This is a genomic window from Nitrospirillum bahiense (assembly GCF_007828025.1).
GTDB classification, from domain to species: Bacteria; Pseudomonadota; Alphaproteobacteria; order Azospirillales; family Azospirillaceae; genus Nitrospirillum; species Nitrospirillum amazonense.
Window position 1 is genome coordinate 57,672 of sequence record NZ_VITO01000002.1, and the last position, 108,091, is coordinate 165,762.

Annotated in this window: 117 protein-coding genes and 2 pseudogenes (2 of these 119 only partly in view); 94 read left to right on the plus strand and 25 right to left on the minus strand. The window is 66.4% G+C overall.

The window, feature by feature from the left end:
* The 5 genes from FBZ88_RS02825 to FBZ88_RS02845 form a co-directional block, all read left to right on the plus strand.
* Positions 1-643, plus strand: the 3' portion of a protein-coding gene (locus tag FBZ88_RS02825) for a Ppx/GppA phosphatase family protein (RefSeq protein WP_145615347.1). Its footprint begins 392 nt before the window's first position; 643 of the gene's 1,035 nt are visible here — the last part of the coding sequence; its start codon lies off the left edge, out of view; it ends in the stop codon at positions 641-643.
* A gap of 105 nt (positions 644-748) precedes the next feature.
* Complete coding sequence (locus FBZ88_RS02830; RefSeq protein ID WP_145615348.1) at positions 749-1,477, plus strand: RlmE family RNA methyltransferase; 729 nt, start codon at positions 749-751, stop codon at positions 1,475-1,477.
* Positions 1,478-1,710: 233 nt separating this feature from the next.
* A complete protein-coding gene (gene guaB / locus FBZ88_RS02835) occupies positions 1,711-3,186 on the plus strand; it encodes an IMP dehydrogenase (protein ID WP_145615349.1) in 1,476 nt (491 codons plus the stop codon).
* A 167-nt stretch (positions 3,187-3,353) separates the two neighbouring features.
* On the plus strand, positions 3,354-4,745 hold the full coding sequence (locus FBZ88_RS02840) for an RsmB/NOP family class I SAM-dependent RNA methyltransferase (RefSeq protein WP_145615350.1): 1,392 nt from the start codon (positions 3,354-3,356) through the stop codon (positions 4,743-4,745).
* Positions 4,746-4,877: 132 nt separating this feature from the next.
* Positions 4,878-5,462 (plus strand): GNAT family N-acetyltransferase, encoded by a 585-nt coding sequence (locus FBZ88_RS02845; protein ID WP_088871076.1) that lies wholly within the window; start codon positions 4,878-4,880, stop codon positions 5,460-5,462.
* Between the two features lie 10 nt (positions 5,463-5,472).
* On the opposite strand, the gene FBZ88_RS02850 is transcribed toward FBZ88_RS02845, so the two are convergent.
* Entirely contained in the window at positions 5,473-6,159 is a 687-nt protein-coding gene (locus FBZ88_RS02850; RefSeq protein ID WP_211102492.1) for a GNAT family N-acetyltransferase, read from the minus strand.
* Positions 6,160-6,224: 65 nt separating this feature from the next.
* Positions 6,225-7,223: an alpha/beta hydrolase gene (locus FBZ88_RS02855; protein WP_145615351.1), complete on the minus strand. Its 999-nt coding sequence runs from the start codon at positions 7,221-7,223 to the stop codon at positions 6,225-6,227.
* A 194-nt stretch (positions 7,224-7,417) separates the two neighbouring features.
* On the opposite strand from FBZ88_RS02855, the gene guaA reads away from it, so the two are divergent.
* Together guaA and FBZ88_RS02865 are read left to right on the plus strand one after the other, a co-directional pair.
* Positions 7,418-8,980 (plus strand): glutamine-hydrolyzing GMP synthase, encoded by a 1,563-nt coding sequence (gene guaA / locus FBZ88_RS02860; RefSeq protein ID WP_145615352.1) that lies wholly within the window; start codon positions 7,418-7,420, stop codon positions 8,978-8,980.
* 319 nt (positions 8,981-9,299) lie between these two features.
* Positions 9,300-10,556, plus strand: a complete 1,257-nt coding sequence (locus FBZ88_RS02865; RefSeq protein WP_145615353.1) for a tyrosine-type recombinase/integrase — start codon at positions 9,300-9,302, stop codon at positions 10,554-10,556.
* On the opposite strand, the gene FBZ88_RS02870 is transcribed toward FBZ88_RS02865, so the two are convergent.
* Positions 10,546-10,818: a helix-turn-helix transcriptional regulator gene (locus FBZ88_RS02870; RefSeq protein ID WP_145615354.1), complete on the minus strand. Its 273-nt coding sequence runs from the start codon at positions 10,816-10,818 to the stop codon at positions 10,546-10,548. The genes FBZ88_RS02865 and FBZ88_RS02870 overlap by 11 nt on opposite strands.
* A gap of 405 nt (positions 10,819-11,223) precedes the next feature.
* Here FBZ88_RS02870 and FBZ88_RS02875 point away from each other — a divergent pair, with 405 nt between their 5' ends.
* Positions 11,224-13,134, plus strand: coding sequence for a ParB/RepB/Spo0J family partition protein (locus FBZ88_RS02875; protein ID WP_186464174.1), 1,911 nt, complete (start codon positions 11,224-11,226; stop codon positions 13,132-13,134).
* Between the two features lie 45 nt (positions 13,135-13,179).
* Here FBZ88_RS02875 and FBZ88_RS02880 read toward each other — a convergent pair whose 3' ends face one another.
* The 5 genes from FBZ88_RS02880 to FBZ88_RS02900 all read right to left on the minus strand — a co-directional run bounded on the left by FBZ88_RS02880 (position 13,180) and on the right by FBZ88_RS02900 (position 15,794).
* Positions 13,180-13,641, minus strand: coding sequence for a Ros/MucR family transcriptional regulator (locus tag FBZ88_RS02880; RefSeq protein WP_211102493.1), 462 nt, complete (start codon positions 13,639-13,641; stop codon positions 13,180-13,182).
* A gap of 192 nt (positions 13,642-13,833) precedes the next feature.
* Positions 13,834-14,349 (minus strand): hypothetical protein, encoded by a 516-nt coding sequence (locus FBZ88_RS02885; RefSeq protein ID WP_145615356.1) that lies wholly within the window; start codon positions 14,347-14,349, stop codon positions 13,834-13,836.
* Between the two features lie 174 nt (positions 14,350-14,523).
* Positions 14,524-14,733 carry a helix-turn-helix domain-containing protein gene (locus tag FBZ88_RS02890; protein WP_145615357.1) on the minus strand — a complete coding sequence of 70 codons (210 nt, stop codon included), beginning with the start codon at positions 14,731-14,733 and terminating at the stop codon, positions 14,524-14,526.
* A gap of 135 nt (positions 14,734-14,868) precedes the next feature.
* Positions 14,869-15,252, minus strand: a complete 384-nt coding sequence (locus FBZ88_RS02895; RefSeq protein WP_186464176.1) for a DUF5615 family PIN-like protein — start codon at positions 15,250-15,252, stop codon at positions 14,869-14,871.
* Complete coding sequence (locus FBZ88_RS02900; protein WP_145615359.1) at positions 15,234-15,794, minus strand: DUF433 domain-containing protein; 561 nt, start codon at positions 15,792-15,794, stop codon at positions 15,234-15,236. The genes FBZ88_RS02895 and FBZ88_RS02900 overlap by 19 nt, the downstream gene beginning before the upstream one ends.
* Positions 15,795-16,202: 408 nt before the next feature.
* Between FBZ88_RS02900 and FBZ88_RS02905 the strand changes: the two genes are divergently transcribed.
* Both FBZ88_RS02905 and FBZ88_RS02910 read left to right on the plus strand, forming a co-directional pair.
* The gene (locus FBZ88_RS02905) at positions 16,203-16,520 is read left to right on the plus strand and encodes a DUF736 domain-containing protein (protein WP_145615360.1); all 318 of its coding nucleotides are present in this window, start codon (positions 16,203-16,205) and stop codon (positions 16,518-16,520) included.
* A 391-nt stretch (positions 16,521-16,911) separates the two neighbouring features.
* The gene (locus tag FBZ88_RS02910) at positions 16,912-18,114 is read left to right on the plus strand and encodes a DUF932 domain-containing protein (protein ID WP_145615361.1); all 1,203 of its coding nucleotides are present in this window, start codon (positions 16,912-16,914) and stop codon (positions 18,112-18,114) included.
* Positions 18,115-18,213: 99 nt separating this feature from the next.
* Here the strand turns inward: FBZ88_RS02910 and FBZ88_RS02915 are convergent, their stop codons facing one another.
* A complete protein-coding gene (locus FBZ88_RS02915; protein ID WP_145615362.1) occupies positions 18,214-18,441 on the minus strand; it encodes a helix-turn-helix domain-containing protein in 228 nt (75 codons plus the stop codon).
* Between the two features lie 170 nt (positions 18,442-18,611).
* Here FBZ88_RS02915 and FBZ88_RS02920 point away from each other — a divergent pair, with 170 nt between their 5' ends.
* The 3 genes and pseudogenes from FBZ88_RS02920 to FBZ88_RS02925 all read left to right on the plus strand — a co-directional run bounded on the left by FBZ88_RS02920 (position 18,612) and on the right by FBZ88_RS02925 (position 19,864).
* Entirely contained in the window at positions 18,612-18,902 is a 291-nt protein-coding gene (locus tag FBZ88_RS02920; RefSeq protein ID WP_145615363.1) for a hypothetical protein, read from the plus strand.
* A 193-nt stretch (positions 18,903-19,095) separates the two neighbouring features.
* Positions 19,096-19,224 (plus strand): annotated as a pseudogene (locus FBZ88_RS31485) (transcriptional regulator domain-containing protein); the annotation flags it as partial.
* Positions 19,225-19,249: 25 nt separating this feature from the next.
* On the plus strand, positions 19,250-19,864 hold the full coding sequence (locus FBZ88_RS02925; RefSeq protein WP_246138474.1) for a DUF2285 domain-containing protein: 615 nt from the start codon (positions 19,250-19,252) through the stop codon (positions 19,862-19,864).
* A gap of 29 nt (positions 19,865-19,893) precedes the next feature.
* On the opposite strand, the gene FBZ88_RS02930 is transcribed toward FBZ88_RS02925, so the two are convergent.
* From FBZ88_RS02930 to FBZ88_RS02940, 3 genes are read right to left on the minus strand one after another with little or no spacing between them, the layout of a single operon-like run.
* Positions 19,894-20,175: a hypothetical protein gene (locus FBZ88_RS02930; protein ID WP_145615364.1), complete on the minus strand. Its 282-nt coding sequence runs from the start codon at positions 20,173-20,175 to the stop codon at positions 19,894-19,896.
* 58 nt (positions 20,176-20,233) lie between these two features.
* On the minus strand, positions 20,234-20,515 hold the full coding sequence (locus tag FBZ88_RS02935) for a hypothetical protein (RefSeq protein ID WP_145615365.1): 282 nt from the start codon (positions 20,513-20,515) through the stop codon (positions 20,234-20,236).
* Entirely contained in the window at positions 20,512-21,156 is a 645-nt protein-coding gene (locus FBZ88_RS02940) for a hypothetical protein (RefSeq protein WP_145615366.1), read from the minus strand. Before FBZ88_RS02940 ends, FBZ88_RS02935 begins: the two co-directional genes overlap by 4 nt.
* 285 nt (positions 21,157-21,441) lie before the next feature.
* Here FBZ88_RS02940 and FBZ88_RS02945 point away from each other — a divergent pair, with 285 nt between their 5' ends.
* From FBZ88_RS02945 to FBZ88_RS02980, 8 genes are all read left to right on the plus strand, one after another.
* Positions 21,442-21,705 (plus strand): helix-turn-helix transcriptional regulator, encoded by a 264-nt coding sequence (locus FBZ88_RS02945; protein WP_145615367.1) that lies wholly within the window; start codon positions 21,442-21,444, stop codon positions 21,703-21,705.
* A 3-nt stretch (positions 21,706-21,708) separates the two neighbouring features.
* The gene (locus FBZ88_RS02950) at positions 21,709-22,545 is read left to right on the plus strand and encodes a replication initiator protein A (protein ID WP_145615368.1); all 837 of its coding nucleotides are present in this window, start codon (positions 21,709-21,711) and stop codon (positions 22,543-22,545) included.
* A gap of 199 nt (positions 22,546-22,744) precedes the next feature.
* Positions 22,745-23,383 carry a ParA family partition ATPase gene (gene parA, locus FBZ88_RS02955; protein WP_145615369.1) on the plus strand — a complete coding sequence of 213 codons (639 nt, stop codon included), beginning with the start codon at positions 22,745-22,747 and terminating at the stop codon, positions 23,381-23,383.
* Positions 23,380-23,628, plus strand: coding sequence for a hypothetical protein (locus FBZ88_RS02960; RefSeq protein ID WP_145615370.1), 249 nt, complete (start codon positions 23,380-23,382; stop codon positions 23,626-23,628). Before parA ends, FBZ88_RS02960 begins: the two co-directional genes overlap by 4 nt.
* Complete coding sequence (locus FBZ88_RS02965; protein ID WP_145615371.1) at positions 23,625-24,110, plus strand: DUF2840 domain-containing protein; 486 nt, start codon at positions 23,625-23,627, stop codon at positions 24,108-24,110. The genes FBZ88_RS02960 and FBZ88_RS02965 overlap by 4 nt, the downstream gene beginning before the upstream one ends.
* Positions 24,107-24,625 (plus strand): S26 family signal peptidase, encoded by a 519-nt coding sequence (locus FBZ88_RS02970; RefSeq protein WP_145615372.1) that lies wholly within the window; start codon positions 24,107-24,109, stop codon positions 24,623-24,625. The genes FBZ88_RS02965 and FBZ88_RS02970 overlap by 4 nt, the downstream gene beginning before the upstream one ends.
* A 190-nt stretch (positions 24,626-24,815) precedes the next feature.
* Positions 24,816-25,394 (plus strand): lytic transglycosylase domain-containing protein, encoded by a 579-nt coding sequence (locus tag FBZ88_RS02975; RefSeq protein WP_145615373.1) that lies wholly within the window; start codon positions 24,816-24,818, stop codon positions 25,392-25,394.
* Between the two features lie 234 nt (positions 25,395-25,628).
* Entirely contained in the window at positions 25,629-26,921 is a 1,293-nt protein-coding gene (locus FBZ88_RS02980; protein ID WP_145615374.1) for a DUF3363 domain-containing protein, read from the plus strand.
* Positions 26,922-26,942: 21 nt separating this feature from the next.
* Here the strand turns inward: FBZ88_RS02980 and FBZ88_RS02985 are convergent, their stop codons facing one another.
* Both FBZ88_RS02985 and FBZ88_RS02990 read right to left on the minus strand, forming a co-directional pair.
* A complete protein-coding gene (locus FBZ88_RS02985; RefSeq protein ID WP_145615375.1) occupies positions 26,943-27,374 on the minus strand; it encodes a type II toxin-antitoxin system VapC family toxin in 432 nt (143 codons plus the stop codon).
* Positions 27,371-27,997: a DUF433 domain-containing protein gene (locus FBZ88_RS02990; protein WP_145615376.1), complete on the minus strand. Its 627-nt coding sequence runs from the start codon at positions 27,995-27,997 to the stop codon at positions 27,371-27,373. Before FBZ88_RS02990 ends, FBZ88_RS02985 begins: the two co-directional genes overlap by 4 nt.
* 194 nt (positions 27,998-28,191) lie before the next feature.
* Between FBZ88_RS02990 and FBZ88_RS02995 the strand changes: the two genes are divergently transcribed.
* From FBZ88_RS02995 to mads8, 20 genes and pseudogenes are all read left to right on the plus strand, one after another.
* Positions 28,192-30,168: a conjugal transfer protein TraG gene (locus tag FBZ88_RS02995; protein ID WP_145615377.1), complete on the plus strand. Its 1,977-nt coding sequence runs from the start codon at positions 28,192-28,194 to the stop codon at positions 30,166-30,168.
* Between the two features lie 2 nt (positions 30,169-30,170).
* The gene (locus FBZ88_RS03000) at positions 30,171-30,656 is read left to right on the plus strand and encodes a conjugal transfer protein TraG (protein WP_145615378.1); all 486 of its coding nucleotides are present in this window, start codon (positions 30,171-30,173) and stop codon (positions 30,654-30,656) included.
* 59 nt (positions 30,657-30,715) lie between these two features.
* Positions 30,716-31,690 carry a P-type conjugative transfer ATPase TrbB gene (trbB, locus tag FBZ88_RS03005; RefSeq protein WP_145615379.1) on the plus strand — a complete coding sequence of 325 codons (975 nt, stop codon included), beginning with the start codon at positions 30,716-30,718 and terminating at the stop codon, positions 31,688-31,690.
* A complete protein-coding gene (locus FBZ88_RS30495; RefSeq protein WP_145615380.1) occupies positions 31,687-31,995 on the plus strand; it encodes a TrbC/VirB2 family type IV secretion system protein in 309 nt (102 codons plus the stop codon). Before trbB ends, FBZ88_RS30495 begins: the two co-directional genes overlap by 4 nt.
* The gene (locus FBZ88_RS30500; RefSeq protein ID WP_145615381.1) at positions 31,992-32,258 is read left to right on the plus strand and encodes a VirB3 family type IV secretion system protein; all 267 of its coding nucleotides are present in this window, start codon (positions 31,992-31,994) and stop codon (positions 32,256-32,258) included. Before FBZ88_RS30495 ends, FBZ88_RS30500 begins: the two co-directional genes overlap by 4 nt.
* Positions 32,259-32,260: 2 nt before the next feature.
* Positions 32,261-34,678: a conjugal transfer protein TrbE gene (gene trbE / locus FBZ88_RS03020; RefSeq protein ID WP_145615382.1), complete on the plus strand. Its 2,418-nt coding sequence runs from the start codon at positions 32,261-32,263 to the stop codon at positions 34,676-34,678.
* Complete coding sequence (gene trbJ, locus FBZ88_RS03025; RefSeq protein ID WP_145615383.1) at positions 34,675-35,403, plus strand: P-type conjugative transfer protein TrbJ; 729 nt, start codon at positions 34,675-34,677, stop codon at positions 35,401-35,403. The genes trbE and trbJ overlap by 4 nt, the downstream gene beginning before the upstream one ends.
* Entirely contained in the window at positions 35,400-35,747 is a 348-nt protein-coding gene (gene trbK-alt / locus FBZ88_RS03030; protein WP_145615384.1) for a putative entry exclusion protein TrbK-alt, read from the plus strand. The genes trbJ and trbK-alt overlap by 4 nt, the downstream gene beginning before the upstream one ends.
* The gene (gene trbL / locus FBZ88_RS03035; RefSeq protein WP_145615385.1) at positions 35,737-36,888 is read left to right on the plus strand and encodes a P-type conjugative transfer protein TrbL; all 1,152 of its coding nucleotides are present in this window, start codon (positions 35,737-35,739) and stop codon (positions 36,886-36,888) included. The genes trbK-alt and trbL overlap by 11 nt, the downstream gene beginning before the upstream one ends.
* Complete coding sequence (gene trbF / locus FBZ88_RS03040) at positions 36,885-37,583, plus strand: conjugal transfer protein TrbF (RefSeq protein WP_145615386.1); 699 nt, start codon at positions 36,885-36,887, stop codon at positions 37,581-37,583. The genes trbL and trbF overlap by 4 nt, the downstream gene beginning before the upstream one ends.
* Positions 37,580-38,548 (plus strand): P-type conjugative transfer protein TrbG, encoded by a 969-nt coding sequence (trbG, locus tag FBZ88_RS03045; protein ID WP_145615387.1) that lies wholly within the window; start codon positions 37,580-37,582, stop codon positions 38,546-38,548. Before trbF ends, trbG begins: the two co-directional genes overlap by 4 nt.
* Position 38,549: 1 nt before the next feature.
* Complete coding sequence (locus FBZ88_RS03050; protein WP_145615388.1) at positions 38,550-39,728, plus strand: TraB/TrbI/VirB10 family type IV secretion system protein; 1,179 nt, start codon at positions 38,550-38,552, stop codon at positions 39,726-39,728.
* 39 nt (positions 39,729-39,767) lie between these two features.
* A pseudogene (locus FBZ88_RS03055) lies at positions 39,768-40,589 on the plus strand (ISL3 family transposase); the annotation flags it as partial.
* Entirely contained in the window at positions 40,582-40,782 is a 201-nt protein-coding gene (locus FBZ88_RS03060) for a DUF2274 domain-containing protein (protein ID WP_246138506.1), read from the plus strand. The pseudogene FBZ88_RS03055 and the gene FBZ88_RS03060, both read left to right, overlap by 8 nt.
* 102 nt (positions 40,783-40,884) lie before the next feature.
* A complete protein-coding gene (gene mads1 / locus FBZ88_RS03065; protein WP_145615390.1) occupies positions 40,885-41,100 on the plus strand; it encodes a methylation-associated defense system helix-turn-helix domain-containing protein MAD1 in 216 nt (71 codons plus the stop codon).
* 28 nt (positions 41,101-41,128) lie between these two features.
* Positions 41,129-43,135, plus strand: a complete 2,007-nt coding sequence (gene mads2, locus FBZ88_RS03070; RefSeq protein WP_145615391.1) for a methylation-associated defense system DNA methyltransferase MAD2 — start codon at positions 41,129-41,131, stop codon at positions 43,133-43,135.
* Between the two features lie 46 nt (positions 43,136-43,181).
* A complete protein-coding gene (gene mads5 / locus FBZ88_RS03075; protein WP_425465777.1) occupies positions 43,182-44,594 on the plus strand; it encodes a methylation-associated defense system restriction endonuclease subunit S MAD5 in 1,413 nt (470 codons plus the stop codon).
* Positions 44,594-48,757 (plus strand): methylation-associated defense system protein kinase MAD6, encoded by a 4,164-nt coding sequence (gene mads6 / locus FBZ88_RS03080; RefSeq protein WP_145615393.1) that lies wholly within the window; start codon positions 44,594-44,596, stop codon positions 48,755-48,757. Before mads5 ends, mads6 begins: the two co-directional genes overlap by 1 nt.
* The gene (gene mads7, locus FBZ88_RS03085; RefSeq protein WP_145615394.1) at positions 48,757-50,415 is read left to right on the plus strand and encodes a methylation-associated defense system protein MAD7; all 1,659 of its coding nucleotides are present in this window, start codon (positions 48,757-48,759) and stop codon (positions 50,413-50,415) included. The genes mads6 and mads7 overlap by 1 nt, the downstream gene beginning before the upstream one ends.
* Before the next feature lie 11 nt (positions 50,416-50,426).
* Positions 50,427-55,997, plus strand: coding sequence for a methylation-associated defense system ATP-binding protein MAD8 (gene mads8, locus FBZ88_RS03090; RefSeq protein WP_145615395.1), 5,571 nt, complete (start codon positions 50,427-50,429; stop codon positions 55,995-55,997).
* A 432-nt stretch (positions 55,998-56,429) separates the two neighbouring features.
* Here mads8 and FBZ88_RS31455 read toward each other — a convergent pair whose 3' ends face one another.
* The gene (locus FBZ88_RS31455) at positions 56,430-56,801 is read right to left on the minus strand and encodes an AlpA family phage regulatory protein (RefSeq protein ID WP_342780144.1); all 372 of its coding nucleotides are present in this window, start codon (positions 56,799-56,801) and stop codon (positions 56,430-56,432) included.
* A 72-nt stretch (positions 56,802-56,873) separates the two neighbouring features.
* Positions 56,874-57,251, minus strand: a complete 378-nt coding sequence (locus tag FBZ88_RS03100) for a winged helix-turn-helix transcriptional regulator (RefSeq protein ID WP_145615396.1) — start codon at positions 57,249-57,251, stop codon at positions 56,874-56,876.
* 86 nt (positions 57,252-57,337) lie between these two features.
* On the opposite strand from FBZ88_RS03100, the gene FBZ88_RS03105 reads away from it, so the two are divergent.
* Together FBZ88_RS03105 and FBZ88_RS03110 are read left to right on the plus strand one after the other, a co-directional pair.
* On the plus strand, positions 57,338-57,958 hold the full coding sequence (locus tag FBZ88_RS03105; protein WP_145615397.1) for an FMN-dependent NADH-azoreductase: 621 nt from the start codon (positions 57,338-57,340) through the stop codon (positions 57,956-57,958).
* A 43-nt stretch (positions 57,959-58,001) separates the two neighbouring features.
* Positions 58,002-58,640, plus strand: a complete 639-nt coding sequence (locus tag FBZ88_RS03110) for a DsbA family oxidoreductase (RefSeq protein ID WP_145615398.1) — start codon at positions 58,002-58,004, stop codon at positions 58,638-58,640.
* A gap of 423 nt (positions 58,641-59,063) precedes the next feature.
* Here the strand turns inward: FBZ88_RS03110 and FBZ88_RS03115 are convergent, their stop codons facing one another.
* The 3 genes from FBZ88_RS03115 to FBZ88_RS03125 are packed head-to-tail and all read right to left on the minus strand — an operon-like array spanning position 59,064 to position 60,741.
* Complete coding sequence (locus FBZ88_RS03115; protein WP_145615399.1) at positions 59,064-59,894, minus strand: xanthine dehydrogenase; 831 nt, start codon at positions 59,892-59,894, stop codon at positions 59,064-59,066.
* Entirely contained in the window at positions 59,894-60,319 is a 426-nt protein-coding gene (locus FBZ88_RS03120; protein ID WP_145615400.1) for a thioredoxin domain-containing protein, read from the minus strand. The genes FBZ88_RS03115 and FBZ88_RS03120 overlap by 1 nt, the downstream gene beginning before the upstream one ends.
* The gene (locus tag FBZ88_RS03125) at positions 60,316-60,741 is read right to left on the minus strand and encodes a response regulator (RefSeq protein ID WP_145615401.1); all 426 of its coding nucleotides are present in this window, start codon (positions 60,739-60,741) and stop codon (positions 60,316-60,318) included. The genes FBZ88_RS03120 and FBZ88_RS03125 overlap by 4 nt, the downstream gene beginning before the upstream one ends.
* Positions 60,742-61,167: 426 nt before the next feature.
* Between FBZ88_RS03125 and nifH the strand changes: the two genes are divergently transcribed.
* From nifH to FBZ88_RS03180, 11 genes are all read left to right on the plus strand, one after another.
* Positions 61,168-62,052: a nitrogenase iron protein gene (gene nifH / locus FBZ88_RS03130; protein ID WP_145615402.1), complete on the plus strand. Its 885-nt coding sequence runs from the start codon at positions 61,168-61,170 to the stop codon at positions 62,050-62,052.
* A 110-nt stretch (positions 62,053-62,162) separates the two neighbouring features.
* On the plus strand, positions 62,163-63,662 hold the full coding sequence (nifD, locus tag FBZ88_RS03135; protein ID WP_004274320.1) for a nitrogenase molybdenum-iron protein alpha chain: 1,500 nt from the start codon (positions 62,163-62,165) through the stop codon (positions 63,660-63,662).
* Positions 63,663-63,700: 38 nt separating this feature from the next.
* Complete coding sequence (gene nifK / locus FBZ88_RS03140) at positions 63,701-65,260, plus strand: nitrogenase molybdenum-iron protein subunit beta (RefSeq protein ID WP_145615403.1); 1,560 nt, start codon at positions 63,701-63,703, stop codon at positions 65,258-65,260.
* Positions 65,261-65,394: 134 nt separating this feature from the next.
* Positions 65,395-67,041 (plus strand): nitrogenase iron-molybdenum cofactor biosynthesis protein NifE, encoded by a 1,647-nt coding sequence (gene nifE, locus FBZ88_RS03145; RefSeq protein ID WP_145615404.1) that lies wholly within the window; start codon positions 65,395-65,397, stop codon positions 67,039-67,041.
* Positions 67,042-67,046: 5 nt separating this feature from the next.
* Positions 67,047-68,429, plus strand: coding sequence for a nitrogenase iron-molybdenum cofactor biosynthesis protein NifN (nifN, locus tag FBZ88_RS03150; protein ID WP_145615405.1), 1,383 nt, complete (start codon positions 67,047-67,049; stop codon positions 68,427-68,429).
* Positions 68,426-68,821, plus strand: a complete 396-nt coding sequence (nifX, locus tag FBZ88_RS03155) for a nitrogen fixation protein NifX (protein ID WP_088871191.1) — start codon at positions 68,426-68,428, stop codon at positions 68,819-68,821. Before nifN ends, nifX begins: the two co-directional genes overlap by 4 nt.
* Before the next feature lie 5 nt (positions 68,822-68,826).
* Entirely contained in the window at positions 68,827-69,297 is a 471-nt protein-coding gene (locus FBZ88_RS03160; RefSeq protein WP_088871192.1) for a NifX-associated nitrogen fixation protein, read from the plus strand.
* An 18-nt stretch (positions 69,298-69,315) separates the two neighbouring features.
* Positions 69,316-69,549 carry a CCE_0567 family metalloprotein gene (locus FBZ88_RS03165; protein ID WP_145615406.1) on the plus strand — a complete coding sequence of 78 codons (234 nt, stop codon included), beginning with the start codon at positions 69,316-69,318 and terminating at the stop codon, positions 69,547-69,549.
* 15 nt (positions 69,550-69,564) lie between these two features.
* Complete coding sequence (gene fdxB / locus FBZ88_RS03170) at positions 69,565-69,867, plus strand: ferredoxin III, nif-specific (protein WP_004274327.1); 303 nt, start codon at positions 69,565-69,567, stop codon at positions 69,865-69,867.
* A gap of 14 nt (positions 69,868-69,881) precedes the next feature.
* Positions 69,882-70,502 carry a nitrogen fixation protein NifQ gene (locus tag FBZ88_RS03175; RefSeq protein WP_145615407.1) on the plus strand — a complete coding sequence of 207 codons (621 nt, stop codon included), beginning with the start codon at positions 69,882-69,884 and terminating at the stop codon, positions 70,500-70,502.
* 11 nt (positions 70,503-70,513) lie between these two features.
* On the plus strand, positions 70,514-70,891 hold the full coding sequence (locus FBZ88_RS03180; protein WP_145615408.1) for a Rieske (2Fe-2S) protein: 378 nt from the start codon (positions 70,514-70,516) through the stop codon (positions 70,889-70,891).
* Between the two features lie 15 nt (positions 70,892-70,906).
* Here the strand turns inward: FBZ88_RS03180 and FBZ88_RS03185 are convergent, their stop codons facing one another.
* Positions 70,907-71,509 carry a hypothetical protein gene (locus FBZ88_RS03185; protein WP_145615409.1) on the minus strand — a complete coding sequence of 201 codons (603 nt, stop codon included), beginning with the start codon at positions 71,507-71,509 and terminating at the stop codon, positions 70,907-70,909.
* 285 nt (positions 71,510-71,794) lie between these two features.
* On the opposite strand from FBZ88_RS03185, the gene FBZ88_RS03190 reads away from it, so the two are divergent.
* From FBZ88_RS03190 to FBZ88_RS03250, 13 genes are all read left to right on the plus strand, one after another.
* A complete protein-coding gene (locus tag FBZ88_RS03190; protein WP_145615410.1) occupies positions 71,795-72,115 on the plus strand; it encodes a HesB/IscA family protein in 321 nt (106 codons plus the stop codon).
* Positions 72,116-72,126: 11 nt separating this feature from the next.
* Positions 72,127-72,432 carry a NifU family protein gene (locus FBZ88_RS03195; protein WP_004274332.1) on the plus strand — a complete coding sequence of 102 codons (306 nt, stop codon included), beginning with the start codon at positions 72,127-72,129 and terminating at the stop codon, positions 72,430-72,432.
* A 21-nt stretch (positions 72,433-72,453) separates the two neighbouring features.
* Positions 72,454-73,635: a cysteine desulfurase NifS gene (nifS, locus tag FBZ88_RS03200; RefSeq protein ID WP_145615411.1), complete on the plus strand. Its 1,182-nt coding sequence runs from the start codon at positions 72,454-72,456 to the stop codon at positions 73,633-73,635.
* A 23-nt stretch (positions 73,636-73,658) separates the two neighbouring features.
* Positions 73,659-74,786, plus strand: coding sequence for a homocitrate synthase (gene nifV / locus FBZ88_RS03205; protein ID WP_145615412.1), 1,128 nt, complete (start codon positions 73,659-73,661; stop codon positions 74,784-74,786).
* Between the two features lie 33 nt (positions 74,787-74,819).
* Positions 74,820-75,545, plus strand: coding sequence for a serine O-acetyltransferase (gene cysE, locus FBZ88_RS03210; RefSeq protein WP_145615413.1), 726 nt, complete (start codon positions 74,820-74,822; stop codon positions 75,543-75,545).
* Complete coding sequence (nifW, locus tag FBZ88_RS03215; RefSeq protein WP_145615414.1) at positions 75,529-75,879, plus strand: nitrogenase stabilizing/protective protein NifW; 351 nt, start codon at positions 75,529-75,531, stop codon at positions 75,877-75,879. Before cysE ends, nifW begins: the two co-directional genes overlap by 17 nt.
* A gap of 165 nt (positions 75,880-76,044) precedes the next feature.
* The gene (locus tag FBZ88_RS03220; protein WP_145615415.1) at positions 76,045-76,899 is read left to right on the plus strand and encodes an electron transfer flavoprotein subunit beta/FixA family protein; all 855 of its coding nucleotides are present in this window, start codon (positions 76,045-76,047) and stop codon (positions 76,897-76,899) included.
* 23 nt (positions 76,900-76,922) lie between these two features.
* Complete coding sequence (locus tag FBZ88_RS03225) at positions 76,923-78,026, plus strand: electron transfer flavoprotein subunit alpha/FixB family protein (protein WP_145615416.1); 1,104 nt, start codon at positions 76,923-76,925, stop codon at positions 78,024-78,026.
* Between the two features lie 14 nt (positions 78,027-78,040).
* Positions 78,041-79,345, plus strand: a complete 1,305-nt coding sequence (locus FBZ88_RS03230) for an FAD-dependent oxidoreductase (RefSeq protein WP_004274339.1) — start codon at positions 78,041-78,043, stop codon at positions 79,343-79,345.
* Positions 79,342-79,668, plus strand: coding sequence for a ferredoxin family protein (locus FBZ88_RS03235; RefSeq protein ID WP_411861191.1), 327 nt, complete (start codon positions 79,342-79,344; stop codon positions 79,666-79,668). The genes FBZ88_RS03230 and FBZ88_RS03235 overlap by 4 nt, the downstream gene beginning before the upstream one ends.
* Complete coding sequence (modD, locus tag FBZ88_RS03240; RefSeq protein WP_145615417.1) at positions 79,668-80,543, plus strand: ModD protein; 876 nt, start codon at positions 79,668-79,670, stop codon at positions 80,541-80,543. The genes FBZ88_RS03235 and modD overlap by 1 nt, the downstream gene beginning before the upstream one ends.
* A 300-nt stretch (positions 80,544-80,843) precedes the next feature.
* Complete coding sequence (nifA, locus tag FBZ88_RS03245; protein WP_326486101.1) at positions 80,844-82,499, plus strand: nif-specific transcriptional activator NifA; 1,656 nt, start codon at positions 80,844-80,846, stop codon at positions 82,497-82,499.
* A gap of 80 nt (positions 82,500-82,579) precedes the next feature.
* Complete coding sequence (locus tag FBZ88_RS03250; protein WP_088871206.1) at positions 82,580-82,789, plus strand: TOBE domain-containing protein; 210 nt, start codon at positions 82,580-82,582, stop codon at positions 82,787-82,789.
* A gap of 75 nt (positions 82,790-82,864) precedes the next feature.
* Here FBZ88_RS03250 and FBZ88_RS03255 read toward each other — a convergent pair whose 3' ends face one another.
* Positions 82,865-83,425: a DUF2478 domain-containing protein gene (locus FBZ88_RS03255; protein ID WP_145615419.1), complete on the minus strand. Its 561-nt coding sequence runs from the start codon at positions 83,423-83,425 to the stop codon at positions 82,865-82,867.
* A 259-nt stretch (positions 83,426-83,684) separates the two neighbouring features.
* Between FBZ88_RS03255 and nifT the strand changes: the two genes are divergently transcribed.
* The 14 genes from nifT (at position 83,685) to FBZ88_RS03325 (ending at position 91,565) form a co-directional block, all read left to right on the plus strand.
* Positions 83,685-83,900 carry a putative nitrogen fixation protein NifT gene (gene nifT / locus FBZ88_RS03260; protein WP_040844955.1) on the plus strand — a complete coding sequence of 72 codons (216 nt, stop codon included), beginning with the start codon at positions 83,685-83,687 and terminating at the stop codon, positions 83,898-83,900.
* 1 nt (position 83,901) lies between these two features.
* Positions 83,902-84,780, plus strand: coding sequence for an SIR2 family NAD-dependent protein deacylase (locus tag FBZ88_RS03265; RefSeq protein ID WP_145615420.1), 879 nt, complete (start codon positions 83,902-83,904; stop codon positions 84,778-84,780).
* Between the two features lie 281 nt (positions 84,781-85,061).
* Positions 85,062-86,561 carry a nitrogenase cofactor biosynthesis protein NifB gene (gene nifB / locus FBZ88_RS03270; RefSeq protein ID WP_246138508.1) on the plus strand — a complete coding sequence of 500 codons (1,500 nt, stop codon included), beginning with the start codon at positions 85,062-85,064 and terminating at the stop codon, positions 86,559-86,561.
* Positions 86,562-86,633: 72 nt separating this feature from the next.
* Positions 86,634-86,858, plus strand: coding sequence for a 4Fe-4S dicluster domain-containing protein (locus tag FBZ88_RS03275; RefSeq protein ID WP_145615422.1), 225 nt, complete (start codon positions 86,634-86,636; stop codon positions 86,856-86,858).
* An 11-nt stretch (positions 86,859-86,869) separates the two neighbouring features.
* Entirely contained in the window at positions 86,870-87,205 is a 336-nt protein-coding gene (locus FBZ88_RS03280; protein ID WP_088871209.1) for a HesB/IscA family protein, read from the plus strand.
* A 29-nt stretch (positions 87,206-87,234) separates the two neighbouring features.
* Positions 87,235-87,795, plus strand: coding sequence for a hypothetical protein (locus tag FBZ88_RS03285; protein WP_211102494.1), 561 nt, complete (start codon positions 87,235-87,237; stop codon positions 87,793-87,795).
* Entirely contained in the window at positions 87,788-88,576 is a 789-nt protein-coding gene (locus FBZ88_RS03290; protein ID WP_145615423.1) for a 4Fe4S-binding leucine-rich repeat protein, read from the plus strand. The genes FBZ88_RS03285 and FBZ88_RS03290 overlap by 8 nt, the downstream gene beginning before the upstream one ends.
* Entirely contained in the window at positions 88,573-88,920 is a 348-nt protein-coding gene (locus FBZ88_RS03295) for a nitrogen fixation protein NifZ (protein WP_088871211.1), read from the plus strand. The genes FBZ88_RS03290 and FBZ88_RS03295 overlap by 4 nt, the downstream gene beginning before the upstream one ends.
* A complete protein-coding gene (locus FBZ88_RS03300; protein WP_145615424.1) occupies positions 88,917-89,156 on the plus strand; it encodes a nitrogen fixation protein NifZ in 240 nt (79 codons plus the stop codon). The genes FBZ88_RS03295 and FBZ88_RS03300 overlap by 4 nt, the downstream gene beginning before the upstream one ends.
* Before the next feature lie 36 nt (positions 89,157-89,192).
* Positions 89,193-89,537: a DUF3024 domain-containing protein gene (locus FBZ88_RS03305; protein WP_211098537.1), complete on the plus strand. Its 345-nt coding sequence runs from the start codon at positions 89,193-89,195 to the stop codon at positions 89,535-89,537.
* Complete coding sequence (locus FBZ88_RS03310) at positions 89,534-89,824, plus strand: hypothetical protein (RefSeq protein ID WP_211102495.1); 291 nt, start codon at positions 89,534-89,536, stop codon at positions 89,822-89,824. The genes FBZ88_RS03305 and FBZ88_RS03310 overlap by 4 nt, the downstream gene beginning before the upstream one ends.
* The gene (locus FBZ88_RS03315) at positions 89,821-90,993 is read left to right on the plus strand and encodes a DegT/DnrJ/EryC1/StrS family aminotransferase (protein ID WP_145615425.1); all 1,173 of its coding nucleotides are present in this window, start codon (positions 89,821-89,823) and stop codon (positions 90,991-90,993) included. Before FBZ88_RS03310 ends, FBZ88_RS03315 begins: the two co-directional genes overlap by 4 nt.
* Before the next feature lie 33 nt (positions 90,994-91,026).
* Positions 91,027-91,335, plus strand: coding sequence for a 2Fe-2S iron-sulfur cluster-binding protein (locus FBZ88_RS03320; RefSeq protein WP_040843166.1), 309 nt, complete (start codon positions 91,027-91,029; stop codon positions 91,333-91,335).
* Positions 91,336-91,349: 14 nt separating this feature from the next.
* A complete protein-coding gene (locus FBZ88_RS03325) occupies positions 91,350-91,565 on the plus strand; it encodes a hypothetical protein (RefSeq protein ID WP_145615426.1) in 216 nt (71 codons plus the stop codon).
* 111 nt (positions 91,566-91,676) lie between these two features.
* Here FBZ88_RS03325 and FBZ88_RS03330 read toward each other — a convergent pair whose 3' ends face one another.
* Positions 91,677-92,081, minus strand: coding sequence for a group II truncated hemoglobin (locus FBZ88_RS03330; protein ID WP_145615427.1), 405 nt, complete (start codon positions 92,079-92,081; stop codon positions 91,677-91,679).
* A gap of 250 nt (positions 92,082-92,331) precedes the next feature.
* On the opposite strand from FBZ88_RS03330, the gene sufB reads away from it, so the two are divergent.
* The 13 genes from sufB to FBZ88_RS03395 all read left to right on the plus strand — a co-directional run bounded on the left by sufB (position 92,332) and on the right by FBZ88_RS03395 (position 104,637).
* The gene (sufB, locus tag FBZ88_RS03335; RefSeq protein ID WP_186464178.1) at positions 92,332-93,816 is read left to right on the plus strand and encodes a Fe-S cluster assembly protein SufB; all 1,485 of its coding nucleotides are present in this window, start codon (positions 92,332-92,334) and stop codon (positions 93,814-93,816) included.
* A gap of 46 nt (positions 93,817-93,862) precedes the next feature.
* Complete coding sequence (gene sufC, locus FBZ88_RS03340) at positions 93,863-94,621, plus strand: Fe-S cluster assembly ATPase SufC (RefSeq protein ID WP_145615428.1); 759 nt, start codon at positions 93,863-93,865, stop codon at positions 94,619-94,621.
* Positions 94,622-94,635: 14 nt separating this feature from the next.
* Positions 94,636-95,937: a Fe-S cluster assembly protein SufD gene (gene sufD / locus FBZ88_RS03345; protein ID WP_145615429.1), complete on the plus strand. Its 1,302-nt coding sequence runs from the start codon at positions 94,636-94,638 to the stop codon at positions 95,935-95,937.
* Positions 95,934-97,202, plus strand: coding sequence for an aminotransferase class V-fold PLP-dependent enzyme (locus tag FBZ88_RS03350; protein WP_145615430.1), 1,269 nt, complete (start codon positions 95,934-95,936; stop codon positions 97,200-97,202). The genes sufD and FBZ88_RS03350 overlap by 4 nt, the downstream gene beginning before the upstream one ends.
* Before the next feature lie 13 nt (positions 97,203-97,215).
* Positions 97,216-97,677 (plus strand): Fe-S cluster assembly sulfur transfer protein SufU, encoded by a 462-nt coding sequence (sufU, locus tag FBZ88_RS03355; protein WP_145615431.1) that lies wholly within the window; start codon positions 97,216-97,218, stop codon positions 97,675-97,677.
* A gap of 12 nt (positions 97,678-97,689) precedes the next feature.
* Entirely contained in the window at positions 97,690-98,049 is a 360-nt protein-coding gene (locus tag FBZ88_RS03360; RefSeq protein WP_145615432.1) for an iron-sulfur cluster assembly protein, read from the plus strand.
* A gap of 252 nt (positions 98,050-98,301) precedes the next feature.
* Positions 98,302-98,424, plus strand: coding sequence for a hypothetical protein (locus FBZ88_RS31230; protein ID WP_281290100.1), 123 nt, complete (start codon positions 98,302-98,304; stop codon positions 98,422-98,424).
* A gap of 376 nt (positions 98,425-98,800) precedes the next feature.
* Positions 98,801-99,253: a nuclear transport factor 2 family protein gene (locus FBZ88_RS03370; protein ID WP_186464179.1), complete on the plus strand. Its 453-nt coding sequence runs from the start codon at positions 98,801-98,803 to the stop codon at positions 99,251-99,253.
* On the plus strand, positions 99,250-100,716 hold the full coding sequence (locus FBZ88_RS03375) for an MFS transporter (protein ID WP_145615434.1): 1,467 nt from the start codon (positions 99,250-99,252) through the stop codon (positions 100,714-100,716). The genes FBZ88_RS03370 and FBZ88_RS03375 overlap by 4 nt, the downstream gene beginning before the upstream one ends.
* A 17-nt stretch (positions 100,717-100,733) precedes the next feature.
* The gene (locus tag FBZ88_RS03380) at positions 100,734-101,885 is read left to right on the plus strand and encodes a Gfo/Idh/MocA family protein (RefSeq protein WP_145615435.1); all 1,152 of its coding nucleotides are present in this window, start codon (positions 100,734-100,736) and stop codon (positions 101,883-101,885) included.
* 44 nt (positions 101,886-101,929) lie between these two features.
* Positions 101,930-102,982: a sugar phosphate isomerase/epimerase family protein gene (locus FBZ88_RS03385; RefSeq protein ID WP_145615436.1), complete on the plus strand. Its 1,053-nt coding sequence runs from the start codon at positions 101,930-101,932 to the stop codon at positions 102,980-102,982.
* Between the two features lie 237 nt (positions 102,983-103,219).
* Positions 103,220-104,230 (plus strand): sugar phosphate isomerase/epimerase family protein, encoded by a 1,011-nt coding sequence (locus tag FBZ88_RS03390; RefSeq protein ID WP_145615437.1) that lies wholly within the window; start codon positions 103,220-103,222, stop codon positions 104,228-104,230.
* Positions 104,231-104,244: 14 nt separating this feature from the next.
* On the plus strand, positions 104,245-104,637 hold the full coding sequence (locus tag FBZ88_RS03395; protein WP_145615438.1) for a C-glycoside deglycosidase beta subunit domain-containing protein: 393 nt from the start codon (positions 104,245-104,247) through the stop codon (positions 104,635-104,637).
* 68 nt (positions 104,638-104,705) lie between these two features.
* On the opposite strand, the gene FBZ88_RS03400 is transcribed toward FBZ88_RS03395, so the two are convergent.
* The 3 genes from FBZ88_RS03400 to FBZ88_RS03410 all read right to left on the minus strand — a co-directional run.
* Positions 104,706-106,088: an MFS transporter gene (locus tag FBZ88_RS03400; RefSeq protein ID WP_145615439.1), complete on the minus strand. Its 1,383-nt coding sequence runs from the start codon at positions 106,086-106,088 to the stop codon at positions 104,706-104,708.
* A 24-nt stretch (positions 106,089-106,112) separates the two neighbouring features.
* Complete coding sequence (locus FBZ88_RS03405; protein ID WP_145615440.1) at positions 106,113-106,880, minus strand: hydroxypyruvate isomerase family protein; 768 nt, start codon at positions 106,878-106,880, stop codon at positions 106,113-106,115.
* Positions 106,881-106,963: 83 nt separating this feature from the next.
* Positions 106,964-108,091 carry the 3' portion of an MFS transporter gene (locus tag FBZ88_RS03410; protein WP_246138475.1) on the minus strand. It continues 108 nt past the right edge of the window, so the window shows 1,128 of its 1,236 coding nt (coding positions 109-1,236); the start codon falls outside the window, past its right edge; it ends in the stop codon at positions 106,964-106,966.

A 108,091-nucleotide genomic window follows, 5' to 3' on the forward strand; every position in this document is an offset into this window, starting at 1 on the left:
CATCTCGGCGGAGGAGGAGGCGCGGCTGGCGCTGGCCGGTTGCGCCGCGCTGCTGAACCGCCGCATCCCCCGCGCCCTGGTGTTCGACATCGGCGGCGGCTCCACCGAAATCATGTGGCTGTCCTTCAACCGGGGCCGGCCCACCCTGATCGACCAGGTCTCCGTGCCCCAGGGCGTCGTCAGCCTGACGGAGACCTTCGGTGGCGACCGCGTGCTGCCCGAGGCCTATCGCGGCATGGTGGACACGGTGGGCGCCGCCCTGGCCGACTTCGACGCCCGCAACGATATCCGGCGCGAGGTGGCGGCCGGCCGGGTGCAGATGCTGGGCACGTCCGGCACCGTCACCACCCTGGCCGGCATCCGCCTGGGCCTGACCCGCTATGACCGGTCGCAGGTCGACGGCTCCTGGCTGGGGCTGGACGAGGCGCGGGCTATCAGCAAGTCGCTGCTGTGCCTGGATTATGCCGGCCGCTCCGCCCATCCCTGCATCGGCCATGACCGGGCCGACCTGGTCATCGCCGGCTGCGCCGTGCTGGAAGCCATCTGGGAGCGCTGGCCGGTGGAGAATTTGCGCATTGCCGACCGGGGTGTGCGCGAGGGCATTCTCACCGAGTTGATGGCTGCCACGCGCGGGAGAGGTTGAGGTTTCACTTGCCTTTGGCGGCGCCGGCACCAATATGCGCCGCTTCGAATCGATGTCGAGAGATGACGGGGCCGTGGGCCCGGTCCGCCAAACCGGGTGTTCACCATGACCAAGTCCAAAGGCACGGGTAGCCAACTCAGCGGTCGCGGCCTGACCGTGCGTGTGAAGACGGCGGCCAAGCGCTCCGTCTCCTCTGCCCGCTGGCTGGAGCGCCAGCTGAACGATCCCTATGTGGCGGAGGCCAAGAAGCGCGGCTATCGCTCCCGCGCGGCCTTCAAGCTGTTGCAGCTGGATGAGAAGTATTACCTGCTGAAGCCCGGCACCCGCGTGGTGGACCTGGGTGCCGCGCCTGGCGGCTGGACCCAGGTGGCGGTGGAGAAGGTGCGCGGCGCCAAGGTCGTGGGCCTGGACATCCTGGGCATGGAGGACGTGCCCGGCGCCATCACCATGCAGATGGACTTCCTGCTGCCCGAGGCGCCGGACCAGCTGAAGGCGGCCCTGGGCGGCCCGGCAGACGTGGTGCTGTCCGACATGGCGGCACCCACCACGGGCCATCCCAAGACCGACCACCTGCGCATCATGGCCCTGGCCGACGCGGCCTATGCCTTCGCGGCCGAGGTGCTGGCCCCCGGCGGCGCCTTTGTGGCCAAGCTGTTCCAGGGCGGGGCGGAGCGCAGCCTGCTGGACCTGCTGAAGCGCGACTTCGCCGTCGTGCGCCACGCCAAGCCACCGGCCAGCCGGGCCGACAGCTCGGAAACCTATGTCGTCGCCACCGGCTTCCGCGGCACCACCACCCGGCGCGACGATGACGCCGCCGAGGGTGGCGAGGACTAAATCCTTAACCTTTCCACCCCGCGAGGGGTGAGGCGCGCGCAAGTCTGCCATAGCGGATTTGACCCATATGTGGTGGGTTCACAAGCGGGCAAGCGCGTGTATAGTGCATCGAACCTTAAGCCCTGGATGACGCGGCCGGCCCCATGTGTGGGGGCGGACGGGTCGTCCCATACCCGTATCTGACGCCCGGGCCCGCCTATGTCCCATGGCCGGCCCGCCTAGGGAGATGGTTCATGACCCGTGCGCTCCAAATCCGTGAAGCCCTGACCTTCGACGACGTCCTGCTGGAGCCCGCGGCGTCCAGTGTGATGCCGGCCGAGGTGGACACCCGCACGCGGCTGACCAAGACCATCGAACTGGGCATCCCCCTGATGTCCGCCGCCATGGACACCGTGACGGAATCGGCTCTGGCCATCGCCATGGCCCAGGCCGGCGGCATGGGCGTCGTCCATCGCAACATGGACATCGAGCGCCAGGCCGAGGAAGTGCGCAAGGTGAAGCGTTTCGAGTCCGGCATGGTGGTCAACCCCATCACCATCGCGGCCGACGCGACCCTGGCTGACGCCCTGGGCCTGATGGCCCGCTACCGCATCTCCGGCATCCCGGTGGTGGAGAACGGTGGCGCCGGCAAGCTGGTCGGCATCCTGACGAACCGCGACGTGCGCTTCGCCACCAACCCGCGCCAGCCCGTGTCGGAGCTGATGACGCACCAGAACCTGATCACCGTGCGTGAGGGGGTGGGCAAGGACGAGGCCAAGCGCCTGCTGCACACCAACCGCATTGAAAAGCTACTGGTGGTGGACGATAGCTACCGCTGCATCGGCCTGATCACGGTGAAGGACATCGAGAAGGCGCAGTCGCACCCCAACGCCTGCAAGGACGAGAAGGGCCGCCTGCGTGTGGCCGCCGCCACCGGCACCGGCCCGGACGGCCTGGCCCGTGCCGAGGCCCTGTTCGATGCCCAGGTTGACGTGCTGGTGGTCGATACCGCTCATGGCCATTCCAGCAAGGTGGCCGACCAGGTGCGCGCCGCCCGCGCCCTATCGAACTACACTCAGGTCATCGCCGGCAACGTCGCCACCGGTGACGCCGCCCGCGCCCTGATCGACGCCGGCGCGGACGCCATCAAGGTGGGCATCGGTCCCGGGTCCATCTGCACCACCCGCATCGTTGCCGGCGTGGGCGTGCCCCAGCTGACCGCCGTGATGGACGTGGTGGACGCCTGCCGTGAGCGCGGCATCCCCGTCATCGCCGACGGCGGCATCAAGTATTCCGGCGACCTGGCCAAGGCCATCGCCGCCGGTGCCGACGTCGCCATGCTGGGCAGCATGTTCGCCGGCACGGACGAAAGCCCGGGCGAGGTCATCCTGTACCAGGGCCGCAGCTACAAGAGCTATCGTGGCATGGGCTCGGTGGGCGCCATGGCCCGCGGTTCCGCCGACCGCTACTTCCAGGCCGAGGTCACCAACACCCTGAAGCTCGTGCCCGAGGGCGTGGAAGGCCGCGTGCCGTACAAGGGCCCGGTGGGCAGCGTCATTCACCAGCTGGTGGGCGGCCTGCGCGCGGCCATGGGCTACACCGGCAACGCCACCCTGCCGGAGATGCAGCAGAACTGCCGCTTCGTGCGCATCACCAACGCGGGCCTGCGCGAAAGCCACGTCCACGACATCCAGATCACCAACGAGTCGCCGAACTACCGTCCGGGTTGATTTCGGCCGGTGTTCCCGCCCCCCCCCCGCTGCGCAGCGGCATGAGAGACACATGCCGCTGTAGGCTGCGACCGCAGCCATCGGAGGTTTCCGGGGAACGAAGCGGACTGGGAACCGAGGATAAGCCAAGGGCCGGATGGCCCGCCGGCGTTTGAGGAAACGTACTTATGACCCCGACCGCCCGCCTGCAGGCGGCCATCGACCTTCTGACGGAAGTTCTGGCCACGCCGCGCCCCGCCGATGCCGTGGCCAGCGCCTTCTTCCGCGCCCGCCGCTACATCGGCGCCAAGGACCGCACTGACGTGGCCGAGAAGGTCTACGGCATCTTGCGGCGCTGGGCCCGGCTGCACTGGTGGCTGAGCCGGTCAGGCTATGGTGGAGAGGGCCAGCCGGCGGTGGACGCGCGCGCCCTGCTGATCGCCGACGAGCTGCTGACCCGGGGCCGCAGCGCTTCTTCCGTGGCGGAGCATTTCAATGGCGGCAAGTTCGCGCCCCTGCCGCTGGAGGCGCATGAGCGCGCCCTGATCCAGGCGCTGGAGACCCACACGCTGGATCATCCGCAGCAGCCCGACGCCGTGGTGGCGGAGGTGCCGGACTGGGCGGCGGATACCTTGCGCAATGCCCTGGGCGAACGTTTCGTGCCAGAGATGCAGGCCATGCTGGGGGTGGCCCCCATGGATCTGCGGGTGAACCCGGTGAAGGGCACGCGGGAGCAGGCGCTGGCGGCCTTGGCCAAGGCCGGCGTGCAGGCGGAGCCGACCAAGATCTCCGCCCTGGGCATCCGGGTGCGCAACCGTTTCCCTATCGCCACGCTGAAGGCCTTCCAGGACGGCCTGCTGGAAATCCAGGACGAGGGCTCGCAGTTGGTGGCCTTCGCCGCCAATCCGCAGCCGGGCCAACAGGTGGTGGACTTCTGCGCCGGCGCCGGCGGCAAGACGCTGGCCATCGCCGCCATGATGAACAACAAGGGCCGGGTGGTCGCCTGCGACGTGCTGGACGGCCGGCTGAAGCGGGCGCAGGAGCGGTTCCGCCGGGCCGGCCTGCACAACATCGAGACGCGGCCCATCAAGTCCGCCCGCGATCCCTGGGTGAAGCGGCACAAGGGCCGCTTCGACCGCGTGGTGGTGGACGCGCCGTGCAGCGGCACCGGCACCTGGCGCCGCAACCCCGACGCCCGCTGGCGCCAGCTGGGCCCCGGCCTGTCGGAGCTGCTGCCCCTGCAGGCGGAAATCCTGGACAGCGCCGCCCGCCTGGTACGCCCCGGCGGCCGCCTGGTCTACGCCACCTGCTCCCTGCTGCCGGAGGAGAACCAGGACCAGGTGACCGGCTTCCTGGCCGGCCATCCGGACTTCACCCTGCTGCCCATCACCGAGGCCTGGCCCGAGGGCATGGGCACCCCGCCCAGCACCAACGGCATGCTGTCGCTGTCCCCGGCCCGCCATGACACCGACGGCTTCTTCGCCGCCGTCATGGTGCGCAAGGAGGCCGCCGCCGGTACCGCCACCGCCGATGAGCCGGAAGGGGTGGAACAGGCGGGCGAGGACGCCGCCGAGGCCTGACCAGCCGCCCGGTACTGTCCTCCCGCCACCATCCTTGTTCCATTTGGGTTCCGTTTGGCGCGTCCCCCTCTGGCGGGGCGCGCGCTTCTGCGGCAGGATGGTGGGGACGGTAACGGGAACGAGGGGCGGCGCATGGCTCACGGTCCGGCGGAAATCGGTTTGGTGCGGCCTGCCACCGTGGCGGACGCCGCGGCCATCGCCCGCGTCCATGTCGCCAGCTGGCGCACGACCTATCCGGGGCAATTGCCTGACGATTACCTGGTGGGCTTGTCGCCGGAGGCGCATGCCCAGCGCTGGCGCGGCTTGCTGGCCGGGCGCCAGCGCCGCACCTTCGTCGCCATGGGGGAGAACATCGCCGCTGACGGCCTGCCGGCCACGGGCGTGGTGGGCTTCGCCACCTGCGGGCCCCAGCGCACCGACATGCGGGGGTACGAGGGTGAATTCTACGCCATCTACCTCTACGACCACGCTCAGAACCAGGGCCACGGCCGCCGCCTGATGGCCGCCATGGCGACCGAGCTGATGAGTTCAGGCATGCGCTCCGCCTGCGTTTGGGTGCTGCGCGACAACCCCGCCCGCTGGTTCTATGAGCGCTTGGGGGGAAGTCGTTTGGCGGAACAGCCCATCACGTTCGCCGGCGCCCGCCTGACCGAGGTCGCCTACGGTTGGCTGGACTTGGCGCCACTCGCCCGGCTGTCGTCGTACAGCGAGGGTTGAGCCGGTAGGGTCAGAGTCGCCGCAATACGATGAAGTGCACAGCCCGCCGCACCCGGAAGCCCAGCTTCTCATAGACGCGCTTGGCGCCCTCGTTCTCGGTCTTGACGTGCAGGAAGGGTGTGTCGCCCTCCGCGACGATACCGGCGGCCACGGCGCTGACCAGGGCCAAGGCCAGGCCCCGGCCCCGGAAATCCGGATCGGTGCAGACGGCACTGACCTCGCGCAAGCCGGGCAGGCGCATGCGCTGGCCGGTCATAGCCATCAGCCGCCCGTCCGGGCTGCGCAGGCCGAAATAAGCGCCCATGCGGATGGTGCCGTCCAGGAAGGGCCCGGGCTCCGTCCGCTTGGCCAGGTCCATCATGTCGGGCACGTCGTCGGCGGTCAGGTGGATCACGGGGGTGGCGGGCTGGGGCGCCAGGGACTGGCACACCATCTGGTCCACCTCCCGGGCGCGCAGCACCTGCCAGTCGCCGGGCGGGATGTCGAGGGCCGCCGGGCTGACCAGGCCGATGCCCTGGCCCGCCGGCACCAGGGCCGCCAGGTCGGCCAGCGCCGCCGCCGTGGGCTCGCCCAGGCCGGCGAGGGGGGAGATATCGTCCTGATAGCGCGCGGCCAGGCCGTGGACCTGCCCAAGGGACTGGTGGGCTGTGGTCAGCGCGTTCCAGACGGGATTGTCGAGCAGGCTCAGGTCGGCCAAGGCGGGTCCCCCAATCGGTTTCGCTATGGATGGGGATATACCTGCCTGGGCGCAAGGGGCGGTTGCTAATTCCCCGCCGCCGCCTTGTGGATGAAGGCGGTGATGGCGTCCATGACGCCGGGGGCCAGGGGTAGGGTGGGATCGGCGTATGTGGCGATGTTGGCCTTGGGCTCGGCCGGTGCTGCCTTCAGCATATGGTTGGCGCCTGGGATGAGGGCCAAGGTGGCCGCCGGTTGCGCCTGGGCCAGCAGGCAGGCGTCCTCGACCGTGACCTGCAGATCGGTGTCGCCTTGCAGCACCAGCAGGGGCACCGTCAGGGCCGCCGCCGCTTGCGTCGGGCTGACGGCCCCTTGGGAGATGACATAAGGCTGGATGGCGGGGCGGTAGAGCACCTGCAGGGCCGGCGGCACGTCGTCCACCGTGCGGCCTTCCTTCAGCGCCGCCTCGATCGCCGCCACCTTGTCCAGGATGGCCGGCGGGGCGCCCCGGTCGCGGATCTGCTGCAGACGGATGTCGCCGAAGGGCCGGCCGGCGCCGGACAGCGACAGCACGCCGCAAACCGGTACCTTCTCCTTGGCCAGCTGGGCGGCGGCCAGGGTGGCGATGGTCGCCCCCTCCGAATGGCCCAACAGCATGACGCAGCGCACCTGGGGTTGGCGCGCGAGATAGCGGGCCCAGGCCGCCATGTCATCGACATAGGTCGAGAAACGCAAATTGTCCTCGCCGGGGCAGGCGGCGGCACTCTTGGCGATGCAGCGCTTGTCCACCCGCAGGCTGGCGACGCCGTAGGCGGCCAGCCCTTGGGCGATCAGCTTCAGCACATTGCCACGCACCGTCAGCAGGGTGGAATTGCCGTCGCGGTCCGAGGGGCCGGACCCCGCCTGCATCAGCACCGCCACCCCGCCTTTCCAGTCCGCGGGCCGCATCAGGGAGCCATATAGGAATGAACCGCCGCCACCCCCCAGGCTGACCTCGGTATCGGACGTGTCGGGGGATTGGGCCAAAGCCATCGGCGCCGTGAGGATCAGCGCGGCGGCCAGCAAACGACGGAGGAGGGGACGCATGGATGCTCCACGGGAAAGGCTATAATTCGTTATTTAGCAAAATAACAAATCAGAGTCCAGCCAGTCCAAATCCGGCCGGTCCGTTCTCCCGCGTTCGGCGCGGGGGCCCCTTGCCTGTCCAACGCTTGCCGTGCCGGGGTGCCTTGGACTAGCGTGCGGCCACCCTCGCAACCCCCAATGATAGGGATAAGCCCATGGCCACAGAGACGACGTCCGATCGGGTCCTCATTCTCGATTTCGGGTCGCAGGTGACCCAGCTCATTGCCCGGCGGGTCCGCGAGGCGGGGGTGTACTGCGAGATCCACCCCTATTCCATGAGCGAGGCGGCCATCCAGGCCTATGGGCCCAAGGCCATCATCCTGTCGGGAAGCCCGGCCTCGGTGACGGAAGAGGGTAGCCCCCGCGCGCCCGGCATCGTCTTCGCCGCGGGCGTGCCCGTGCTGGGCATCTGCTATGGGCAGCAGACGATGTGCGAGCAGCTGGGCGGCAAGGTCGAGCCGGGTGAGACCCGCGAGTTCGGCCGCGCCTTCGTCGATGTGAAGGAGCCCTGCGCCCTGTTCGAGGGCGTGTGGCAGGTGGGTGCGCGCGAGCAGGTGTGGATGAGCCATGGCGACCGCGTCGCCAAGCTGCCGGAAGGCTTCCGCATCGTGGCGACGAGCGAGGGCGCGCCCTATGCCATCATCGCCGACGACAGCCGCCGCTTCTACGCCGTGCAGTTCCATCCGGAGGTGGTGCACACCCCGCACGGCGACGCGCTGATCCGCAACTTCCTGTTCTCCGTGTCCGGCCTGTCGGGCAGCTGGACCATGGCCGCCTTCAAGGCTCAGGCCATCGAGAAGATCCGCGCCCAGGTGGGGACCGGCAAGGTCATCTGCGGCCTGTCCGGCGGCGTCGATAGCTCCGTCGCTGCCGTGCTGATCCATGAGGCCATCGGCGACCAACTGACCTGCATCTTCGTCGATACCGGCCTGATGCGCGCCGGTGAGGCGGATGAGGTGGTGACGCTGTTCCGCGACCACTACAACATCCCGCTGGTGCACGTGGACGCGGCCGACCTGTTCCTGGGCAAACTGGCCGGCGTCAGCGACCCGGAGGTGAAGCGCAAGACCATCGGCGCCACCTTCATCGAGATCTTCGACGCCGAGGCCAAGAAGATCGGCGGCGCCGGCTTCCTGGCCCAGGGCACGCTGTACCCCGACGTGATCGAAAGCGTCAGCTTCACCGGTGGTCCCAGCGTCACCATCAAGTCGCACCACAATGTGGGCGGCCTGCCGGAGCGCATGAACCTGAGGCTGGTGGAGCCGCTGCGCGAGCTGTTCAAGGACGAAGTTCGCCGCCTGGGCGTGGAACTGGGCCTGCCCAAGGCCTTCATCGGCCGGCACCCCTTCCCGGGCCCGGGCCTGGCCATCCGCATTCCTGGCGAGATCACGCCGGAGAAGCTGGAGATCCTGCGCAAGGCCGACACGGTCTACCTGGAGGAGATCCGCAACGCCGGCCTGTACGACGTGATTTGGCAGGCCTTCGCCGTGCTGCTGCCGGTGCGCACCGTGGGCGTCATGGGCGACGGCCGCTCTTATGACTATGCCTGCGCGCTGCGGGCCGTCACCTCGGTCGATGGCATGACCGCCGACTACTACCCCTTCAGCCACGAGTTCCTGGGCCGCGTCGCCACCCGCATCATCAACGAGGTGCGCGGCATCAACCGCGTGACCTACGACATCACCAGCAAGCCGCCGGGTACGATCGAGTGGGAGTGATTTGTGCCTACGCGCCGGCACTCGGCAGCACTCTAGAGTACGACATAAAACACTGAAATCGCTTAAATAATCCGTCGCCGTCTATCAAGGCCGATCACCGGGCTAGCCTCGCAGTTGACGGTCTGGCTGACGGTATGTCGGTTGTTGCCGACAGCGCCGAGTGAAGATACCGTCAGGGGTGATCAAGCTCCTGACGGTATTTTTTTTGACCTCAGTGTGTTGAACTAAAAGGATAAAATGCCTGTGCACCGAGGCCCTTTTGGGCTGACGGTATTTTTTGGCGGCGCTATCGCGCTTTTGGCGATGTCGGAGGCCCAGAATGCTGACGGACGCTGGTATCAAGGCACTGAAACCAAAGGGTAAAGCGTACAAGGTCTCGGACCGTGACGGTATGTACGTCGTTGTCCAGCCATCGGGCACGATTGTGTTCAGGCTGGACTATCACCTGAACGGAAGGCGGGAGTCCGTGACGTTGGGTCGATATGGCGCCGCCGACCTATCCCTGGCGCGTGCCAGGGATAAGGTGATCGAAGCCCGACGGGCGGTTTTGGAGGGACGGTCGCCAGCCCAAGAGAAGCAGCGGGAAAAGCGCCGCCTCAAGGAGGCCAAACGCTTTGGCGAGTTTGGTGAGCGCTGGCTGCAGGAGGCCCGAATGGCCGATAGCACGCGCGCGATGCGGCGGATAATTTATGAACGGGACATCCTTCCCACATTCCGGAACCGACTGCTGACTGAGATCGAGCCGGATGATGTCCGTGCCATGTGTGCGAAGGTGAAGGCGCGCGGCGCTCCCGCCACGGCCGTGCAGGTCCGGGACATTGTGAAGCTCATCTATGGCTTCGCCATCCTGCACGGCGAGAAGGTGGCGAACCCTGCCGAGAGCGTCAACCCGGCGTCCATCGCTACCTTTGTCCCGAAGGACCGGGCGCTGTCACCGTTGGAGATCCGGCTCATGCTGGGGCAGTTGGAGCACGTTCCCACGCTGCCCACCATCCGGCTCAGCCTTAAGTTCATCCTGCTCACCATGGTGCGCAAGAGTGAACTGCTGGACGCAACCTGGGACGAGGTCGATTTTGAGAACGCGGTCTGGGCTATTCCGAAAGAGCGGATGAAGCGGGCCAAGCCGCACAATGTGTACCTGGCGCAACAAGCCATCGATATCCTGATCGCGCTCAAGACCTGCGCTGGTGGTTCGCGGTACTTGCTGCCCTCGCGCTATGATGCGGATGCGCCGATGTCGCGGGCGACCTTCAACCGGATCACGACAGCGGTCGTGGCGCGCGCGGAGAAGGAGGGACTGCCGCTGGCGGCCTTCACCGTTCACGACCTTCGGCGGACGGGCTCCACCCTCCTGAACGAGTTGGGCTTCAACCGCGACTGGATAGAAAAGTGTCTGGCCCACGAGGACAGCCGGTCCTCACGCGGCACGTACAACCGCGCGGAATACGAACACCAACGCCGGCACATGTTGCAGGAATGGGCCAACTTGGTCGACGCTTGGGCGGCAGGGAGGAAATACCTCCCGAGCCTGCTGCCGCCGGCAATGGACCTTTTGGCGCCAGAGCCTACCGCTTGACGGGCCTGGTCTTTCGCAGCTTCACGTCAGGGGCTGGGGCACGATTAATAGTTTTGGCCCGTGACGCTTGTCGGCGTGCCTCAAGCCAGGCTTCAACCTCGCCCAGATCCCACACCACGCAGCGTGATGTGAGGTAGAAACGCTGCGGGAATTCACCACGCTGCTCCATGTCATAGATGGTCGTATCTGCGAGCGGTACGATTTCCCGCAATTGATGCCGGCGTATCGTCCGCGTTTGGACGTGACTTTCCAATCGTTTCATGTCGTCCACCTCTTGATGACCTGAAGCGATTGAAGCGGATTATTCAGGTCAAGTGCGAGAATTCTCAGGATATAGAGAGTAATTGGCGGGCCTGTCGTAAAACTGGCATGTGTCCGCGCTCATGACGATGTGAAGGTCCCACAGTTTTCCTGAGGCTCTCCTTTCATAGGGGAGAGGGGGCCCTCCGCCCCCTCTCCCCCGCGAGTGCCGGGCGCCGACCGGCAGGGCCGCGGCCGCGCAGGCCCGGCGTCAAGCTCATGATGACGGGCGCCGCGACGGTCCCGCCCGTTCTGGCAGCCCGGCCGGGCGCGTCGGCGCTCGCCCCCCTCTCCCCCCGCGCGGTCACCCGCCTCCGGGAAGCACGCACGGGTGCTTCCCGGCGGGATTTTACCGATGGAGACGATCATGGGAGAGCTCTTGACCCTGCCCCTGTCCAAGCTCAGCGCTTCGGACGCCAACATGCGCAAGACCGCCCGCGATAGCGGGCTGGAGGAACTGGCGGCCAGCATCGCCGCCCACGGCCTGCTGCAAAACCTCACCGTCCGGCCTGTCCTCGACGGCCAGGGGCAGGAGACGGGCCGCTATGAGGTGGTGGCCGGCGGGCGCCGGCTGGCGGCGCTCAAGCTCCTGGCCCAGCGTAAGCGCCTGCCCAAGGCGGCCCCCATCCCCTGCGCCCTGCTGGGGACGGCCAACGCCCTGGAGGTCAGCCTGGCCGAGAACAGCTACGTTCCGCCCCACCCGGCCGACCAGTTCGAGGCCTTCCATCACTTGCATGTTGCCGAGGGCCTGCCGGCTCTGGAGATCGCGGCCCGCTTCGGCGTGGCTGAGCGGACGGTGAAGCAGCGCCTCAAGCTGGGCGCCGTGTCCCCCCGCTTGATGACGCAGTACCGCGAAGGGCTGATGACGCTGGAGCAGTTAATGGCCTTCGCCCTGACCGACGACCACGCCCGCCAGGAACAGGTTTGGGGCGACCTGACCTGGAACAAGTCGGCGGAGACGATCCGCCGCCTGCTGACCCAGGCCCATGTCCCCGCCACTGACAGGCGCGTCCGTTTCGTCGGTATCGCCGCCTATGAGTCGGCGGGCGGCCCGGTGTTGCGCGATCTGTTCAGCGCCGACGACCAGGGGGTCTACCTGGAGGATGTGCCGCTGCTGGACCGGCTGGTGGCCGAGAAGCTGGAGGCCGAGGCGGTTGCCGTGCGCGCGGAGGGGTGGAAATGGGTGGCCGTCCATCCGGAATTCGCCTATGGCCTGGCTGCGGGCCTACGCCGTGCCTACCCCGTGCCCGCACCGCTCGACGCGGACGAACAGGCCGCCCTGGACGCGTTGGAGCGGGACTATGAGGCGCTGTCCAACCGTCTGGAGGGCGATGCGTCCCCTGAGGCGGATACCGCCTTTCAGGACCTGGAGGCCCGGATCGCCGCGTTGCGTGATCGCGAGGCCTATGATCCCGATGACATCGCGCGCGGCGGCGCCTTCGTCTGCCTGGGGGCTGATGGTGCGCTTCGGGTGGAGCGTGGCTTTATCCGGCCGGAGGATGAAGCGCCGCCCGAGCCTGTCCCTGAGCCCGCCTCGCTGCCGGCTGCGCGGGACGAGCCCGAGGCAATCAGTGCAACCGCCGAGGAGGAAACGGACGGCCTGACGCCGCTATCCGAGCGCCTGGTGGAGGAACTGACCACCCACCGTACCGCCGGACTTCAGGCGGCATTGATGGACCGGCCCGACGTCGCCCTGGCCGCCGTGGTGCATGCCTTGGCGCTGCCCTTGTTCCATGGCGGCGGTTACCTACCGCAAAGCTGCCTGCGGCTGGAGACGGCGCCCGTGGTCTTCATCAATCCGGTGGCGGACGGTTCCGCCGCCCGCGCCGTCGCCAGTCGCCATGACGACTGGGCCCGGCAATTGCCGTCCTCGCCGGATGAGCTTTGGGTCTGGGTGCTGGCGCAGGAAACCGCCGTCCTGGCTCGCCTGCTGGCTTTCTGTGTGGCCACCCTTGTCCATGGCGTGCAGGCGCCCTGGAGCCATGACCCGCGCCGCCTGGCCCATGCCGATGCCCTGGCCACCGTCCTGGACCTGGACATGAGCCGGCATTGGTCCGCCACGGTCGACAGCTATCTGGGGCGGGTCACCAAGGCCCGTATCGTGGAAGCGGTGGGCGAGGGCGTATCGGTGCGCGACGCCGAGGCGATCAGCGGCTTGAAGAAGGGGGAGATGGCGGAGCAGGCGGAACGCTTGCTGGCCGGCAGATCCTGGCTGCCCGCCCTGTTGCGCACGGCACGGCGCGAGCCGGCGCCGGCGTTGGATCAGGCGGCGGAGTAACGAGGTGTCGGGAAGGCGGGGCCGGGATGACCGGCCCCGCCGGCCTTACGCCGCCTTCTTGGCGGCGCGCTTCCTCTTGGCCGGTTCCGCAGCTGGGGTGGCCACCGTGTCGCGCTGGGCACGGGTGCCCAGGCCATTGGCCTTGGCCAAACCCGACCGGCGCTCGGCGTAATTGGGCGCCACCATGGGATAATCCGAGGGCAGGCCCCACTTGGCGCGATATTCGTCCGGCGTCAGGTTGTAGGCCGTGCGCAGGTGGCGCTTCAGCATCTTCAACTTCTTGCCGTCTTCCAGGCAGACGATGTGGTCGGGCGTCACCGAGCGGCGCACCGGAACGGCGGGCGTCAACGGCTCCGGCGTGGCCGCCTCCGCCGGCGGGTTTTCCAACGCCACCAGTTTGTCATAGGTGGCCTTCAGCAGGGACGGCAGGTCCGCCACATCCACGCGGTTGTGGGAGACATAGGCGGCCACGATGTTGGTGGTCAGGTTCAGGGTCGAGTCGGACATTTGTATTCCATCGCCATTCGGGTTCGGCACGAGCAGAGGCACCATGCTGAAGTAAGTCCATGATCCTGCAAATCAAGGCGCAGGAATAGCCCCAATATAATTAAATGATACCCATACTCGGTATTGATGGCATCGGAGCCAAGGGAGCGCCGGAAATGAGCGCTTCTGCGACGAAAATAAAAATGGATTTGCTCAGTGCAGCCGATGATGCGGTGCCCGCTCCCCTCCGCGCCAAGGAATGGAATTCGACCGCTCCGCCTTTGGCGCCAGCATGAAGACACCCATCACGGAAATCGGCTTTTCCTGCTGGATATGAAGAACTGGCAGAGCCAACAGGCCCAAGACCTCTTGCCGGCTGGGGATTTCATCATAGGTAGCGACCGCCATCTTGCCGGCGTGATAGGCGGGGGCACCGGGCAGGTTGGCGCTGATGTCGAAACGGCTGGCCAGCAGGTTGCCGGCGCTCCAGCCGACGTCATGCCAGCGGGGTGGGGTCGCGTGCAGATCGGCGACCACCAGAAAATCGCGGTAGAGGGCTTGGACGCGCTCTCGCACGGTTGACCAAGCGGGATAGCCGTCGTCCACGCGCGCCCGCATCCAGGAGACCAGCAGGTTGAAATGCCCGGCGTGGCGGATTCCCCGCACCTGGGGCGCTTGAGCCAGCGCCAGGGCGAAAACCATTGGGTCGGTGTAATGGGACAGGGGCATCGTCCGTCTCCCATGCCGGCAGGGGTTTACCGAGAGGGACAGAGTGCAGAATATATTCTGCGTTTTCAACCGTGAGATCGTGCCGCGCCACTGATGCCGACGTGAGTGATCGCACTCACCTGAGACGCGGTAAGGTTCCAATATTGATGTTTGGCAAACGGGTTTTAAGTCGCTCTATGGCTTGATCAGCAAATAAGCGTCGACATTAAGAGCAGTCGCGATTTGTTCCAATTTGTCGAGACTGATGGAGTTTCGCTTGCGCTCGATCAGGCTGATGTAAGTACGATCAACCTCTGACAGGCCGGCGAGATCTTCCTGTGACAGGCCCTTGTCTTTTCTCAGTCGCCGAAGGTTCTCGGCGAGGATGGTTCGCAGGTCGCTCATGGTTAGAACATGAACGGCTGTCGAATATGTTACCACGGAACATATTCTGAATCATGCTTCGCGTTAATAGCTGATCCTGGTGCCCTGAGGGAGGTAGGCATTCCCCTTTATTGATCGTTCCTGATCATTTTCCTTTTAGGGCAGAGGAAACACCCTGACCGCTCCGGCTCGGTCCACCTCGAACAACTGCCCGGCGGCGGGTTCCCCGGCCTGAAGGCGGGCCTCGACCGCCTCCGCGAGGATGACGGTCAGCGCCACCTGCTGCTGGCGGCCCACGGCGTCCAGCAGTATAGCCAGCCCCGGATGGCCAGGGCTGGCCCGGCCCAGGCGGCGGAAGTCGTCGGCGTTGCTGGTGACCACGATGTGCCGGCGCTCCATTGCCCAGGCCAACACCGCGTCGTCTGGCTGGCCGCTCAAGCCCACCTCGTTCACATGGGCGGCGTCATATCCCAGGGTGTTCCGCAGATGACGGGCCACCTGGGGCGACAGGTTCTCATCGATCAGGAAGCGCGGGGCCACAGCTTGCCGCTCGGTCGGCCCCGCAAGGGGTTGGCCTTGGCGTATAGGGCCGCCACCTCCAGGGTGTCGCGGTCCAGGGCGGGATAGTCTTCCAGGATGCTGTCGGCATCGTCCCCGGCCTCCAACCGGCCCAGGATGGACTGGGCGGTGATGCGGGTCCCCTTGATCACCGGGGCCCCGCCCAGGATGGCGGGGTCCTTGACGATGATGTCAGCCGCCCGGTCATACAGCGCCAGGCGTCGGCGCGTGCCTTCCAAGGCCTTGGCAGCATCGATGCGGACGACCTCGCCCAGCACCACGTCGCGCCGCTGCGGGTCTTCCCGCAACAGGTTGTAGACCGTCGCCGGGGAGAGGCGCACCTCCGCCGGCAGGGCCTCCAGTAGGGCGAAGGCCAGCAGCGCCGTCTCATTGAGCTGCCGCCGGCCGGTTTTGCCCATGGCCCGGGCGGGGATGGCCTGGCGGGTGATCGCCCGCTGGATGGCGGCCAGCGGCGCGCCGGTAATGGCAGCGGTCTCTTGGGGGCTGTAGCTGGGCAGTGGCATAATTCGTGTCCTCGTGGACATCAATTTAGGCCTTGTCCCTGCCAGCGGCAAGGGACTTGGCCGCAGAGGGTAGGAAGGGGGACGGGGTCGCAGTGCCATCGCGGCACCTTGGCAAAGACGGCGGCCATCGCCAGCGTCTCCGGGAACACCGGTGCCAGGGCCACCCGTCACGGCCTCTCGTCAGGTGACCCTGGCCGAAAGGGAAGCTCCGTCCCGCAACGGCCGGCGGGGCGTTTTATTCCCCAGCGCCGCTGGGCGGCGCCTCCTCGCGCACCAATAAAACGCCCCGCCAGCCGTCCTTCGCTATCGCTGCGGCCGCCAGGGCGGTGCGGGCGCTTCCCCCTCGGCCGGTCGGATCACCATCGAGGCCGCGACCGGCGGCCCCGGACCCTCCCAGGAGACGACATCATGGCGACCATCGGCACCTTCACCAAGGACGAGAACGGCAACTACACGGGCTCCGTCCGCACCCTCACCGTCAACGCCAAGGCCCGCATCACCGCCGAGGCCGATAAGGCCAAGGACAGCGCCCCCGACTTCCGCGTCTACGCCGGCTCCGCCGAGATCGGCGCCGCCTGGAAGAAGACCGCCCAGGACACGGGCCGCCCCTACCTCTCCCTCAAGCTGGACGATCCCAGTTTCGCCCAGCCCATCTACGCCAGCCTGGTGGAGATGGACGACGGCAAGGGCTACAGCCTCATCTGGTCCCGCCGCAACGGCAACTGATCCCTGATCCCACCAGCGGCGCCCCGTCCACCCCGGCGGGGCGCCTTTTCTTTTCCGTAAAGCCGCTTCGGCGCAAATCCAGGTTTCAGCAAATCCGGGGGGCAGGATTTGCGGAGAGCCGGGATTCCGGCTCGATGCCGTGTCAGCCCCGCACCGCCAGGGCGGTCGCGGGGCCGTTGTTGGGAGGGAGGGCCCTGGGCCCTCCCTCCCCGCGAATGCCGCCTGGCGCCCGGCAGGGCTGCGGTGCCCTGGGCGGGCCGAGGCCCACCCGTTCCCCGCAAACCCGGCCGGGCCATGCCGCATTCGCCCCCACCCACCCGCGCGGTCACCCGCCTCCGGGAAGCAGCAGCCGCTGCTTCCCCTCGTCATCTTACCTGCAAGGAGACAGATCATGAGCCTGGTGACCCAAACCCTCGACGCTGCCCCGGTGGCCGCCCCCTTCAAGGTGGACGTGACGCGCGGCCGGCGGGTTGGCCGCGTGTCATCGGAATGGTTCTCACGCCCGGCGGACGAGCGCTATCTTAGCTTGGCCGACCTCTATGACGCGGTGCGCGACCGTGCCGACCGCTCCCGCACCCGCACGGTGGAGAGCCGGCATATTCTGGTGGAGGCCCACCGCGACGACCCGGACAGCCTGGCCTTGCGCCTGCCGGGGGAGGGGGCCGCCCTGGCGCCGACGCACTGGAGTTTCGGCCAGCTGGCGGGCCTGGTGGGCGCGCCCGCCGGCTATCTGCGACAACTACCGGCCCCCTTGGCGGGCATCAACCTGCAATACGGCCTGACTCATCATCGGGCGGAACAGGTCAAGACCCTAGAGACGGACGACGGCCGGCTTGAACTGCGGGCGGTGACGGGGCCGGATTATGGCCGCATCCACGACCATGAACTGGTGGCCGCCGTGCGCGCCATCGCCGGCAACGGCACGGGCGACACCCGGTGGAAGGTGCCGGGGACGCTGGACTGGTCAACCATGACCCACAACCCCCATGTCGACATCAGCGCTGAGACCACCACGCTGTACGCCAGCGACCGCGACGTCTTCCTGTTTCTGGTGGACGACACTCACCCCATCGAGGCCGGGCGTTTGGCCGATGGATCACCGGACCTGTATTTCCGGGGTTTCTATTGCTGGAATTCGGAGGTCGGCAGCAAGACGCTGGGCATCGCCTCTTTCTTCCTGCGGGGCGTCTGCCAGAACCGCAATCTTTGGGGCGTGGAGGGCTTGGAGGAGATCACCATCCGCCATAGCAAATACGCCGCTGGCCGCTTCGCCCACCAGGCGGCCCCGGCCCTGGAGCGCTTCGCCGCCAGCAGTCCCGCCGGCTTCATTGCCGGCATCAAGGCCGCCCGCGACACCATCGTCGCCACCAAGGATGAGGAGCGCACGGACTTCCTCAGCCGCCGCGCCGGCCTGGGCCGCCAGGATGCCGCCCGCGTCATCGAAACCGTCTTGCGGGAGGAAGGCAAGCCCCCGGAAAGCGTGTTCGACTTCATCCAGGGCATCACCGCCGTGGCCCGCGCCAAGGGTCACCAGGATGCCCGCTTGGACCTGGAGCAGAAGGCCAAGCGCTTGATGGACCGGGTGGCCGCGTAGGGGAGAACAGGGGGCCGGTATAATGCCGGCCCCAACCTTCACAGGCTTGGATCCTGAGGGCTGGCGCGAAATTTGCGCGCCGGCGGGGCCGGCGCGGGATCAAGGCCCGGGATCACCCACGCTTTCGTCAAAAAATTCGACAGGCCGAACCTGCAGGGCCTCACAAACCGCCCAGAGCGTGGTCAAGGTGACGTTCTGCAGGCCACGTTCCATCAGGCTGACATGGGCCCGGTCCACGCCCATGCGCGCCGCCACGGCCTCCTGGCTGAGGCCGGCGCGATCTCGCAGGCGGCGCAGGTTCGCCCCAAAGAGCCGTCGGATGTCCATCCCCAGGATGGAGCAGGATCGCGTATTCTAATGCGACGTACTATAATACGCGCTCCTGATGTCCTGACCTGTTCGTCCCCCGAACGCCCCTTCGCCGGGCAGGGGCACCCATGGCATACTCCCAGCGGAGAAGCAGGACCACCTGTCCCATCAGCAAGGGGCCCCAATCCGTGACCCGATCCCCCGTCAACCCAGGGCCGGTGGCCGACCTGGCGCCGAGCGACACCACGATCACCGACTACGACCGTAAGCATTTTGCGACTTACCTGATGCTGCTAGACGCGGTACGGGATGGCAGGGCCGTCGACGACATCATCCGGGAAGTCTTGCAAATCAATCCGCAAGGGGACCGGGCCAAAGCCTTGCGCGCTTACGACAGCCATCTGGCCCGGGCACGCTGGATGGCCGAGCATGGGCGTGAGCAACTGCATAAAAGTGGGCGGGACCGCCGGGTGGAGTAAATCCGTGGAGCCGCTTTTACGGATCCACGGCTCTACGCCTTTGGGGGCAGGGGGAGCCTCTTCAGGTCAAACGGGCGGTAATTCCGTCTGTGGCACCTACGCCCGCCGACCTAGACACGACGCTTCGCGCTGGGCATTGTTCGTTGGGGAAGGTGCCTTCACTGATCCGCGCTAACGGTGCACGGAGAGGGCCATGCGCCCGTTTAAGCGAGAACGCCTCGACGCCGACTACCGCTATATCGAGGGCCTGGACGATGACGGGCTCGCCTGGGAATTCCTGCGCCGTTCGACCGCCTACCAGGCGGACCACAAGGCTGAAAAGGCGGAACCCGCGACCGTGATCCCGTTTGACCGCGCCGCCCGCTGGGGGCTGCGATGTCCTGGCCGACCCCGCCCTGACGGCCCAGGAAGCGTTCGTGTTCTGGCGCGCCGACGCGCTGGCCCGCCTGGTGCGGTTGACCCCGGCCCCGCTGGCCGCCGGGTGCTTGATCCATTTTGACCCTGATCGATGGGGCGGTCGCCAGGCTGCCTTGCTGACCCCCGATGGCTATCAGTTGATCGTCTCGCCTCGCCCGGGGTTGGCGCACCACCTGCTGCTGCCAGGCCCGGATCCGCCTGCCGCCCGTGCCGCCTTGGCCCCCCAGCCTCTGTTTGACGCCTGGCATCCCCAGCGACTGGCCTCAACGCTGGCGTTCTGGCGTTATGCCCAAAACCCGCGTATCACCCGGGCGCCGCCTGTGCCGGCTCTCAAGCCGACCGGCCGCACGCTGGAATCCACCTTCATTCTCTGGGCGCTGGACCTGGCCGCCGCCGGGGCATCCGGCCGGGAGGTGGCGGCGGCATTGTGGGGAGCGGTGCCAGCGGATTGGTCCGACAGTCCGATGAGGGCCCAGGTGCGTCGGGTGCTGGCGACGGGGCGCCGCTTGGTCAATGGCGACTATCGCGCCCTGTTGAGACGCTGACGGGACCAACAGCGAACGGCGGAATCCCTTTACGGCGTTTGCACCGCGAAGAATAGGCAGATGCTGAGTAAGGTCAGCCCGACAGATAATCGCAGTAGGATGGTCAAGAATGGGCGACGATAGCCGAAGGGTTTTCCGGGAAGGTCGGCGTGCAACAAAAGACCCCATGTTCCAATAGAGGCGATGGCCGTTCCCAACGCGGCATAGTCATACCGTTTGTCGCCTTGGGCGAAAAAGCCCAAAAACCAACCGGCCACTGTCAGCCAGCGACCGTACTGGGCGACCCAGCTGCGGACGGCCAAGATGGTCACTGCAAAATTCTTCAGTTTATATTCCGCGACATAACCAGGGGGTTAAAATTGGCCGTCATTACGGCCTTTCGACGGCGTAGAACAAGCACAAGTACAATAAGGTCAAGGCGATGGCCAACCAGAACAAAACGGTCAGGAAAGGTCGGCGATAGCCGAAAGATTTTCCCGGCATATCGGCGTTGAGCAATAGTCCCCATGTACCCAATGACGCGATAGCCATTCCTAACGTGGCGTAGTCATACCGCTTATCTGCCTGGGCCAGGAAGCCGAAAAAGCCGCCGGCCAATATCCACCAGCGGCCATATCGCGCAATCCAACTGCGGACAGCCAAGACGGTCACCGTAGCAGTCTCCGATTATATTCCGCCACGTAACGGGGCCACAGCCTTCCTGCTCGAGCGGCTGCCAAGGAATTGCCGGGCATCAGACGGTTTGTGACCGCGCCTGCCAAATTGCTGATGGCGGCTCGGGCTGCGGTTGTTCCAAAGGCGGCACTGCTCAAGGCTGCGGCACCGGCAGCCTCTGGGATGAAAGCGGTGGCGATCATCCCCACAAAGACACCGCCGAAGAAGGAGCCAATGTCCTGGCCCAAGGCGGTATAGAAGTTGGGCGGCTTGTAAATACCTTGGACGTCACCGATTTTGCCGCTGAACTCCTTGGTGGCATAGTAATCGAACTCCCGGTCGGTGAGCGAGAACGGGTATTCGTCCGGATTCTCCGTCACCTGGAACTTGGTCATGATCATCCAGGAATAGAACGGCCCCCAACCGGGGGTGTGCCGCAAGGTGTCGAGTTCCTTCTCGAACGCGAAACGGAAATTGTCGCTCATGCGGATGAGGCAGAGGCCCGCCACCAGCGCGCGGGCCTTCTGCGGATCGGGCGTCTGGTTGAGCATGCCAAAGTCACAGGACGCCTCGCTCAAGAGCAAGGCCATGGCATCGTCCCGGAGCCAGCGGTGGCTCACGGTCAGGGTTTCCGCCATCTTTGCGCTCCTCGGCTGAACCGACTGGCGGGACCGGTGTCCCGCGCAATCAAATACGCGCCGCCCGTGTATCGGCAAGCTGCCCATGCGGGCCTCTGCCGAAGGCATGAGGTGCTTGGCCGGCGTCTCCCCCTTACGGGCAGGTCGTCCCGCGTCGATCCCGGGGTGGACGTTTTCCGCACCCCCCGAACTTCGTCCATCCCCAAGGGGGTGGCGGCCCGCCGATGCTTGCCGGCGATGCGGCCCCGTTCCCGGTGGGCCGCCTGGCCATGCCGGGGTGCGCCCATGCTCGATCCTTATCCTTCCTTGCCGCCGCGCTATCTGCGTACGCCCGAGGCCGCCCGGCTGTTAGGGCTGTCCGGCCGTACCCTGGAGAAGCACCGCACCTTCGGCACGGGGCCGGTCTATCGCAAGATCGGCGGTCGCGTGATCTACGCCGTCGACGATCTGCAGCGCTGGGCCGACCAGGGCCGGCGGACCTCCACCACCGACGTCACCCCCACCACCGTTCGGCCGCCGCGCCGGGCAGCGTCGTTGGGAAGGCGATGACCCATGCGCGGCTTTCCCGCCATCCATGCCGGGGCCCCGGTGCGCGATGCCATCGACCTGATGGTCTGGCCCTGCTTTTCCTTGTCCAAGCGGCCCCGGCATCGGCCGCTGTCGCACCGGCGGGCGGGCGACCATCTGCGGGTGTCGATCCAGGCCGCTGGGCCGGGCCTCGCCACCCTCTGGGATGCCGACCTGTTGATCTGGGCGGTCTCGCAATTGGCCGAGGGGCGCGATCGCGGGCTGGAGCCGGGGCCGCTTTTACGCGCACCCGCGTTTCAGGTTTTACGCTTTCTCGGGCGCGGCACGGGCCGGGCGCAATATGCCGCCCTGGTCCAGGCGCTGGAGCGGTTGGCGGCCAGCGAGGTGGAGACCACGCTGGGTGCCACCACGGCCGAGGGGCAGCGCTTCCATTGGATCGAGCGTTGGACCGCTGACGGCGACGGCTTGATCATTCTGCTGCCGGAATGGCTGTGGACGGCGGTCGTCGTCCGCCGCCGGGTGCTGCGGATCGACCGCGCCTACCTGCGGCTGACCGGCGGGGTGGAGCGTTGGCTGTGGCGCCTGCTGCGCCGGCATGCGGGGTTATCCACCGGCTGGACCATCACCCTGGCGGACCTGCAGGCCCGGTCCGGCAGCCTGGCCCGCCCGGTCGATTTCATCGCGGACCTGCGTGGCATCGCGCGCCGGGGCGTATTGGCGGGTTATGTCCTGACCCTGGTGCGACACCACGGGTGGGAGGCCCTGCACGCCGCCCGATCCACCGAGTCCGTCCACAGTGCCGCCGTGGTGCCTGGGGATAAGCCGGGGGTTTCATCCACAGACGGGGAGGGTGGGCTGTGAATCCTCTCGGTGGATTAGGCGTGCCGCCACGGTGGAACAGGCGTGATTCGACGGTGGATCAGGCGTGGGGGTGGTCAGCAAGCCATTGGCATCAATCAGTAATTCGCGCTGGCCGAATCCCTGACTCTATGACTCTTAATAGACTCTTGGTTGTTGTTGAGGGTAGTGCCCTACATCCGCGCCCGCGCGCGAGGCGGCCATGATCGTCGCCGTGCTGACGCAGAAGGGCGGGGCGGGCAAGACCACCTTGGCCCTGCATCTGGCCGGAGAGTGGGCGCGGTCCGGCGCGTCCGTGCTGCTGGTCGATGCCGATCCCCAGGCCTCCGCCCAGGATTGGGCGGAACAGCGGGCACGGGCGGGGCGCCGCCGGCTGTTCGGCATGGTGGGCCTGGCGCGGGAGACCCTGCACCGCGAGGTGCCGGACCTGGCCCGGGGCGTCGCCCACGTCGTCATCGACGGGCCGCCACGCACCACCGCCCTGGTGCGCTCCGCCCTGCTGGCGGCGGAACGGGTGCTGGTGCCGGTGCAGCCGTCCGGCTTCGACGTCTGGGCCAGCCAGGCCATGCTGGACCTGGTGGCCGAGGCCCGTGTCTACCGCCCGGAGCTGAAGGCCCACTTCGTCGTCAACCGCCGCGTGGTGCGCACCCGCATCGCCCGGGAGGTCCAGCGCGCCATCGCCAGCCTGGGCGTGCCGGCGCTGGAGGCCAGCCTGGCGCAACGGGTGATCTACGCCGAGGCGGCCGGGTCTGGCCTGCTGGCGCGGGAGATCGACCGGGCGTCGCCGGCGGTGCGCGAGGTGGCAGCGCTGGCCGCCGAGGTGCTGCGGGGGCGGCCATGACCCGGCGGCCCGCCCCCCTCCTCGGCGCCCGTCCGCGCGACGATGCCCAGCGCTGGGTCGATGGCGACGGCAAGGGCCGCACCCCGGCCAAGGCCGAGGCCTACAGCGCCCGCCTGACCATCGACGTCACGCCGGCCTTGCGCGGCCGCATCAAGGTCGCGGCCTTCAACCAGGGCGTCACCGTGGCCGACCTCCTGCGGGCGATGCTGGAGGAGCGCTTCGGCGCGGGGGCGGGGCCGTCATGACCGCGTCGGCTTCCCTGACCAGCCCCCTGACCAGCGTGGAACTGGTGTTCCACCGCGACTGGATCGAGCGCTGGCTGCGCTTCGGTCATCCGGTGGCGGACCAGGTGCTGGACCGGCGGCGGCGCCTGCTGTTCTTCGCCCCCGGCGCCGTGTTCGGCTATGTGCGGTGGGAGGGCAACGCCCACGGCACCGTCCTCTCCCGCATCGACATCCTGCGGGCCTGTGCCGCCGGGGAGGGGCGCGTCACCGTGCCCGGCATCACCCCCGGCGGCGACAGCCTGCTGCGCCTATCGGGCTGGCCCCGGGTGAAGCGCACGCTGGAACTGATCGACATGCTGGAGGCGGACGGCTTCGACCCGGCGGCGGTGGCGCCGGACTACTGGCGCCATGCCCACAACCGCCTGGCCTGCGGGCAGGCCCCCCGGCGCTATGGCCGGGATCAGCATGCCGCCTGGTGCCGGCGCCGGGGGGTGGGGTCATGACGCGCCGGACCTTCCCCTTGCTGGCGGGCCTGGCCGCCGTGCTGCTGCTGGTCCTGGCTCCACCCGGCCGCCGGCCTGTGCTGGTGTGGAACGCCACCGCCAGCGCGCCCCTCGGCCTCTATCGCCTCCGCCCCCTGGGCGATGGCGGCCCGGCCCCCGGCACCCTCTTGCTGGTGCGGCCCGATGCCACCCAGGCCCGCCTTTACGCGGATCGCGGCTACCTGCCCTGGGGCGTGCCCCTGCTGAAGCCGGTGGCGGCGGTGGCGGGGCAGCAGGTCTGCGGCCGTGCCGGCTGGATGCTGGTGGACGGACGCCCCCTGGCACGAGTGCGGGAGGCCGATGGCCAGGGCCGGCCCCTGACCGCCTGGCACGGCTGCCGGCGGCTATTCCCCGGGGAGGTGTTGCTGCTGAACCCCGACCGCGCCGATGCGCTGGATGGCCGGTATTTTGGGCCGACGCCGCTCACCGCCGTCCTGGGCCAGGCGACACCGGTTTGGGTGAGGCGGGCCCCATGACGCCGCCCGTCCTTCCCCATCCTGTTGTTCGGCCCCGGGGCGACATCCTGTCGTCCCGACCGCCCTCCGGTCCGCCGCCGCGCGCAGCCGGGGTCAAGGTCAAGCGGCGCTTGGCCTTGACGCGGGCGAGCCCGGTGGCTGAAGGCCGCGCTCCGCTCGTCCCGTTGTCGCTGTTGCACTGGAGACAGCCATGTCCGTCCTGACCCTGGCCGTCGCCTGCGGCCTCGCCACCGCCAGCCCGCTGATCGCGCCGTTGCAACCGCCGCGCCCCTGCGTGACAGCGCCCCCCTATTGGCAGGCGGGGATCGCCTCGGAGGTAGCCCCCGAGATCGCCGAGGCGGCCGCACGTTTCCACCTGCCGCCGTCTCTGCTGACCGCCTTGGTGGCGGTGGAAAGCGCCGGTGACCCCGCCGCCACCTCGCCAGCAGGAGCCATGGGGCTGACGCAGCTCATGCCGGGGACCTGGGCCGCTATGCGGGCCCGCCTGCACTTGGGCACCAGCGCCTATCAGGTGCGCGACAACCTGCTGGCGGGTGCAGCGTTCCTGTCGGAGTTGCGGGAGCGCTTCGGGACCGTGGATGCCCTGGCGGCCTACCACGCTGGGCCCGCCCGTGTGCTGGCGCATTACCGCACCGGCCAGCCCCTTCCGGTGGCGACCCGGCGCTATGTCGCCCAGGTGCTGGGACGATGGACCCAGGCCCCGAGGGACCTGTCGATGCCGGACCGGGGGCTGTTCGTCGCGCTGAGCCACGCCGGGAGGATGCCGTGACGGGGCGGCGTGACAGCGGGGGCCGGGCGCTTAAGGGCGGCGAGGGGCAGGGGATCGACGCCAGAGAGCCCGATGGACGACGGACGGCAAGATTAAAGGCGGTGCCGTGGGGTGGGGTTTACGGGCTGTCAGGGGCGGATTGCCTTGCGTCTGGACGGTGCCAGGGTTCGGGCGCCGTGCCGCCTGTCCGCGCTGAGGCGCTGTTTTCCTGGGTTCCCCTGGCACGGGGACATCATGCCCCGCCGTGGTGACCGGGATGGCGACGCATTCCTGCGCCCCCGCCTGGGCCGCTTCCGGGCGGAGCGGCAGCCGCGCCTGTTCAAGGCCAAGGTGCTGGTGGCGCGCGACCAGGCGGGCGTCGTCTCCGCCCGCACCAAGCGTGGGATGGCCGGCCGGGGCGCCGGCATGGCCTGGAAACTCAGCCGAGGTCTGCTGGCCCAGCGGGGGCGCCGCGTGGTGGTCAAGGCCCGCATCGTCCGCCACGGCCGGCGAGGGGCGCCGCTGGGGACCCATCTGGCCTACCTACGCCGGGAAGGCGTGACCAAGGACGGCCAGCCGGCGCGGATGGTCAGCGCGGACACCGACGATGCCGATGTGCGGGCGTTCGTCAACCGGACGGCGGAGGACCGCCACCACTTCCGCTTCATCGTCAGCCCGGAGGACGCGGCCGATCTCACCGACCTGCGGGCCTACACCCGCGACCTGGTGCGGACCATGGAGCGCGACCTGGGCACCCGGCTGGACTGGGTGGCGGTCGACCACTGGAACACCGACAACCCCCACGTCCATCTGATCGTCCGCGGTAAGGACGAGGCCGGCCGCGACCTGGTCATCCACCGCGCCTACATCACCCAGGGCCTGCGGGCACGGGCCCAGGAACTGGCCACCTTGGAACTGGGGCCGCGATCGGAATGGGAGATCCGGACCAAGCTGGCGCGGGAGGTGGAGGCCGAGCGCTGGACGCAGCTGGATCGGACCCTGGCCCGGATCGCGGCGGCGGCCCAGGCCGGCGTCATCGACCTGGGGCCGGACGGGCAGGGTTCGCCGAAGGGAGGCGGCGTTCAGGGGATGCTCATCGGCCGGCTCCAGCGCCTGCAGGTTCTGGGGCTGGCGACGGCGACGGCGGAGGGGGTGGGACAGTGGCGGCTATCGGCAGCCGTCGAGCCAACCCTGCGTGCCCTGGGGCAACGAGGCGACATCATCCGCACCCTGAACCAGAGACTGGGCCGTGCGGTCGATGACGTGGTGGTCCATGGGCAAGAGGGACCGGCCTACCCCATCGTCGGTCAAATCACCGTCAAGGGCTTGGACGATGAGTTGACGGGCCGACCGTTCATCGTTGTCGAAGACCAGGAGGGGCGGTCCCACTACCTGCGCTTGGGTGCCGACCTCAATAGTTCGAGCTTGCCCGTCGGTGGCACAGTCCGGGTGACCCGCCATCGGACAGGTCTGGTGGTTTCACCCAAGGAGCCGGACTGGATCGCCGATTGGGGATTCCCCGTGGGTCGTGGCCCTACGCCGGGATAGCGGGATAGGGCAAAGGGGGTGTCAGGCGGGCCGTATCCGGGGAGACGCGGAGTAGGGATCGAGGGTGGTGATGCCCCGCCCGGCCACGTCGGCGGAATTGCGGGTCACCAGGATCAGCCGATGGATGCGGGCCGTGGCTGCCAATCCGGTATCGTCGGTATGTTTCTCGCTGGCGCCCAGCAACCTGCCCCATAGGGCCGCGATCTCGCGGTCGACCGGAAGGATCCGGTCCGCCAGGGCATCGAAGCTCGCCTGCACCCGGGTCTCGATTACCGCCGCGACGTCGGGTTTGGTGCGCCGGAGCTTCTCCACGCCCTTCATGACCTCACGCACGGTGATGGTGCTGAGGGCCAGATCGGAATCATCCACCTGCGCCAGCCAGGCCTTCACATGCTCGTGTGGCGCTGTCTTGCCGATCTCGCGGAAGACGTTGGTGTCGAGCAGGTATTTCATGCCTCGCTGGCCGGGCCGTCGAGCACCTCATCCAAGGCTTCCAGTCCAGCCCCTTGCAAGGCGCGCTTCACCGTCGTCCGAGGATAGGGGCGACCGGGCTTGGGATGGACGTCGGCATAAGCCTTGGCTGTGTCCACCATCGCAGGCGTGACCGAGGGATAATCGTCGCGGATTTCCTCAGCCGACAGGCCGCCGGCCAGCAGGGCCGCGATCCGATGCACCTCGATGGCGGTTCCCTTGAGCAACGGCTCGCCATCGGCGCGGAACTCGACCTTGTCGGCCAGCGCGGACAATTCCTGCGCCCGCGCCTCGACCTCCGCCTCGAACGCGTCCATTGTCACGCTCAGCCGGCCGAACCGTACCTCCCGGGTACCCTCCGCAGGACTCCGCTTCAGAGCCAGGTAGAACTCGGTCCGGCCCTTGGGCGTCAATTCCTCGCGCAGGGTGCGGACCGCGTGGAGATAGACCAGATCCCGCCAAGCGATGGCCCGCACCGGTCCGCCCGCCTTGGTGACCAGCCGGGCCTGCACCGGCCCCTCGTCCATGGCCTTGCGCACCGCCTTGATGGGTTCGCGCAGGACGAAGGCGGCTTCGGCGGCGGTGAACTCGAGCATGTTCGGCATAGCGATGTCTCCAATGCTGCCCCAATATTGGGGTTGCGTTGGCTGATGTCAAGTCGATGGACGGCATCCTGACGGGCCGCTCCGCCGACCGTTTCTATTTCTACGCTGCCCTACGATGGCGGCTGTTGGCTGTTGCGATAGCCTGAATCCGGTCTTCTTTATCTATCCCGCCTCTCACAAGCGGGACAGGACCGATGACCGGCGGGCGCATCCTCTGGGGTCAGATCGCGGCGGCACTGGCGTTGGTGCTGGCCGGCGTTTGGCTCGCCACCCAGTGGGTGGCCTGGCGCTTGGGCCATGCCCCCGCCTTGGGGCGGCCCTGGTTCTACCTGGGCGCCAGCCCCGTCTACCGTCCTGAGCTGTTCTTCCTCTGGTGGCTGCGCTTCGACGCCTACGCGCCGCGCGTCTTCCTGGTCGGCGCCTGCATCGCCAGTGCCGGCGGCGTCGGCGCCCTGCTGGTGGCCGTGGTCGGCTCCACCCTGCGTGCCCGCGCCGCTGGTGCGGTGGCGACCTATGGGTCGGCCCGCTGGGCGGCGGCCGAGGAGGTGCGCGGGGCCGGCCTGCTGGCCGATGCCGGGGTGATGCTAGGGCGGATGGGGCGGCGCTACCTGCGCCATGACGGGCCGGAGCACGTGCTGGTGTTCGCGCCCACCCGCAGCGGCAAGGGCGTCGGCCTGGTCGTCCCCACCCTGCTGAGCTGGACGGAGAGCGTCCTGGTCCATGACCTCAAGGGAGAGAACTGGGCGGTCACCGCCGGCTGGCGCGCCCTGTTCTCCCACTGCCTGCTGTTCGACCCCACCAATCCGCGGTCCGCCGCCTATAACCCGTTGTTGGAGGTGCGGCTGGGGGCCTGCGAGGTGCGCGACGTCCAGAACGTGGCGGACATCCTGGTCGATCCGGATGGGGCGCTGGAGCGGCGGAACCATTGGGAGAAGACCAGCCACGCCCTGCTGGTCGGCACCATCCTGCACGTCCTCTATGCCGAGGCGGACAAGACGCTGGCCGGCGTGGCGGCCTTCCTCTCCGACCCCGCTCGACCCATCGACCGCACCCTGCGGGTCATGATGCGGACCCGGCATCTGGGCGACCGGGTGCACCCGGTTGTGGCCCAGGCGGCGCGGGAGCTGCTGAACAAGTCGGAGAACGAGCGCAGCGGCGTGTTGTCCACCGCCATGTCCTTCCTGGGCCTCTACCGCGACCCGGTGGTGGCCAAGGTGACGGGGCGGTGCGACTGGCGCATCACCGACCTCATGGAGGGCGAGCGGCCGGTGTCGCTCTACCTGGTGGTGCCGCCCTCGGACATCAGCCGGACCAAGCCGCTGGTCCGCCTGGTGCTGAACCAGATCGGCCGCCGGCTGACGGAGAAGCTGGACAACACCGCCCGGCGCCGGCGCCTGCTGATGATGCTGGACGAGTTCCCAGCGCTGGGCCGGCTGGATTTCTTCGAGACCGCGCTGGCCTTCCAGGCCGGCTACGGCATCCGCGCCTTCCTCATCGCCCAGTCGCTGAACCAGATCCAGAAGGCCTACGGCGAGCACGACGCCATCCTGGACAACTGCCACATCCGGGTGTGTTTCGCCACCAATGACGAGCGCACGGCCAGGCGCATCTCCGACGCCCTGGGCACAGCCACCGAACAGCGGGCCATGAACAACTACGCCGGCCACCGGCTGGCGCCCTGGCTCAGCCACCTGATGGTGAGCCGGCAAGAGACGGCCCGTCCGCTGCTGACGCCCGGCGAGGTGATGCAACTGCCGGCCACCGACGAGCTGATCATGGTGGCGGGCACGCCGCCCATCCGGGCGCGCAAGCTGCGCTATTACGAGGAGCCGCAACTGCGGGAGCGCGTCCTGCCGGCCCCGACCCTCAACGACACTGTCTATCCCGACCGCCCCCCAGGCCGGCCTGACGACTGGTCGGGCCGGGCAGCCCTTGGCGGGCCCACCGGGCCCGGCGGTGGCGCGGGCGGTGCCGAGGACGAGGAGGGCGGCCTCCGGCAGGAGCCGGGCCTAGCGAGCCCCGACCAGCCCGCTCCGCCCCTGGACCCCTCCGACGAGTTCGCCGTGGCCGACGACGGGCCCGATGACGAGGGACCGCGCCAGCGCGTGATGGCCAGGCTACCCATCGCCCGCGCGGCGGCGCTCGACCCCGATGACGGCATGGAGCTCTGACCATGAAGAGCCGTCTTAACTGCTACTTCGATCCCAAGCTGGCCGACCAGCTGACCGAGCTGGCCCTGCGCCAGGGCGTGCATCGGTCGCAGCTGGTGGAGGCGGCGGTGGCCTCCTTCTTGTCGCCGGATGCGCTGGACCGGCGGGAGGCCGCCTATGCCCGCCGGCTGGATCGCTTGTCGCGGCAGTTGGAGCGGGTGGAGCGCGACCTGACCATCGCCATCGAGGCCCAGGCGCTGTTCGTGCGCTTCTGGCTGTCGGTGACGATGCCCATCCCGACTGAGCACCAGGCCGCCGCCAAGGCCCAGGGCACCCAGCGCTACCAGAACTACATCGCCACCCTGGGCCGCCGGCTGCAGCGCGGCGAGAGCCTGGTCCAGGAGATCAGCGTCGAGATCTGGCCGGAGCGCCACCAGGCCGCCAGCCCGGATAGGGTGGACGCCGAACCGGCGCCAGACGATGAACCGGCGGAGGCGGCCCATGTCTGACGGTTCCACCCTCGTGGCCGCCCGCACGGCCCGCATGCTGCGCAGCGCCCTGGGCCCGCATGCTGCGCAGCGCCCTGGGGCCGCTGCTGGCCGACCTGCTGCGGGCGCCGGACATCGTGGAGATCCTGCTCAACCCCGATGGCCGGCTATGGGTCGACCATCTGTCCGCCGGCCTGGCCGACACGGGCCATCGCCTGTCCGCCGCCGATGGGGAGCGCATCATCCGCCTGGTCGCGTCCTGCGCCGGAGAGGAGGTGCATGGCGGCCGCCCCTCCATCTCCGCCGAACTGCCCGTGGATGCCGATGGCCAGGGCGGGGAGCGGTTCGAGGGCCTGTTGCCGCCGGTGGTGACCGGCCCCACCTTCGCCATCCGCAAGCCGGTGGCCATGGGCCTGGGCCTGGACGATTACGTCGCCGCCCGGGTCATGACAGCCCGCCAGGCCGCCACCCTGCGCGCCGCGGTGGCCGAGCGCTGGAACATCCTCATCGTCGGCGGCACCGGCACGGGCAAGACCACGCTGGCCAACGCCCTGCTGCGGGAACTGGCGCAGACGGGCGACCGCATTATCCTGATCGAGGACCGGCGGGAACTGCGCTGCGAGGTGCCCAACGTGGTGCCTCTGCGCACCCGCCCCGGCGTCATGGGCATGGGGGACCTGGTGCGCGCCAGCCTGGCCCTACGTCCCGACCGCATTCCCGTGGGCGAGGTGCGCGGGCGCGAGGCCCTGGACCTGTTGAAGGCTTGGGGCACCGGCCATCCCGGCGGCATCGCCACCCTGCATGCTGGTTCCGCCCCCGGCGCCCTGCGTCGGCTGGAGCAACTGGTGCAGGAGGCGGTGGTGACCGTGCCCCGGCCGCTCATCGCCGAGACCATCGACCTCATCGCCGTCCTGGCCGGCCGGGGTCCGCAGCGGCGCCTGGCCGGCCTGTGGCGTGTCGCCGGCCTCAAGGGCGATGACGGCTACGCCTTGGAACCCCTGGGCGCCGGCCCCCTGGCGCTGCCCACCCCCATTGGACCTGGAGGTTCGTCATGAAGCGTTTTCCCTTGCGCTGGCTCCTGGCCATCGCGGCGCTCTTGCCCCAGGCGGCCCTGGCCGCCGGCACCAGCATGCCGTGGGAGCAGCCGCTGCAGCAGATCCTGGACTCCGTCCAGGGCCCCGTCGCCAAGATCATCGCCGTGCTGATCATCATCGGCACCGGCCTGGCGCTGGCGTTCGGCGAGACCTCCGGCGGCATGCGCCGGCTGATCCAGGTGGTGTTCGGCCTGTCCATCGCCTTCGCCGCCGCCAGCTTCTTCCTGACCTTCTTCAGCTTCTCCGGCGGGGCGCTGGTGTCATGACCGGCGACCTTCCCGGCTGGCTGGTGCCGCTGCACCGGTCCTTGACCGAGGCCATCCTGCTGGGCGGCATCCCGCGCGGCTTGGCCATCGCGCTGGGCACGCTGGCCGCCGCCATCGGGCTGGGCCTGCAACTGTGGCTGGCGGGGGTGGCGGTCTACGCCCTGGGCCACGGCGTGGCCCTGTTCCTGACCCGCCAGGACCCGCAGTTCCTGCCGCTGTTCGCCCATCATCTGCGGGTCGCCCGCCTCTTGCTGGATGTCTGACCATGCTCGACCTCCGCGAATACCGCGCCCGGCGCCGCGAACTGGCCGACTACCTGCCCTGGGCCGGGTTGGTGGGGCCGGGCCTGGTGCTGAACAAGGACGGCAGCCTGCAACGCACGGCCCTCTTCCGGGGGGCGGACCTGGACGCGGTGCCGGCGGCGGAGCTGATGGCGGTGGCGGCGCGCGTCAACAACGCGCTGAAGCGGCTGGGCGAGGGCTGGGCCCTGTTCGTCGAGGCGGCCCGGCGGCTGGCCACCGGCTACCCGGACAGCCGTTTCCCCGACCCGGTGTCGCGTCTGGTGGATGAGGAGCGCCGGGCGGCGTTTGACCAGGAGGGCGCCCAGTTCGAGAGCGAGCAGTTCCTGACGCTCTGCTACCTGCCGCCGCCGGAGCGCACGGCCCAGGCGGGCCAGTTGCTCTACGACACGGCCGGCCGGCGGCGGGAATTGGACTGGCGCTTCGTGCGCGACGCCGTCGTGGCGGAGGGGGACCGGGTGCTGGACCTGCTGGTACCGCTGATGCCGGTGTGCCGCTGGCTGGACGATGCCGAGACCCTGGCCTATCTGCACGGCTGCATCTCCACCCATGGCCGCCACCCGGTGACGGTGCCGCCGGTGCCCTTCTACCTGGACGGCCTGCTGCCCGATTGCGCCCTGACACCGGGGGTGGCGCCGCTGCTGGGGCGGGCGCATCTGCGCACCCTGACCCTGCGCGGCCTGCCCGACGTCACCTGGCCGGGGCTGCTGGACGCGCTTAACCATCTGGCCTTGCCCTATCGCTGGGTGGTGCGCTGGCTGCCGCTGGAGAAGGCGGAGGCGCAGAAGGAACTGGCGACCAAGCGCCGGCACTGGTGGGCCAAGCGCAAGGGCATCGCCGCCCTGCTGCGCGAGGTGCTGTGGCAGCAGGAATCCCGCTTGGTCGACAGCGATGCCGAGGCGCAGGCGCTGGATGCCGACATGGCGCTGCGGGAATTGGGCTCGGACGCCGTCAGCTATGGCTATTTCACCGCCACGGTCACCGTGTGGGATGAGGACGAGGCGGTGGCGGCGGAGCGGGCGCGGGCGGTGGGGCGGGTGGCGCGCGGCCTGGGCTTCGTGGCGGTGGAGGAGGGGCTGAACGCCGTGGAGGCCTGGCTGTCCAGCCTGCCCGGCCAATGCTACGCCAATGTGCGCCAGCCGCTGGTCTCGTCGCTGAACCTGGTGCATATGCTGCCGCTGTCGGCGGTTTGGGCGGGACCGGAGCGCAACGCCCACCTCAATGGCCCGCCGCTGCTGGTGGCGCGGACCGCCGGGGCGACGCCCTTCCGCCTGGTCACCCACCAGGGCGATGTCGGCCACACCTTGATCCTGGGTCCCACCGGGGCGGGCAAGTCCTTGCTGCTGGCGCTCATGGCGCTGCAGTTCCGCCGCTATCCCAGGGCCCGGGTGGTGCTGTTCGACAAGCGGCGGTCCTCCAAGGCGGCGGTCTGGGCCGCTGGTGGCGTGTTCCATGACCTGGCCTTGGGCGAGGGGCGGGCCATCGCCTTTCAGCCCCTGGCCCGTATTGATGAGGCGGCCGAGCGCGCCTGGGCGGCGGAGTGGATCGAGACCCTACTGGGGCAGGAAGGCCTGCCCCTGACGCCGGTGGCGCGCGGCATGGTGTGGTCGGCGCTGGGCAGCCTGGCGGGCGCCCCCTCCCCGGAGCGCACGCTGTCCGGCTTGGTGGCGCTGTTGCAATCCAACGCCCTGAAGGCGGCGCTGGAACCCTACACCCTGTCCGGCCCCTTCGGCCGCCTGCTGGACGCGGACGCGGAAAGCCTGAGCGATGTCAGCCTGCTGGCCATCGAGACGGAAGACCTGTTGGGTTCCAAGCGGGCGGCACGGGCCGTCCTGCTCTACCTGTTCCACCGCATCGAAGGCTGGTTGGACGGCCGGCCCACCTTGATCGGGGTGGATGAGGCCTGGGTGGCGCTGGACGATCCGCTGTTCGCCGCCAAGCTGCGGGAATGGCTGAAGACGGTGCGAGGCAAGAACGCCCTGGTGGTGTTCGCCACCCAAAGCCTGGCCGACATTCTGGACTCCCCCGTGGCGCCGGCGGTCATCGAAAGCTGCCTGTCGCGCATCTTCCTGCCCAATGCTCGCGCGGTCGAGCCGGAGAGCCGGCAGGCCTATGTCCGCCTGGGCCTGAACGACCGCCAGATCACCACCATCGCCCAGGCCGTGCCCAAGCGGGACTACTGGTTCCAGTCGGCCGCCGGCTGCCGCCTGTTCGAGTTGGGCATGGGCCCCGCCGCCTTGGCTATTTGCGGTGCCTCCCAGCCGGAGGACCTGGCGCAGGTGGACCGGGTGCTGGCCGAGGTGGGGCCGGAGGGGTTCGGTTCCGCCTGGCTGCGCGCCCGCAGCCTGCCCTGGGCGGCCGAGTTGGTGGAGGGCTGGTCATGAGGCGGCGCTGGACCGTTGCCCTGCTGGGCCTGGTGCTGCTGGCGCCGCCGGCGGGTGCCCAGTGGGCGGTCATAGATCACGCCAACCTGGTGCAGAACACGCTGGCGGCGGCGCGGGCGTTACAGGAGATCAACAACCAGGTCACCCAGATTCAGCAGTTGACCCAATCGCTGCAGTACCAAGTGCGCAACCTGACGACGCTGCCCTATTCCAGCCTGGCGCAGCTGCAGGCCTCGATGACGCAGCTGACGACCTTGGTAAGTCAGGCTCAGCGGCTGAGCTTCGACGTCAGCCGGTTGCAGCAGCAGATGCAGGTCCTCTATCCCGCTTACGACGGCGCCGTCACCCAGGCGGGGGTGGTGGCCGATGGCGATGCGCAACGCGCCGCCGCCGTGGAGGCGCATCGCCAGGCGCTGGCCGTGCAGGCCCAGGTGGTGCAGGGCGGGGCCGCCGACCAGGCGCAGATGGCGGCCCTGGTGGATCAAAGCCAGGGGGCGGTGGGCGCCTTGCAGGCCACCCAGGCCGGCAACCAGCTGTTGGCGTTGCAGGTGCGCCAGCTGGCCACCACCCAGGATCTGCTGGCCGCCAACGCCCGTGCCCAAACGGCGGAGGCCTTGCGTATCACTGAAGAAGAGGCGGCGGCGCAGGCGGAGTGGCGCCGATTCGTGGGCGTGGGGGTGGGGTATACTCAGATACCCGTTCAGGTGTTTGGAGGCTCCCCATGAAGACGCGCACTCTCGTTGCGGCGGTGGCCGCCGCTGCCGCTGTCACCGCCGGTTCCATCGCCCTGTTCGCCCGCGCCGCCGACCCCACCGTGGAGCAGTTGCTGGCCGACCATGCCCTGCTGCGCCAGGAACTGGATCGCTGCCGGGATCTGGGCATGAAGGCGGTGGACGATTCCCGCTGCAAGGTCGCCGATGAGGCCGAGCGGCAGCGGTTCATGGGCAAGGGCGCGGGCCAGTATAACCCGCTGCCGGTGAACCTCTTCCCCAATACTCCCGACATGCTGATTCCGGCCCAGCCTCCGCAGACCGCACCGCCGAAGACGGAGCCACCTCATGGCCAATGATGTCTCCGTTATCGATCACTTCCTGGATGTCTACGGCCAAACCATCGATAGCGGCTTCGGCTTGATCGCTGGGGACGTCGGTTACCTGGTCACCGTGTTGATCGGTATCGACGGTACCCTGGCCGGATTGGCCTGGGCATTGGGAGAAGAGGAGGTCCCGCAAGTCCTGGCCAAGAAGGTCTTGTCCGTAGGTTTCTTCGCGCTCCTGTTGAACAATTGGAAATTCCTGGCGAAAACAATCTTCGATGGCTTTGCCGCGCTGGGGTTGAAGGCATCGGGCGCTACTCTGAGTTATCAGGACTTCCTGCACCCCGGCCGTCTCGCTCATGCCGGCGTGGAAGGTACCCAGGTGCTGCTGAACCAGTTCCAGCGCCTGTCAGGCTTCCCCAAGGTGTTCAGCAACCTGAGCGAGGTGTTGCTGCTGACGGTGGCGATCCTCGTCACCCTGCTGGCCTTCTTCGTCCTGGCCATCCTGCTGTTCCTGGCGGTGATCGAGTTCAAGCTGACGACCTTGAAGGGCTTCATTCTGGTGCCCTTCGCCCTGTGGAAGGGCACGGCTTTCATCGCCGAGCCGGTGCTGGGCCAGGTGGTCACGTCCGGCGTCCGCATCCTGGTGTTCGCCGTCATCACCGGCATCGGCACCCGGCTCTATACGGAAATCCTGCCCACCGATCCGGCGCAGGAATTGAGCCTGCAGGACACGATGACCATCCTGTTGGCGGCCATGACCGTGGCGGGACTGGCCTTCGCCGCCAACCGCTTGGCGGGCGGCCTCACCTCCGGCGCGCCGCAGTTGGGCTTGGGGGCCGCGGCGGCGCCGGTGGCCATGGTGGCCGGCACGGTGGCCTTGGCGGCCGGGGGCGCCGGCATGACCGCCCGCGCGGCCAGTGCGAATGCGGATGCGGGGGCGGCGGGCGGTGGCCTGGGCCGGGGCATGGGCGCGGCGTCGCCCGGATCGCCGGCAAGTCCGCCACCCCCGTCGCCGGCCCCACCGACGCCCTCGTCGCCCGCCTCCGGCACCCCGGCATGGGCGGAGCGCCTGCGCCAGCAGGCGGTGGTGCGCGCCACCGATCATCTATCGCGCGATGAGGGCGGTGGCGGCTCCGCCATGCGGCCGCAGTTGAAGGGGGACGGGTCATGAGATGGCGCCGCCGACAGGCCCGGTATGGCAAGACGCCCGCTCCGGTGACGCCATACCAGCGGGCGGAGCAGCTCTGGGATGAGCGCATCGGCAGCGCCCGGGTGCAGGCCGCCAACTGGCGCCTCATGGCGTTCGGCTGCTTCGGCCTGGCGGCCGTGCTGCTGGGTGATGACGTGCGCATGCGGGCCCGGGCGGTGGTGACACCTTTCGTGGTGGAGGTGGATAAGCTGGGGGCGGTCCAGGCGGTGGCGCCGGCCATGGCGGACTATCGCCCCAGCGATGCCCAGATCGCCTACTTCCTGGGGCGCTTCGTCACGGAGGTGCGCGGCCTGTCGGTGGACCCGGTGGTGGTGCGCCAGGCTTGGCTCGACGCCTATGGCCAGATCACCAGCCGCGCCAAGCCGGCGCTGGACGCCTACGCCCACCAGGCGGATCCCTTTGGCCGGCTGGGCCGGCACGCCGTGACCGTGGACATCACCAGCGTGGTGCGGGCCAGTCCCGACTCCTTCCGCATCGCCTGGGTGGAGCATCCCTTTGACGACGGGGCGCCGCAACCGCCCCAACGCTGGTCGGCCATCCTGACGGTGGTGATCCAGACGCCGCACACCGAGGCCCGCCTGCGGCAAAACCCGTTGGGCCTGTACATCGATGCCATCAACTGGGCCCAGGAGTTGGGGCCGGGAGGATCGCCATGACGCGTTGGCTTTGCCTGGCCCTCAGCCTTCCCTTGGCCGCTTGCGCCGACAAGCCGCCGGCCATCACCTACGACGTCCCACAGCCGGCTCAGCTGGAGCCGGCACCGCCCAAGCCGGTGGAGATCGTCACTCTGCCGGAGCCCTTGCCGCTGCCAGGCCAGTTGAAACCGCTGGTGCTGGAAGGCACCTCAACGCCGGAGGCGGCGGACCCGGCCAAGCGGGTGCAGGCCGCCAATGCGGGCGCCAAGGTGCTGCCCACCCGTGATGGCTATATCAACGCCATGCAGGTGTTTCCCTACAGCGAGGGGGCGCTTTACCAGGTCTACGTGGCGCCGGTGCATGTGACGGACATTGCCCTGGAACCGGGGGAGGAATTGAAGTCGGTGGCCGCCGGCGACACCGTGCAATGGAAGATCGGCGACAGTGAGAGCGGCAGCGGCGGGGGCCGACAGGTGCATGTGCTGGTGAAGCCCCTGGCCGCCACCCTGCCCATGAACAACCTGGTGATCCTGACCGACCGCCGCAGCTATCACCTGGAGGCCCATCCCACCGCCACCACCTACATGGCCGAGGTCTCCTGGCGCTATCCGGCCGACGCCCTGGTGGCCTTGAAGGCGCACAACCGGGAAGAGGAGGGGCGCGCTGTCTCCCAGGCCGCCGATGGCGTCGATCTCTCGGCCCTGCGCTTCCGTTATGAGCTGAGTGGCGATACGCCACCGTGGCGGCCTATGCAGGTGTTCGATGACGGCCGCAAGGTCTATGTGCGCTTTCCCGCCGGCATCAGCCAGGGGGAGATGCCGCCCCTGTTCGTGGTGGGGCCGGACGGCGGCACGGCCGAACTGGTGAATTATCGGGTGCGCGGCGCCACCCTGATCGTCGACCGGCTGTTCGCCGCTGCGGAACTGCGCCTGGGCGCCGATCCGCAGCAGGTGGTGCGCATCACCCGCATCGACGGTCGGAGCTGACATGTATCCGACCCCGGAGCCCCCGACCAAGGCGGATCCGGCGGCTTTCGCCCTGCGGGCGCGGCCACGGCCGGTGACGCGGCTGTCGCGCCGGACCTTGGCTATCGCGAGCGCGGTTCTGGCCTTACTGGTGGTGGTGGCGCTGTGGTGGGCGCTGACCTGGAAACCGCCGAAGCTGACGGCTGACCAGCAGCTTTACGCCACCGAGGTCAAGCCGGACGACAGCTTGGCCGTACCGCCGCCCGGCTATGCCGACCTGACCCGGCGCCCGGCGGCGCCTGCTGCATCGCCGTCGGTGTTGCCGCCGCCGTCGCCGATGCCGGCGTTTACCAGCCCCGGCGGGCCGGCGAACCAGGCGGCGCAGGAGCGGGACCGGCAGCGCCAGCAAGCTGCGGCCTCGCCGGTGTTCTTCACCGTGACGGCCCGTGGTGCCGCTTCGCTGGAGGCGAGCGGGGCGCCGGGGCAGGGCGCAGCCGTCTCACCTGGCGAAGAGGTCGGCAATTATGACGACCCCAACCGGCAGGTCCATAAGCGCGCGTTCCTGCAAGGGCCGGCGGACACCGCGACCATGACGGCCCACCGGCTGCAGCAGCCGGCCTCCCCCTACATCATCCAGGCGGGCACTGTCCTGGCGGCGGCACTGGTGACAGGCTTGAATTCCGACCTCCCAGGGCAGGTCATCGCCCAGGTGACGGAGGACATCTACGACAGTGTCACCGGTCGATTCCTCCTAATTCCCCAGGGCGCGCGTCTGTTGGGCACGTATGACAGCGCCGTGACCTATGGCCAGTCGCGCATCCTGGTGGTGTGGACACGCTTGCTGCTGCCCAACGGCAAATCCCTGGTGCTGGACCGCTTGCCGGCCACTGACACGGAGGGCCATGCCGGCCTGGAGGACGAGGTCGATTACCACACCGGCCGCCTGCTGCGCGGCATGGTGCTCTCCACCCTGCTGGGGGTGTCCGGCGAACTGGCCAGTAATGGCGACACCCAGACCAGCGGCGGCGGCAACGTGATTGTGGCCGTGCGCCAAAGCGGTGACAACGCCGCCAACCAGATGGGTCAACGGCTGGCCGCCAAGGACCTGGGTATTCAGCCGACGCTCGCGGACCGGCCGGGCATGCCGCTGCGCGTACTGGTGAACCGCGACCTGGCGCTGGAGCGGTACTCTCAGGAGTAAATATCTTTGATATTTCCGGGCTAGTTCACCGAGAGCTGTTGCCCTGGGTGTGGCACGCCGTCCCGGCGGGTTCATAGGCGCTATCGACGCCGTTTGATGGACCTCCCCGCCGCCGGCCGCACGGCTCAGTTGACCTTGCTAGCCCGCCGGTTCTTCTGTGACGCGGTATTTTGCGGCCGGTGCGTCTTCACTGAACGGTTCGATCCGACCGTCCTGGCGCCCAGGGCCCGCCGGACAGCGCGGCTGGACAAGATCGTTCATCACCTGGGCTTGGCCCTGGGCGGCCGACCGGCGGCGGCGATGGCGCAACGGCTGATGATGCCGGTGAGCAATGACACGTTGCTGCGCGTGGTTCGCCGCCGAGGGAGTCCGAAATTCGTGCCGCCGACCGTTATCGGGGGCGATGACTGGGCTTGGCGACGTAACCAGCGCTACGGAACCTTGATCTGCGACCTGGAGCGCCGCCGGACCATCGCGCTGTTCCCGGATCGCGAACCCGCGACCGTCCAGGCCTGGCTTGAAGGTCAACCCCAGGTCAGCACCGTCGCGCGGGATAGCGGCGGCGGCTATGCGATAGCAACCGCCAAGGCCTTGCCGGACGCGACCCAGGTGGCCGACCGCTGGCACTTGATGGAGAACGCCAGCCGCGCCTTTCTGGATGCTGTGCGCAAGTCGATGAAACAGATCCGCGTCGCGGTGGGCGCCACCACCATCGATCCCGCCCTGCTGGCGGCGGCGGAGAAGTTGCAATACGACGGCTACGTCCGCCGTGAGGAAACCAATGCGGCCATCCAGCGCTGTCCAAGGAATGCCGGACGGCAATTCCATCGTGCTGGAACGACAGCCGGTCAAGATGAGCGTCGAGCTGCCCGCCGCCGCTGTGCATCGCGCTCTCGTCGCCTATGCTCAGGTGCTCGGCCGGACGAGCGGCCAAACGGCGCCGAGCCTTCGAAGCTCATCTGGGCTACTTCCGGATAGGTACGTTCTGCCGCTAGCGGCGAAGCATGGCTTGATCTGGCCTAGACCCGGTTCAAGCGAGCCTGACAAGGACTAACCCAACTAAATCACTCTAAAGCCCTGTTTACCCGAACAGAAGTAGCATAGATTGCGGCCAGCCGCCGCCATCTTGGCGGCGCATCACTGTCCGGATGCCGCCATGGACGACCGCTGGCTCTCTGTCGATGAAATCGCTGGTCATCTCGGTGTAGCCAAAGACACCATCTACACCTGGGTGACCTCCAAGGGCATGCCTGGACACAAGGTCGGGCGCTTCTGGAAGTTCAAGAAGAAAGACGTGGACGCCTGGGTGCGAGCTGGTGCCGCCGCCGCCGGCAGTGATGATTTGGATGACACGAAGCCGCGCGATGCCTAAGCAGCGCTCCGCACAGGACAACAACGATATGAGCGATCTGGATCAAGAAGCCCAAGCGCCTGAGAACGCGCTCGAAGAGGGCAAGGTCTTTGACTACATTACCGGCAACCCGGTGAAAGACAGCGACAAGGAACAAGTACGCCAGCGCATTGCTCGCGCCATCATCCATGAGTACGGTATCGCCGCTGAAGACATGGCGCCTGACTTCAAGGTCAAGGTGCTAGGCAAGAACCGCAAGCTCGACATCGCCATCTTCAAGCCAGGCCAAGCGCATACGGTGGACAACCTCTACCGCGCCGTGGTGGTCGAAAAAGAACCCAAGCTCGGCACCAAAGGGGCCTACCGCATGCGCGACCCGGAAGAGGCGCGCAAAGAGTTCGAGGTGCTGGAGACCGTGATGGCCGAAGTCGCTAGCTGCGACTATGGCCTGTGGACCAATGGCCTGGAGTTCTTCTTCTTCAAAAAGGAGGTCACTCGCTTCGACACCAAGTTCAAACCCATCGGTGACTGGCCCTTGGGTGACGACACCTTCAGTGTCGAAGGCCGTTCTATGGGGCGCCTGCGCCGCGCCGATCCGGTCATGCTGCGCACAGCGTTCCGCCGCTGCCACAACTACATCCACGGCAACGAAGGCATGCCCAAGGATGCGGCCTTCTGGCAGTTCCTGTACCTCATCTTCTGCAAGATGTATGACGAGCAGCAGCCCAACGATGCACGTCGCTTCTGGGTAGGGCCGTTCGAGCCGTTTGAAGCTGCTGGCCGAGAGCAAATCCGCCTGCGCATCAAGCCGCTTTTTGAGGCGGTGAAGAAGAAGTACGACGGTCTGTTCAAGGGCAACGAAGAGATCACCCTGTCTGACCGCGCCCTGGCCTTTATCGTTTCAGAGTTGGCCCGCTACGACTTTGGTCGCACCGATGTGGACGCCAAGGGCACTGCCTACCAAGAAATCGTTGGCACCAACCTGCGTGGCGATCGCGGCCAATACTTCACCCCGCGTGGCGCCATTAGTCTTGTGGTCAAGATGCTGGCACCCAAAGAGCACGAGCGCGTGCTCGATTCGTCCTGCGGTACGGGTGGCTTCCTGGTCGAGACCTTGAACTACCTGAACAAGGTCTTCCACGAAGAGAGGCGCATCAAGGCAGGCGACGAGAACACGGAAGAGTTCGTCTCCATCCGAGACCGGTTGGCTCACTTCGCAGCCAGCAACCTGTTTGGTGCTGACTTCGATCCCTTCCTGGTTCGCGCGGCACAGATGAACGTGATGATGGCTGGCAATTCGCTCGGCCATCTCTATCACATGAACTCGCTGGAGTTCCCGGCAGGCCACCTGCCGGGTGTGCCGGCTGCGAAGGCAGCCATCCCGCTAGGCACGATTGATGTCTTGATGACCAACCCGCCGTTTGGCTCGGACATTCCGGTCACCGAAAAGACCATCCTGGAGCAGTACGAGCTGGCCCGCCGCTGGGAGCGGCAAGGCGATGGCTTCGTCATGACCAACGTCATCAAGCCTGCAGTGGCTCCTGAAACGCTGTTCACCGAACGATGTGTCCGATGGCTCCGGCCAAACGGCCGGATGGGAATCGTTCTTCCTAATGGTGTCCTTGGTAATCCTGGTGACGAGTACATCCGGTATTGGATTCTTCGTAACTGTTGGGTTTTGGCAAGCGTCGAGTTGCCTGTGGAATCATTCATTGTCGAAGCCAATGTCAATATCCAAACAACTCTTTTGTTCTTGAAGCGGAAGCCTATTGAAGTTATCCAAGCGGAGGATTTAGGGCGCAAGCAGGACTACCCCGTCTTCATGGCTGTTGCCAACAAGGTCGGCTTCGACCGCAGGGGAAATACATTGTTTAAACGTGGCCCGGACGGCGAGGAAATTCTTGAGGATGTCCTCCACGAAGAGAAGGTGCGTATCGCTGGCGGTTTGCAGATTCGCACACTCCATCGAAAGGAACGGATCCTAGACGATGACCTGCCAGAGATTGCAAAGGCCTATGCCGAGTTCCGTGCAAAACATCCGGAGCCAGGCAAATGAGCATGCGCGTCATACAGCGAGAATCTTCCTCTCATGGTGTCAGAGTATGAAGTCGTCCGGATTCAAGAATGCACGCGTCGTCCGATCGAGTTGGTTGGAAGAAAGCGGAAGGCGACTTGACTGCAATCCATATATGTCAGGAGCGTTGGAGGCTAGAGACGCCTTGAAAGGAGTCCCCGTAACCGAAAAGCTCGAAGACCTAACTGAACGTATTTTTCATGCCGGTCGAGAGGGCCGAGTCTGGGTCGACGACCCTAGCTATGGGGTCCCATTTCTAGGTAGTACAGACATCCTCGCTGCTGATTTGTCTGCGCTTCCATTAATTGCTAAGAAGCAGGTAAATCGTAATCCGCTTTTTACCCTCAGAGAGGGGTGGACTCTAATAACGAGGTCGGGAACGATTGGACGCATGGCATACGTTCGCCCAGGCATGGCTGGCATGGCTTGTTCAGAACATGTGCTGCGGGTTGTCCCGAACAAAGAGCGCATTCCTTCCGGCTATTTGTACGCTTTTCTGTCCAGCCGTTTCGGCGTTCCGTTGGTCGTTTCTGGTACCTATGGCGCTATCGTCCAACATATAGAGCCTGAACATATTTCGAACTTGCCGGTGCCCAGATTTGACAGCGCGCTAGAGGCTCGAATTGATCAGTTGGTTTCATCCGCAGCTATTGACTTAAGTGAGTCACATAGACTCATCAACAGTGCAACGCGAATGTTGCTACAGAGCATCGGCCTACAAGATTTGCGAGATGATCTCTGGCATCAGGACCGGAGGGCACGCGGCTGGGAAAATTGCTCAGTGTCTACGGAAAGTCTGCGCGCTTTGAACTATGACCCTCGGGTAGTAGAAATCCGGCGCGAAATTGAGTCGAGGTCGTATTCCCAATTAGGGGATTTATGCGATCCCGCCCAATTTAAGGGGAAGATTATCTTTACGCGGATCGAAGCTGATCCAGAGTACGGCTACATGCTTCTGGGGCAAAGAAATGCATTTCAAGTTCGCCCAGAGGGACGGTGGATTTCGCGTAAATCGGTGACCGGATTGGGTTTGGTGGTTCCGCCTGGAACCACTTTGGTCCCTTCCCATGGGACGTTGGGTGAATTTGAGCTGTATTGTCGCGCCCTAATCGTGACCCAGCGAACAGCAAAGTATGCCTACAGCGGAGACTTCTTCCGTTGCGTTCCACTTGAGGGAGCCATTGAACCTGGGTATTTGTTCGCATTCATGAGGTCGAGGCTGGCTTTCCGCATGCTTCGATCTATCAGTACAGGTGGGAAGCAGCAGGAGCAGCATCCCGCAATGATGTATCGCTTACCCATTCCACGATTAGGCGACGAAAAAGAGCGCGAAATCGCGGCCTTGGTTAATGAAGGTTGTCAGCTGTATGACCGTAGTTTGGAGGCTGATGACCAGGCTCGGTCACTGATTGAAGAGAAAATTTCGAGCGGAGGAGTTTGATGGCCAAAGTGATCCCAGTTGGCCAGCCGGTTAACGATGCAGAGCGCAGCGCCATCGCTTACCTGCGGGATCGCTTGCCAGACAGTTTCGTTCTGCTTCACAACTTCGAGATCGAGCGGCAGGGCGAGCGCTTCGAGATCGACATCGCGTTGCTGACTCCGCACGCTCTTTACCTGATCGACGTGAAGGGCACGCGCGGCACCATCGATGTGTACGGCAACAAGTGGTACCCCGAGGGACGCGCGCCATATCCATCGCCGCTGGGCAAGCTGCGCGGCCATGCGCGCACGGTTAAGGGCCTAGTGACTCAGGCCAATCCCGGTCGGAATGAACTGGACGGTATCTATGTGGATGCCGCCATCCTGCTCACCGCGCCCGATGCTCACCTGAATGACCGCGAGCAACTGGATGCAGACCGGGTGGTAAAGCTGAAGGACGCAGAGCGCTACTTCAAGGACGCCACACGCATTCCGGCGCGCTTCTCCAAAAACATCTTGCAGCAGCAGGGGTTGATCCTGCATGCCTTGAAGGTGGTGAAGCCCGCTTCCGCCGTGCAGCGCTTTGGGCACTGGCAGGTGAAAGAAAAGCTCGGGGCGGCGGAGGCCTACACCGAGTTTCGCGCCGAGAACGCTTTCGCGGGTGGCATGGCCCGCCTGCGGGTATACCAGGCTGACCCCTACCAGCCTGAAGACATGCGCAAGGCGCAAGTCAACCGCATTGCCAATGCCTACCGGGCGCTGTCCAAGCTGCCGCTACACCCCAACATCGTGGCCGCGCGGGACTTCTTCCCGACCGACGACGACAAGTCTTTCATTCTCATCCTGGACGATGCGCCCGGCCAAGCGCTGACCGTGCACATGGCCCGGCCTCAGTTGGCGCTGACGCTGGACCAGAAGTGGCGAGTCGCCAAAGACGTGCTGGCTGCACTGGCCCATGCGCACCACCACGGCGTGGTGCATCGCAACCTTACCCCCGGCGCAATCTTGATCGGCCAGGATGGCACCACCCGCATCACTGACTTTGATTTCGCCAAGCCGGGTGTGGACCGCAGCCTGACGATTGCGTCGGACATTATCGATCTGGTGGAGAAGGCCTATGTGGCGCCAGAGGCGTTCCGGGAGCCGGGCGCCGCATCCGCCGCATCAGACATCTTTTCGGCAGGCGTCATCCTCTACGAACTGTTCACCGGGGAGCGCCCGTTCGCGGGCGAGCCGACCACGGTGTGGGATCGCGCAGGTGAGTTCCTGAACAAGCCCTCCGCGCTGCGACCGGAGCTGAATGACGCTTTCGACGGCTGGCTGCAAAGCCTGTGCGCATTTGACGAACACCAGAGGCTGACCGCATCGGCCGCGTTGGCGGCATTGAATGCCTTGTTGCAACCCGTGGCGCAACATGCAGCCGGGCCCGTCGAAGCGCCGAAGCCCAGGCCCGTTGAAGCGGTGGACGATCAAGCCGACTACTTGAACCTGGCAGCTGGCTACCGGCTGACCCACAAGTTCATCGTCGAGAAGAAGCTGGGGCGTGGCAGCTTTGGCGTGGTCTACAAGGTGATCGATACCTTGGGTGATGTCGCGCGCACAGTGAAGCTCATCGTCAGTGACCGGCATTCGACCCTAGAGCGCCTGAAGAAGGAATATCGCCATCTAGCGCATATCACAGATCATAAACACGTGGTACGAGTACTGGATGCGGATGTGATACCTGGCCGTGAAATCCCCTTCCTCGTGTTCGAATATGTGGAGGGCTCCGACGTTGGCGACATGATTCATGATCGCTTACTGTCACCGGCGGATGCGCTGGAGCTTGGCAAGCAGGTGATTGAGGGCCTGGTGCACCTGCATGCGCAGGGCTTCCATCACTGCGACATCAAGCCGCGCAACCTGCTGTGGACCCAGAAGGGCGCCAAGATCATCGACTTTAATGTCTCGGTGCGAGCCGACGACAAGGAATCGCGAGGTGGTGGCTCACGGCGCTATCTGCCGCCTGACTTCGACCCAGAGGTCATCCCGCACAATGGTGAACGCGCCGACCGTGATCTGTATGCCTTGGGCTTGACCTTGTATGAGGCACTGACCTCCCGCTACCCCTGGGACACGACCGAGCCTCCCATCAACAAGCCTGCGCCGGACCCACGCGAGCTGTCGGGCTTTACTGATCTGGCGCCGGAGTTGGTGAATGTGGTGCTGAAAGCCATCGCCCCGCGCCGGGCAGAGCGCTACCACACCGCCATTGATTTCCGGGATGCACTGGCAGAGGTGCGCCACGCGCGGCGCATTCAAATGGTCAGCCAGACTGTCATGGCGGCTGCTGCCAGCAGCGGCAATGCCGTTTTGGCCGAATCGGCGCCAAACAGCAATGCCTTTGTCTCGCATCTGCTGACGCTCTACAGCCAGAGCCGCCGCAGCAATGCCGGTACGCGTGGCATGGACGCACTGGGGTTCTCCGCCTATGTGGACACGGCGCTGGATAGGGCCTTGCTGCCCGCCGTGCTGCAGGGAGAGTTCCGGCTGGTACTGATCTCGGGTAATGCGGGCGATGGCAAGACGGCCTTCTTGCAACGCCTGGAGAAGGAAGTCGAGGCCCGGGGGGGCTCAGCCAATCGCAACCTTCCCAACGGCAGCGAGCTGACCTTGGCTGGCAAGCGCTACCTGATCAACTACGACGGTAGCCAGGATGAGGGCAACAAGGACAACAACCAAGTCCTATTGGATTTCTTGGCCCCATTCAAAGGCAGCGACGCCAATGGTTGGCGGCCGCAGGAGACCCGCCTGATCGCGATCAATGAAGGCCGGTTGGTGGATTTCCTGGCGACCCATGAACGGGACTTCCCAGCGCTTACGGCGCTGGTTCGGCGTGCGTTCTCAACCGGTGAAACTGCGTCTGGCGTGGCGGTGGTAAACCTGAACCTTCGCAGCGTCGTGGCCGATGCTGAAGGTGGCTCGATTCTGGAGCGCACGTTGCAAAGCATCGTGCAGCCCAAGAACTGGTCAGCTTGCGAACAGTGCGACTTGAAGGACAGCTGCTACGCGTTGCACAACGCACGGAGCTTCCAGGATGAGATCGCTGGCCCACGCTTGCTGGAACGCCTCAAGACTCTGTACACCATGGCGCACCTGCGAGGGCGCTTGCACATCACGATGCGCGATCTGCGCTCGGCCCTTTCGTTCATGCTGATTGGTAACCGTGATTGCTGCGAGATTCATGCGCTGTACTCAGCCGGCAAGCATGATGAAGTGGCCCGCAGTTTCTACTTCAACAGTTGGATGGGCGGTGGGCAACCAACTTCGGATCGATTGCTCACGCTGTTGAGCGACCTCGATGTAGGCAAGCAGGAAGACCCACGCTTTGACCGAGGGCTGGACTTTGTACAGCCCGACGACCGTGCCTTGTTCCGTTTTGAGCGCCGGGGGCAGTTCGACTTCGAGGTGTTGAAGCGCCTGTTCGGTGATCTGCCGCGTGGTCTGTCGGATTCATCGGTCCGTCAGCGTGCGCGCAAGCATCGGGAGTACGTGGCAATGGCTCGCCGCAAACACTTCTTCGAGCGGCGCGACACAAGCTGGGAAAAGATGCTGCCTTATCGCTCGGCCAAGCGCATGGTGGAGATCGTTCGGGGGGCAACGCCCATCGACGAACTCACGAGCCAAATTCTGCATGCGATCAACCGAGGTGAGGGGCTGCAACGTCCAGAGCGGCTGGGTGCCAGCTTGGCCTTGCAACTGCGACAGGTCGAGCATGGCACGGTGCGTAGCTACCGCCTATTCCCTGTCGAGGGGTTTGGGCTGCAGGTGCAAGACTTTGCGGCCAACGCTCCTTTCGTTGAGCACCTGCCGACAGGCCTGCTGCTGAAGTTCCAGGGCCAAGGCGCAGGCGCCATCACCAGTGAGTTGATCATCAACCTCGACGTGTTCGAGATGTTGGTGCGCCTGAATGAAGGCTACCGGCCGAGCGTCGAGGAGATGCAGGGCTTCTATCTCTGCCTCGGCGTCTTCAAGAACAGCCTGAACGCGCAGCCCTACCGGGAAATTCTGCTCACCACGACCGGCCACGACTTCTATCGCCTAGCTCGCCATGACGACGGCCGTGTTGAGATGCGTTTGCTACAGTGGCCGGCGACGGGCGTGCGCAAAGAAGAAGCCATAGAAAACGGCGGCAGGGGGCACTGATGGCATTGCAGAAGAAGGACAGAGAGTTCCGGCTCCCGAAGATCAGCTATCTCGACTTCAAAACCGTCGAGATGGACCGGGTGCTTACAGGCCTGTTTGAACGCCTGGAACACGGCGGCTACCCGAGCGTGTTCCGCGACAAGCGCGAGCTGACCGTGGACAAGTTCGTGGATGACATCCTCGACGCCAGCGACAAGTTCCTGGGCTTCACGCAGCACCGAGACATGGTGGAGCGTTGGGTGGAAACCCACCTGATGGATATCGTGAACCGGGGGAAGAAGAACGCAGCCGTGGCTGGCCCCCGGCCTCTGCACGGCTACACCTATCGCTTCCGCAACCCAAAGCACTCGCGAGACTACGGCGCAGCCCAGCATCTCTATCAGATGCTATACCACGCCAGAAATAGGTCTGGCCACAACGCTATTGACCATCTGAAGAGCTTCTTCTTTGATGGCTTTGACAAGGTCACGCGGGAGCTGAACGACAAGGCGCTGACGGACATCGAGACGGCCACCCTGCTCCATTTCTTGTCTCAGCGAAAGGACACGGCAGACACGCGTGCAGGAGGCGACCGCTTTGCGCCGGTGTGCATCGGATCGGCCGACTTGATGGCTGAGGATATCCAGCGACTGCTGTTCTACAAGCCCTTCATGCCGCGCGTGGTGATGGTGGAATACCTGAAGGTGCTGCTTTCATTCCACCTCTCGCTGTATCACCTGCGCCTGTTGAAGCTGCTGCCTGCCTGGCAGAAGCTGGAGGGCGCGAATTCGCTGTGCGCAGTATCGGCGTGCCCGATGAAGCCGCGTGAACAGCGTGAGCCTCAGGGCGACTGCCCTTACAAGCTGGGCTTGTTTGTTGACCTCTCGGGCAGCGCGGAGTCAGCCATGGCGGCGCTGGCTGAGCGCAGCGCAGATGGGTACTACCGGCGCATCCCCGGTTTCGTCCGCGCGTACTTCGTCGCCAAGAAGCTGGACGAGTTCTCGGAGCACCTCGTTCGACGCGGCAAGCTGATCCGCCCCTTGAATTCGGTGTTCTCCATTGGCGAGTTGTACGGGCTGCAGGGCGAACCCTTTGCGGAGGAGCGGGACAAGTTCTTCGGCGAGCGCTTGGCCGGGCTCCTGGAATCCCTGTCTGAAGGAGACGCGGGATTGGACGCTGAGGTCGAGGCTATTACCAAGATGGGGCTCTCGGATTTCGAGACCTACATCGAGATTCTGGTGGCCCTCCGTGGTGCCTTCCACCGGAAGTACATCATCGAGTCGCTGGATGCGACGATGTTGAAGAACAAGTCGGGAGCTTTGCTCGCCCAGACCCGTGCACGCAATGCCCCTAGGCGATTTGCACTTGAAAGTCGCTTGCTGGAGATGCTTCTGCAGATTGCGGTATTGCGCCCAGGCGGTGAGCAAGGCTACTTCACGGTTGAGATGCGAATCGATGATCTGCTGTCCTTCTTGCGTGAGCGCTACGGCCTCTACATCGACCAGCTGCCGCCTGGCGAAGGTTCCAGCACACCGACGATCGATGAGCGCAAAGCGCTGCGACGCAATGTGCAGGCCTTTACCGGGCGCCTTCGCGAGATTGGCTTCTATCGAGACCTGTCCGATGCCTATGTGACCCAAACAGTTGTGCCGCGCTACACGATTGCAGAACGAGCCTAAGGAGCGCGCGCATGAGCCAAGGACTGCGTGAACTCACCAGCCAGGAACTGAACGCTGCGCTGGAAACGGTCTTGCTGCCGAGGTTGTCCAAGCTGCTTGCGGCCCGAGACCTTGGGCATTGCATGCGGGTCACGGACTTGGATCGGGAACTGATGATTCGGTTGGCTGGTGGTCTGAGGGCAGCTGTTCCTTCCGCCACTGTCGTCGTTCTTGCGGATGACAGCCTGCGCACACTGGCGCCGGATTTGGCTGTTAGCAGTACCAAGCTGGTTGAGCTGCGAAATCCCCTGCCTAACGATGAGCTTCGGCCGCCTCTACTCGTGTTTGTGCCGAACGACCTGCGCGCTGCGGCGGAGGACTCCTTCGGCGTCGCGACGTTTGAAGAGGTGTCGATTGACGGCGCTTATGCCGAACTGAACGCGCAGTTGATCGCGCGGGTCCCGGCCAATCTTCGCGTTGCCGTTGAAGCATGCTTGGGTGAGCTGCGCCGGGGTGAGGTCCGCTGGCGATACGCCGATGATGCCGCCGTGGCCCGGTATCTGCTCACCTGCCAGGTCAACGACTTCGATCCGGATGCTATGGGCGCTGCTCTTTTCGAGCTGGCCCTCGTACCCGACTTTGAGCTGTTCCAGCAGGCCGAGCGCGCACCTGCGCGGGTGGCGCGTAACCGAGAGTGTGTCGAGCGCATCACTTGGTCTACCAAGACGGAGCGCGTTCGCGCCCTGGAATTGGGTTTGCTCGATCCTGTATTCTGTAAGCAGCTGGGGGGGTTCTTTTCGCGAGTGGGCGTTGCCAATCCCAGGGAGTGGACCCAGCTGATCGTCCGCGACCGTGTGAACTGGCCTCTCGCTTTCAACAAGTGGCTGTTTGAGGACGGGGGCGTCAACCCTGACGCCATCTACATCGGTGATGTCGTCCTGCCCGACTTGCCAGTGGTGAAGGATGACAACGAAGACCCACGCTTGGCTGAGCTGATTGGGCACAGTGTATTGCCCATCTCGAAAACCGGGCTCAAGAAGTTCAGTGTCTCTTTCTGTGTTGACCCCGTGCCCTCAAAGGTCGAAGGCTTGTCCCGGTTTGTGGCGGAGGTCGTTTCTCGCGACAACGGTCCAACCGGGCTGCGTCGGCGTAAATCGGCATGGGCCAAAGGTACTGGCTCGAGTGTCATCGCCTTTTCGTCGATTGGCAAAATCGACTGGGAAGAAGGCTGGCACTTCGTGCGCGTGTATGCGGAAACTGAGGACGGGGACCGCATTCCGCTAGCCGATGGCGAGGGCAATCCCGTGCGCTTTAACAGCGATGCATCGGAGACGCACGCCAATGCCAACGAGAGCGATCTCTTCTACGTGGTCACCGATGAACAGGTCGAGGTAGAGCCACCGCAACGCGCCGTGCCGCGTGAGTCGAGCTTGATGCACGCTTTGCTACGTGCGCGCTTCGCTGCGGTGGCTCAAGATCGCGATCCCGGTTCAGTCTCGATCACCGGTTGCGCATGGGTTGAGCGAAGCAGCAAGACAGCGACCAGCGGGGAGACACTGGAGATTCGACTGGGCAAGGAGGGGAAGGCGAACGTTCTGGTGTCGGGTCTATTGGCCAACCTGGAGCGTGCGTTTCTTGATGATCCGGACGGGCTCAACCGATTGAGGCTCTCGGTCAGCGCCTCTGGTGTTACCACACGCTCAACGACATCGTTCAAGTGGCCGATCTCGGATGAGGTTGCACTCTTCAGAGAAGCGCGAGCGGCCCTCTTTTCGGCAGTCTTGCAGGGCGATCAGCGACTGATCATGCAGGCGAGCGACCTCCTTCACCTGCAGGAGCCTGCTCAAAACTACGCCGCAGCTTATTTGGCTTGGATTGATGCTGCGCTGGTCCGATCCAGCTCAACCGATGCCGCTATCGCGCGCCAAGCAATGGATGAACTGCGATGCGCGCTCACCGTCGATTCTGTTGCTCTGGTGTTGGAGGACTATCAGGGTAGGCGGCGAGACGCTGTGCTGCTCGGCCCGACGCATCCGCTGCGTGCCAACTGGCATGTCGCTTGGAGCCAGCTCGGACAGACCTGGATGGAGCGGAGTCGGTCGAGCAGCAGGGAGTTCGTGGTCCCGACCCGTGACGCGGTAATCAAGCAGCTTGCACCTGCGGCCTTTCCCCCGGTGCTTCCCTTCGGCGAGGAGCTTGGGCGTACGGCGCTGGCAGTAGACAACATCAACCCGTTCTGGTCGCTGTACGCCGCGACCGATGAAAAAGACCCTCGTGGACTGGTCGGAGAGGTGTGTGCAGCGCTCGGATTGCCAGAGCCAGCTATCGGAGGGGCGACCATTGACAGCGCCTATCTGGCTGCACGCGTGCAGCGCTATCTGATTCAGCACCCGTATGTTGAGACTCTGACGATCAACGCTTTCAACGCTGGGCGAGCAGGGGCGTTGGCTGAAGTGCTGCTGGCACTGCAGTGTCATCCTGAGTTTGCCGATCTTCGTTACGACGTCAGGCTGTTTGTGCTTGACCCGGCTGCCCCATCGACGGGGGAGGCGTTGCTGGAACTGTTGGCGCCAGACTCTGGAACAAGTGCGAAGGAGGCGGATGCGTTTTCAACGCCGACCGATAGCCACCTACACCCGAAGTTGCGATTGGCTATCAGGGCGATCAACGAGTTCCGAGATGACCCGGACTTGCATGCGGCGCATCTGTCATTCCTGTTTGACCTGTTCCCTGCCGAGGAAATTCGAGCCGTAGATGTTCGAGACTCGGATGATTCCTCCTTCGTCCATGGCCTGGTTCAGCCCTTTGAAGTGGACTATCTGGAGGACGAGCAGTCCATCACTTGGCTTCGTTGCCCGCTACACGGTGTCGCGCAGCCGCTGGATGGGGCTGAGGCGTTGTCCGACCTAATGGGGGGAATATCACGTGCGGTATCGGTTGCCGTGGCGACCGTCGCACGCAGTCAATACCTGCCGCATGCACGCCCTGTGGTTGCGTTGAGCTTGTCGGCCGACGAGCGCGCGATGCTCCATCAGGTGCACGAGGTCAGTGATTGGGTGCTTACGATTGATCGGAATCTCGGCATTGAGTTCTTTGATCATCGGCGGCACCCCACACGCCCCGACTATCTGATTGATCACTCTCCCGACATGGCCAATGCGATAAGCCATCGCTTGGCGATCACTTCGCGCTCGGTCGCGGAGCTCGAGTCTTTGTTGGTGCCCATACTGGGCGAGTACGGTCTGCCAAGTACAGGTCGCCATGCATTAGTGATGCTAGATCAGTTGCGCTCGCTGTCTGGCCGCCTGGCCCTGAAGTTGTTGTCTTCGTCGTCGCAACGAGCTGAGGCGATGGGGCTCGCGCTCTCGCGCTTGTTCCTTGAACATCAAGGCGTTTTCCAGAACCAGGTTGTGGTGCCGTTGGACGCGCATCTGGAGCTGTACAAGGCGCTCCGGCAGAACGCCGAAGAGATGGGGGATGAGGTCAACTTCCGGAGAACTGATCTTGCGCTGTTTGATCTCGATCGATCAAGCCGTGAGGTGACTTGCCGATTGGTCGAGGTCAAGTGCTACAACCAAGTTGGTGGCCTGGCCGCCTACGCCCAATTGAAGGCGTCCATTGCCGAGCAAATTGCGCAAACGGAAGAGGTTCTCGCTTACCACTTTGACCCGAGGCGAGCTGAGGTAGATCGCCCTGATCGTCCGATCAAGAATCGTGACCTTGCAGCGTTGCTGGGCTTCTACTTGGCTCGCTCGGAGCGGTACGGCGTCGTCTTACCCGAGGCGGCCGAAGAAGCGCATTACTTCTTACGGCGCCTGGATGAGCGTCCCTACACGCTTAAGTTTACGCGAAGCGCTGTGGTGTTCGATTTCAGCAAACCAGGAACCGAGTCTGCCGAACGCGAGAACGGCATCGAGTTCTACCGAATCGGCAGCGACCTAATCCAACAGCTGGTTGAGTCGGCTGTTACCGACACCGAAACCATTGCCAGTTTGCAGGCCGCTCGGCCCGCAGCTACGGCATGGGAAGTCACCCAGGAGCTGCTACGTCGCAGGGAGTTGGCACCGGCCGTCCCGACCTTCGAGACCGCAGCTTTCTTGAGCCCGCCTCGTGATCGAACGCTGGCTTGGGATGACGGACCTCGGGTTACGTATCGACCGCCCGCAGTTGTACCTGGTCTGCAGGTCCACGAGCCCGAACCTGAAATGCAGGTAAGCCCGCCGATGATTGCAACGGCGCAGACCTCAATCGCCACCCCAGAACCAATGCCATCGCCTGTGGCCGAGCAGACTCCGCCTCCGATCTCGGTGCAAGTGCCGGGTCAGAAAGACGAAGTGGTAGTGCCTGAGGGCGTTACCGTTGTCGCCTCTCTCTCGCAAGAAGGCGCGGCTCCGAATGGGCGGGTTGCATACGACATCATGCTCGGCGCGACCGGTTCAACGCCTCAGTACGGCCTGCTGGGCGAGGTGTCCGGGCGCAAGGTTGCGCTGGACCTCAACCAGACCCACACCATCAGCCTGTTCGGTGTTCAGGGGGGCGGCAAGAGCTACACACTGGGCAGCGTTGCAGAGATGGCCTCGTTGGCGATCCCTGGCATCAACTGCTTGCCTGAACCGCTGTCCACGGTGATCTTCCACTACAGTCCGACCATGGACTACAAGCCCGAGTTCACGTCGATGGTGGGGGCGAACAGTGTTGAGGATCAGGTTAGGGCACTGAAAGATGTGTATGGTGCCGAGCCAAAGGCACTTGCAGATGTCTTATTGCTTGTGCCTGCGGACAAGATCGACGAAAGGAAGGCGGAGTACCCGGATATCGAGGTGCTGCCGCTGCAGTTCTCTGCCTCGGAATTGAAGGCATCGCACTGGAAATTCTTGATGGGGGCCGTAGGTAACCAAGCCACCTACATTCGCCAGATCATGCGCATCATGAAGGCGATGCGCGATGACATCACACTTGAGGGCTTGCGCGCGGGCATTGACGCTTCGCCGGTTCCTGATCACCTGAAGGAGCTTGCTCGGATGCGCCTCGACCTTGCCGCCGAGTACATCAACGACTCCACCTCGCTCACCGACGTGGTGAAGCCTGGGCGGCTGATCATCGTGGACCTCCGAGACGAATTCATCGAGAAGGACGAAGCGCTCGGGCTGTTCGTTGTGCTATTGCAGTTGTTTGCCGATGCACGGATAGACGGTCGCAGCTTCAACAAGCTGGTCGTGTTCGATGAGGCGCACAAGTACATCGAAAGTCCTGACCTGGTTGCCGGACTCATCGAGGTGGTGCGAGAGATGCGGCACAAGGGCGTGAGCATCATGGTGGCAAGCCAAGATCCGCCGTCTGTGCCGGTGAGTCTGATCGAGCTGTCCAGTCAGATCATCATGCACAAGTTCAACTCGCCTGCCTGGCTGAAGCACATCCAGAAGGCCAACGCTGCGCTTGGCAACCTAACGCCAGAACGCATGGCCCTTCTTAAGGCAGGTGAGGCCTATGTTTGGTCAAGCAAGGCAACGGACGAATCGTTCTCAAAGGGTGCCGTCAAGGTTCGCTGCAGGCCTCGGGCAACCCAGCATGGTGGCGCTACGCGGGTGGCAGTCAAGGATTGAGACCGAATTTTCGAATTTTGGAGCCATGAGTGAGAATCGAACGGAAGATCCCCAATTTGCAGTCCGTCGGAGACGGTTAGGGTATCTACACCATCAGTTCACGGCCGATATGGCGCGCTTGTTCGGTATAGGCCAAATCCTGCCCGGGATTTGAACCTGCGCATTGTGTTTGTTCCGATCGCGAGGAGACGCTTCAAGATCCGGTCTGGGCGATAGATGGTGGAAGGAAACTTTATAAGTTTATGGGGGGGGATCCCAGCAATTCCAAAAGCCATAATTTTAGGTGGCTTGGTTGGCGGTATTTTCTGATGTGAGGTGGAATTCTTGGCGTCATATCAACCTCTTAATGGGTTAATTGATAGTCGAGTGGGAGTGATTTGGGCTATCCGGGCGTATCCGAAACTACACCACGATATTCTTTACGGTACTTTTTCAGCGATAACCGGCTGATTCGCTGAAGCCCCAGAGCAAAATGTACAAAGTTTCGGCCCGGGCCGGCATGTAGTTCGGATCATGCCGCGCCCTTCGCTTAGTGACATTCGGGTGCTGAGCGCGGCGGATTGGCGCCGCACGCCGGGCGTTTAGCCATGCCTCCACTTTTGCCAGATCCCATACGACGTATCGTGACGTGAGATAGAAACGCTGCGGGAATTCGCCTCGCCGCCCCATATCGTAATCGTGCTGTCTGCCAGAGGCACGATCTCTCTTAGTTGTTGCCGGCGGGTTGTTCTGCGGCCCACCTGAGGTGCTTGGCTCATCTCTTCTCTCCGTCAATTCTGACCGAGAGAGAAGACGATAGATCATGCACGTTGGAAGACCCCAACTTTGGCGGTGCGGCAATAGCGTGCCAATCGGATAAGTGATGTCCGCTGCCAACTAGCTTGCATCGTATCGGACGCGAGCGTTTTGGATGTTCTCCTGATTGGTGTTCGCCCACGTAACGAGAGCCATTACTGGCGCAAGAAGCGTCCGCCCAACATCCGTCAACTCATAATCCACGCGTGGCGGAATAGTGGGGAACAATGTCCGCTTCACCAACCCATCGCGTTCCAATCCGCGCAAAGTGATCGTCAGCATCCGCTGCGAGATGCCGTCGATCTGACGCCTCAGCTCATTGAACCGCACTGGTCCATCTTTGAGCGTTGCGATGATGTACAGGCTCCATTTGTCGCCGACGCGATCAAGGATCTCCCGAACCACTCGACAGTCGTCACCTTTGCTCGGGGTGGGAAAATCAATGTCACTAAGTGTCATTGGAGTGCCTTCTTGCGAGGGACAGGACAGTCACCTTAATAGTGTTGGTATCAAGAGTTTACTATCCTGTTCATGTCGGAGCAATCATGACCAACATCCTCCTCGTCACCTCGAGTCCTCGTGGCGCCGAAGGCCTGTCCACGCGCTTTTCTTCCGAGCTCGCCGAAGGCCTGAAGGCCCGGTTGGGCGGTACCCTTTCAACGCGCGATCTGGCGGTCAACCCGCCGCCCCATATTACGCAAGCTTACATTGGCGGCCGCGTCGTTGGCCCCGACACCCGCACCCCCGAACAGGCCAGGGCGGTCGGCCTTGCCCAGCAGCTCGTTGATGAGGTGAAGGCGGCTGACGTGGTCGTCTTGGGCTCAGGCATGATCAATTTCGGCCCGTCGTCGCAGCTCAAGGCTTGGTTCGACCATATCACGTGGCCGGGAGTGACCTTTGATTATAGCGAAGCCGGCGGGCCACAGGGATTGCTGACCGGCAAGAAGGTTTATCTGGTCACTGCCGCAGGCGGCGTCTTCTCCGAGGGTGACTGGGCTCCCTTTGATTTCCAGACCGCCTATCTTCGCCACCTCTTGGGCTTCATCGGCCTGACCGACGTTGAAATCGTCCGCGTGGAAGGCACCGCCTTCGGGCCTGAGGCGGCCAAGGCCGCTATCGCCGCCGCCGAAGCCCAAGTTCGTTCGGTCTTGGGAAAGGTCGCCTAAAAGCGGAGTGGCTGCCAGAGCAGCAGCCCAGAAGGATGAGATAATGCTGCAAATCGATCTTTACACTGAGATCACCTGCCCCTGGTGCATCATCGGGCATCACCGTCTGGACAAGGTTCTGGCGGAACGTTTCCCTGAGCTGGATGTCGATATCCGCCAGCACCCGGTCCTGCTGCTTCCCGATGCGCCGGAGGAGGGCCTCTACATTCCCGATCTTCTCTTGTCGCGTTACGGGGTGAGGGATCCGAAGATCTCCTTCGCGCGGCCTGAGGCGGAGGCACGCGCGTCCGGTCTTGACCTCGACCTGAGCCGCCAACTCTGGACTTATAGAACACAAGCGGCGCACGGGTTGATCCTTGCGGCGCGCTCACGAGGGACGCAGCATCCGCTCGCCGTCGCGATCACTGATGCGCATTTTCTCGAAGCAAGGAATATCTCAGACGCCGATGTCCTTGCGGATATCGCCGTGGCCTATGGGTTCGAACGGGAAGAAGCTCGTGCGATAGTGCTTAACCCCGAGCAACATAGACGTGTCGAGCAGGAGGCGGCCCGATCGATGGCAGCCGGGGTCAGGTCAGTGCCTCACTTCGTCTTCGGCGGGCGCATCGCCATCAACGGAGGACGCGGCGAAGACGAGATTGCATCAGCCATCCGTGAGGCTGCTGCTGTTGCTCCCGCCTGATGGCGATCTGGCCGCCGTCGCAGCGGAGCATGTGAATTCAATCTATCAATTTCCTTGACGTAAAGCGTTCGCGACCCCTCGGTGCAATAAGAATAATTTGAGGAATATCGTAATGCCCGATTAGCGTTTGATCTTCGCTATCTGAGATTCGTAGGTCTTGTGGCTGAACATCCTTCAGGTAATCGGTGTAGGTGTGGATTGCGATAGACTGCGGGAATTCCGTCATCAATAGGGCGGCGTCCTGCTCTGAGGCACTGAATTTCAATCCCCTAAGTTTCTCTCTTGCTGTTGAGAACGACGGTATCGGCGCGTTTCGGTGGCGTTCTTGACACGGCTGGCTTGTCCGGAGATGGCGGCTACGCGGCGGACGCGATTCAAAGATATGTCACTGCCGGCCTCATGGTGCGCCCTGAGGCGGATGCCTCAGCGAACCGCCACTGGGCGGAACGGCTGCCTGGCCTTGTGCCTGGTCACTGCCGTGCCAACGGCTTGGGCTATGGTCCGGGCGCGGTCGTCGACGCCGGCCCATACGGCGCCCCGGACGCGGGGATCGACCTCCAGCAGCTTGACGCCGGCGGGCACCTCCGTACCGTCACGCACCACGCCGCGCAGGATGCCGTCGAAAGGGGCCTGGACGGCGGTAGCGCTCAGATAGCCGATGACATAGTCCTTGAAGACGCGGGAGCCGATCTCCATCGCCGTGTGCCAGCGGCCGGGGAAGGCGGAATAGGCGAAGCGTTCCGCCCCCCGGTTACCCAGGGGACGGACGATGCCGTCCGCGGGTTCCGTCGCGCCCTCGCGCACCAGGGCGCCCTGCTTGCCGGGCTTGGTCTCGATGGCGAAGTCGCAATTCTCACCGGCGGTGAAGCCGGGGCCGAGGCCGACGGTGACCTTGGCCAGGCGGCGCAGGTCAGGGGTGGTGCTGTATTTCTGCAGCCGGGCATCGACCAGCAGATCCAGCGTTCGGATGACGATCAGGTCCAGCAGGCCCAATTCGGTGATCACCACACCCTGGCGGCGGGCCAGGGCCGCCGCCGCGGCCATGCCGCCCTCCACCCGTTCGGCGGCGATGCCCGCCAGGATTACCGGGTCGTCAAACAGCGCGTCGTGGAAGGCCATCTTGCGGCGGATGACGGGGGGCGACGGGTCGTGGGACATGACCACGCCGTAACCCTGCTGGTGAAGCCGGATCGCCACGGCGGAGGCGATCTCATTGGTGCCCAGGATGATGGCGTAGGGCGCACGATCGGTCATCACGGCGTTCCAGTGCTCTTGGGGGTGGGGCAGGGGTAGTGCGGGTGGGAGCAGCCGGTGGCGACGGCCTCCAGGTCGGCCGTCAGGCCCAACCGGTCGCGCAGGCTCTCGAACCCGGCATGGCGCTGGCCCTCGACCTCCGCCAGCGGCCGGCGGATCAGCAGCGGATCGGCCAACATGAGGCTCAGGGCGGTGGCCGGGTCCAGGGCGGCCGGATCGACGGCTCCCGCCTTCACGGCGGGTGCCGCCGGGTTGAACCAGGTGGCGACGGGCGCCTGGCCGAAGAAGCCGCGCAGCCGTTCCGCCGTCCAGGGCTCGGCCAGCAGGTCGCGGACCTGCACCGTATGCCCCGCCGCCTCAAGCGCGCGGCGCTGGCGGGTATTGGTGCGGCAGCCGGGCTTTTCATAGAAGACAATGGTGCTCATGCCAGTTGCACCAAGGCGGCACCACCGGCGCGGCCCAGCACGGTATCCACCTTGCGGCGCACGTCGGCCAGGGCCAGCGGCTTGACCAGCGCGCCGTGGGCGCCGGCCGCCAGGGCCTGCAGCGCCAGCGCCTCCTCCGCCTTGGCGCAGACGATCAGCACCCGCACGCCGGGGAAGGTGCGGAGCAGGTCGCCCACCAGGCCCACGCCCCGTTCCGCCAGGAAGGCGGCGCCCAGCAGCACCACATCGGGTCTCAGCCAGTCCACGCCCTTGGCGTAGGCCTCCTCCGGCGTCGCCAGTTCATGCGCCTCGATCTCGTCATGCAGCATGAACTGCAAGGCGGCGCGGGTGATCTCATCCTGGTCCACGACGAAGACCCGCCGTTGGTCCACGGCCTTGGCGGTCTCGACACCAATCTGCATGACGCGCCCTTTCCAATGATGGGCTGCCCCGTCCCGGGCATTGGCGTGTCCACAGCAATTTCCGTTCCGCTGGCGCTCATGCCGCCGGGAAGCAGCGGGGCTGGGCTTTTCCCGGGTGGACGGGCGGCGCCGGCCTTGTTCCGTTTGCGACAGCCGCACACCGCCTGTCGGGTTCGGCACATCTTTGTCGGGAGCGAGGTGACCGATAGAGCAATAATAATATCAATGACTTATCAGAAATCCTCCACTTGGCACACCGGTTGCTGAAATACCGGTCGGCTAGTGAGGGCTGAGTGCACGCCTACGCGTTGTCGAGCGATGTGCTCCTTCCCGAAATCCGCGGGCCAGCTTCTGCGAACGAGGATCGCCCCGACCTCAACCGGGGCATTGGCAATCGGTTCAACAATCGGTTCAAGGAGACCTTGAATGTCGGCACTGCGACAGATCGCGTTTTACGGCAAGGGTGGCATCGGCAAGTCCACCACCTCCCAGAACACCCTGGCGGCCCTGGCTGAAATGGGCCACCGCATCCTGATCGTCGGCTGCGATCCCAAGGCGGATTCCACCCGCCTGATCCTGCACGCCAAGGCCCAGGACACCATCCTCAGCCTGGCCGCCGCCGCCGGCAGCGTGGAGGATCTGGAGATCGAGGATGTCATGAAGGTCGGCTACCAGGATATCCGCTGCGTGGAATCCGGCGGTCCGGAGCCGGGCGTGGGCTGCGCCGGCCGGGGCGTCATCACCTCCATCAATTTCCTGGAGGAGAACGGCGCCTATGAGGACATCGACTACGTTTCCTACGACGTGCTGGGCGACGTGGTGTGCGGCGGCTTCGCCATGCCCATCCGCGAGAACAAGGCGCAGGAAATCTACATCGTCATGTCCGGTGAGATGATGGCCATGTATGCGGCCAACAACATCTCCAAGGGCATCCTGAAGTACGCCGTGTCCGGCGGCGTGCGCCTGGGCGGCCTGATCTGCAACGAGCGCCAGACCGACAAGGAACTGGAGCTGGCGGAGAACCTGGCCAAGAAGCTGGGCACCCAGCTGATCTACTTCGTGCCGCGCGACAACATCGTGCAGCACGCGGAGCTGCGCCGCATGACGGTGCTGGAATACGCGCCGGACAGCGTCCAGGCCAACCACTACCGCAACCTGGCCACCCGCATCCACAACAACGCCGGCAAGGGCATCATCCCCACCCCCATCACCATGGATGAGCTTGAGGACATGCTGATGGAGCACGGGATCATGAAGGCCGTGGACGAAAGCATGGTCGGCCGGACCGCCGCCCAGCTGGAACTGGCCTGAGCTGGAACTCGCCTGATCGGCGACGGCCGCCGGTGCCGCCCGGTCCCTCCGCATGGGGGCCGGGCGCGCGCCAGCGGGCTTTCTTCACCGGGGAACATGAGGGCAGCGAAATGAGTATGTCGGAGACGCAGAGCGTTGCGGAGATTAAGGAACGCAACAAGGAACTGATTGCCGAGGTCTTGCAGGTTTACCCGGAGAAGACCGCGAAACGGCGCGCCAAGCATCTGAACGTGCATGAGGCCGGCAAGTCCGATTGCGGCGTGAAATCCAACCTGAAGTCCATTCCGGGCGTCATGACCATCCGCGGCTGCGCCTACGCCGGATCCAAGGGCGTGGTGTGGGGCCCGATCAAGGACATGATCCACATCAGCCACGGCCCCGTGGGCTGCGGCCAGTATTCCTGGGCGGCGCGGCGCAATTACTACATCGGCACGACGGGCATCGATACCTTCGTGACCATGCAGTTCACCTCCGACTTCCAGGAAAAGGACATCGTTTTCGGCGGCGACAAGAAGCTGGCCAAGATCATCGATGAAATCCAGGAGCTGTTCCCGCTGAACAACGGCATCAGCATCCAGTCGGAATGCCCCATCGGCCTGATCGGTGACGACATCGAGGCGGTGTCGAAGGCCAAGTCCAAGGAATACGAGGGCAAGACCATCGTGCCCGTGCGCTGCGAGGGCTTTCGCGGCGTGTCGCAGTCCCTGGGCCACCACGTCGCCAACGACGCAATCCGCGACTGGGTTTTCGACAAGAGCGCGGCCAAGCCGGCGGCGTTCGAGGCCAGCCCCTACGACGTGGCCATCATCGGCGATTACAACATCGGCGGCGACGCCTGGTCATCCCGCATCCTGCTGGAGGAGATGGGCCTGCGCGTCATCGCCCAATGGTCGGGTGACGGTACCCTGGCGGAGCTGGAGAACACGCCCAAGGCCAAGCTGAACGTCCTGCACTGCTACCGTTCGATGAACTACATCTCGCGCCATATGGAAGAGAAGTACGGCATTCCCTGGTGCGAGTACAATTTCTTCGGCCCCAGCAAGATCGCCGAGTCCTTGCGCAAGATCGCCAGTTACTTCGACGACAAGATCAAGGAAGGGGCCGAGCGCGTCATCGCCAAGTACCAGGCGCTGACGGACGCCGTCATCGCCAAGTACCGCCCGCGCCTGGAAGGCAAGACGGTGATGCTGTTCGTGGGCGGCCTGCGCCCCCGCCACGTCATCGGCGCCTATGAGGACCTGGGCATGGAGGTGGTGGGTACCGGCTATGAGTTCGGCCACAACGACGACTATCAGCGCACGGCCCAGCACTACGTCAAGGACGGCACGCTGATCTACGACGACGTGACCGGCTACGAGTTCGAGAAGTTCGTGGAACGCATCCAGCCCGACCTGGTCGGGTCGGGCATCAAGGAAAAGTACGTCTTCCAGAAGATGGGCGTGCCCTTCCGCCAGATGCATTCCTGGGACTATTCCGGCCCGTACCACGGCTATGACGGCTTCGCCATCTTCGCGCGGGACATGGACATGGCCATCAACGCCCCCGTCTGGAAGATGGCCAAGGCCCCCTGGAAGGGCGCGGCGCAACCCCGCCTGCTGGCCGCCGAATAAGGCGCTCCCGTACGACGTTCTTCGGAAAGGTTTCCATCATGACGCAGAGTGCCGAAAACGTGCTCGACCATTTCGAGCTGTTCCGTGGCCCGGAATACCAGGAGATGCTGGTCAACAAGCGCCAGCAGTTCGAGAACCGCCGCGATCCGGCGGAGGTGGAGCGGGTGCGGGAATGGGCCAAGACGCCCGAGTACCAGGAAAAGAACTTCGCCCGCGAGGCGCTGACCATCAATCCGGCCAAGGCCTGCCAGCCCCTGGGCGCCGTCTTCGCCGCCGTCGGCTTTGAAAGCACGCTGCCCTTCGTGCACGGCTCCCAGGGCTGCGTCGCCTATTACCGCAGCCATTTCTCCCGCCATTTCAAGGAGCCGTCCTCCTGCGTGTCGTCGTCGATGACCGAGGACGCGGCGGTGTTCGGCGGGCTGAACAACATGATCGACGGCTTGGCCAATGCCTATTCCATGTACAAGCCCAAGATGATCGCCGTTTCCACCACCTGCATGGCGGAGGTGATCGGCGACGACCTGAACGCCTTCATCAAGACGGCGAAGGAGAAGGGCTCCGTCCCCGCCGAGTATGACGTACCCTTCGCCCACACCCCCGCCTTCGTCGGCAGCCACGTCACCGGCTACGACAACGTCATGAAGGGCATCCTGGACCATTTCTGGGACGGCAAGGCCGGCACCGCGCCCAAGCTGGAGCGCCAGCCCAACGGCAAGATCAACTTCATCGGCGGCTTCGACGGCTACACCGTCGGCAACCTGCGGGAGATCAAGCGCATCTTCGGCCTGATGGGCATCGACTACACCATCCTGGGCGACACCAGCGACGTCTGGGACACCCCGACGGACGGCGAATTCCGCATGTACGACGGCGGCACCACCCTGGAGGAGGCGGCCAACGCCATCCATGCCAAGGCCACCGTTTCCATGCAGGAATACTGTACGGAAAAGACCCTGCCGTTCATCGCGGCGCATGGGCAGGAGGTCGCCGCCTTCAACCACCCGGTGGGTGTCGCCGGCACCGACCGCTTCCTGATGGCGTTGGCCCGCCTGACGGGCGCGGAGATCCCGGTGGAGCTGGAGCGGGAACGTGGCCGGCTGGTCGATGCCATCGCGGACTCCAGCGCCCACATCCACGGCAAGAAGTTCGCCATCTACGGCGATCCCGACCTGTGCCTGGGCCTGGCTGGCTTCCTGCTGGAACTGGGGGCGGAACCGACGCACGTGCTGGCCACCAACGGCGGCAAGGCCTGGGCGGCGAAGGTGCAGGACCTGTTCGACAGCTCCCCCTTCGGGAAGAACTGCCACGTCCATCCCGGCCGCGACCTTTGGCACCTGCGGTCCCTGCTGTTCACGGAGCCGGTGGATTTCCTGATCGGCAACACCTACGGCAAGTACCTGGAGCGTGACACGGGCACGCCGCTGATCCGCATCGGTTTCCCCATCTTCGACCGGCACCACCATCACCGCTTCCCGCTGTGGGGATATCAGGGCGGGCTGAACGTGCTGGTGACCATCCTGGACAAGATCTTCGACACGATCGACCTCAACACCAACGTCCCGTCCAAGACGGACTACAGCTTCGACATCATCCGCTGACGGCGGGCTTGGCCTCTCCGTGGCGCCTTCCCCAACGGCGCTCGCATCCTGGCCGCGCCGCTTGCCCCCCTGGGGTTTCCCATCGGGGCTGGCGGCGCGGCGCTTCTTGACCCGTTCAGGTGAGGAACACGGAAATGAGTACGCTGTCGGCCACTATCCAGGACGTCTTCAACGAGCCCGGTTGCGCCAAGAACGCCACCAAGTCGGCGGCTGATCGCAAGAAGGGCTGCACCAAGCAGTTGCAGCCGGGTGGGGCGGCTGGTGGGTGCGCCTTCGACGGCGCCAAGATCGCCCTGCAGCCGCTGACCGACGTGGCCCACCTGGTCCACGGCCCCATCGCCTGCGAGGGCAATTCCTGGGACAACCGGGGCGCCAAATCCTCCGGCCCGACCCTGTGGCGCACCGGCTTCACCACCGACATCAATGAGACGGACATCGTCTTCGGCGGGGAGAAGCGCCTGTTCAAGGCCATCCGCGAGATCATCGAGAAGTATGACCCGCCGGCGGTCTTCGTCTACCAGACCTGTATCCCGGCCATGACCGGCGACGACATCAACGCCGTGTGCAAGGCGGCGCGGGAGAAGTTCGGCAAGCCGGTCATCCCCGTCAATTCCCCGGGCTTCGTCGGACCCAAGAACCTGGGCAACAAGCTGGCGGGCGAGGCCCTGCTGGACCACGTCATCGGCACCGAGGAACCGGACGAGACGACGCCCTACGACATCAACATCATCGGTGAATACAATCTGTCGGGCGAGCTGTGGCAGGTGAAGCCCCTGCTGGATGAGCTGGGCATCCGCATCCTGTCCTGCATCTCCGGCGATGGGCGCTATCGCGAGGTGGCCTATTCCCACCGCGCCCGCGCGGCCATGATGGTGTGCTCCAAGGCCATGATCAACGTGGCCCGCAAGATGGAGGAACGCTACGGCATCCCCTTCTTCGAAGGGTCGTTCTACGGCATCGGCGACACCAGCGACAGCTTGCGCCAGATCGCCCGGCTGCTGGTCGACCGGGGGGCGCCGTCCGACCTGCTGGACCGGACGGAAGCGCTGATCGCGCGGGAGGAGGCGCGGGCCTGGGCCGCCATCGCGCCGCTCAAGCCGCGCTTCGCCGGCAAGAAGGTGCTGCTGATCACCGGCGGGGTGAAGTCCTGGTCCGTGGTCGCGGCCCTGCAGGAGGCGGGGCTGGAGCTGGTGGGCACCAGCGTCAAGAAATCCACCAAGGAGGACAAGGAGCGCATCAAGGAACTGCTGGGTCAGGACGCCCACATGATCGAGGACATGACCCCGCGCGAGATGTACCGCCTGCTGAAGGACGCCAAGGCGGACATCATGCTGTCGGGCGGCCGGTCGCAGTTCGTGGCGCTGAAGGCCGCCATGCCCTGGCTGGACATCAACCAGGAACGCCACCACGCCTACATGGGCTATGTCGGCATGGTGACGCTGATGGAACAGATCGCACGCACCCTGTTCAACCCGGTGTGGGAGCAGGTGCGGCGCCCGGCCCCCTGGGACGACCCGGCCAATACCTGGCAGGCCCGCGCCGACGCCCAGCTGGCGGCGGAGGCCGCCGATCCGGAGAAGGTCGAACAGGCCCGGCGGGCTGGTGCCGTCTGCACCTGCAAGGGGGTGGATCTCGGCACCATCGAGGACGCGGTCCGCGCCCATGGGCTGACATCGCTTGACGATGTGCGCCGGCACACCGCGGCGGGCACCGGCTGTGGCGCCTGCGCCAGCCGGGTGGAAGACGTGCTGGCCGCCCTGCCGGCCCTGGCGGCGGAGTAGGGGCCATGGCGACGGTCACCCACGTCAAGAAGGCCTGTACGGTCAACCCGCTGAAGATGAGCCAGCCCATCGGCGCCGCCCTGGCCTTCATGGGACTGCGCAGCGCCATGCCCCTGCTGCACGGGTCGCAGGGCTGCACCTCCTTCGGGCTGGTGCTGTTCGTTCGCCACTTCAAGGAGGCCATCCCCTTGCAGACGACGGCGATGAGCGAGGTCGCCACCGTGCTGGGCGGTTACGACAACGTCGAACAGGCCATCCTGAACATCCACAAACGCACCAAGCCGGAGATCATCGGCATCTGTTCCACCGGCGTCACCGAGACCAAGGGCGACGATGTGGAGGGTTACATCCGCCTGGTGCGGGAACGCCATGCGGAGGTCGCGGACCTGCCGCTGGTCTACGTCTCCACCCCCGATTTCAAGGACGCGTTCCAGGATGGGTGGGGCAAGGCCGTGACCCGCATGGTGCAGGAACTGGTGGCAGCCCCTCCGGCCGGCGCCGTGCGCGACCCGGCCAGGGTCACCATACTGCCCGGCTGCCACATGACGCCGGGTGATTTGGATGAGCTGCGCACCATCCTGGAGGATTTCGGGCTGAAGCCCAGCTTCCTGCCCGACCTGGCGGGGTCGCTGGACGGCCACATTCCGGAAGACTTCACCCCCACCACCATCGGCGGCATCGGCGTGGATGAGGTGGCGGGCCTGGGCGCCTCGTCCTGGGCCATCGCCATTGGTGAGCAGATGCGCCCGGCGGCGGAAGCCTTGCGGGACAGGACGGGCGTGCCCTTCCGCCTGTTCCCGCGCCTGTGCGGTCTGGAGACGACCGACGCCTTCATCATGTTCCTGTCGGAGATCAGCGGCCGGCCGGTGCCCGTCAAATATCGGCGGCAGCGCGGACAGCTGGTGGACGCCATGCTGGACGGACACTTCCACATTGGCGGCCGCAAGGTGGCCATCGGGGCGGAACCCGACCTGCTGGCCCATGTCGGCGGCATGCTGCACGCCATGGGCGCCCACATCACTGCCGCCGTCACCACCACCCATTCGCCCGTCCTGGCCGGGGTGGAGACGGACGAGGTGCTGATCGGCGACCTGGAGGATCTGGAACGGCGGGCGCGGGAGCGGGGGTGCGACCTGCTGATCACCCATTCCCATGGGCGCCAGGCGGCGGCCCGCCTGGGCATCCCGTTCTTCCGCATGGGCCTGCCCCTGTTCGACCGGCTGGGGGCCGGGCACCTGGTTTCCGTCGGCTACCGCGGGGCGCGGGATTTGATCTTCGCCCTCAGCAACCTGGTGATGGCCGACACCGAACAGCATCACGAGGCCACCCCCGACACCTGGCGGGTGGTGGATGGGGACGGCGCTCAATCGAAAGGGGAAGCCGCATGAAGGTCGCTTTCGCCACGCAGGACATGAAGCGGGTCGACGCCCATTTCGGCTGGGCCCGCAACATCGCCATCTACGAACTGGATCCCGACGGCTACCGCCTGCTGCAAGCGGTGGAGTTCGCCGGTGATTTGCAGGAGGACGGCAACGAGGACAAGCTGGCGCCCAAGATCGAGGCGATCAAGGACTGCGCCATCCTCTATGTCGCCGCCATCGGCGGGTCCGGCGCCGCCCGCGTCGTCGCCAGCAACATCCACCCCATGAAGGTCACCCAGCCGGAACCCATCGAGGATCTGCTGGAGCGCCTGCGCGCCGTGCTGAACGGCACGCCGCCGCCCTGGCTGCGCAAGGCCATGGCCAAGGGGGCCCCCCGCACCCTGGATTTCGAGGATTGAAACCCATGTCCGACGTTCTGGACCTGCCGCCCGAAACGGTGGCGGCGCAAAGCCCCTTCATCCGCCAGCTGATCGTGATCTGGCGCGCCCAGGACACCCACGGCACCTGGGAGGGCAAGGCCGACCTGGATTTGCTGGAACCCTATATCGTCGACAAGGAGAAGCGGCGGCAGCTGCCCATCCTGGGCGACCCGGATCCGGAGACCATCTGGCGGCTGGAGCTGTTCTTCAACGCCGTGGCGCTCAGCATCGAGCAGGCGACGGGCGTCATGGTGTCCCCCATGCTGAAGATGAGCCATGAGGGTTTCGGCCGCATGGTGCTGATCGGCGGCCGGCTGGTGGTGGTGAACAAGCAACTGCGCGATGTCCACCGCTTCGGCTTCGACACCCTGGCCAAGCTGGCGGAGGAGGGGGGCAAGTACGTCCAGGCGGGCGTGGACATGATCGGGCGCTTTCCCGACGTCGCCCGTTATTGAGCGGATGGGGGAATTGCCATGAGCGATGTCGAGGCCCTGAAGAGCGAGATCAAGAAGCAATCGGCCCGGGCGATGCAGGCCAAGATGGACCTGCATGACCTGTCGGAGGAACTGCCCGTCAACTGGACCTCCATCCTGGAGGTGGCTCAGCGCGCCCACGACGCCTTCGCGGCGCTGGAGCGCAAGCGCGCCGACCTGAAGACGCTGGAAACCGCCGGGGCCACCGCCGCGCAGCTGTCCGTCGCGCCCTAGAAGGAGTTCGCCCCTATGTCCTCTCTCACCCGCGACGGCCGGTCCTGGCAGCCGGATTTCCTGATCGCCATCGATGCCAAGCGCTGCATCGGCTGCGGCCGCTGCTTCAAGGTCTGCGGCCGTGGGGTCATGGTCCTGAAGGGCCTGACCGAGGAGGGTGACCTGGTCGATCTCGGCAATGATGACGACGATGATGAGATCGAGAAGAAGGTGATGGTCATGGACGATGCGGGTGCCTGCGTCGGCTGCCGCGCTTGCGCCCGGGTCTGCCCCGCCAACTGCCAGACCCATGCGCCCCTGGCCGCAGATGCCGCCTGAGGAGGGGGGAACCGATGCGCAGCGCCGACGCCTGTTATCGCTGGCTGATGGACCGGGCCGGGGGGAAGGCCGATCCCTTCGATCTGCACGTCGCCGCCGCCATCCTGTCGCTGGCCTGGGCCGAGGCGGCGACCGGGCGGGGGTCTTTGCCGCTCTGTGCCGGCCTGGATGGCATCGCCCTTGAGGACCTGGCCCTGCGCCTGTTCCCGGACGCCTGGGCCGGCATGGCTGCGCTGGCGGACGGCCCCGCCGCGTTGGAGGAGGATGAGCAGGCGGTGCGTGACCTGCTGTGGATGTATGCCGACGGCGGCACCCCGCTGCAGCGCGACCTGGCGACCATGATCGCCCGACGGTGCAGCCGACCCAACCACCTTTGGCAGGATCTGGGCCTGCGCAACCGGGGCGAGCTGTCGTCGTTGATGCAGCGCCACTTCGGCGGCCTCGCCCGCCGCAACAGCCAGGACATGAAATGGAAGAAGTTCCTGTTCCGCATGATCTGCCGGGCGGAGGGCTTCACCCTGTGCACCGCCCCCGTCTGTACCGAGTGCGATGACTTCGACCATTGCTTTGGGGCGGAGGATGGCGAGGCCATGATGGCCCACCTCCGCTCCGGCCGGCCGCCGCCCGTCCATTAAAGATACCGCCCATGTCAGAGACTTATGTCCTGTGCCGCGTGGACGACATCCCCAGCCGCAAGGCCAGGGGCTTTCAGCTGTTGCGCGTCGATGGCGATGGGACGCACCGGCCCTGGGCCATCATCGTCGTGCGCTGGGGGCGGCAGGTGGTGGGCTACGTCAACCGCTGCCCGCACAACGGCGTGCACCTGGACTGGGAACGCAACCAGTTCCTGGACCCGGACGGCACGCGGCTGATGTGCGGTAAGCACGGCGCCCTGTTCGACCTGGGCACGGGCCTGTGCGTGGACGGCCCATGCCAGGGCGCCGGGCTTGAGCCGGTGATGCTGTCCGTCGAGGATGGGGACATCTGCGTCACCGGCGTCACCCTGGTGGAAGAGGCGCCGTAGCGCCCCCGCCCTGTATCAGACCGGCCGGTTCTCGTTACGGTTTTTCACCGGCAGCATCTGTGCCACGCCATCCTCATAGCTTATGGCCGGATAGCTTCGGTCGAAGCGCCGGGCGATATCCAGCAGCACGTCCAGCTTGCCGGCGGTGTCCAGCTTCTTGATGTCGTTCTTGTCGACGCCCATCAGGTCCATCATCTCCTTCCACACGGTGGATTCATCGCAGGGCAGGACGACGAAGGTGATGCCGTCCAGGGTGACCTGGTACCCGGCCAGCAGGTCGATGTTGTTGCAGAAGATGAAGTACTTCCCATCGGACCGCAGCAGGCCGGACAGCACCTCCGACACGTCCTTGAGATAGGCGAAGGAATGGACGTAACCCGCCAGCACGGGGATCGTCGCCTCCCCCTCCTGCGCATAGGTCAGCACCTGTTCCAGCTTGTACTCCGGCGGGCGCTTCTCATCCGCGATGTGCGGCTGGAACTTCAGGGCGATGTCGCCGCGAAAGCCGAAACGGCCGGGCTTGGTCGTGGGTGCCTTCAGCACGGCGTTCATCAGGCGGTCTTCCTGGGCCAGGCGGGCCAGGGCGGTTTTCTCGATCGTCGTCGCGGTGGTCGTCATCGGGTGCGGCTCCTGTACGGGGGCGGGCCCGCGGGGGCGGGGCCTCAAGCGTCCCCCCCCTTTGCAAAGGCTTTGCCGGTTGGGGCAACCGGGCCGCCGGCCTTGGATTTGCGGGATTTTGGCGTGTCCCGCCCCGCCGATTGCAGCAAACACCCCTGTCGCAAACCCGACATCGGGGGTGCGAAGGCAACAGGGTTCGGCGGGAAAACCCATATTTTCCAATGAACTCTGCCGTGGCATGCCCCTTGCGGAGGATCACAGGTCACCAACCCTTGCAGGTGCCCCATGATCAACTTGACCCCCAGCGCCCTGAACGCCGTCCGCAGCGCCATCGCCGGCGCCGCCAGCCCCACGGGCGGGCTACGCATCAGCGTCGATGCCGGCGGATGCGCCGGCTACAAATACATGATGGGCCTGGCCGGCGAGGCGGGGCCGGAGGACACCGTCATCGACCAGGACGGCGTCAAGGTCTTCGTCGATACCAAGAGTCATGAGCTGCTGGACGGCACCACCATCGACTTCGTCGTGGCGCTGGAAGGCTCGGGCTTCACCTTCGACAACCCCAACGCCAGGTCCGCCTGCGGCTGCGGCAAGTCCTTCGGTTGAGGGGGCCGGCCATGCTGATCCCCACGCTTGAAGAACAGACGGTTGACCGGGCGGTGCCGGACGGCACGGAAGACCGCCGCGTCCAGGTCATCCGCGCCGCCATCGCCGAAATCCGCCCCGGCCTGCAACGGGACGGCGGGGATTGTGAGCTGCTGGACGTGGATGGCGACATCGTGCGCGTCCGGCTGACCGGGGCTTGTGTCATGTGCCGCCTCAGCAGCGCCACGCTGGAGGGCATCCAGGCGCGGGTGGTGGAGCGCCTGGGGACCTTCGTCCGCCTGGTCCCGGTCCTGGGCCGGGCGCCGGGCCCGCACTGATCCGGCAGTGGGAACCATCTCATGCGCCCCGTCTACCTCGACAACAATGCGACGACCGCCACCGACGCCAGCGTGGTGGCCGCCATGTTGCCTTGGTTCACGGAGCGGTTCGGCAACCCGTCCTCCGCCCACGCCGTCGGCGCGGCGGCGGCGGACGGCGTCCGGCTGGCGCGGCGCCAGGTGCAGGCCCTGCTGGGCGCCGCCCACGATCATGAGGTGGTCTTCACCTCCGGTGGGACGGAGGCCAACAACACGGCCATCCTGTCGGCCCTGGAAAGCCAGCCTGGCCGGGATGAGATCGTGACCACGGCGGTGGAACACCCCGCCATCCTGGCGCTGGCGGCGCACCTGGAAAAGACGCGCGGCGTCAAGGTGCACACGGTGGGGGTGGATGGCGACGGCCGCCTGGACATGGACGATTTTGAGCGGGCGCTGGGGCCGCGCACGGCCCTGGTCTCCGTCATGTGGGCGAATAACGAGACGGGGACCCTGTTTCCGGTGGCGGCGCTGGCGCGCCAGGCCCATGCCGCCGGGGCCCTGTTCCACACCGACGCCGTCCAGGCCGTAGGCCGGGTGCCCCTGGGCCTGCGGGATACGGACATCGACATGCTGTCGCTGTCGGGACACAAGCTGCACGGTCCCAAGGGTATCGGCGCGCTGTATCTGCGCAAGGGCACCGCCTTCCGTCCGCTGCTGCGCGGCGGCCGGCAGGAACGGGGCCGGCGCGGCGGAACGGAAAACGTACCCGGTATCGTTGGCTTAGGCGCCGCGGCCGACCTGGCGGCGCGCTATCTGGAAACGGAACGCGGCTGGATCGGCCGTCTGCGCGACCGGCTGGAGCAAGGCGTGCTGGCGCAAATCGGTCAGGCCCACGTTCTGGGCGACCGGGGCAACCGCCTGGCCAACACCGCCTGCATCGCCTTCGAGTATGTCGATGCCGACGCCCTGCTGCTGCTGCTGGACCGGGCGGGCATTGCCGTGTCCTCCGGCTCGGCGTGCGCCTCCGGCGGGATGGAGCCGTCGCATGTGCTGCGCGCCATGCGCGTGCCGGCCGGCGCCATCCGGGGCGCCGTGCGCTTCTCACTTTCCCGTGACACGGCCGTCGCCGACATCGACCGGGTCCTCGATGTCCTGCCCGACATCGTCGGCCGCCTGCGGTCCAGCTCACCCCTCTGGCGGGACCGTGCCCCCACCTTCGCCTGACCCTTCGCTCAAGGAGACGCAGCATGCTCAAGGCACCGCCCATCGTCATAAATGACAGCACGTTGCGCGATGGTGAACAGGCGCCCGGCGTCGCCTTCACCACGGCGGAAAAGGTGGCCATCGCCCGCAAGCTGGAGGCCGCCGGCGTGGATGAGATCGAGGCCGGCATCCCCGCCATGGGCGCCGAGGAGATCGAGGCCATGGCCGAGATCGGCGCCTCCCTCCACCAGTCGGCGGCCATCGCCTGGTGCCGCATGACGGAGGCGGATGTGGACGCCGCCCTGCGCACCGGCCTGACGCGCGTGAACCTGTCCGTGCCGGTATCCGACCGGCAGATCAGGGTGAAGTTGCAGATCAGCCGCCAGGACATCATCCCCCGCATCCGCCGCGTGGTGTCCTACGCGCGGGACCGGGGCCTGGCCGTGGCGGTCGGCGGCGAGGATTCCAGCCGGGCGGAGATGGACTTCCTGCTGCGCGTCGTCGCCGCGGTGGAGGAGGCGGGCGCCCACCGTTTCCGCTTCGCCGACACCGTGGGCATCCTGGATCCCTTCCGCACCCATGAGATCTTCCGCCAGCTCTGCGCGGAGACGGATTTGGAACTGGAATTCCACGGCCACGACGATCTGGGCCTGGCCACCGCCAACACCCTAGCGGCGGTGCGCGGTGGCGCCACCCATGCCAGCGTCTGCGTCCTGGGCCTGGGTGAGCGGGCGGGCAACGCGGCGCTGGAGGAGGTGGTGGCGGCCTTGGGGCCCATCGCCCAACGACGGACGGGTGTGGACCTGACCCAGTTGACGGGCCTGGCCGAACTGGTGGCCGCGGCCGCCGGCCGGCCCATCCCGGTGGCCAAGTCCATCGTCGGTTCGGCCGTCTTCGCCCACGAGTCCGGCATCCACGTATCCGGCCTGCTGCGTGACCCCGAAACCTATGAGGCCATCCACCCCGCCTGGTTCGGCCGCGTGCGCTCCATCGTGCTGGGCAAGCATTCCGGCATGGCCGCCATCAACAATGCCCTGAAATCGCTGGGCTTGTCCCCCGATGAGGGCCGCGCGCGCCGCGTGCTGGATGAGGTGCGCAACTGCGCCGTCGCCTGGAAGCGCCCCATCAATGAGGGCGAGCTGCTGAAGTTCTACGAGGCCGCTGGCGACTGACCAGGGTGACGGACCGGCGGGATAGGGGCGGCCATGGCACGGGAACGCGGACTGTGGGGGCTGGTGGGTGAGGACATCGCCTGCGTGAAGGCGCGCGACCCGGCGGCCCGGCACACGATGGAAATCGTGCTGACCTATCCGGGGCTGCACGCCGTCATCCACCACCGCATCGCCCACCGGCTGTGGCGGCGCGGCCTGCGCTTTCCCGCCCGGTTGCTGTCCTGGTTCGCGCGGCTGGTGACCAATGTCGACATCCACCCCGGTGCCCGCATCGGCCGGCGCTTCTTCATCGACCACGGCGCCGGCGTGGTGATTGGGGAAACAGCCGAGATCGGGGACGACGTGACCCTGTATCACGGTGTCACCCTGGGCGGGACCAGCTGGTCGCCCGGCAAGCGCCATCCCACCGTGGGGTCCGGCGTGCTGATCGGCGCCGGTGCCAAGGTGCTGGGGCCCATCAGCGTGGGGACCGGCGCCCGCATCGGCGCCAATTCCGTGGTGGTGGAGGACGTGCCGCCGGGAATGACGGTGGTGGGCATTCCCGGCCGGGTGGTGCGCGACCCCCGCGCCCGGCGGGGCACGGCCGGCCGTATCGACCTGGACCACCACCTGATCCCCGATCCGGTGGGGGATGCGCTGACCCTGATGTTGGACCGCATCGCCTTTCTTGAGGCGCGCCTGGCCCATACGCAGGGCCGGCTGGCGGCGCTTTTGTACGAACCCGAAGCGAAGGGCAGGGATCATGGGCGTGTTGGATGAGCTGTCGCGGCTGTCGTCGGCCGAGGATTTCTTCGTGTTCCTGGAGGTGCCGTTCGATGCGGCGGTGGTCCGCGTCGCGCGCCTGCACATCCTGCGCCGCATGGGCCAGTACCTGCGCGGCAGTGAGGTGGAGGGCGCGTTCGCCGGCCTGGATGAGGGCGAAATCCGGACGCTCTGCCGTGGCCACCTGGAACAGGCCTACCAGGATTTCGTCGCCTCCACCCCCATCGCGGAACGGCTGTTCAAGGTGCACCGCGACGCGGTGGCGCCCAAGCAGCCGGCGCCCAAGCCCTTCGTGCCGCTGGCGGCGTTGGACGGCGCCAAGGGGCCGTGAGGCCGAGAGCCGACAGGGCCTGTCGGCTATCCGACAAAGCGTCGCGTACGGGTGGAATACGGAATGAAGGCAATTCAACGGCTTAGCGGGACGTCCTCAATTGGCATGCCCCTTGCCAATCATGGGCTGTGACCGCCGGATCGGGTGAGGGAAAGGAATAGGGAAATGCACATCGTCGTCTGCATGAAGCAGGTCCCTGACAGCGCGCAGATCCGGGTCCATCCCGTGACCAACACCATCATGCGCCAGGGCGTGCCCACCATCATCAACCCCTATGATTTGTTCGCGCTGGAGGAGGCCTTGCGCCTGCGCGACCGGTTGGGGGGCGAGGTGACGGTGCTGACCATGGGGCCGCCCATGGCGGAGGAGTCGCTGCGCAAGGCGCTGACCTTCGGCGCCGACCGTGCCGTGTTGCTGACTGACCGGGCCTTCGCGGGCTCGGACACCCTGGCCACCAGTTTCGCCCTGGCCGCCGCCCTGGGCAAGATCAGTCAGGAGTTCGGGGAGCCGCCCATCGTCTTCACCGGCAAGCAGACCATCGATGGCGACACGGCCCAGGTGGGGCCGGGCATCGCCAAGCGTCTGGGCCTGAACCAGCTGACCTACGTTGCCCGCATCGCCGACCTGGATCCCGCCGCCGGCACCATCACGGTGGAGCGGCGGGCGGAAGGGGGCCTGCAGGTGCTGCAAACCCGCCTGCCTGTGCTGATCACCATGCTGGAAGGCGTGAACGAGATCCGCCGGGGCAGCCTGGATGACGCCTACCGCGCGGCCCGGGCCCAAATCGTGCGGTGGAGTGCCGCCGATGCCGGCATCACCGAACTGGCGCGCTGCGGCCTGAAGGGATCGCCCACCATCGTGAAGAAGGTGTTCGCGCCCCAGGGTCGGGCGGAAAAGGTTCGCCAGGTGCCGACCGCCGACCGGTCCGCCGACGAACTGGCGGTCGACGTCATCGCCGCGATTTTCCGGACCCAGCCACCGCTGGAAGACGATCTGCTGCGGTTCGCCGCCGGCCAGTGACATCCCCGAGGGAGTAGAAGACGATGAGCGACGCCGCCCCCACCGCCCCCAAGCCTCCCGCCGCCGGCCGTGCCGGCACCAAGCGCGAACTGCCGGAGCGGTTCAAGGCTTACCGCCACGTCTGGGTGGTGGTCGAGTGCGAACACGGCGTCGTCCACCCGGTGTCGCTGGAACTGCTGGGAGAGGGACGCAAGCTGGCAGACAAGCGCGGCGTCGATCTGGCGGGCGTGGTGCTGGCGGGCGACAGCCTGACGGCGGCCCAGACGGCAGCGGCCGCGTTCGAGCATGGCGCCGACCTGGTCTACACCGTGACGGCGCCCATCCTGGCGCACTATCGCAATGAGACCTACACCCGGGCCATGACCGACCTGGTCAACACCCACCAGCCGGAAATCCTGCTGCTGGGCGCCACCAACCTGGGGCGCGACCTGGCGGGATCGGTGGCGACCACGCTGCAAACCGGGCTGACGGCCGACTGCACCGAACTGGCCATCGATGACGAGGGGTCTTTGGCGGCGACGCGGCCGACCTTCGGCGGGTCCCTGCTGTGCACCATCCTGACCCTGAACTACCGGCCGCAGATGGCCACCGTGCGCCCGCGCGTCATGGCCATGCCGGCGCGGGAACCGGGGCGCTGGGGTCGCATCGTCGAACATCCGCTGGACCTTGCGGAAGAGGACGTGGTCACCAAGGTGCTGCGCTTCATCGCCGACCGGGAAAGCGACAAGGCGCAGCTGGCCTATGCCGACATCGTGGTGGCCGGCGGCCTGGGCCTGCGCTCGGCGGAGAATTTCCAGCTGGTCCGCGCGCTGGCGGAGGTGCTGGGCGGCGACTATGGCGGGTCGCGCCCCCTGGTGCAGAAGGGCTGGATCACCGCCGATCGCCAGATCGGCCAGACGGGCAAGACCATCCGGCCCAAGCTGTACATCGCCGCCGGCATCTCCGGCGCCATCCAGCACCGCGTGGGGGTGGAGGGGGCGGACACCATCGTCGCCATCAACACCGACCCCAACGCCCCCATCTTCGACTTCGCCCACCTGGGCGTGGTCGCCGACGCGATTGAGCTGCTGCCGGCCCTGACCCGGGCCTTCCAGGCGCACTTGTCCGTCAACCGCCTTGCCGGCTGAAGGAGGGCCCCGTCATGATCAGGGACAAGTTCGACGCCATCGTCGTGGGGGCAGGCCCCTCGGGCAACGCCGCCGCCTATACCATGGCCAAGGAAGGGCTGAAGGTCCTGCAGCTGGAACGGGGGGAATACCCGGGGTCCAAGAACGTGCAGGGCGCCATCCTCTACGCCGACGCGCTGGAAAAGATCATCCCGGATTTCCGCGAGGACGCGCCGCTGGAACGCCATGTGATCGAGCAGCGGCTGTGGACCATGGACGACACGTCCTATGTCGGCATGCATTACCGTTCCGACGACTTCAATGAGGAAAAGCCCAACCGCTACACCATCATCCGCGCCCAGTTCGACAGGTGGTTCAGCGGCAAGGTGCGGGAGGCCGGCGCGGTCCTGCTGTGCGAGACGACGGTGACGGAACTGCTGCGCGATCCGCAGGGCCGGGTGATCGGTGTGCGCACCGACCGTGACGGCGGCACCGCCTTCGCCGATGTCGTCATCCTGGGCGAAGGGGTGAACGGCCTGGTGGGCCAGCGCTCCGGCTTGCGGCCTGAACTGAAGCCGGACACGGTGGCGCTGGCGGTCAAGGAAATGCATTTCCTGCCGCGCGAGGTGATCGAAAGCCGCTTCAACCTGGCGGGCAACGAGGGTGTGGTGATCGAGGCCATGGGCACCATCACCGACGGGATGACCGGTACCGGCTTCATCTACACCAACCAGGAATCCATCTCGATCGGCATCGGCTGCATCGTCTCGGACTTCGCGGAAAGCGGCCGCACGCCCTATGGCCTGCTGGAGGCCTTCAAGCGCCACCCCAGTGTTCGTCCCCTGCTGGAAGGCTCGGAATGCAAGGAGTATGCAGCCCATCTGATCCCGGAGGGCGGCTACAACGCCATGCCGGAGCTGTTCGGAGACGGCTGGATCGTGGTGGGCGACGCCGGGCAGTTCGTGAACGCCGTCCACCGCGAAGGCTCCAACCTGGCCATGACCACCGGTCGTGTTGCCGGCGAGACGGTGGTGTGGCTGAAGCGGCGGCGGGAGATGGCGACCAAGGCCAACCTGGCCGAATACCAGCGCCGGCTGGAGGAAACCTTCGTCATGAAGGACCTGAGGAAGTACCGGCGCATTCCGGATTTCCTGCACCGCAACAAGCACATCTTCGGGGTCTATCCCAAGCTGCTGAGCGCCGCCGCCCAGACCTGGTTCCGGGTGGACGGCGTCGACAAGCGCGCCAAGGAAAAGCAGATCTTCCAATCGTTCCGCAGCGGCCGGACCCTGCCCGGCCTGATCGGGGACGCCCTCAAACTGGCGAGGTCATGGCGATGATGAACACGACTGAGGGGGGGGCGGGCGCCCCTGGCGCACCGCTCGTGAAGGTGGAGGAGCGGCTGTTCCAGAACCGTTACCTGGTGGATGCCGGACGCCCGCATATCAAGATCAAGCCCCACACCGAACCCTCCAAGGCGCTGATGGCGCTGACCCACCTGTGTCCCGCCGGCTGTTACAGCCAGAACGACAAGGGCCAGGTCGAGGCGGTGGTGGACGGCTGCGTGGAATGCGGCACCTGCCGTGTGCTGACCGCCAAGACCGGGGAGGTGGAATGGAACTATCCCCGCGGCGGCTTCGGCGTCCTGTTCAAGTTCGGCTGATGGCCATCGACGCGGGCATCGGTGACCCGCTTCACCTCCCGGATGGGGCCATAGAACGGCTGCTGGAAGAGGATGTGCGCTTCGGCGACCTGACCACCCGTGCCTTGGGCATCGCTGGCCGGCCGGGCCGCATGCGCTTCCAGGCCCGTGCGGACATGGTGCTGTCCGGCGTGGACGAGGCCGCCCGCCTGCTGGTCCGGCTGGGCGCCGCGGTGACCGCCAGGGCACCCGCCGGATGCCGTTATGGCGGGGATGCCGTGCTTCTGGAGGCCACCGGTTCCGCCGCCGCCCTGCACGCCGGCTGGAAGGTGGCGCAGACCTTGATGGAATGGGCGTCGGGCGTGGCCAGCGAGACCCGCGCCATCGTCGATGCCGCCCGGGTGGTCAACCCCGACATCGCAGTGCTGTGCACCCGCAAATCCGTTCCCTACACGCGCCAGCTGGCATGCAAGGCGGTGTTGGCGGGGAGTGGGGACATTCACCGCCTGGGACTTTCCGACACCATCCTGCTGTTCCCGGAACATCGGGTCTTTTTCGATCCGCCGCATGACTTGGCGGCGGCGATCGCCCGGCTGAAGCGGACGGCGCCGGAGCGCGCGGTCATGGTGGAGGTGACCAGCGAGGAGGATGCCCTGGCCGCCGCCGCCGCGCACGTCGATGTCATCCAACTGGAAAAGTTTCCGCCCGAGGCGGTGCACCGGCTGGTGCGCCGGTTGCCCCGACGCGTGGACGGCCGGCCAGTGGTCGCCGCAGCCGGTGGCGTCACTGCCCAGAACGCGGGTGCATATGCGAAGGCGGGTGCCGACACGCTGGTTACCTCGGCCCCCTTCTTCGCCAAGCCGCGCGATATACAGGTGACTATAACGGCCTTATGAATCAAATGGATCTCAAAGAATAGTTTGCTGAATGAACATAATATTTTGCTGATTGAATATTATGAATTCACTTGCGGTCTCGTGTTGCACCTGCGAAGCTTCCTTGCAGGTACTTGACTGGACTGGCAGTTGGCGGGGGCCGCACCGCCGCATCGGTAGGCCTCGGGACACGAAAGGATTCGTGCGATGCCTATGACTGGTTCCGCCTCTCATGCGTCCGCGACATCCAGCCCGCCCTCGGCGGCCGATCGGTCGCGTGCCGGTGAATTCTCCTCCCGCGCGGAAATAGCGTTGCACGGGGTGTATGAGATTTCCAAGATCCTGGCGGTGCCCACCCGCCTGGAAACGACGCTGTCCAACGTCCTGGCGCTGCTCTCCAGCTTCCTGGAGATGCACCACGGCATCATCGCCCTGCTGGGCGATGATGGCTCGCCCCAGGTGGTGGTGGGCCTGGGCTGGACGGAGAAGAACGCCAAGAGCCATTTCGACCGGCTGCCCGAACGGGCCATCGGCCAGATCGTCACGACGCAGATGCCGGTCGTGGTGGAGAATGTGGCCGACAATCCCCTGTTCGATGATTGGTCGGCCGTGGAATGGGGTGCCGGCTCGCGCGTGTCCTTCATCGGCGTCCCCATCAAGGAAAGGGACCGGGTCATCGGGACCCTGACGCTGGACCGCACCTGGGAGGGCAAGGCGACCTTCCGCCTGGATGAGGATGTGCGCTTCCTGGTCATGATCGCCAACCTGGTGGGCCAGACGGTGCGCCTGCACGACCTGATCGGCCGGGATCGCGACCGGTTGATGAGCGCGCAGCGCCGCCTGGAAAAGGAACTGATCGAAACCGCGCGGCCGGAACGCGAGGTCAGGCCCCAGGGCATCGTCGGCAACAGCCCGGCCATCCGGTCGGTCATCGACAAGATCAAGATCGTGGCGCGCAGCCATTCCACCGTGCTGCTGCGCGGGGAATCCGGCACCGGCAAGGAACTGTTCGCGCGGGCGACGCACGATCTGTCGCCCCGGCGGACCGGCCCGTTCGTGAAGCTGAACTGCGCCGCCCTGCCCGAAAGCATGCTGGAATCCGAGCTGTTCGGCCATGAGAAGGGGGCGTTCACCGGCGCGCTGAGCCAGCGCAAGGGCCGGTTCGAACTGGCGCATCGCGGCACCCTGTTCCTGGATGAGATCGGGGAGATTTCGGCATCCTTCCAGGCCAAGCTGCTGCGCGTGCTGCAGGAGGGGGAATTCGAGCGCGTCGGCGGAACGAACACCCTGAAGGTGGATGTGCGGCTGGTTGCCGCCACCAACAAGAACCTGGAGGAGGCGGTGGCGCGGGGCGAATTTCGTGCCGACCTCTATTACCGCATCAACGTGGTTTCCATCTTCCTGCCGGCGGTGCGCGACCGCAGGGAAGACATCACCCTGCTGGCCTGCGAGTTCCTGAAGCGCTTCAACGAGGAGCACGGCACCCGCAAGAGCCTGACCGCGTCGGCTTACGCCGTCCTGGAAAGCTGCTACTTTCCCGGCAACGTGCGGGAGCTTGAGAACTGCGTGCGCCGGACGGCCACCCTGTCGCGGGACCCAGGCATCATCGCGGACGACTTCGCCTGCCGGCATGACGAGTGCCTGTCCTCCACCCTGTGGAAGGGGGCCATCGGTCCGGGCAGCGCCTTCAAGATCATGTCGCGGCCAACGGCGCCTACGCCCCTGCCACTCCGCCAGCCGGTGCCGGTCGAGCCGGCTGTGGCGTTGGGGGATGGGGATGGCCCTCCGGCCACCTGCCCGCAGGCGGGAACCTGTGCCGCGGCGCAGGGCGATGGCTTGTCGGAACGGGACCGCCTGATCCAGGCGATGGAGACGGCGGGATGGGTGCAGGCCAAAGCCGCAAGGTTGCTGAACCTGACGCCGCGCCAGGTGGGCTACGCCCTGATCAAGCACAACATCCCGGTGAAGAAGTTCTGAATTCCCGCCAAGGCCAAGAGCGGGTGCGCGTGGTCCCAATGGAAGTACCCGTGGACCGCAGACTTGAGGATGAGACAGGAATGAAGCTGAGTGCCCGCAACGTCATCGCCGGTAAGGTCGTGGCCGTCACCAAGGGGGTGACCACCGCCCATGTGAAGATCGAGATCGCCGCCGGCAGCGTCATTACCTCATCGATCACCAATGAGTCGGTGGACGATCTGGGCCTGAAGGTGGGTGACACCGTCTCCGCCATCATCAAGTCGTCCGACGTGATCATCGGCAAGGAATAGGCGCTGTGGGGGCCGGTGCCGGGCACCGGCCCCTCCACCATTAGTGCGCGGTGCGCCCGCGGCAACTTTCCCCCGTCAATTGGCCTGCCGCCAGTCGGCCCGGCGGGCCCAGTCCTCCCACCAGGTGGTGATCACGCCCGTATTGCACACCAGGGTGGTGCCATAGCCGCCGGTGAAGGCCGTCCACGCGTCGTAGAAACGCCAGGGCACGGCGGTCAGCACGGGCAGCCCGGCGTCGATGGCGGCCGCGATCTCCCCCCTCAGGCCGCGACCCTCGGCTTCCGTCTTGCCGAACTTGTTGACCAGGACCAGTTCGACCCGGTCGGCCACGGCCTGGGCCACCGCCAGGGCCGCGTCCGCCAGCCCACCCGTGTCCAGGCGGCAGGCTACGGAACCGGGGCCCAGGTTCTGGCAGATGGGGATGACACGGCCGGTGCTCAGGTCCATCACCTCCATCAGCTTCACCGGTCCGCAGTCGCCCTTGCGGTTGCGCTGGACGATGCCGCCCACCCGGCGGCCACGGTCGCGCAGACCCAGCGCGAAGTCGGCCAGCAGGGTGTCCACGTCGTCTTCCGGCTGATAGATCACGGCGGCCAGGTTCAGCAGGTTGTCGGTATAGGCGACGCTGTCGGGCATGGGGGACCTCCTGTCTGGGGAACGTGTTTCCGGCGTGGCTGCCAGGTCAAGGGGGCCTTGCACCACGCATGCCATGCCGGGGGACCCAGCCAGGGGCCGTTTCCTTGGGGAAAGCGCGCACGGACGGTAAGGGATACGACAGGCCTTGTCGGGTTCCCAACGCGACGGCGCGTGGGAAAGCGCCGGTTTCAGCACCTTCCGCCGTGGCACGGCCCTTGCTGAACTGGGGATGGCTTCCCAATGGAAAGGACCGGCCCCGATGAAAGTGATGATCCGCCGCTCACCCGAGATCGGCCTTTCCGTCTATGTGCCGAAGAAGGATCTGGAAGAGCCGGTGGTGGAGGCGGAGCGGGAGGATCTGTGGGGGGGCTGGATCCGCATCGCCAACGGCTGGGTCCTGGACCTGCCGGAGATGGCGGCCGACACGCGCCTGCCGGTGACGGTCAACGCCCGCAAGCGGGGGGAGGAGGAGTAAGATGACAGCCTTGGCGACCACCGCTTCCGTCATGCCCGATGGCCTTGAGGCCGAGCGCCTGCTGGCCGACCTGGCCGCGCAGTTGCGCGCCGGTGGACTGGTCCCCTATCTGGGGCCGGCGCTGGCCTGCCTGGCCCCGGTGGCGGCCCCAACCACGCATGAGGCGCTGGCCGATTTCTTCGCCGCCAAGGTGGCGCTGCCCCGCCGCGCCAAGGGCAACGCCTGGGCGGCGGCCCAGCACATCGAAAGTACGCGCCACCGCTCCACCGTCTCCACCCTGATGGCGGAGGCGTTCCGGCCGCCGGTGGCGCCCACGGCCCTGCATCGCCACCTGGCGGCCTGGGGCGTGCCCCTGATCGTCGACACCTGGTACGACGGCGCCATGCGCGCCGCCCTGGCGGCCTCCCCGGCCAATTGGGGGGAGGTGCAGGGCATCACCCGCGCCGGCATCGGCGAGGATCGCTGGTACCGCTTCTATGACGCCGGCGGGCAAGAGACCACGCGCGACGCCGCCGGGGCCTGGGAAACCGTGCTGTACAAGCCGCACGGCGGCGTGGACCCGGTGCGCAATTTCCTGATCACCGACGCCGATTATGTCGAGGTGCTGACGGAAATCGACATCCAGACGCCCATTCCCGACATCGTGAAGGAACGGCGGCATGGCCGGGGTTTCCTGTTCGTGGGCTGCCGCTTCCACGACCAGCTGCTGCGCACCTACGCCCGCCAGGTTTCCAAACGATCGGGTGACCGGCGCTACGTGGTGGTGGAGCCGGCGACGCTCACCCGCAATGAGGTCAAGTTCTTCGCCGCGCAGGGCCTGACGCCCGTTGCCGTGCCGTTGCCGCGGGCTGTCGAAATCCTGTGCGGGGCTGTTGCGTAACGGACGCCGGTGTCCGGCTTCGGCGCGGTTTGTCGATAACCGCACAGCGGACGTGAGGGCTTGAACTGAGGGTTCCCGCCGTTCTTCGGGATTCAAAGACGTGGCACGGCCTTTGCTGAAATACGGCGTGGGTTCAGGCGGGCCCGGCCAGGAAATGTCAAGCAAGCTTTCCCATTGAAATCGCCGCGCCCGCGCGCCGGGCCCAACAGTGAGGAACGGACATGCACGCATCCACAACGCAGGACGGGGCCGCCGGCCGTCTGGTCACCATCGACGCGGTGATGCAGCAGGTGGCCGAACACAAGGGGTGTGGCACCCAAGGGGGCAGCGGCAAGGCCAGCTGCGGTTCCGCCGCCGGCCAGGGCGACCTGCCGACCGAGATTTGGGAGAAGGTGAAGAACCACCCCTGCTACAGCGAGGAGGCGCATCACCATTACGCCCGCATGCACGTCGCCGTAGCGCCCGCCTGCAACATCCAGTGCAACTACTGCAATCGCAAGTACGACTGCGCCAACGAATCCCGCCCCGGCGTGGTGAGCGAGCGGCTGACGCCGGAGCAGGCGGCCAGGAAGGTGCTGGCCGTCGCCTCCACCATCCCGCAGATGACCGTGCTGGGCATCGCCGGGCCGGGCGACCCGCTGGCCAATCCGGCCAAGACGTTCAAGACCTTCGAGCTGATCTCCCAGACCGCGCCGGACATCAAGCTGTGCCTGTCCACCAACGGCCTGGCGCTGCCCGACCATGTCGACACCATCGCGCGCTACAACGTCGACCACGTCACCATCACCATCAACATGGTGGATCCGGAGGTGGGGGCGAAAATCTATCCCTGGGTCTATTGGAACCACAAGCGCTACACGGGCGTGGAGGCGGCGCGGCTGCTGACCGAGCGCCAGCTGCGCGGGCTGGAGATGCTGACCGAGCGCGGGATCCTGTGCAAGGTCAACTCCGTCATGATCCCGGGCGTCAACGATCGGCACCTGGTGGAGGTGAACCGGGCGGTGAAGTCGCGCGGCGCCTTCCTGCACAACATCATGCCCCTGATCTCCGCGCCCGAGCACGGCACCGTCTTCGGCCTGACGGGCCAGCGCGGCCCCACCGCCCAAGAACTGAAGGCCCTGCAGGATGACTGCGAGGGCGAGATGAACATGATGCGGCACTGCCGCCAGTGCCGGGCCGACGCCGTCGGCCTGCTGGGCGAGGACCGCAGCGCCGAATTCACCACCGAAAAGATCATGGAGATGGAGGTCGACTACGACCTGGAGGGTCGCCAGGCCTACCAGGCGCGGGTGGAGGAGGAGCGGGTGGCCAAGGTGGCCGCCAAGCAGGAGGAACTGGCCACGCTGGCCGGGGCGCAAAGCGACATCACCCTGCTGGTGGCGGTGGCGACCAAGGGCTCGGGCCTGATCAACGAGCATTTCGGCCACGCCAAGGAATTCCAGGTGTACGAGCTGTCCACCGCCGGGGCCAAGTTCGTGGGCCACCGGCGCGTCGACCTCTATTGCCAGGGTGGCTTTGGCGATGAGGACAGCCTGCAGACCGTCATCCGCGCCATCAACGACTGTCACGCCGTCTTCGTCGCCAAGATCGGCGGCTGTCCCAAGGCGGACCTGCTGGCGGCGGGCATCGAGCCCGTGGACCAGTACGCCCATGAGTTCATCGAGAAATCCGCCATCGCCTGGTTCAAGGGCTACCTGGGGAAGGTCGCGGCCGGTGAGCTGGTCCACACCCCGCGCGGCGATGCCGCCATCCGCCAGGGCGCCCTGATCGTCGCCGCCTGACGCGCGTTCCATCTGGGCCGGGGTGGGCCGCATCCGGCCCCGGACCCATCCACCCAAAGGAGAATACGAAGCATGGCCTACAAGATCATCGCCTCGCAATGCACCAGCTGCTCCGCCTGCGAGGCGGAGTGCCCGAACGTGGCGATTTCGGAAAAGGGCGGCACCTTCGTCATCAATCCGAAGAAGTGCACGGAATGCATCGGGTATTTCGATGTGCCGCAGTGTGTCGCCGTCTGCCCGGTGGACAACACCTGCGTCATCGACACCGCCTATCCCCGCTATCAGGCGGCCGGCTGAGGGGGATGGCGATGACCTTCACGATCACCCCGGCGGCCGAGCGTTTCATCCGTTTCATGCTGCGGGCCGATGGCGGGCCCGAGGCCGGGTTCCGCCTGGTCCTGAGCCCCGGTGGCTGTTCCGGCCTGTCGGCCGACATGAGCGTCCGCGCGGCGCCCGAGCCTGGCGACGCGGTGGTGGAGTGCTACGGCCTGCGCCTGTTCCTGCCCACGGAAAGCCGCCTGCTGCTGGCCGGCGTCACCATCGACTTCGCGGACGGCACTGCGCAGAGCGGCCTGGTGTTCCGCGACCCCAAGGCCGCCACCTCCTGCGCCACGGCGCCCACGCCCATCGTGCGGCTGCAATAGGCGGGAGCCGGATGGGAGGGAACGGGGCCATGCGGGCAGGGCAAACGACAGCTGCGACGCCATCCGGGGGAAGCGGGCTGCCGCCCATCCCCGAGGACGAATGGCTGTCCGCCGCCGTGTTGGGCGGCGGCCTGCCGCCGGATGTGCACCACAACCTGTCGGCCGCCGCCCAGGCCTATCATCTGGAAGAGGTGGCGGAACGCCATCTGCGTCTGGCGCGCCTGGCGGCACCCTGGCATCCGGCCGTCCTGATCGCCCTGTATCGCTTCTATTTCTACAAGGGCCGTCTGAAGGACGCGCTGGATATCGCCCGCCTTTGCCTGGCCAAGGCGGCGCAGGACAACAAGCTGCCGGCCGATTGGCGCCAGGTGGTGGCCACGGACGCGGAGTTCGGCCGCTTCGACGCGCCGCTGCCCCGCTTCTTCCTGTTCACCCTCAAGGGCTACGCCTACCTGCACATGCGCATGGGCGGTCTGGACGAGGGACTGGCGGCCGTCCTCAAGCTGCTGGAACTGGACCCCAGCGACAAGGTCGGCGCCCAGGTGCTGCTGAACGTCATCCAGCGCATGGGAGAGGACGACCATGACTGACATCGACGAGGCCGTGGACTGGCGGGGCAATGCCATTTCCTGCGATGCCTGCGGTTATGCCGCCCTGCTGGCGGCCGGCCGGTGCCGGCTGAAGCACGCCTGCGTCAACGACCGCTACGCCCGCCGCATCGACCGCTTCTTCACCTGGAATCCCACCCTGGCGGACACCCATGTGCGCCATCCCCATTTCGAGGTGCGGGCGATCGCGGCCAAGCACGCCGACATCTTCCTGCTGCCGCCCATGCTGGACGATCCGGAGGAGGCGGTGCGTTGGAACGCGGTGCGACGCCTGCCCCGGCGCTATGCCCTGCGCCTGCGCGACGACCCCCACCGCGAGGTGCGCATCCGCGTCGCCGCCCTGCTGGACGAAGCCGACCTGATCCCCATGGTCCGCGACCCCGATTACTACGTGCGCCTGATGGTGGCGCGCCGCGTCGGTCCCGGCCTGCTGGCCCGCATGATCGAGGACAAGGAGCCGGAGGTGCGCCGCATGGTCGCCGCCCGCGCGCCTGTCGAGTGGCTGATCCGCATGGCCGCCGATGCCGACGCCGACGTGCGGTACGAGGTGTCCAAGCGCCTGCCGGGCGACCTGCTGGCCCGCCTGAAGCGCGACCCCGACTGGCGGGTGCGGTTCGAGGTCGCCAGCCGCCTGCCCGTGGCGCAAGTCACCGACCTGGCCCGGGATGAGGACATCCTGGTGCGGGAAATGGTGGCGTCACGCCTGTCGCCGTCAACGACACCCCTGATGCTGGAGCCCCCCATATTGGAGGTTGTGTCATGAGCAACATCGTCCGTGACAGCGACGTGGTGGAGATCGTCGATCCCCCCACCTTCACCTACGGGGAAAAGGTGCGATCCCGGCGCACTGTCCGCAACGACGGCACCTACGCCGGCAAGGAGATCGGCGACATCCTCGCCAAGAAGGGGGAGGAAGGCTACGTCGTCAGCATCGGCACTTTCCTGCAGCAATTCTACATCTACGGCGTCGAATTCCTCGGCAGCGGCAACCGCGTGGGCATGAAGCGCAAGGAGCTGGAGGCCGTGCGGGCCGTGGCCGACGAGGACGACCTGCCCCTGCCCACCGCCCTGCCGGTGCCGGGCCGGGCCGCCGGGGGCCGGCCATGATCGAGCCCCGGCAACCCCTGTACCAGTGGGGACAGCGCATGCGTGCCGTCATCGACCTGATCAACGACGGCAGCTATCCCGACATGCCGGCCGACGCCCTGCTGGCAGCGTCCGGGACGATGGGGGAGATCGTGCAGGTCGGGACCCATGTGGACAGCGGCACGCCCATCTACCTGGTCGAATTCGCCGACCGGCGGGTGATCGGCTGCCTGGAGGAAGAGATCGTTCCTGTCTGAGGCGGGGCATGGAGCACGAGGGGCGGAGGTATGTGCATGATGGCGGCATCGCAAGGTCTCACCGTGGCGGGGCATCCCAACGATGTGGACCGCAAGCGCATCGAGCGCGCGTTGCAGGCGCGCCAGCGCTACCTCTACGTCCGGCCCAGCGTCGTGCCGGCCCAGGGCGGCTATCGCATCGAAAGCCCCTGCTGTTCCCGCAACGTGGATCGCGAGGGCGGGGTCATCGACGTGGCGCTGATCCAGTTCAGCCAGGGGTATTGGCGGCTGTATCGCAAGGACCACGCCCAGGGGACCTGGGAACCGCACGGCGCCTTCGGCCGGCTGGGCGACCTGCTGGACCTGCTGAACGTGGATGCCGACCGGCAGTTCTGGCAATGACGGGGGACGACATGGCGTTGAGCGTGGAAGACCTGGGGACGTTGGATGCGGTTCTGTCGGATGCGGTCCTGGCCGCCGCATCCGAGGATGCCTTCGCCACCCTGCGCCGCCAGCTGCCCCACCTGGCCTGGACGCGCTGCGACGCGTCGGACGTGGCGGAGGATCCCTTCCGCCGCTACAGCGGTTTTGACGTGCATTTGCTGGACGGCAGCGGGCATTGCGTGCGCCTGACGGCGGAACCCGCCGATGCCACCGGCGTGCTGCTGGCCCGGCGGGTGGGATCATGACCGCGCTGGCCGAGGTGCCGGCGGCGGTGGACCTGATCCGCCTCAGCGACCCGGACATCACGCCGGCGGAACTGGCGGCGGTGGAGCGGGTGCTGCGCACCCCCAACCTGGCCGCCTGCGCTGTGACGGAGGCGTTCGAGGAGGCGTTCGCGGCATATCTCGGCCGGCGCCACGCGGTGGCGGTGTCCAGCGGCACGCTGGGCCTGCTGATGGCGCTGCGCGCCCATGGCATCGGCCCGGGGCAGGAGGTCATCCTCTCCCCCTACGGTTTCCGCGAGACCCAGCATGCCGTCAGCCTGTCCGGCGCCCGCCCGGTCTTCGCCGACATCGACTATTGGGCGGGGACGCTGGCGCCGGACAAGGTGGCCGTTCGCATCACGCCCGACACGCGCGCCATCGTGGCCGCCAACACCAATGGCCACCCGGCCGCCTGGGCGGGGTTGCGGGATTTGGCCAACTGGCACGGCCTGGTGCTGATCGAGGACAGCACCGAGGCCATCGGCTCCCGCTACCTGGGCGGCTTGGTCGGGACCTTCGGCGACACCGCCGTGTTCGATTTCTCCCAGCCCGGCGCGCTGTGCTGTGGCGAGGGCGGCATGGTGGTGACCGATGACGTGGACGTCGCCATGGCCCTGCGCCGGCAATGCCGCCATCGCCTGGCCGAGCGTACCTCCGTGGTGGTGGGCGGCACGCCCCCTTATCAGGCGGCCTTGAGCGACCTGGCGTCCGCCCTGGGCCTGGCGCAACTGCGCCGCCTGGATGAGATCCTGGAGAAACGCCGGGGCGTGCAGCACCTGTATTTCAAGTACCTCCAGTCGTTCGAAGGCATCAAGGACCCCTATGTCGGGCCGGACGTCACCGAGGTGAACTGGTTCCTGTACCAGGTACATCTGGGCACGCGCTTTTCCCGCTCCAGCCGCGACGCCATCGTGGACGATCTGCGGCTGGCCGAGGTCGAGGCCGCCGCCTTCGGCCAGCCCCTGCATCTGCAGCGGCATTACTTCGACCTGGGTTACCGCCGGGGCGACTACTTCGTCACGGAGAAGGTGGCGGACCGCGCCATCGCCCTGCCGTTCCACACGCACCTCAGCGAGGACCAGATCGCCCACATCGTCGAGACGATGAAGGACGCGTCGGTCAACGTCGGCGCCGGGGCGGCGATTTATTGACCACTGACCAAGACCTTGAGGGAGCTTTTGGAAATGTCGCTGCTTACCATCCTGCCGTCCGGCAAGACCGTAGACGCCGCCGAGGGCATGACCCTGCTGGCCGCCATCCTGGCGGCGGACGAGACCCTGACCCACAAATGCGACGGCAAGGCCTCGTGCGGGACCTGCCACGTCTTTGTCCAGGAAGGGCGCAAGGGCCTGTCCCGCATCGCGCGGGAGGAGAATGAGCGGCTGGACGCCATGGTCGGGGTGGGATCGAAATCGCGCCTGGCCTGCCAGGCCAAGGTGCTGGGGACCGAACCCATCAAGGTTGAATTGCTGGGCTTCGGCTCCGGCTTCTGACGAGGGGAACAGGGATGCACGTCGAGACGGTGATGATCCACGTCCGCTTCGCGCCGGACGGCACGGTGACGGAGATAGGGGAGCGGCCGGCCGCCGTTCCGGCCCAGGCCTGGTTCAACCTGCTGAGCCTGAAAGCTACTGGCCCCTACCAGGCCCTCGCCGGCGGGCGGGGTGTGTTCCGCCTGCCGCGATCTGAGATCGAGAGCCTGAAGGGGGAGGTCGCCGCCTAGGCCGCCCCTTTCCGGAGACGCCGCGGCCATCACCATGCTGGCCGCGGCGTCTGTTTTATTGGGCCCTCAGCCACTGTAGGACGCGGTCGCGTCCTACAGTGGCTGAGGGCATTATTGTCCCGGTTGGTTGCGCATCCAGTCGGCTAAGGGCGTCAGCGCCTGCAGAATGGCCCCGCGCAAATCCGCGTCGGGCACGGTGGTCATCAGCGCCCGGCTCATGCACAGCAGCCAGGCGTCACGCTCCGCCACCCCCACCGTGAAGCCCAGGTGCCGCGCCCGCAGGCGCGGGTGCCCGCGCTCCGCCGAATAGTCGGCGGGGCCGCCCATCCATTGGGCCAGATAGAGCTTCAGCACGCGCTTGGTTTCCGTCAGGTCGGGCGCGTGCATCGCGCGCAGGCCGCGCACCTCCGGCAGGGTGTCCATCTGATGGTAGAACGCCTCCACCAGCCGGTCGACGGCCGCCTGGCCGCCGATGGCCTCAAAGATCGTCCGCTGGGAAACCGCTTCGGTGATCATGGCGCCGCCTCTGTTCCTGGTCCTGTCGATGGCCGGTTTTGCAGGAAACGTGCCGGTGGCGTTGGCGGCGGAAAGCACGGGTGGCAGCGGCGTTCGTTCCAAATCCCCCTGTCGGGATTGCAACAAACGTCCGGTTGCCGACGTGGCCAATCCTTTGGAAAGGCGCAGGAATCCTGACTTCAAGCGGCTGGCACGGCGGTTGCTGATCATCCTGCTCAGCCAAGACCCAGCCACGATCGGATGGACCGCCATGTCGGACAGCGCGACCGCGAACCGCCCCGCCAGCAACGCCCCGTCCACCGGCCTGTTGGAGGGCATCGTCCAGGCGGACGGTTACAAGTACGGCTTCATCACCGATGTGGAGACGGAAGATGCGCCGCCCGGCCTGAATGAGGACACCGTCCGCTTCATCTCCGCCAAGAAGGGGGAGCCGGCGTGGCTGCTGGAATGGCGGCTGAAGGCCTTCCGCCGCTGGCAGACGATGGCGCCGCCGGATTGGGCCAAGCTGAACATCGCCCCCATCGACTACCAGGCCGCCAGCTATTATTCCGCGCCCAAGGCCGCGTCCGGCCCCAAGAGTCTGGACGAGGTCGATCCCGAACTGCTGAAAACCTACGAGAAGCTGGGCATCCCCCTGGGGGAGCGCGCGGCCCTGGCCGGGGTGGCGGTGGATGCCGTGTTCGACAGCGTGTCGGTCGCCACCACCTTCAAGGACAAGCTGGCCGACCTGGGCATCATCTTCTGTTCCTTTGGTGAGGCGGTGCAGGAGCATCCGGAGCTGGTGCGGCGCTACCTGGGTTCCGTCGTCCCGCAGGGTGACAACTTCTTTGCCGCCCTGAACTCCGCCGTGTTCAGCGACGGGTCCTTCGTCTATGTGCCGGCGGGCGTACGCTGTCCCATGGAACTGTCCACCTACTTCCGCATCAACGCCGCCAAGACGGGGCAGTTCGAGCGCACGTTGCTGATCGCCGACCGGGGCGCCTACGTCAGCTATCTGGAGGGTTGCACGGCGCCGCAACGGGACGAAAACCAGCTGCATGCCGCCGTGGTGGAACTGGTGGCGCTGGAGGATGCGGAGATCAAGTACGCCACCGTCCAGAACTGGTATCCCGGGGATGAGAACGGCAAGGGTGGCATCTACAACTTCGTCACCAAGCGCGGTGCCTGTCGTGGCGCCCGGTCCAAGATCAGCTGGGCGCAGGTGGAGACGGGGTCGGCCATCACCTGGAAATACCCCAGCTGCCTGCTGGAAGGGGAAGGGTCGACCGGCGCCTTCTATTCCGTGGCCATCACCAACAACCGCCAGCAGGCCGACACCGGCACCAAGATGATCCACATCGGGCGCGACACCAGCTCGACCGTCATTTCCAAGGGCATCTCGGCCGGCCGGGGGCAGAACACCTATCGCGGCCAGGTCAAGGTGCTGTCCAACGCCGACGGCGCCCGCAACTACACCCAGTGCGACAGCCTGCTGATCGGCAAGCGCTGCGGCGCCCACACCGTGCCCTACATCGACGTGCGCCATCCGGGCGCCAAGGTGGAGCATGAGGCGACGACGTCGAAGATCAGCGAAGACCAGATGTTCTATTGCCAGCAGCGCGGCCTGACGGCGGAGGACGCCCTGTCGCTGATCGTGAACGGCTTCTGCAAGGAAGTGCTGAACGAACTGCCCATGGAGTTCGCGGTCGAGGCGCAGAAGCTGCTGGCCGTCAGCCTGGAAGGCAGCGTGGGCTAGGCCGCCAGATACCCCCGCAAACCCCGACCCAGCGAAGGGAACCATCATGAGCAAGCTTCTGGAAATCCGTGGATTGCGGGCCCGCATCGCCAATGGGCGGGAGGTGCTGAAGGGTATCGACCTGGACGTGGCGGCGGGGGAGGTGCATGCCATCATGGGGCCCAACGGTGCGGGCAAAAGTACCCTGTCCAGTGTGCTGGCGGGCAAGCCGGGGTATGAGGTGACCGGGGGCACGGTGCGCTACCTGGGCCAGGACCTGCTGGCCATGCCGGCGGACGAACGGGCGCGGGAAGGGGTGTTCCTGGCCTTCCAGTACCCGGTGGAGATACCGGGCGTGAACAACATGTACTTCCTGCGCGCGGCCCTGAACGCCGGGCGCCGCCAGCACGGCCAGGCGGAACTGGACGCGCAGCAGTTCCTGAAGGCCGTGCGGGAGCGGCTGAAGCTGCTGGACATCGGCGACGACCTGCTGCGGCGCGCGGTCAATGTCGGCTTCTCGGGCGGGGAGAAGAAGCGGAACGAGATTTTCCAGATGGCCATGCTGGAGCCGAAGCTGGCCATCCTGGATGAAACCGACAGCGGCCTGGACATCGACGCCCTGCGCGCCGTGTCGGATGGTGTCAACCGCTTGCGCGATCCGGCCCGCGCCATCGTCATGATCACCCATTACCAGCGGCTGCTGGACTATATCGTGCCCGATCGGGTGCACGTGCTGGCCGACGGACGCATCGTCGCGTCCGGTGACAAGACCTTCGCCGCCGAATTGGAACGCACCGGCTACGCCTATCTGGGCGACGCGGCTTGAGCGGGGGCGATGCCATGCTGATGACAGACGATAGCGCGCCGTTTCGCGACGCCTTCGACCAGGTGCTGGCCACGGTGGCGGAACCCGCCTGGCTCACCACCCGCCGGCGGGTGGCGATGGACCGCTTCGCCCTGCTGGGCTTTCCCACCCGGCGTCAGGAAGCCTGGCGGTTCACCGACCTGGAACCGCTGATCACAGCACCACCCCTGCCAGCGCCACCCCTGCCGGCGACGGGCGGCGGCGATGGGCCGGCACCGGCGTCGCTGGCGCCCTGGCTGCTGCCTGTTCCCACCCACCGGCTGGTCCTGGTGGACGGCCGGTTCGCGCCCGCGCTGTCGGCCGGTGGGGCCCTGCCGACCGGCGTGTGGCTGGCCTCGGCGGCGGAGACGCTGCGCCGCCGCCCGGATATGCTGGAACGCGCCTTCGGGGAGGGTGAGGAGGCATTTGCCGCCCTGAACGCCGCGCTGTTCACCGACGGGGTGGTCCTGGCGCTGGAACCGGGCGTGGCGTTGGAAACGCCAGTGGAGATCATCCACCACACCACGTCCGCCGCCCACGCCCGCCTGCACATTGCCCTCGGTGCCGGCGCCCAGGCCACGGTGGTGGAAACCGCGATGGGCACGGGGGGCGGCTGGGGCAATACCGTCGGCGTCATCACCCTGGGCGCCGGTGCCACGCTGACCCACCTGCACATCCAGGCGGAGGACCCGGCCGCCTGCCACACGGCGGCGGTGCGGGCCGTGCTGGCGGACCAGGCCCGGTATGAGGCCTGCGCCCTGATCACCGGCGGGCGCCTGTCCCGGCGGGACGTGGCGGTCACCCTGGCCGGCGACGGGGCGCAATTCCGCCTGCACGGCGCCTATCTGCTGGACGGCGGGCAGGAGGCCACCCTGTCGGTCCGGGCCGATCATCTGGGCCTGGGCTGCCGCACGGAGGAGGTGGTGAAGGGCGTGCTGGCGGGGGCTTCCCACGGCGTGTTCCTGGGGACCGTGGCCGTGGCGCCGGGCGCGGACGGCACCGACGCGCGCCAGCTGAACCGTAACCTGCTGCTCAGCCCCCAGGCGCGGGTGGACACCAAGCCGGAACTGGAAATCCTGGCCGACGACGTGAAATGCAGCCACGGCGCCACGGTCGGCAGCCTGGACGAGGCGTCGCTGTTCTATCTCCAGGCCCGCGGGATCGATCCGGACACCGCCCGCCGCATGCTGGTGGAGGCCTTCGCCATCGACGCCATCGATGCCGCCGGCCTGCCGGATGCGCTGGCCGTCCTGGCCCGCCGGCACCTGCGGCGCTGGCTGGATGGGGGTGCGTCATGACCCTGCTGCTGGAAGACCGGGCCGCGAGCCGGCCCGATGGCGCCGCGTTCGATCCGATGGCCGTCCGCCGCCAGTTTCCCATCTTCGGGCGCAATCCCGGCCTGACCTTCCTGGACACGGCCGCCAGCGCGCAGAAGCCGCGCGCCGTGATCGACGGCATGGCCGAGTTCTACCGTACCGACTACGCCAACGTGCATCGCGGCGTCTATGGCCTGAGCGCCCGTTCCACCGCCCGGTTCGAGGGGGCGCGGGAAACGGTGGCGCGTTTCCTGAACGCCACCGACGCGTCGGAGATCGTCTTCGTGCGCGGTGCCACGGAGGGCATCAACCTGGTGGCGCAAAGCTGGGGGCCGGCTTTTCTGCGCCCCGGTGACCAGGTGGTGGTGTCGGAGTTGGAGCACCATTCCAATATCGTGCCGTGGCAGATGCTGCGCCAGCGCCTGGGGATAGAGCTGGTGGTGGCGCCCATCGGCGCCGATGGCGCCCTGGATCTGGTGGCGTTCCGGGGCCTGCTGGGCCCGCGCACCCGGCTGGTGGCCATGACCCACCTGGCCAATGTCACCGGCCATGTCGTGGCGGTGGAGGCGGTGGTCCGTCTGGCCCACGCGCATGGCGCCCTGGTCCTGCTGGACGGATGCCAGGCGGTGCCGCGCCTGCCGGTGGACGTGCGGGCGCTGGATTGCGACTTCTACGTCTTCTCTGGCCACAAATGCTATGGCCCTACCGGCATCGGCGTGCTGTACGCCAAGCGCGCGCTGCTGGACGCCATGCCCCCCTGGCAGGGCGGCGGCGACATGATCCGCACCGTCAGCTTCGCTGAGACCACCTACCAGGACGCCCCCCAGCGGTTCGAGGCCGGGACGCCCGACATCGCCGGCGCCATCGGCCTGGCCCTGGCGCTGGACTTCATGGACGGGCTGAGCCGCGCCGCCATCCGTGACCATGAGGCCGCCCTGACCCGGTATGCCGAGGCGCTGCTGACGGAAATCCCGGGTGTCAGCCTGGTGGCGGCGGGCGGCAGCCGGCTGGGGGCCCTGTCCTTCCTGGTGGACGGCATCCACCCGCACGATCTGGCCACCATTTTCGACCAGCATGACGTCGCGGTGCGCGCCGGCCACCATTGCGCCCAACCCCTGATGGACCGGCTGGACCTGCCGGCGACGGCCCGCGCCTCGTTTGGGGTCTACAGCACGGAGGCTGATGTGGAGCGCCTGGCCGAGGCCATCCGCGCGGCGCAAAAGCTGTTCGGCGTCGCGGCGCGATAGGAAGGGCACCCCCATGGATTTGCGCGATCTTTACCAGGATATCATCCTGGACCACGGCCGTTCCCCCCGCAATTTCCGGACCTTGGCCGCGCCCAGCCACTTCGCCCACGGCCACAACCCGCTGTGTGGCGACAAGGTCACCATCTTCCTGCGCCTGGAGGGCGACCGCATCGTGGAAGTCAGTTTCGAGGGCAAGGGCTGCGCCATCTCCACCGCCTCCGCCTCCCTGATGACGGAGGTGGTCTTGAACAAGACGCTGGCGGAGGCTGAGGCCCTGTTCGGCCACTTCCATGGCACCGTGACGGGGGGCGGTGGTGATTTGCCCGACGCCCTGGCGGAGGAGGGGGAGCGGCTGCAGCCCCTGACGGGGGTCAAGGCCTACCCCACGCGGGTGAAGTGCGCGACCTTGGCCTGGCACACGCTGGAGGCGGCGGTGAAAGGTGGTGGCCTGCCCGTGCCGCTGAAGACGGAATAGGGGGCGGCATCCATGCGTGTCATCCGGGAAGAACCACTGCTGGCGGACGGGGCGGCGGACGACGGCGACCCCGCCTTGATGGCGGCGGTGTTCGAGGCGCTGCGCACCGTCCGCGATCCGGAGATACCGGTCAACCTGGTCGATCTCGGCCTGATCTATCGGGTGCTGGTCCGCCGTGACGGCCTGGTCCATATCGACATGACCCTGACCACACCCGCCTGTCCCGTGGCGACGACGCTGCCGGGGCAGGTCCAGAACCTGGTCTCGCTGGTGCCGGGGGTCAGCGTGGTGCTGGTCGATATGGTCTGGGACCCGCCCTGGACCCGGGAACGCATGACCGAAAGCGCGCGCCTGGAACTGGGGCTGATTTAGGCGGCGGGACGATGCCTGCGGTTTCGGCCCTCGTGAACGCCGGGGGAATCCGGCTGAGGTTTGCTGCGCGGGGTCCAGGTCGATTTGAAAGGGCTGGAATATCCCGCCATCATTCTCGCGACACCGATCCGCTAAAAAAGCGAAAGCCGGCCGCCGGAGGCGACGTAGTCCTTGAATGCCGCAAAGCGCGCCTCGCTGGAGACGCCACTCGGGGCCACGGGGCACCGGGTGGGGTGGGGATCGCCTTGCTTCATGAAGGCCAGCCAGTGGGCCTACCGGGGCCTGGGCGTAGGGGATGCCCAGGAATTCGTCGACCACGCCTTTTTCCGCACCACGGATTTCACTGGAGCTGAGCTGGATGGTCGGCTGGGCTGACGCGGCGGCCGGCAACAGGAACAAGGCGACGGCAGCGTCCGCCAACATCTTGTACGCCTTCACAGATAGCGCCTCCCGATTTTTATAATGGTGATGGTTTGCAACAAAATCGGTTTCGCAGCAGGCGATAAGAATAATAATTCTTATTATGATCGTTCTAAGCCCCGCGCCGGCTTGGCCCCTGGGAAGCGCGAGAGCGAGAAAAAAGCCACCACCTCCCATTAGGGGAGGGGCGGCGGGGGGAATGCTGGGATGGGAGTGAAGATCGCCAGCCGGATCATCATAGCGCATGCCATATAGAATTATAATCTGAATTCATGTTATGGCTTGCGAAGCGCTGCTGAGCGCCGCCACGACAATAAAGGGGAGGAGCGACATGCGTTGGTACCGGGCCGCCGTGTTCTGCGTGATGGGGATCTTGGGCGTCGCGGCGACGGCGCAGGCGGCGGACGGGGGTGGTTGTCCCCCCGGCCAGGCGATGACGCGAGATGATTCCGCGAAACTGTTCCAGGACTTCGCGACCCAGCTGCTGGCGCGCAAGGACGCCCGCGGCGCTTATGAAACCTTCGCCGCCGCCGACATGGTGCAGCGCAATCCGCCGTTCGGCGCCACCCGCGACAGCACCATCGCCCAGTGGGAGAAGATGACCGGCATGCCCGGCTCGCGCTTCGTCATCGAGACGGTGGCCCTGGACGGCGACGTCGGGGTGCTTCATTTCCGTGGCCAGCTCAAGGCCGGAGAGGCGGGCGCCGTCATCACCCAGCATGATCGGCTGCGCTGCGGCAAGATCGTCGAGGAGTGGGCAGAGTTCAGCGCGGGGGCCAAATGACGGGCGTGGCTTCGGCCGGGCCTCGGCCCGGGGCGGCGTCCGCCATCGATCAGGCCGCCGCCATGTCCCCAGGGCGCCGGAAATCGGCCCTGGTCATCGTCGCCGGCGCGTTCATGATGGACCTGATCGACCTCACCATCGTCAACGTCGCCTTGCCCTCCATCCAGCGCGACCTGGGGGCCGGACCGGCGGCGATGCAATGGATGGTGGCCGGCTATGCCGTCGCCTTCGCCGTGTTGCTGATCACGGGTGGCCGGCTGGGGGATACCCACGGCTACCGCCGCTTGTTCATGGTGGGTGTCGCCGGCTTCACCGTGACATCGTTGCTGTGTGGCGCGGCGGCGAGCCCGGCCCTGCTGGTGCTGTCGCGCCTGGCGCAGGGGGCCGCCGCCGCCTTGATGCTGCCCCAGGTGATGTCCCTGATCCAGGTGATGTACCCGCCGGCGGAGCGTATCGGCGCCCTGGCCATTTTCGGTGTGCTGGGCGGGCTGGCGGCCGTTCTCGGGCCCATCCTGGGCGGCCTCTTGATCGAGGCCAACCTGTTTGGGCTGGGCTGGCGGCCCATCTTCCTGATCAACGGCCCCCTGGGCGTGGCCGGCCTGATCGGCGCCTGGCGGGTGCTGCCGCTTGGGCGGTCATCGCGGGCCAGCGGCGTGGACGTCCTGGGCACGCTGCTGATCGCCGCGACCTTGCTGGCCGTCATCCTGCCGCTGATGCAGGGGCGGGAGGCTGGCTGGCCCTGGTGGTGCCTGGCGTCGCTGGCCCTGGCGCCCTTCCTGGGCCTGCTGTTCATGCGGCATATCCGGCGGCGGTCGACGACGGGCACGGCCCTGGTGGACCCCGGCCTGTTCGCCAACCGGGGCTTCACCGTCGGTGTCTGCATCTCCCTTTGTTTCCAGGTGGTGACGGCGGGGTTGCTGTTCATCCTGACCCTGACGCTGCAATACGGCCTGGGCTGTTCGCCGCTGGAGACGGCCTTGGTGCACGTGCCCTACGCCGTGGGCGCCTCGGTGGCGATCGGCGTCGTCGCCCGGCGGGCCCTGCCGCGCATCGGCCTGCGTCTCATCGGCATCGGCGTGGTGATCATGTTCGCCGGCCTGGTGGTGCTGTTCGCGCTGATTTCGGCGCAGGCGCCCCTGATGGCGATTGGCGGCGCGTTGCTGGTGACGGGAACGGGCATGGGCTTGACCGGCGGTCCGCTGGGGCCTGTGACCTTGTCGGATGTGGACGTGGCCCATGCCGGTGCCGCGTCCGGCACCATGAAGGCGGTCCAGCAGCTGGGTGCCGCGTCCGGTGCGGCGTTGATCGGCAGCCTGTATTTCGCCCTGGCCCGCGATCTCGACCCCGATCACGCGCGCCGGAGCTTCCTGGCGACCCTGCCCCTGGTGGCGGGGCTGTTGCTGGTCGTGGGCGGGCTGGTCACGCGCCTGCCCAAGGACCTGCGGATTTTCAGCAAGACATGACTGGAAGGGAGGAAGGGATGTCCAATCCCGTTCTGCGCCTTGGCCTCATCGGTGGCGGCCCAGGCAGTTTCATCGGGCCGGTTCACCGCATGGCGGCGGAGCTGGACGGCCGGTTCCGCCTGGTCGCCGGTGCGTTCAGCAGCGACCCCGACCGGTCGCGCCAGGGGGGTGCTGCCTACGGCGTCGATCCCGCGCGGGCCTATCCCAGCTACGCGGCCATGATCGCCGCCGAGCGGGAGCGTGCCGACGGCATCGACGCGGTGGCCATCGTCACCCCCAACCATGTCCATGTGCCGGCCAGCGTCCACGCCCTGCGCGCGGGCCTGCATGTCATGTGCGACAAGCCCGCCGCCCTCACCCTGGCGGAAATGCGCGACCTGGCGGAGGTCGTCGCCGGCGCGCGCGGCCTTTACGCCCTTACCCACACCTATACCGGCTATCCCTTGGTCCGTGAGGCCCGGGCGCTGGTGGCGGCGGGCCGCATCGGTCGGCTGCGCAAGGTGGTGGTGGAATACAGCCAGGGTTGGCTGTCCACTCCGTTGGAAACCACGGGCCTCAAGCAGGCCGATTGGCGGACCGATCCCGGCCGCTCTGGTGCCGGCGGCTGTATCGGCGACATTGGTGTCCACGCGTTCAACCTGGCGGAATTCGTCACCGGCGCGCTGGTTACCCGCCTGTGCGCCGACCTGTCCATCCTGGTGCCGGGCCGGCGCCTGGATGACGACTGCAACATCCTGCTGCGGTTCGATGACGGCACGGCGGCCGGCGTGCCTGGGGTGCTCCATGCCTCCCAGATCGCCGCCGGTGACCGGAACGGTTTGCGCCTGCGGGTCTTCGGCACCGAAGCCGGGCTCGACTGGTCGCAGGAAACCCCCAACACCCTGACCATCAACGGCCTGGACGGCCGGACCGAGGTGCTGCACGCCGGTGGCGGGGCCGTGGGCGCGGCGGCGCAGGCCGCCACCCGCCTGCCCATCGGGCATCCCGAGGGCTATATCGAGGCCTTCGCCAACCTCTACCGCGATTTCGCCGCCGCCATCCATGCCGGCCGCCTGCCTCCGGACGGCACCTTGCCCGGCGTGGACGCCGGCTTGCGGGGCATGGCCTTCATCGAAACAGCCGTGGCCAACAGCGCCGCCGGCGGCGGCTGGGTTCAGCTGGCTGTTTGAAGGCGTGATCTGACGGGACCTGATCTGACGGGAAAGGAAAATCCATGCGAACCATCAAAGGGCCGGGCATCTTCCTGGCGCAATTCGCCGGCGATGCCGCCCCCTTCAACAGCCTGGCCGGCATCGCCGCCTGGGCCGCGGGCCTGGGCTTCAAGGGGGTGCAGATCCCCAGTTGGGATTCCCGCCTTTTCAACCTGCGCCTGGCGGCGGAAAGCCGCGACTACGCGCAGGAGGTCACGGGCACGCTTGCCGCCCACGGCTTGACCGTGACGGAACTGTCCACGCACCTGCAGGGGCAGCTGGTCGCCGTCCATCCCGCCTATGACGCGCAGTTCGACGGCTTCGCCGACCCGTCGGTGCGCGGCAATCCGGCGGCGCGGCAGGCCTGGGCGGTGGACCAGATGCGGATGGCCGCCCGGGCCAGCGCCAACCTGGGGCTCACGGGGCACGCCAGCTTCTCCGGCGCGCTGGCCTGGCCTTACCTCTATCCCTGGCCGCAGCGGCCGGCGGGCCTGGTGGAGGAGGCGTTCGCCGAGCTGGCGCGGCGCTGGCGGCCCATCCTGGATGCGTTCGACGACGCCGGCGTCGATGTCTGCTTCGAACTGCACCCGGGGGAGGACCTGCACGACGGCGCCACCTTCGAGCGCTTCCTGGAGGCCGTTGGCCAGCACCCCCGTGCCAACATCCTGTTCGATCCCAGCCATTTCGTGCTGCAGCAGCTCGACTATCTGGCCTTCATCGACATCTATCATGAGCGGATTCGCGCCTTCCACGTGAAGGATGCGGAGTTCCGGCCCAACGGGCGGTCGGGCGTCTACGGCGGCTATCAGGGCTGGGTCGACCGGCCCGGTCGCTTCCGGTCGCTGGGGGATGGCCAGGTGGATTTCAAAGCTGTCTTCTCCAAGATGGCGGCCTACGACTATCCCAACTGGGCGGTGCTGGAATGGGAATGCGCCTTGAAGCATCCCGAGGACGGCGCCCGTGAAGGCGCGCGCTTCATCCAGGACCACATCATCCGCGTGACCGAGCGGGCGTTCGACGATTTCGCCGATGCGGGGGGCGACAGGGCGCTGAACCGCCGCCTGCTCGGGTTGTAACTGGGGGCGCACCATTTGCGGGACGATTGATTTTCCAGAACAAGAATAATAATATTGATACCAATATCGTTTCATCACGGCCCCAGCCGGTTTCCCGGCGCGCGCGGCCGCCATGACCAGGCGACGCGCGCGGGGAGGCGCGGGGTCGCCATCCGGAATCCAAGAGATCGGGCTCTGGCCTGAGACCGCCGTCCAAACCGGCTCCCGGCGGGGCCGCATCTGACAAGGACAGCTTTCATGTCGACGTACGACATCAAGCGGGGCGTCAGCCTCTACAGTTACCAGGAAGAATATTTCCTGCGGCAGAAGTCGCTGGAAGACCTGATCAAGGTCTCCGCCGAGATGGGCGCCAACGGCATCGAACTCATCAGCGAGCAGACGTTTCCCGACTATCCCAACCCGCTGGACCCGTCCGTCTACGACAATTGGCACGCGCTGATGGCCAAGTACGGCACGACGCCCGTGTGCCATGACTTCATGCTGGACTACAAGAAGTACAAGGACCGGCCGATGCCGTTCGATGAGCAGGTGGCCTCCTGCAAGGTCGATATCGACCATGCGGCCCGGCTCGGCTGCCCCTACACCCGCGCCCTGGTCTCCATCGATCCCAAGGTGCTGGTGGCGTGCGCCGATTACGCGGAAAGCCGCAACGTGCGCCTCCTGATCGAGGTGCATGCGCCGCTGCACTTCGATCATCCCTGGATCATCCGCCATGCCGAGGCGTTCGAGAAGTCGGGCTCCGACTACCTGGGATTCCTGCCGGACATGGGCATGTTCCTGTTCGCCTTCCCGCCCGTGTGGAAGGAGAAGTTCATCCGCGACGGCGTTCCCCAGCACATCGCCGACTATATCTGCAAGGCCTACGAGGACCGGGTCCTGAGCGAGTACGTGATCCTGGAGGTGGAGAAGATGGGCGGTGTCGGCCCCGCCATCGGCATGGCCACCACCCTGCGCCACAACGCGGCGTTCGAGCCCAAGCGCATGCTGGACCACATGGACCGCATCTGGAACATCCACGCCAAGTTCTATGAAATGACGGAGGATTTGGTGGAGCCGTCGATCCCGTATGACGAGATCATCCGCGTGCTGAAGCAGGGCGGCTACAAGGGCTACATCTGCTCCGAATACGAAGGCAACCGCTGGATCCAGGACGCCTTCCCGGTGGATTCCATCGAGCAGGTCCGCCGCCAGCAGGAAATGTTCAAGAAGCTAATTGGTGAGCCGCAGGCCGCCGTCGGCGCCGCGTGAGGGGAGGGGCCACCATGTTCGACAAATACATGATCTGCGAGGACGGTTTCGGCAACGTGGTCGAGGACGGCCAGGTGGTCGGCTTCACCTTCCTGGCCCGGCTGCCCTACTACCGCGGCATTGGCCTTTCCATGGTCGAGGACATCGGCGTCATCATCGATGGCGAACCGGTTTCCCGCCAGGATGTCCGCTTCTCCGTCCGCGGCCGCACCTGGACGCTGGACGAGATGGAGACGGAATACGCGGAGCGCTGGAACTTCGGTGAGAAGGCGGCGGTGACGGTGCTGCGCCCCGACGGCCTGGCCCCAGGCCGCCACCGTCTGCAGCTGTCGGAGCGTATCCGCGTCTCCTATCTTCCCTTCGTGCCGACCACGCGCGACACGAAGGAACTGGTGATCCCGGCATAGCCCTTCCATTCCATGCCGGTACTGGGGCGCGGCGGCTTGACCGTCGCGCCCCTTTTCTTGCGCCGGTTTCAGGCCTGGGCCCGCTTGGGTATGGCGGGATAGAAGCTGATGCAGATGATCTGCAGCACCAGCACCAGGACTGCCGGCACATAATACAGCGCGTGCACCATGTGCACGGCCCCGTCGCTGACGGCGGCGGGATTGTAGTCCACCCATGCCAGTCCATAGGCGATGACGGCGCCGCCCAGGGCCATGCCGATCTTGGTCGACAGGCTGATGCCGGCCGACAGCAAGCCCTCATGCCGCACGCCGAAATGGGCTTCGTGATAGTCCACGGTCTCGGCCGCCATGGCGAAGATCGCCGTCATGGTGACGCTGATGAGGACTGAGGCCAGGATGTAGATCGCCAGGAACAGCCCGGGCTGGCCTTCAGCCAGGGGCAGGACCAGGTACAGCCCAGTGGCCGCGATCAGCACCAGGCGGTTGCCCTGGCGCATGCCGAAGCGGCGCAGATAGGGCGGTGCGATCGCCGACCCGATCAGCAGCGTGCCGGAGATGGCCGGCAGCAGGATGGAGATCATCCACGGCTGGTGCAGGACATTCAGGGCGAAATACGCCGTCACCGCCAGCACGGCGCCGAAGCGGATGAAGTTCAGGATGGTGAACAGGAACACCACCAGCCAGGCGCGGTTGCGGACCATGTTCGCGACGGCGGACAGGGTGGCAGGTGGTTCGTCCCCCTTGTCATGGATGACTTCGCGGCAGTTGGCGAACAGGTTCAGGATCAGCGCCACCGACACGCCGGCCGCCAGCAGGGCGGTCAAGAGGAAGCCCCGTGCCTTGTCGCCGCCGCCCAACGCCGTCACCAGGGGCATGGTGCCTGCGGTGGCGAAGATGACCGACAGGGCGGTGCCGGCGGAGCGGAGGCTGCTGACCTGCACCCGTTCCCGCTGGCGCCCCGTCATCATGGGCAGAAGCGCGCTGTAGGGAATGTTCACGACGGAGAACAGCAGGCCCAGGATGATGAAAGTGGCGCCGGCCCAGACCAGCTTGCCCGTGTCCCCCAGGGGTGGAACGTAGAAGACGGCTACGGAGAACAGGCCGAAAGGCAGCGCGCCATAGAGGAAGTAGGGCCGGGTCCTGCCCCAACGGCTGCGCGTTCGGTCCACCAGAAGGCCGACCACCGGGTCGATGCCGGCGTCCAGCAGCCGTGACAGCAGGAACAGCGTGCCGACAACGCCCACCGGCAGCAGCGCCACGTCGGTATAGAAATAGAGCAGGAAGGCCCCGACCATGTTCCAGCACAGGCCAAAGGCGAAGTCGCCGGCGCCGTAGCTGATCTTGGCGCGCCAGGGTAGGGCGGCGCCCGCGGCGGTCGTTGTGGCGCCGTCGCCGGCGGCCGGATGGACTGGGATCGGGGCGGCGATGCCGCCCCCGGTGTGCGTGGACATCGCCGTTTCTCTCCCCAGGTGAGGTTACAGACCCAGCGTGGCGCGAGCCGTTGCCAGGGTCTCCAGGGTCGGGCCCTCGGGCTTGTATTCCAGGCCCACGGCGCCGGCATAGCCCAGGTCCCGCAGGACGCCGACGTAGCGCGGCCAATCCACCGTGCCGCTGCCCGGCTGATGCCGCCCGGGCACGTCGGCGACCTGGATGTGCCCCACCAGGTGAAAGCGGCCGGCCAGCACCTGGGCCGGGTCTTCCCCCATGACGGTGGAGTGGTACATGTCATACAGCAGGCGCAGGTTGGGGCTGCCGACTTCCTCCACCATGTCCAGCCCTTCGGCCGTGCTGTCGAGGAACATGCCCGGATGTTCGACGCGGGTGTTGAGCGGTTCCAGCAGCAGCAGGATGCCGGCCTGTTCGGCCAAGGCTGCCGCCTGCTTCAGGACGCCGACGGCGATGTCATGCTGTTCCTGGCGCGACACGTCCGGCCTTGTGAAGCCGGACGCCACCACCAGGGCCGGCGCGCCCGCCTCCTTGGCGGCGCGCAGGCTGTCGCGCACCGCGGCCAGGAATTCCTCATGCTGGGCGGGGTCGATTAGGCTGCGCCGCGGTTCGACGACCATGCTGGCCAGCCGCACCCCGGTCTCGTCCAGGGCGCGGCGCACCTCCGCCAGGGGTTTGTCCCGCCACAGGTGGAACTCCACCGCCGTCAGCCCCGCAGCCTTGGCGGCATGGATGCGGTCGGGAAAGGACGGGTGCTCGGCGGCGAACAGCCACTCGATGCAGGCGGCCAGGTACATGGGGAAACTCCTAGGTTTGGAAGGGCCATCGCGCACCCCGTCATGGGGCCGCCTCATGGCCGAATGGTCCGGCGGGGTGCGCGTCAGGGCACCGCGTCCAGGGGGGATGGCTTGGCGTTCAGCAAGGCCGCCAGGGCGGCACCGGCGGCGGCGAGGGCCACGAGGCCCATGGTGACGAAGGCGGCCTGCACCGTTCCGTTCGTCAGCGCCTTGGCGCCGGCGACGACAAAGGGGCTGGTGAATTGGCCGAGGAAGAAGCAGGAGGCCCAGATGCCCATGCCGCGTCCGCGATGGGCGAAAGGCAGCACGCCCTGTGCCCAGGCGATCAGGGACGGTACCGTCATGCCGGCGCCCATCTGCTGCAGCAGCAACAGCGCCAGCATGACCCTGTAGTCGCCCGACAGCCCCACGCCGGTCAGGCCTACGCCCAGCAGGGCGAAGAAGCCCGCCAGCTGCAGCGCCGTGGCGCGCTTGCCGAGGTAGCCGAACAGCAGCGTGCCGATGGGCACACCGACGCTGGCCACTGAGATCAAGGTGCCCACCCTGCTGGGGCTGTCGACGCCCACCTCACGGAACACTAGGCCGCCCTGGATGATGAAGACGTAATAGATGGTGGAGGCCAGCAGGGTGACGGCGCCATACAGCGCCACGGCGCGCACCGGGAAGGACGGGACGGTGCCGTCACCCTCCGCCGACCGGGCCTGGGGTGCGGCGGACTTTTCCGGCTCGAAAATCAGGGCGTACATGCCCAGGAAGATGGGCAGGGCGATGAGGTAGATGAGGAAGACGCCGTTCCAGCGCAGTTCGGTCAGCACACCGGACGCCGCGATCACGGCCGGCGCCAGGGCCGAGCCGGTGACCCCCTGGATGACCAGCCATTTGCGCCGGCCCGCCGGGTCGTAATAGTCGGCGATCAGCGTGTTGACGATGGTCAGGATCGCCGCCTCCGCCACGCCCAGCAACAGGCGGGACGCGATGACGGCATGAAGGCCGTCCAGGAAATAGGGCAGGGCGCCCGCGATGCCATACAGCAGCGTCGACCAGACCAGCAGCGGCCGCCGGCCCAGCCGGTCCACGGCCAGTCCGGCAAAGGGGGCCAGCACGGCGATGGCCAAGCCCGGCGCGGAGACCAGCACTGGCACCAGCAGCGACGCGTTCGCCACATCATGGAAGTGGTCCAGGATGGTGGGCACGGCCGGGGCCAGCGAGAT

What these genes read in the sequence shown, in the direction of transcription:
- FBZ88_RS02830 (WP_145615348.1), top strand. Translation starts at nt 749, where the DNA reads ATGACCAAGTCCAAAGGCACGGGTAGCCAACTCAGCGGTCGCGGCCTG.
- guaB (WP_145615349.1), top strand. Translation starts at nt 1,711, where the DNA reads ATGACCCGTGCGCTCCAAATCCGTGAAGCCCTGACCTTCGACGACGTC.
- FBZ88_RS02840 (WP_145615350.1), top strand. Translation starts at nt 3,354, where the DNA reads ATGACCCCGACCGCCCGCCTGCAGGCGGCCATCGACCTTCTGACGGAA.
- FBZ88_RS02845 (WP_088871076.1), top strand. Translation starts at nt 4,878, where the DNA reads ATGGCTCACGGTCCGGCGGAAATCGGTTTGGTGCGGCCTGCCACCGTG.
- FBZ88_RS02855 (WP_145615351.1), bottom strand. Translation starts at nt 7,223, where the DNA reads ATGCGTCCCCTCCTCCGTCGTTTGCTGGCCGCCGCGCTGATCCTCACG.
- guaA (WP_145615352.1), top strand. Translation starts at nt 7,418, where the DNA reads ATGGCCACAGAGACGACGTCCGATCGGGTCCTCATTCTCGATTTCGGG.
- FBZ88_RS02865 (WP_145615353.1), top strand. Translation starts at nt 9,300, where the DNA reads ATGCTGACGGACGCTGGTATCAAGGCACTGAAACCAAAGGGTAAAGCG.
- FBZ88_RS02870 (WP_145615354.1), bottom strand. Translation starts at nt 10,818, where the DNA reads ATGAAACGATTGGAAAGTCACGTCCAAACGCGGACGATACGCCGGCAT.
- FBZ88_RS02875 (WP_186464174.1), top strand. Translation starts at nt 11,224, where the DNA reads ATGGGAGAGCTCTTGACCCTGCCCCTGTCCAAGCTCAGCGCTTCGGAC.
- FBZ88_RS02880 (WP_211102493.1), bottom strand. Translation starts at nt 13,641, where the DNA reads ATGTCCGACTCGACCCTGAACCTGACCACCAACATCGTGGCCGCCTAT.
- FBZ88_RS02885 (WP_145615356.1), bottom strand. Translation starts at nt 14,349, where the DNA reads ATGCCCCTGTCCCATTACACCGACCCAATGGTTTTCGCCCTGGCGCTG.
- FBZ88_RS02890 (WP_145615357.1), bottom strand. Translation starts at nt 14,733, where the DNA reads ATGAGCGACCTGCGAACCATCCTCGCCGAGAACCTTCGGCGACTGAGA.
- FBZ88_RS02900 (WP_145615359.1), bottom strand. Translation starts at nt 15,794, where the DNA reads ATGCCACTGCCCAGCTACAGCCCCCAAGAGACCGCTGCCATTACCGGC.
- FBZ88_RS02905 (WP_145615360.1), top strand. Translation starts at nt 16,203, where the DNA reads ATGGCGACCATCGGCACCTTCACCAAGGACGAGAACGGCAACTACACG.
- FBZ88_RS02910 (WP_145615361.1), top strand. Translation starts at nt 16,912, where the DNA reads ATGAGCCTGGTGACCCAAACCCTCGACGCTGCCCCGGTGGCCGCCCCC.
- FBZ88_RS02915 (WP_145615362.1), bottom strand. Translation starts at nt 18,441, where the DNA reads ATGGACATCCGACGGCTCTTTGGGGCGAACCTGCGCCGCCTGCGAGAT.
- FBZ88_RS02940 (WP_145615366.1), bottom strand. Translation starts at nt 21,156, where the DNA reads ATGGCGGAAACCCTGACCGTGAGCCACCGCTGGCTCCGGGACGATGCC.
- FBZ88_RS02945 (WP_145615367.1), top strand. Translation starts at nt 21,442, where the DNA reads ATGCTCGATCCTTATCCTTCCTTGCCGCCGCGCTATCTGCGTACGCCC.
- FBZ88_RS02950 (WP_145615368.1), top strand. Translation starts at nt 21,709, where the DNA reads ATGCGCGGCTTTCCCGCCATCCATGCCGGGGCCCCGGTGCGCGATGCC.
- parA (WP_145615369.1), top strand. Translation starts at nt 22,745, where the DNA reads ATGATCGTCGCCGTGCTGACGCAGAAGGGCGGGGCGGGCAAGACCACC.
- FBZ88_RS02960 (WP_145615370.1), top strand. Translation starts at nt 23,380, where the DNA reads ATGACCCGGCGGCCCGCCCCCCTCCTCGGCGCCCGTCCGCGCGACGAT.
- FBZ88_RS02965 (WP_145615371.1), top strand. Translation starts at nt 23,625, where the DNA reads ATGACCGCGTCGGCTTCCCTGACCAGCCCCCTGACCAGCGTGGAACTG.
- FBZ88_RS02970 (WP_145615372.1), top strand. Translation starts at nt 24,107, where the DNA reads ATGACGCGCCGGACCTTCCCCTTGCTGGCGGGCCTGGCCGCCGTGCTG.
- FBZ88_RS02975 (WP_145615373.1), top strand. Translation starts at nt 24,816, where the DNA reads ATGTCCGTCCTGACCCTGGCCGTCGCCTGCGGCCTCGCCACCGCCAGC.
- FBZ88_RS02980 (WP_145615374.1), top strand. Translation starts at nt 25,629, where the DNA reads ATGCCCCGCCGTGGTGACCGGGATGGCGACGCATTCCTGCGCCCCCGC.
- FBZ88_RS02985 (WP_145615375.1), bottom strand. Translation starts at nt 27,374, where the DNA reads ATGAAATACCTGCTCGACACCAACGTCTTCCGCGAGATCGGCAAGACA.
- FBZ88_RS02990 (WP_145615376.1), bottom strand. Translation starts at nt 27,997, where the DNA reads ATGCCGAACATGCTCGAGTTCACCGCCGCCGAAGCCGCCTTCGTCCTG.
- FBZ88_RS02995 (WP_145615377.1), top strand. Translation starts at nt 28,192, where the DNA reads ATGACCGGCGGGCGCATCCTCTGGGGTCAGATCGCGGCGGCACTGGCG.
- FBZ88_RS03000 (WP_145615378.1), top strand. Translation starts at nt 30,171, where the DNA reads ATGAAGAGCCGTCTTAACTGCTACTTCGATCCCAAGCTGGCCGACCAG.
- trbB (WP_145615379.1), top strand. Translation starts at nt 30,716, where the DNA reads ATGCTGCGCAGCGCCCTGGGGCCGCTGCTGGCCGACCTGCTGCGGGCG.
- FBZ88_RS30495 (WP_145615380.1), top strand. Translation starts at nt 31,687, where the DNA reads ATGAAGCGTTTTCCCTTGCGCTGGCTCCTGGCCATCGCGGCGCTCTTG.
- FBZ88_RS30500 (WP_145615381.1), top strand. Translation starts at nt 31,992, where the DNA reads ATGACCGGCGACCTTCCCGGCTGGCTGGTGCCGCTGCACCGGTCCTTG.
- trbE (WP_145615382.1), top strand. Translation starts at nt 32,261, where the DNA reads ATGCTCGACCTCCGCGAATACCGCGCCCGGCGCCGCGAACTGGCCGAC.
- trbJ (WP_145615383.1), top strand. Translation starts at nt 34,675, where the DNA reads ATGAGGCGGCGCTGGACCGTTGCCCTGCTGGGCCTGGTGCTGCTGGCG.
- trbK-alt (WP_145615384.1), top strand. Translation starts at nt 35,400, where the DNA reads ATGAAGACGCGCACTCTCGTTGCGGCGGTGGCCGCCGCTGCCGCTGTC.
- trbL (WP_145615385.1), top strand. Translation starts at nt 35,737, where the DNA reads ATGGCCAATGATGTCTCCGTTATCGATCACTTCCTGGATGTCTACGGC.
- trbF (WP_145615386.1), top strand. Translation starts at nt 36,885, where the DNA reads ATGAGATGGCGCCGCCGACAGGCCCGGTATGGCAAGACGCCCGCTCCG.
- trbG (WP_145615387.1), top strand. Translation starts at nt 37,580, where the DNA reads ATGACGCGTTGGCTTTGCCTGGCCCTCAGCCTTCCCTTGGCCGCTTGC.
- FBZ88_RS03050 (WP_145615388.1), top strand. Translation starts at nt 38,550, where the DNA reads ATGTATCCGACCCCGGAGCCCCCGACCAAGGCGGATCCGGCGGCTTTC.
- FBZ88_RS03060 (WP_246138506.1), top strand. Translation starts at nt 40,582, where the DNA reads ATGAGCGTCGAGCTGCCCGCCGCCGCTGTGCATCGCGCTCTCGTCGCC.
- mads1 (WP_145615390.1), top strand. Translation starts at nt 40,885, where the DNA reads ATGGACGACCGCTGGCTCTCTGTCGATGAAATCGCTGGTCATCTCGGT.
- mads2 (WP_145615391.1), top strand. Translation starts at nt 41,129, where the DNA reads ATGAGCGATCTGGATCAAGAAGCCCAAGCGCCTGAGAACGCGCTCGAA.
- mads5 (WP_425465777.1), top strand. Translation starts at nt 43,182, where the DNA reads ATGAAGTCGTCCGGATTCAAGAATGCACGCGTCGTCCGATCGAGTTGG.
- mads6 (WP_145615393.1), top strand. Translation starts at nt 44,594, where the DNA reads ATGGCCAAAGTGATCCCAGTTGGCCAGCCGGTTAACGATGCAGAGCGC.
- mads7 (WP_145615394.1), top strand. Translation starts at nt 48,757, where the DNA reads ATGGCATTGCAGAAGAAGGACAGAGAGTTCCGGCTCCCGAAGATCAGC.
- mads8 (WP_145615395.1), top strand. Translation starts at nt 50,427, where the DNA reads ATGAGCCAAGGACTGCGTGAACTCACCAGCCAGGAACTGAACGCTGCG.
- FBZ88_RS31455 (WP_342780144.1), bottom strand. Translation starts at nt 56,801, where the DNA reads ATGATCTATCGTCTTCTCTCTCGGTCAGAATTGACGGAGAGAAGAGAT.
- FBZ88_RS03100 (WP_145615396.1), bottom strand. Translation starts at nt 57,251, where the DNA reads ATGACACTTAGTGACATTGATTTTCCCACCCCGAGCAAAGGTGACGAC.
- FBZ88_RS03105 (WP_145615397.1), top strand. Translation starts at nt 57,338, where the DNA reads ATGACCAACATCCTCCTCGTCACCTCGAGTCCTCGTGGCGCCGAAGGC.
- FBZ88_RS03110 (WP_145615398.1), top strand. Translation starts at nt 58,002, where the DNA reads ATGCTGCAAATCGATCTTTACACTGAGATCACCTGCCCCTGGTGCATC.
- FBZ88_RS03115 (WP_145615399.1), bottom strand. Translation starts at nt 59,894, where the DNA reads ATGACCGATCGTGCGCCCTACGCCATCATCCTGGGCACCAATGAGATC.
- FBZ88_RS03120 (WP_145615400.1), bottom strand. Translation starts at nt 60,319, where the DNA reads ATGAGCACCATTGTCTTCTATGAAAAGCCCGGCTGCCGCACCAATACC.
- FBZ88_RS03125 (WP_145615401.1), bottom strand. Translation starts at nt 60,741, where the DNA reads ATGCAGATTGGTGTCGAGACCGCCAAGGCCGTGGACCAACGGCGGGTC.
- nifH (WP_145615402.1), top strand. Translation starts at nt 61,168, where the DNA reads ATGTCGGCACTGCGACAGATCGCGTTTTACGGCAAGGGTGGCATCGGC.
- nifD (WP_004274320.1), top strand. Translation starts at nt 62,163, where the DNA reads ATGAGTATGTCGGAGACGCAGAGCGTTGCGGAGATTAAGGAACGCAAC.
- nifK (WP_145615403.1), top strand. Translation starts at nt 63,701, where the DNA reads ATGACGCAGAGTGCCGAAAACGTGCTCGACCATTTCGAGCTGTTCCGT.
- nifE (WP_145615404.1), top strand. Translation starts at nt 65,395, where the DNA reads ATGAGTACGCTGTCGGCCACTATCCAGGACGTCTTCAACGAGCCCGGT.
- nifN (WP_145615405.1), top strand. Translation starts at nt 67,047, where the DNA reads ATGGCGACGGTCACCCACGTCAAGAAGGCCTGTACGGTCAACCCGCTG.
- nifX (WP_088871191.1), top strand. Translation starts at nt 68,426, where the DNA reads ATGAAGGTCGCTTTCGCCACGCAGGACATGAAGCGGGTCGACGCCCAT.
- FBZ88_RS03160 (WP_088871192.1), top strand. Translation starts at nt 68,827, where the DNA reads ATGTCCGACGTTCTGGACCTGCCGCCCGAAACGGTGGCGGCGCAAAGC.
- FBZ88_RS03165 (WP_145615406.1), top strand. Translation starts at nt 69,316, where the DNA reads ATGAGCGATGTCGAGGCCCTGAAGAGCGAGATCAAGAAGCAATCGGCC.
- fdxB (WP_004274327.1), top strand. Translation starts at nt 69,565, where the DNA reads ATGTCCTCTCTCACCCGCGACGGCCGGTCCTGGCAGCCGGATTTCCTG.
- FBZ88_RS03175 (WP_145615407.1), top strand. Translation starts at nt 69,882, where the DNA reads ATGCGCAGCGCCGACGCCTGTTATCGCTGGCTGATGGACCGGGCCGGG.
- FBZ88_RS03180 (WP_145615408.1), top strand. Translation starts at nt 70,514, where the DNA reads ATGTCAGAGACTTATGTCCTGTGCCGCGTGGACGACATCCCCAGCCGC.
- FBZ88_RS03185 (WP_145615409.1), bottom strand. Translation starts at nt 71,509, where the DNA reads ATGACGACCACCGCGACGACGATCGAGAAAACCGCCCTGGCCCGCCTG.
- FBZ88_RS03190 (WP_145615410.1), top strand. Translation starts at nt 71,795, where the DNA reads ATGATCAACTTGACCCCCAGCGCCCTGAACGCCGTCCGCAGCGCCATC.
- FBZ88_RS03195 (WP_004274332.1), top strand. Translation starts at nt 72,127, where the DNA reads ATGCTGATCCCCACGCTTGAAGAACAGACGGTTGACCGGGCGGTGCCG.
- nifS (WP_145615411.1), top strand. Translation starts at nt 72,454, where the DNA reads ATGCGCCCCGTCTACCTCGACAACAATGCGACGACCGCCACCGACGCC.
- nifV (WP_145615412.1), top strand. Translation starts at nt 73,659, where the DNA reads ATGCTCAAGGCACCGCCCATCGTCATAAATGACAGCACGTTGCGCGAT.
- cysE (WP_145615413.1), top strand. Translation starts at nt 74,820, where the DNA reads ATGGCACGGGAACGCGGACTGTGGGGGCTGGTGGGTGAGGACATCGCC.
- nifW (WP_145615414.1), top strand. Translation starts at nt 75,529, where the DNA reads ATGGGCGTGTTGGATGAGCTGTCGCGGCTGTCGTCGGCCGAGGATTTC.
- FBZ88_RS03220 (WP_145615415.1), top strand. Translation starts at nt 76,045, where the DNA reads ATGCACATCGTCGTCTGCATGAAGCAGGTCCCTGACAGCGCGCAGATC.
- FBZ88_RS03225 (WP_145615416.1), top strand. Translation starts at nt 76,923, where the DNA reads ATGAGCGACGCCGCCCCCACCGCCCCCAAGCCTCCCGCCGCCGGCCGT.
- FBZ88_RS03230 (WP_004274339.1), top strand. Translation starts at nt 78,041, where the DNA reads ATGATCAGGGACAAGTTCGACGCCATCGTCGTGGGGGCAGGCCCCTCG.
- FBZ88_RS03235 (WP_411861191.1), top strand. Translation starts at nt 79,342, where the DNA reads ATGATGAACACGACTGAGGGGGGGGCGGGCGCCCCTGGCGCACCGCTC.
- modD (WP_145615417.1), top strand. Translation starts at nt 79,668, where the DNA reads ATGGCCATCGACGCGGGCATCGGTGACCCGCTTCACCTCCCGGATGGG.
- FBZ88_RS03250 (WP_088871206.1), top strand. Translation starts at nt 82,580, where the DNA reads ATGAAGCTGAGTGCCCGCAACGTCATCGCCGGTAAGGTCGTGGCCGTC.
- FBZ88_RS03255 (WP_145615419.1), bottom strand. Translation starts at nt 83,425, where the DNA reads ATGCCCGACAGCGTCGCCTATACCGACAACCTGCTGAACCTGGCCGCC.
- nifT (WP_040844955.1), top strand. Translation starts at nt 83,685, where the DNA reads ATGAAAGTGATGATCCGCCGCTCACCCGAGATCGGCCTTTCCGTCTAT.
- FBZ88_RS03265 (WP_145615420.1), top strand. Translation starts at nt 83,902, where the DNA reads ATGACAGCCTTGGCGACCACCGCTTCCGTCATGCCCGATGGCCTTGAG.
- nifB (WP_246138508.1), top strand. Translation starts at nt 85,062, where the DNA reads ATGCAGCAGGTGGCCGAACACAAGGGGTGTGGCACCCAAGGGGGCAGC.
- FBZ88_RS03275 (WP_145615422.1), top strand. Translation starts at nt 86,634, where the DNA reads ATGGCCTACAAGATCATCGCCTCGCAATGCACCAGCTGCTCCGCCTGC.
- FBZ88_RS03280 (WP_088871209.1), top strand. Translation starts at nt 86,870, where the DNA reads ATGACCTTCACGATCACCCCGGCGGCCGAGCGTTTCATCCGTTTCATG.
- FBZ88_RS03285 (WP_211102494.1), top strand. Translation starts at nt 87,235, where the DNA reads ATGCGGGCAGGGCAAACGACAGCTGCGACGCCATCCGGGGGAAGCGGG.
- FBZ88_RS03290 (WP_145615423.1), top strand. Translation starts at nt 87,788, where the DNA reads ATGACTGACATCGACGAGGCCGTGGACTGGCGGGGCAATGCCATTTCC.
- FBZ88_RS03295 (WP_088871211.1), top strand. Translation starts at nt 88,573, where the DNA reads ATGAGCAACATCGTCCGTGACAGCGACGTGGTGGAGATCGTCGATCCC.
- FBZ88_RS03300 (WP_145615424.1), top strand. Translation starts at nt 88,917, where the DNA reads ATGATCGAGCCCCGGCAACCCCTGTACCAGTGGGGACAGCGCATGCGT.
- FBZ88_RS03305 (WP_211098537.1), top strand. Translation starts at nt 89,193, where the DNA reads ATGATGGCGGCATCGCAAGGTCTCACCGTGGCGGGGCATCCCAACGAT.
- FBZ88_RS03310 (WP_211102495.1), top strand. Translation starts at nt 89,534, where the DNA reads ATGACGGGGGACGACATGGCGTTGAGCGTGGAAGACCTGGGGACGTTG.
- FBZ88_RS03315 (WP_145615425.1), top strand. Translation starts at nt 89,821, where the DNA reads ATGACCGCGCTGGCCGAGGTGCCGGCGGCGGTGGACCTGATCCGCCTC.
- FBZ88_RS03320 (WP_040843166.1), top strand. Translation starts at nt 91,027, where the DNA reads ATGTCGCTGCTTACCATCCTGCCGTCCGGCAAGACCGTAGACGCCGCC.
- FBZ88_RS03325 (WP_145615426.1), top strand. Translation starts at nt 91,350, where the DNA reads ATGCACGTCGAGACGGTGATGATCCACGTCCGCTTCGCGCCGGACGGC.
- FBZ88_RS03330 (WP_145615427.1), bottom strand. Translation starts at nt 92,081, where the DNA reads ATGATCACCGAAGCGGTTTCCCAGCGGACGATCTTTGAGGCCATCGGC.
- sufB (WP_186464178.1), top strand. Translation starts at nt 92,332, where the DNA reads ATGTCGGACAGCGCGACCGCGAACCGCCCCGCCAGCAACGCCCCGTCC.
- sufC (WP_145615428.1), top strand. Translation starts at nt 93,863, where the DNA reads ATGAGCAAGCTTCTGGAAATCCGTGGATTGCGGGCCCGCATCGCCAAT.
- sufD (WP_145615429.1), top strand. Translation starts at nt 94,636, where the DNA reads ATGCTGATGACAGACGATAGCGCGCCGTTTCGCGACGCCTTCGACCAG.
- FBZ88_RS03350 (WP_145615430.1), top strand. Translation starts at nt 95,934, where the DNA reads ATGACCCTGCTGCTGGAAGACCGGGCCGCGAGCCGGCCCGATGGCGCC.
- sufU (WP_145615431.1), top strand. Translation starts at nt 97,216, where the DNA reads ATGGATTTGCGCGATCTTTACCAGGATATCATCCTGGACCACGGCCGT.
- FBZ88_RS03360 (WP_145615432.1), top strand. Translation starts at nt 97,690, where the DNA reads ATGCGTGTCATCCGGGAAGAACCACTGCTGGCGGACGGGGCGGCGGAC.
- FBZ88_RS31230 (WP_281290100.1), top strand. Translation starts at nt 98,302, where the DNA reads ATGAAGGCCAGCCAGTGGGCCTACCGGGGCCTGGGCGTAGGGGATGCC.
- FBZ88_RS03370 (WP_186464179.1), top strand. Translation starts at nt 98,801, where the DNA reads ATGCGTTGGTACCGGGCCGCCGTGTTCTGCGTGATGGGGATCTTGGGC.
- FBZ88_RS03375 (WP_145615434.1), top strand. Translation starts at nt 99,250, where the DNA reads ATGACGGGCGTGGCTTCGGCCGGGCCTCGGCCCGGGGCGGCGTCCGCC.
- FBZ88_RS03380 (WP_145615435.1), top strand. Translation starts at nt 100,734, where the DNA reads ATGTCCAATCCCGTTCTGCGCCTTGGCCTCATCGGTGGCGGCCCAGGC.
- FBZ88_RS03385 (WP_145615436.1), top strand. Translation starts at nt 101,930, where the DNA reads ATGCGAACCATCAAAGGGCCGGGCATCTTCCTGGCGCAATTCGCCGGC.
- FBZ88_RS03390 (WP_145615437.1), top strand. Translation starts at nt 103,220, where the DNA reads ATGTCGACGTACGACATCAAGCGGGGCGTCAGCCTCTACAGTTACCAG.
- FBZ88_RS03395 (WP_145615438.1), top strand. Translation starts at nt 104,245, where the DNA reads ATGTTCGACAAATACATGATCTGCGAGGACGGTTTCGGCAACGTGGTC.
- FBZ88_RS03400 (WP_145615439.1), bottom strand. Translation starts at nt 106,088, where the DNA reads ATGTCCACGCACACCGGGGGCGGCATCGCCGCCCCGATCCCAGTCCAT.
- FBZ88_RS03405 (WP_145615440.1), bottom strand. Translation starts at nt 106,880, where the DNA reads ATGTACCTGGCCGCCTGCATCGAGTGGCTGTTCGCCGCCGAGCACCCG.